The 115343-nt window shown below is 33.5% G+C and carries 105 protein-coding genes, 1 tRNA gene and 1 pseudogene (2 of these 107 cut by a window edge); 34 read left to right on the top strand and 73 right to left on the bottom strand.

Annotated features, from left to right (window positions below; translation table 11 throughout):
• Together SUDEN_RS05450 and SUDEN_RS05445 are read right to left on the bottom strand one after the other, a co-directional pair.
• Positions 1–1474: the 5' portion of a DNA translocase FtsK gene (locus tag SUDEN_RS05450; protein ID WP_011372668.1), read on the bottom strand. The gene continues 746 nt to the left of window position 1, outside the view; 1474 of the gene's 2220 nt are visible here — the first part of the coding sequence; the start codon lies at positions 1472–1474; its stop codon lies beyond the left edge, outside the window.
• A gap of 85 nt (positions 1475–1559) precedes the next feature.
• A complete protein-coding gene (locus SUDEN_RS05445; protein ID WP_011372667.1) occupies positions 1560–3665 on the bottom strand; it encodes a flagellin in 2106 nt (701 codons plus the stop codon).
• A gap of 147 nt (positions 3666–3812) precedes the next feature.
• On the opposite strand from SUDEN_RS05445, the gene SUDEN_RS05440 reads away from it, so the two are divergent.
• Positions 3813–3896, top strand: a tRNA-Leu gene (locus SUDEN_RS05440).
• Positions 3897–3953: 57 nt separating this feature from the next.
• Here SUDEN_RS05440 and SUDEN_RS05435 read toward each other — a convergent pair.
• From SUDEN_RS05435 to SUDEN_RS05410, 6 genes are all read right to left on the bottom strand, one after another.
• Positions 3954–5237 (bottom strand): diguanylate cyclase, encoded by a 1284-nt coding sequence (locus SUDEN_RS05435; protein WP_011372666.1) that lies wholly within the window; start codon positions 5235–5237, stop codon positions 3954–3956.
• On the bottom strand, positions 5234–5848 hold the full coding sequence (locus SUDEN_RS05430; RefSeq protein ID WP_011372665.1) for a chemotaxis protein CheC: 615 nt from the start codon (positions 5846–5848) through the stop codon (positions 5234–5236). Before SUDEN_RS05430 ends, SUDEN_RS05435 begins: the two co-directional genes overlap by 4 nt.
• Positions 5849–5859: 11 nt before the next feature.
• Positions 5860–6222, bottom strand: coding sequence for a response regulator (locus SUDEN_RS05425; RefSeq protein WP_011372664.1), 363 nt, complete (start codon positions 6220–6222; stop codon positions 5860–5862).
• Between the two features lie 70 nt (positions 6223–6292).
• Entirely contained in the window at positions 6293–7111 is an 819-nt protein-coding gene (locus SUDEN_RS05420) for a phosphatidylserine decarboxylase (RefSeq protein ID WP_011372663.1), read from the bottom strand.
• A 24-nt stretch (positions 7112–7135) separates the two neighbouring features.
• Complete coding sequence (gene truD, locus SUDEN_RS05415) at positions 7136–8209, bottom strand: tRNA pseudouridine(13) synthase TruD (protein WP_011372662.1); 1074 nt, start codon at positions 8207–8209, stop codon at positions 7136–7138.
• A gap of 18 nt (positions 8210–8227) precedes the next feature.
• Entirely contained in the window at positions 8228–9055 is an 828-nt protein-coding gene (locus tag SUDEN_RS05410; protein WP_011372661.1) for a thiamine-phosphate kinase, read from the bottom strand.
• A gap of 357 nt (positions 9056–9412) precedes the next feature.
• Between SUDEN_RS05410 and sdhA the strand changes: the two genes are divergently transcribed.
• From sdhA to nosD, 5 genes are all read left to right on the top strand, one after another.
• Entirely contained in the window at positions 9413–11125 is a 1713-nt protein-coding gene (gene sdhA / locus SUDEN_RS05405) for a succinate dehydrogenase flavoprotein subunit (protein WP_011372660.1), read from the top strand.
• Between the two features lie 9 nt (positions 11126–11134).
• On the top strand, positions 11135–12112 hold the full coding sequence (locus SUDEN_RS05400) for a succinate dehydrogenase/fumarate reductase iron-sulfur subunit (protein ID WP_011372659.1): 978 nt from the start codon (positions 11135–11137) through the stop codon (positions 12110–12112).
• Between the two features lie 11 nt (positions 12113–12123).
• Entirely contained in the window at positions 12124–13005 is an 882-nt protein-coding gene (locus SUDEN_RS05395) for a CoB--CoM heterodisulfide reductase iron-sulfur subunit B family protein (RefSeq protein WP_011372658.1), read from the top strand.
• A gap of 305 nt (positions 13006–13310) precedes the next feature.
• On the top strand, positions 13311–13814 hold the full coding sequence (locus SUDEN_RS05390; RefSeq protein ID WP_011372657.1) for a GlcG/HbpS family heme-binding protein: 504 nt from the start codon (positions 13311–13313) through the stop codon (positions 13812–13814).
• 197 nt (positions 13815–14011) lie between these two features.
• Positions 14012–15232 carry a nitrous oxide reductase family maturation protein NosD gene (gene nosD / locus SUDEN_RS05385; protein WP_011372656.1) on the top strand — a complete coding sequence of 407 codons (1221 nt, stop codon included), beginning with the start codon at positions 14012–14014 and terminating at the stop codon, positions 15230–15232.
• 56 nt (positions 15233–15288) lie between these two features.
• Here nosD and mog read toward each other — a convergent pair whose 3' ends face one another.
• The 11 genes and pseudogenes from mog to SUDEN_RS05330 all read right to left on the bottom strand — a co-directional run bounded on the left by mog (position 15289) and on the right by SUDEN_RS05330 (position 26861).
• The gene (gene mog, locus SUDEN_RS05380; RefSeq protein WP_011372655.1) at positions 15289–15819 is read right to left on the bottom strand and encodes a molybdopterin adenylyltransferase; all 531 of its coding nucleotides are present in this window, start codon (positions 15817–15819) and stop codon (positions 15289–15291) included.
• Between the two features lie 9 nt (positions 15820–15828).
• The gene (bioV, locus tag SUDEN_RS05375) at positions 15829–16350 is read right to left on the bottom strand and encodes a pimelyl-ACP methyl ester esterase BioV (protein WP_011372654.1); all 522 of its coding nucleotides are present in this window, start codon (positions 16348–16350) and stop codon (positions 15829–15831) included.
• Positions 16337–17980 carry an AAA family ATPase gene (locus SUDEN_RS05370; protein ID WP_011372653.1) on the bottom strand — a complete coding sequence of 548 codons (1644 nt, stop codon included), beginning with the start codon at positions 17978–17980 and terminating at the stop codon, positions 16337–16339. Before SUDEN_RS05370 ends, bioV begins: the two co-directional genes overlap by 14 nt.
• Positions 17967–19214, bottom strand: a complete 1248-nt coding sequence (gene mtaB, locus SUDEN_RS05365) for a tRNA (N(6)-L-threonylcarbamoyladenosine(37)-C(2))-methylthiotransferase MtaB (RefSeq protein WP_011372652.1) — start codon at positions 19212–19214, stop codon at positions 17967–17969. The genes SUDEN_RS05370 and mtaB overlap by 14 nt, the downstream gene beginning before the upstream one ends.
• Positions 19215–20861: a mechanosensitive ion channel domain-containing protein gene (locus tag SUDEN_RS05360; protein WP_011372651.1), complete on the bottom strand. Its 1647-nt coding sequence runs from the start codon at positions 20859–20861 to the stop codon at positions 19215–19217.
• Positions 20862–21911 carry a 3-dehydroquinate synthase gene (gene aroB / locus SUDEN_RS05355; protein WP_011372650.1) on the bottom strand — a complete coding sequence of 350 codons (1050 nt, stop codon included), beginning with the start codon at positions 21909–21911 and terminating at the stop codon, positions 20862–20864. It abuts the gene before it with no gap.
• Between the two features lie 904 nt (positions 21912–22815).
• Positions 22816–22953: pseudogene (locus tag SUDEN_RS11630) on the bottom strand (COG3400 family protein); the annotation flags it as partial.
• Between the two features lie 488 nt (positions 22954–23441).
• Complete coding sequence (gene trmA, locus SUDEN_RS05345) at positions 23442–24551, bottom strand: tRNA (uridine(54)-C5)-methyltransferase TrmA (RefSeq protein ID WP_011372648.1); 1110 nt, start codon at positions 24549–24551, stop codon at positions 23442–23444.
• A 14-nt stretch (positions 24552–24565) separates the two neighbouring features.
• Positions 24566–25306, bottom strand: coding sequence for a flagellar type III secretion system pore protein FliP (gene fliP / locus SUDEN_RS05340; RefSeq protein WP_011372647.1), 741 nt, complete (start codon positions 25304–25306; stop codon positions 24566–24568).
• Positions 25306–26097 (bottom strand): OmpA/MotB family protein, encoded by a 792-nt coding sequence (locus SUDEN_RS05335; protein WP_041672233.1) that lies wholly within the window; start codon positions 26095–26097, stop codon positions 25306–25308. The genes fliP and SUDEN_RS05335 overlap by 1 nt, the downstream gene beginning before the upstream one ends.
• Positions 26097–26861, bottom strand: coding sequence for a motility protein A (locus SUDEN_RS05330; RefSeq protein WP_011372645.1), 765 nt, complete (start codon positions 26859–26861; stop codon positions 26097–26099). The genes SUDEN_RS05335 and SUDEN_RS05330 overlap by 1 nt, the downstream gene beginning before the upstream one ends.
• A 141-nt stretch (positions 26862–27002) precedes the next feature.
• On the opposite strand from SUDEN_RS05330, the gene glmU reads away from it, so the two are divergent.
• From glmU to SUDEN_RS05290, 10 genes are all read left to right on the top strand, one after another.
• Positions 27003–28307, top strand: coding sequence for a bifunctional UDP-N-acetylglucosamine diphosphorylase/glucosamine-1-phosphate N-acetyltransferase GlmU (glmU, locus tag SUDEN_RS05325; RefSeq protein ID WP_011372644.1), 1305 nt, complete (start codon positions 27003–27005; stop codon positions 28305–28307).
• A 119-nt stretch (positions 28308–28426) separates the two neighbouring features.
• Positions 28427–28591: a hypothetical protein gene (locus tag SUDEN_RS11325; protein WP_158301042.1), complete on the top strand. Its 165-nt coding sequence runs from the start codon at positions 28427–28429 to the stop codon at positions 28589–28591.
• Positions 28592–28600: 9 nt separating this feature from the next.
• Positions 28601–28933 (top strand): DUF2325 domain-containing protein, encoded by a 333-nt coding sequence (locus tag SUDEN_RS05320; protein ID WP_011372643.1) that lies wholly within the window; start codon positions 28601–28603, stop codon positions 28931–28933.
• Positions 28934–28944: 11 nt separating this feature from the next.
• On the top strand, positions 28945–29139 hold the full coding sequence (locus tag SUDEN_RS05315) for a hypothetical protein (protein ID WP_041672232.1): 195 nt from the start codon (positions 28945–28947) through the stop codon (positions 29137–29139).
• A 332-nt stretch (positions 29140–29471) separates the two neighbouring features.
• Positions 29472–29801 carry a response regulator gene (locus tag SUDEN_RS05310; RefSeq protein ID WP_011372642.1) on the top strand — a complete coding sequence of 110 codons (330 nt, stop codon included), beginning with the start codon at positions 29472–29474 and terminating at the stop codon, positions 29799–29801.
• Positions 29802–29812: 11 nt separating this feature from the next.
• Positions 29813–30121, top strand: coding sequence for a winged helix-turn-helix domain-containing protein (locus SUDEN_RS05305; RefSeq protein WP_011372641.1), 309 nt, complete (start codon positions 29813–29815; stop codon positions 30119–30121).
• Positions 30121–32001 (top strand): transporter substrate-binding domain-containing protein, encoded by a 1881-nt coding sequence (locus SUDEN_RS05300; RefSeq protein WP_011372640.1) that lies wholly within the window; start codon positions 30121–30123, stop codon positions 31999–32001. The genes SUDEN_RS05305 and SUDEN_RS05300 overlap by 1 nt, the downstream gene beginning before the upstream one ends.
• A gap of 85 nt (positions 32002–32086) precedes the next feature.
• Positions 32087–32455, top strand: coding sequence for a filamentous hemagglutinin N-terminal domain-containing protein (locus SUDEN_RS11565; protein WP_011372639.1), 369 nt, complete (start codon positions 32087–32089; stop codon positions 32453–32455).
• Positions 32445–35486, top strand: coding sequence for a beta strand repeat-containing protein (locus tag SUDEN_RS11560; RefSeq protein WP_011372638.1), 3042 nt, complete (start codon positions 32445–32447; stop codon positions 35484–35486). Before SUDEN_RS11565 ends, SUDEN_RS11560 begins: the two co-directional genes overlap by 11 nt.
• Positions 35487–35497: 11 nt before the next feature.
• Positions 35498–37201, top strand: coding sequence for a ShlB/FhaC/HecB family hemolysin secretion/activation protein (locus tag SUDEN_RS05290; protein WP_011372637.1), 1704 nt, complete (start codon positions 35498–35500; stop codon positions 37199–37201).
• A gap of 47 nt (positions 37202–37248) precedes the next feature.
• On the opposite strand, the gene SUDEN_RS11320 is transcribed toward SUDEN_RS05290, so the two are convergent.
• From SUDEN_RS11320 to SUDEN_RS05260, 8 genes are all read right to left on the bottom strand, one after another.
• A complete protein-coding gene (locus SUDEN_RS11320) occupies positions 37249–37404 on the bottom strand; it encodes a hypothetical protein (protein ID WP_158301041.1) in 156 nt (51 codons plus the stop codon).
• 121 nt (positions 37405–37525) lie between these two features.
• Entirely contained in the window at positions 37526–38806 is a 1281-nt protein-coding gene (locus tag SUDEN_RS05285; RefSeq protein ID WP_011372636.1) for a TonB-dependent receptor plug domain-containing protein, read from the bottom strand.
• 123 nt (positions 38807–38929) lie between these two features.
• The gene (locus tag SUDEN_RS05280) at positions 38930–41029 is read right to left on the bottom strand and encodes a TonB-dependent receptor plug domain-containing protein (RefSeq protein ID WP_011372635.1); all 2100 of its coding nucleotides are present in this window, start codon (positions 41027–41029) and stop codon (positions 38930–38932) included.
• 158 nt (positions 41030–41187) lie between these two features.
• Positions 41188–41907, bottom strand: coding sequence for an energy transducer TonB (locus tag SUDEN_RS05275; RefSeq protein WP_011372634.1), 720 nt, complete (start codon positions 41905–41907; stop codon positions 41188–41190).
• A gap of 9 nt (positions 41908–41916) precedes the next feature.
• Positions 41917–42045: a hemin uptake protein HemP gene (gene hemP / locus SUDEN_RS11205; protein ID WP_083756758.1), complete on the bottom strand. Its 129-nt coding sequence runs from the start codon at positions 42043–42045 to the stop codon at positions 41917–41919.
• Complete coding sequence (locus tag SUDEN_RS05270) at positions 42042–42419, bottom strand: biopolymer transporter ExbD (RefSeq protein ID WP_011372633.1); 378 nt, start codon at positions 42417–42419, stop codon at positions 42042–42044. The genes hemP and SUDEN_RS05270 overlap by 4 nt, the downstream gene beginning before the upstream one ends.
• Entirely contained in the window at positions 42397–42828 is a 432-nt protein-coding gene (gene exbB / locus SUDEN_RS05265) for a TonB-system energizer ExbB (protein ID WP_011372632.1), read from the bottom strand. Before exbB ends, SUDEN_RS05270 begins: the two co-directional genes overlap by 23 nt.
• Before the next feature lie 183 nt (positions 42829–43011).
• The gene (locus tag SUDEN_RS05260; protein WP_011372631.1) at positions 43012–43566 is read right to left on the bottom strand and encodes a hypothetical protein; all 555 of its coding nucleotides are present in this window, start codon (positions 43564–43566) and stop codon (positions 43012–43014) included.
• Positions 43567–43666: 100 nt separating this feature from the next.
• Here SUDEN_RS05260 and SUDEN_RS05255 point away from each other — a divergent pair, with 100 nt between their 5' ends.
• Positions 43667–43957, top strand: coding sequence for a CDGSH iron-sulfur domain-containing protein (locus SUDEN_RS05255; protein ID WP_011372630.1), 291 nt, complete (start codon positions 43667–43669; stop codon positions 43955–43957).
• Between the two features lie 7 nt (positions 43958–43964).
• Here the strand turns inward: SUDEN_RS05255 and SUDEN_RS05250 are convergent, their stop codons facing one another.
• On the bottom strand, positions 43965–45071 hold the full coding sequence (locus tag SUDEN_RS05250) for a multiheme c-type cytochrome (RefSeq protein WP_011372629.1): 1107 nt from the start codon (positions 45069–45071) through the stop codon (positions 43965–43967).
• A 166-nt stretch (positions 45072–45237) separates the two neighbouring features.
• On the opposite strand from SUDEN_RS05250, the gene coaBC reads away from it, so the two are divergent.
• The 7 genes from coaBC (at position 45238) to SUDEN_RS05215 (ending at position 51043) form a co-directional block, all read left to right on the top strand.
• Positions 45238–46506 carry a bifunctional phosphopantothenoylcysteine decarboxylase/phosphopantothenate--cysteine ligase CoaBC gene (coaBC, locus tag SUDEN_RS05245; protein ID WP_011372628.1) on the top strand — a complete coding sequence of 423 codons (1269 nt, stop codon included), beginning with the start codon at positions 45238–45240 and terminating at the stop codon, positions 46504–46506.
• On the top strand, positions 46503–47180 hold the full coding sequence (locus SUDEN_RS05240) for a di-trans,poly-cis-decaprenylcistransferase (RefSeq protein WP_011372627.1): 678 nt from the start codon (positions 46503–46505) through the stop codon (positions 47178–47180). Before coaBC ends, SUDEN_RS05240 begins: the two co-directional genes overlap by 4 nt.
• Positions 47180–47995, top strand: a complete 816-nt coding sequence (locus SUDEN_RS05235; protein WP_011372626.1) for a prepilin peptidase — start codon at positions 47180–47182, stop codon at positions 47993–47995. Before SUDEN_RS05240 ends, SUDEN_RS05235 begins: the two co-directional genes overlap by 1 nt.
• Positions 47995–49014: an LptF/LptG family permease gene (locus tag SUDEN_RS05230; RefSeq protein WP_011372625.1), complete on the top strand. Its 1020-nt coding sequence runs from the start codon at positions 47995–47997 to the stop codon at positions 49012–49014. Before SUDEN_RS05235 ends, SUDEN_RS05230 begins: the two co-directional genes overlap by 1 nt.
• Positions 49015–49725, top strand: a complete 711-nt coding sequence (truA, locus tag SUDEN_RS05225; protein ID WP_011372624.1) for a tRNA pseudouridine(38-40) synthase TruA — start codon at positions 49015–49017, stop codon at positions 49723–49725.
• Positions 49726–49771: 46 nt separating this feature from the next.
• Positions 49772–50233 (top strand): globin, encoded by a 462-nt coding sequence (locus SUDEN_RS05220; protein ID WP_011372623.1) that lies wholly within the window; start codon positions 49772–49774, stop codon positions 50231–50233.
• 75 nt (positions 50234–50308) lie between these two features.
• Entirely contained in the window at positions 50309–51043 is a 735-nt protein-coding gene (locus SUDEN_RS05215; protein ID WP_011372622.1) for a hypothetical protein, read from the top strand.
• A gap of 5 nt (positions 51044–51048) precedes the next feature.
• Here the strand turns inward: SUDEN_RS05215 and glyS are convergent, their stop codons facing one another.
• Complete coding sequence (gene glyS, locus SUDEN_RS05210; protein WP_011372621.1) at positions 51049–53070, bottom strand: glycine--tRNA ligase subunit beta; 2022 nt, start codon at positions 53068–53070, stop codon at positions 51049–51051.
• A 168-nt stretch (positions 53071–53238) separates the two neighbouring features.
• Between glyS and SUDEN_RS05205 the strand changes: the two genes are divergently transcribed.
• The gene (locus SUDEN_RS05205) at positions 53239–53625 is read left to right on the top strand and encodes a class II SORL domain-containing protein (RefSeq protein WP_011372620.1); all 387 of its coding nucleotides are present in this window, start codon (positions 53239–53241) and stop codon (positions 53623–53625) included.
• 50 nt (positions 53626–53675) lie between these two features.
• On the opposite strand, the gene SUDEN_RS05200 is transcribed toward SUDEN_RS05205, so the two are convergent.
• A complete protein-coding gene (locus SUDEN_RS05200) occupies positions 53676–55838 on the bottom strand; it encodes a methyl-accepting chemotaxis protein (RefSeq protein ID WP_011372619.1) in 2163 nt (720 codons plus the stop codon).
• A gap of 571 nt (positions 55839–56409) precedes the next feature.
• On the opposite strand from SUDEN_RS05200, the gene SUDEN_RS11470 reads away from it, so the two are divergent.
• Positions 56410–58368: a methyl-accepting chemotaxis protein gene (locus SUDEN_RS11470; RefSeq protein ID WP_011372618.1), complete on the top strand. Its 1959-nt coding sequence runs from the start codon at positions 56410–56412 to the stop codon at positions 58366–58368.
• A gap of 27 nt (positions 58369–58395) precedes the next feature.
• Here SUDEN_RS11470 and SUDEN_RS05185 read toward each other — a convergent pair whose 3' ends face one another.
• The 24 genes from SUDEN_RS05185 to SUDEN_RS05070 all read right to left on the bottom strand — a co-directional run bounded on the left by SUDEN_RS05185 (position 58396) and on the right by SUDEN_RS05070 (position 90273).
• Positions 58396–59658, bottom strand: coding sequence for a response regulator transcription factor (locus tag SUDEN_RS05185; protein WP_011372617.1), 1263 nt, complete (start codon positions 59656–59658; stop codon positions 58396–58398).
• A 13-nt stretch (positions 59659–59671) separates the two neighbouring features.
• Positions 59672–61135, bottom strand: a complete 1464-nt coding sequence (locus tag SUDEN_RS11060) for a hybrid sensor histidine kinase/response regulator (RefSeq protein WP_011372616.1) — start codon at positions 61133–61135, stop codon at positions 59672–59674.
• Positions 61136–61138: 3 nt separating this feature from the next.
• Positions 61139–62323, bottom strand: a complete 1185-nt coding sequence (locus SUDEN_RS05175; RefSeq protein WP_011372615.1) for a sensor histidine kinase — start codon at positions 62321–62323, stop codon at positions 61139–61141.
• 13 nt (positions 62324–62336) lie between these two features.
• Positions 62337–64031: an EAL domain-containing response regulator gene (locus SUDEN_RS05170; RefSeq protein WP_011372614.1), complete on the bottom strand. Its 1695-nt coding sequence runs from the start codon at positions 64029–64031 to the stop codon at positions 62337–62339.
• A 12-nt stretch (positions 64032–64043) separates the two neighbouring features.
• Complete coding sequence (locus SUDEN_RS05165; RefSeq protein ID WP_011372613.1) at positions 64044–66206, bottom strand: methyl-accepting chemotaxis protein; 2163 nt, start codon at positions 66204–66206, stop codon at positions 64044–64046.
• 70 nt (positions 66207–66276) lie between these two features.
• Positions 66277–67410, bottom strand: a complete 1134-nt coding sequence (locus SUDEN_RS05160) for a hybrid sensor histidine kinase/response regulator (RefSeq protein ID WP_011372612.1) — start codon at positions 67408–67410, stop codon at positions 66277–66279.
• The gene (locus SUDEN_RS05155) at positions 67403–69310 is read right to left on the bottom strand and encodes a methyl-accepting chemotaxis protein (RefSeq protein ID WP_011372611.1); all 1908 of its coding nucleotides are present in this window, start codon (positions 69308–69310) and stop codon (positions 67403–67405) included. The genes SUDEN_RS05160 and SUDEN_RS05155 overlap by 8 nt, the downstream gene beginning before the upstream one ends.
• 9 nt (positions 69311–69319) lie before the next feature.
• Positions 69320–69916 carry a hypothetical protein gene (locus SUDEN_RS05150; protein WP_011372610.1) on the bottom strand — a complete coding sequence of 199 codons (597 nt, stop codon included), beginning with the start codon at positions 69914–69916 and terminating at the stop codon, positions 69320–69322.
• A 95-nt stretch (positions 69917–70011) separates the two neighbouring features.
• Positions 70012–72075, bottom strand: a complete 2064-nt coding sequence (locus SUDEN_RS11055; protein WP_011372609.1) for a PAS domain-containing sensor histidine kinase — start codon at positions 72073–72075, stop codon at positions 70012–70014.
• Positions 72076–72080: 5 nt separating this feature from the next.
• On the bottom strand, positions 72081–73139 hold the full coding sequence (locus SUDEN_RS05140; protein ID WP_011372608.1) for a protein-glutamate methylesterase/protein-glutamine glutaminase: 1059 nt from the start codon (positions 73137–73139) through the stop codon (positions 72081–72083).
• Positions 73140–73149: 10 nt separating this feature from the next.
• Positions 73150–73620 (bottom strand): chemotaxis protein CheD, encoded by a 471-nt coding sequence (locus tag SUDEN_RS05135; RefSeq protein WP_011372607.1) that lies wholly within the window; start codon positions 73618–73620, stop codon positions 73150–73152.
• Between the two features lie 2 nt (positions 73621–73622).
• Positions 73623–74507, bottom strand: coding sequence for a sensor histidine kinase (locus SUDEN_RS05130; RefSeq protein ID WP_011372606.1), 885 nt, complete (start codon positions 74505–74507; stop codon positions 73623–73625).
• 12 nt (positions 74508–74519) lie between these two features.
• A complete protein-coding gene (locus tag SUDEN_RS05125; protein ID WP_011372605.1) occupies positions 74520–75365 on the bottom strand; it encodes a CheR family methyltransferase in 846 nt (281 codons plus the stop codon).
• On the bottom strand, positions 75362–77437 hold the full coding sequence (locus SUDEN_RS05120; protein ID WP_011372604.1) for a chemotaxis protein CheA: 2076 nt from the start codon (positions 77435–77437) through the stop codon (positions 75362–75364). Before SUDEN_RS05120 ends, SUDEN_RS05125 begins: the two co-directional genes overlap by 4 nt.
• 3 nt (positions 77438–77440) lie before the next feature.
• The gene (locus tag SUDEN_RS05115) at positions 77441–77704 is read right to left on the bottom strand and encodes a hypothetical protein (RefSeq protein WP_011372603.1); all 264 of its coding nucleotides are present in this window, start codon (positions 77702–77704) and stop codon (positions 77441–77443) included.
• A gap of 2 nt (positions 77705–77706) precedes the next feature.
• Complete coding sequence (locus SUDEN_RS11050) at positions 77707–79314, bottom strand: methyl-accepting chemotaxis protein (RefSeq protein WP_011372602.1); 1608 nt, start codon at positions 79312–79314, stop codon at positions 77707–77709.
• Between the two features lie 16 nt (positions 79315–79330).
• Positions 79331–79840 (bottom strand): chemotaxis protein CheW, encoded by a 510-nt coding sequence (locus SUDEN_RS05105; RefSeq protein ID WP_011372601.1) that lies wholly within the window; start codon positions 79838–79840, stop codon positions 79331–79333.
• Position 79841: 1 nt separating this feature from the next.
• Entirely contained in the window at positions 79842–80228 is a 387-nt protein-coding gene (locus SUDEN_RS05100; RefSeq protein WP_011372600.1) for a response regulator, read from the bottom strand.
• Positions 80229–80266: 38 nt separating this feature from the next.
• Positions 80267–81253 carry a response regulator transcription factor gene (locus tag SUDEN_RS11045; protein WP_011372599.1) on the bottom strand — a complete coding sequence of 329 codons (987 nt, stop codon included), beginning with the start codon at positions 81251–81253 and terminating at the stop codon, positions 80267–80269.
• Between the two features lie 10 nt (positions 81254–81263).
• A complete protein-coding gene (locus SUDEN_RS11040) occupies positions 81264–82217 on the bottom strand; it encodes a response regulator transcription factor (protein ID WP_011372598.1) in 954 nt (317 codons plus the stop codon).
• Between the two features lie 159 nt (positions 82218–82376).
• Positions 82377–85391 carry a bacteriohemerythrin gene (locus tag SUDEN_RS11035; RefSeq protein ID WP_011372597.1) on the bottom strand — a complete coding sequence of 1005 codons (3015 nt, stop codon included), beginning with the start codon at positions 85389–85391 and terminating at the stop codon, positions 82377–82379.
• Positions 85392–85512: 121 nt separating this feature from the next.
• The gene (locus tag SUDEN_RS05080) at positions 85513–87183 is read right to left on the bottom strand and encodes a PAS domain-containing protein (protein WP_011372596.1); all 1671 of its coding nucleotides are present in this window, start codon (positions 87181–87183) and stop codon (positions 85513–85515) included.
• A complete protein-coding gene (locus SUDEN_RS05075) occupies positions 87176–89407 on the bottom strand; it encodes an ATP-binding protein (RefSeq protein WP_011372595.1) in 2232 nt (743 codons plus the stop codon). Before SUDEN_RS05075 ends, SUDEN_RS05080 begins: the two co-directional genes overlap by 8 nt.
• 101 nt (positions 89408–89508) lie before the next feature.
• Positions 89509–90273 (bottom strand): response regulator transcription factor, encoded by a 765-nt coding sequence (locus SUDEN_RS05070; RefSeq protein WP_049752196.1) that lies wholly within the window; start codon positions 90271–90273, stop codon positions 89509–89511.
• Between the two features lie 112 nt (positions 90274–90385).
• Here SUDEN_RS05070 and SUDEN_RS05065 point away from each other — a divergent pair, with 112 nt between their 5' ends.
• Positions 90386–91045, top strand: coding sequence for a uracil-DNA glycosylase (locus SUDEN_RS05065; protein ID WP_011372593.1), 660 nt, complete (start codon positions 90386–90388; stop codon positions 91043–91045).
• A gap of 58 nt (positions 91046–91103) precedes the next feature.
• On the opposite strand, the gene SUDEN_RS05060 is transcribed toward SUDEN_RS05065, so the two are convergent.
• On the bottom strand, positions 91104–92840 hold the full coding sequence (locus SUDEN_RS05060; protein ID WP_011372592.1) for a Na/Pi cotransporter family protein: 1737 nt from the start codon (positions 92838–92840) through the stop codon (positions 91104–91106).
• Positions 92841–93017: 177 nt separating this feature from the next.
• On the opposite strand from SUDEN_RS05060, the gene SUDEN_RS05055 reads away from it, so the two are divergent.
• The gene (locus SUDEN_RS05055) at positions 93018–94217 is read left to right on the top strand and encodes a hypothetical protein (protein ID WP_238374827.1); all 1200 of its coding nucleotides are present in this window, start codon (positions 93018–93020) and stop codon (positions 94215–94217) included.
• Here SUDEN_RS05055 and SUDEN_RS05050 read toward each other — a convergent pair.
• From SUDEN_RS05050 to SUDEN_RS05030, 5 genes are all read right to left on the bottom strand, one after another.
• A complete protein-coding gene (locus SUDEN_RS05050) occupies positions 94214–94594 on the bottom strand; it encodes a YbgC/FadM family acyl-CoA thioesterase (RefSeq protein ID WP_011372590.1) in 381 nt (126 codons plus the stop codon). The genes SUDEN_RS05055 and SUDEN_RS05050 overlap by 4 nt on opposite strands.
• A gap of 33 nt (positions 94595–94627) precedes the next feature.
• Entirely contained in the window at positions 94628–95803 is a 1176-nt protein-coding gene (locus SUDEN_RS05045; protein WP_041672490.1) for a tyrosine-type recombinase/integrase, read from the bottom strand.
• Positions 95803–96165: a hypothetical protein gene (locus SUDEN_RS05040; RefSeq protein ID WP_011372588.1), complete on the bottom strand. Its 363-nt coding sequence runs from the start codon at positions 96163–96165 to the stop codon at positions 95803–95805. Before SUDEN_RS05040 ends, SUDEN_RS05045 begins: the two co-directional genes overlap by 1 nt.
• A gap of 72 nt (positions 96166–96237) precedes the next feature.
• Positions 96238–97647: a DnaB-like helicase N-terminal domain-containing protein gene (locus tag SUDEN_RS05035; RefSeq protein WP_011372587.1), complete on the bottom strand. Its 1410-nt coding sequence runs from the start codon at positions 97645–97647 to the stop codon at positions 96238–96240.
• Positions 97648–97658: 11 nt separating this feature from the next.
• Positions 97659–98336, bottom strand: coding sequence for a hypothetical protein (locus SUDEN_RS05030; protein WP_011372586.1), 678 nt, complete (start codon positions 98334–98336; stop codon positions 97659–97661).
• Between the two features lie 143 nt (positions 98337–98479).
• Here SUDEN_RS05030 and SUDEN_RS05025 point away from each other — a divergent pair, with 143 nt between their 5' ends.
• The gene (locus SUDEN_RS05025; protein ID WP_011372585.1) at positions 98480–99178 is read left to right on the top strand and encodes a helix-turn-helix domain-containing protein; all 699 of its coding nucleotides are present in this window, start codon (positions 98480–98482) and stop codon (positions 99176–99178) included.
• A 6-nt stretch (positions 99179–99184) separates the two neighbouring features.
• On the opposite strand, the gene SUDEN_RS05020 is transcribed toward SUDEN_RS05025, so the two are convergent.
• Entirely contained in the window at positions 99185–99364 is a 180-nt protein-coding gene (locus SUDEN_RS05020; protein WP_041672225.1) for a hypothetical protein, read from the bottom strand.
• Between the two features lie 94 nt (positions 99365–99458).
• Here SUDEN_RS05020 and SUDEN_RS05015 point away from each other — a divergent pair, with 94 nt between their 5' ends.
• From SUDEN_RS05015 to SUDEN_RS05005, 3 genes are read left to right on the top strand one after another with little or no spacing between them, the layout of a single operon-like run.
• Positions 99459–99980, top strand: a complete 522-nt coding sequence (locus SUDEN_RS05015; RefSeq protein WP_011372584.1) for a hypothetical protein — start codon at positions 99459–99461, stop codon at positions 99978–99980.
• Positions 99973–100380, top strand: a complete 408-nt coding sequence (locus SUDEN_RS05010; protein ID WP_011372583.1) for a hypothetical protein — start codon at positions 99973–99975, stop codon at positions 100378–100380. Before SUDEN_RS05015 ends, SUDEN_RS05010 begins: the two co-directional genes overlap by 8 nt.
• Positions 100381–100728, top strand: a complete 348-nt coding sequence (locus SUDEN_RS05005; RefSeq protein WP_011372582.1) for a hypothetical protein — start codon at positions 100381–100383, stop codon at positions 100726–100728.
• On the opposite strand, the gene blaOXA is transcribed toward SUDEN_RS05005, so the two are convergent.
• Positions 100723–101529 carry a class D beta-lactamase gene (blaOXA, locus tag SUDEN_RS05000; protein ID WP_011372581.1) on the bottom strand — a complete coding sequence of 269 codons (807 nt, stop codon included), beginning with the start codon at positions 101527–101529 and terminating at the stop codon, positions 100723–100725. The two genes, SUDEN_RS05005 and blaOXA, sit on opposite strands and share 6 nt — an antisense overlap.
• A 569-nt stretch (positions 101530–102098) precedes the next feature.
• On the opposite strand from blaOXA, the gene SUDEN_RS04990 reads away from it, so the two are divergent.
• Both SUDEN_RS04990 and SUDEN_RS04985 read left to right on the top strand, forming a co-directional pair.
• The gene (locus tag SUDEN_RS04990; RefSeq protein WP_011372580.1) at positions 102099–103040 is read left to right on the top strand and encodes a hypothetical protein; all 942 of its coding nucleotides are present in this window, start codon (positions 102099–102101) and stop codon (positions 103038–103040) included.
• A 29-nt stretch (positions 103041–103069) separates the two neighbouring features.
• Positions 103070–103273, top strand: coding sequence for a hypothetical protein (locus SUDEN_RS04985; RefSeq protein WP_041672223.1), 204 nt, complete (start codon positions 103070–103072; stop codon positions 103271–103273).
• Between the two features lie 86 nt (positions 103274–103359).
• Here SUDEN_RS04985 and SUDEN_RS04980 read toward each other — a convergent pair whose 3' ends face one another.
• From SUDEN_RS04980 to SUDEN_RS04925, 11 genes are all read right to left on the bottom strand, one after another.
• Complete coding sequence (locus SUDEN_RS04980) at positions 103360–104019, bottom strand: M48 family metallopeptidase (RefSeq protein ID WP_011372579.1); 660 nt, start codon at positions 104017–104019, stop codon at positions 103360–103362.
• Positions 104012–107104, bottom strand: a complete 3093-nt coding sequence (locus tag SUDEN_RS04975) for a type I restriction endonuclease subunit R (protein ID WP_011372578.1) — start codon at positions 107102–107104, stop codon at positions 104012–104014. Before SUDEN_RS04975 ends, SUDEN_RS04980 begins: the two co-directional genes overlap by 8 nt.
• A complete protein-coding gene (locus SUDEN_RS04970; protein WP_011372577.1) occupies positions 107101–108441 on the bottom strand; it encodes an RNA-binding domain-containing protein in 1341 nt (446 codons plus the stop codon). The genes SUDEN_RS04975 and SUDEN_RS04970 overlap by 4 nt, the downstream gene beginning before the upstream one ends.
• Positions 108442–108451: 10 nt before the next feature.
• The gene (locus SUDEN_RS04965) at positions 108452–108997 is read right to left on the bottom strand and encodes an SLATT domain-containing protein (RefSeq protein ID WP_011372576.1); all 546 of its coding nucleotides are present in this window, start codon (positions 108995–108997) and stop codon (positions 108452–108454) included.
• Positions 108997–110268: a nucleotide-binding domain-containing protein gene (locus SUDEN_RS04960; protein WP_011372575.1), complete on the bottom strand. Its 1272-nt coding sequence runs from the start codon at positions 110266–110268 to the stop codon at positions 108997–108999. Before SUDEN_RS04960 ends, SUDEN_RS04965 begins: the two co-directional genes overlap by 1 nt.
• Positions 110265–111527 (bottom strand): restriction endonuclease subunit S, encoded by a 1263-nt coding sequence (locus SUDEN_RS11030; protein WP_011372574.1) that lies wholly within the window; start codon positions 111525–111527, stop codon positions 110265–110267. The genes SUDEN_RS04960 and SUDEN_RS11030 overlap by 4 nt, the downstream gene beginning before the upstream one ends.
• On the bottom strand, positions 111524–112369 hold the full coding sequence (gene dinD / locus SUDEN_RS04945; RefSeq protein WP_011372573.1) for a DNA damage-inducible protein D: 846 nt from the start codon (positions 112367–112369) through the stop codon (positions 111524–111526). Before dinD ends, SUDEN_RS11030 begins: the two co-directional genes overlap by 4 nt.
• Position 112370: 1 nt before the next feature.
• Positions 112371–113858, bottom strand: a complete 1488-nt coding sequence (locus SUDEN_RS04940; RefSeq protein ID WP_011372572.1) for a type I restriction-modification system subunit M — start codon at positions 113856–113858, stop codon at positions 112371–112373.
• A 4-nt stretch (positions 113859–113862) separates the two neighbouring features.
• Entirely contained in the window at positions 113863–114450 is a 588-nt protein-coding gene (locus SUDEN_RS04935; protein ID WP_011372571.1) for a restriction endonuclease subunit S, read from the bottom strand.
• A gap of 116 nt (positions 114451–114566) precedes the next feature.
• Positions 114567–114785 (bottom strand): hypothetical protein, encoded by a 219-nt coding sequence (locus tag SUDEN_RS04930; RefSeq protein WP_011372570.1) that lies wholly within the window; start codon positions 114783–114785, stop codon positions 114567–114569.
• Between the two features lie 94 nt (positions 114786–114879).
• A protein-coding gene (locus tag SUDEN_RS04925; protein WP_011372569.1) for a type II toxin-antitoxin system HipA family toxin crosses the window boundary here: on the bottom strand, positions 114880–115343 show its 3' end. 1120 nt of this gene lie beyond the right edge of the window; only the last 464 of its 1584 coding nucleotides appear in the window; its start codon lies beyond the right edge, outside the window; the stop codon is at positions 114880–114882.

Raw genomic sequence — 115343 nt, 5'->3', positions numbered from 1 at the left:
CTACAATAGCCTGTTTTGCTTTTGTGATGACTGGAGTTAATAGATGCGGAATATCATTATAGATAGAGAACTCTAGCATCTTTGGGTCTATCATAAGAAGCCTAAGCTGGTCTGGCGAATTTTTATATAAGAGAGAGAGTATCATCGCATTTATACCGACACTCTTACCACTTCCCGTTGTTCCAGCTATAAGAAGATGCGGAAGCTTTTTGAGGTCTGTTATAAAGGGTTTACCAACTATGTCTTTACCCAAAACGATAGTAAGAGGAGAAGATGATTCTTGAAACAGTTTACTATCAATCAGTTCTCGTAAGTAGATAGTATCAATCTTTTCGTTTGGAATCTCAATACCTACAACATCTTTTCCTGGGATTGGTGCTTGAATACGAATAGTTTCAGCACTTAGTGCCATAGCTAAGTCATCTTGAAGATTTAAGATTCTTGAAACTTTTACATTTGCAGCAGGTTTAAACTCAAAGGTTGATACTACTGGTCCAGCATAAGTTCTTACGACATCGCCATCTATTTTAAAGTGAGCTAACTTTTCTATAAGAAATTTTATCTTCCCATCTAGTTCGCTCTCATCTACGCTATGTGCTTTGTTGTTTGGTTTTTGTAGAAACTCAATAGATGGAAGTTTAAAGTTCTTTGGTTTTTCAACACTTCCTTTTTCTATCGTTGCTAAAAGCTTGGCATTCTCCTCTAGCTCTTCTACAACTATAGTATTTTTTTGCTCTTTTATCTCATGAACAAGTTCTAAAATATTGTGCTCTTTTACTTTCTTGCTCTCTTGTGCAACTTTTGGTTGCTCTTTTCTAAGATATGCTGGTTGATCTATTTCTAGCTCAACTTCTATCTCTGGTTCAACTTTTATCTCAACAACATCTTGAGTATAATCTTGCGAACTCTCTTGTTCTTTTTGCTCTTTGTTGAAATTTGCATATACTTTAGCAATACTGTTGCTCTTAGATTTAGCTTCAAAGCTTTTTTTTATACCTTTATCTTCTCTCTTGATACCTGATTTTTTAAGCTTAGCATATAGTACATCAACCATCTCATGAGCGCTTCTATCAAAAATGATAACCATAGATAAAATCGCAATTATAAACCAAAGAGTCCAAAGACCAAAAAGACCAATGAATGGAGATAAAAAATTAACAAATCCAGCAACAACTTCGCCTCTTAACTCATTAGTTATAAGCAATGCTTGAGCAAGTAAAAGAGCAAAAAATACCAAAACAGAAGCCACGCTTAACTCCACAACTCTACTGTTAATACTGCTTTGTTTATAAAAAATATAGAGTGGAATTAAAGAAGCAAATATATACATGTAAGAGATATAACCAAAATATTTGTGATTGTATTGCGCAAAAACAGCGCCATAACTTCCCATTAAAGCAGTGTCTCCAAAAATTGTAGCGAATCCAAGATATGTAAGTAGCCCAAAACAGAGTATAAATAGAGTATCTTTCAAACCAAAACTTCCTTTTTAATCATAAATATTATAAATGTAAAATAAAAAAGAAATTATAGCTAAAAGTGTTCCATAAAGGCTATTTTTAGAGGTAGTTCACCAAGCTTAACTTAGAAATTTTACCAACTGTAGATAGCATTGCTTGATAGTTAGTGTTTAACTGTGCCAAGGTCAAGTGAGCTTCTGCCATATCTGTATCTATTACAGATGATCTAAGAGTCATAGAACTCATCTTTAACATTTCAACTCTCTCCAATGATTTACTAAGAGCATTTGTTTGAGCACCTACTTGTGAGTGCGATCTAGTTACATGTTCATGCAATTCATCTATCATTGCAATAGCGTTTTCAATTCCTATACTTCTTGCATCTCCTGAGTTACTATCTGGATAAAGTTTATAGTTCTCAACTGCATTTATAACATCATTTAATGTTTTAAAGAAATCTGTTTTTGGATCGCGCACCGTTAGAGCATTATTACTATTAAATGTCATAACAGAAGCATCCGCACCAACGCTAAAATCACCACTGTTTGAGTCATAAAGAGCGATTGTTGCTTTTGTGTTGCTTGCATTTATCTCTTCAAACCCTAATTTTCCATCATTAGTTAAAAATGTTCTTCCTCTTAAATCTGCGTCTTTTATCGCAGTATCATACTCTGAAGATGTACCAGGAAAAGTTGCTGGAAGATTTCCAGTTACAACCATATTTATAACATCACTAAGTTGTTTATATGTCACTTCATCAGCTTTTGCGTTTACTCGTGGTGATCCCATATTAAAGATATTATATGTGTTACCGCCAACTGTAAAAGTTGAACCCGCAGTTGCTAAATCAATCTGCGCACTGTATGGAGTTCCATTTACATCCATGCCCTCAAGAACAAAAGAAGTTCCATCCAATGTTCCAGAAGTGCCTTGAGTTAAGTCAGCAACTTCAGATAGTTTTGTAGATAATGTTGCAAAAGCATTACTCCCTTTTATAATTTGAGAACTGTTAGATGACAACTTTGAACCACTTTTATTAAATTCCACTCTATCATAAAGGGTACCCTCTATAATATTTGTAGCAGCAACATTATCAGCAGATGTCATAGAAGATTTAAGAAACTCTTTAACATGTAGATTTGGATTAGTTGCAGTTGAAGAACCTAAAATAATGCTATTAAAACTTGTCTCACCTACACCTAAATCATCTATGTTTGTAACATTTGCAGCAGCACCACCACTAAAATCGGTTGCACCAACCATGTGAAACTCTATACTAGAAGAGCCTCTTATTTTATCTTCAATAATTATTTGTCCACTTGGGTTCATGCTTACATTTACAACATCAACTCCAGGTGTATTTCCATACATATCTCCAATCTTTTTAAGCAAATCACTAATTTTTTCATCATCAGACATTGGAAGTTTTTCTTTAAAAGAGCTACCATTGCTTTTAGTTCCAGTTATGTAAAAAAAGTGTTTATTAGTACCAACATCAATAAAGTTGTCTGTATCACCCATCAAATCTCTAATGGTATCACTACTTTTTAGATATTTTGTATCACCTTCTACCGCTGCATCTGTAAAATCTGGGTATTTTGAACTTAAATTTAATTGAATAACATTTGTTGTTATCTCTCTTCTTGTTGATTGCTTTTCACCAAAAAATAGCTCTTGACCGCTAATGTTATACTGTTGTGATGTTCCAGAACCTGTAAATGCTTTTAAGATTGCATCATTTCCATTATAGGTTCCATCATCAGCAATCGGTTTTGTGTCAATTGCAGAGCCTGAAAATAGATATTGTCCGTTTATAGAAGTATTTGCCAAACTCTTAAAGTGCGTCTCTAAACCTCTTAACTCATATGCAATAGCATCTAGCGATGCTTCACTATTTACACCACTATTTGAAGCCTTAACCAGAAGTACTCTGGCACGATCCATAGATAGTGCAAATTCATTTAAAACGGAATCTGTCTGATTTGAAAATTTCATAGCACTAACTGTACTTTTTTTACTCTGGTCTAGAGTTGTTATTTCATTATCAAGTCTCATAGTTTCAGTAAAAGCCCTTATATCCTCTTGGGCATATTGGATTTTAAGACCAGAGGCTATCTGCTTATTTACATCAAAAAGACTCTGACTCAAACGTGAATTACTCTCACCAAATACATTTTTATAATACATGTTACCAGTGACTCTCATATCAAGACCTCCAATTCTACTGAACTCAACTAACTACCTTATCATAAAGCAACATAAGTTCCATATACTCTATATCGACTAAAGAAAAAAAACTTTGACTCCACTTCACAATCTTTTAAGCTATAAACCACTATTATTTCGCTTAAAGCCAGTGTGGTGAAATGGTAGACACGCCTGATTCAAAATCAGGTATAGAAATATGTGGCGGTTCGAGTCCGCCCACTGGTACCATGTTCTTATCTGTATAAGTTTTAACAAATATCCAAAACTCCTAAAGCCAGCCTATCGTTACCTTACAACCACTCTATTTCTACCATCTTTTTTTGCTTCATATAGGGCATCATCAGCTCTTTTAAATATCTCTTTTGAATCTTCGTTAATAATATATTTTGTTAAACCAAAAGATGCTGTAACTTTTATATTATCTCTAATAATTGAGTTTTGTATATTTACTCTAACCTTTTCAATAATCGTTTTCGCTTCATTAAGGGTTATATTTTTTAACATTATTACAAACTCTTCTCCACCCCATCTTGCAATAAGGTCGTTATCTCTTAGTGAACCTTTGAGTGTTTTTGCTATTGCTACAAGCACTTCATCTCCAACTTGATGGCCATAAGTGTCATTAATGAGTTTGAAATGGTCTATATCTACAAGTACTAAAATAAAATCGCTATCTGCTTTTCTTTGATGTTTGACAATCATATTTATAGTTTCATCAAAATAGGCACGATTGTATAGTTTTGTAAGAGAGTCTGTTATGTAGAGCTCGGCAAGGAGCTTCTCATTTGTTATATCATGATAAACAGCATTAAGTTCATGCACCTCTCCATGTAGATCTAAAATCGGCACTACTCTTGACTGCAACCACTTCTCTTGATTTTTTGATGTTTTGTACTTAAGCTCGCCATTCCAAGGTTTCTTATTTTTGAGAGTTTCTATAAGATTTCTATAAACAATATCAGATATATCATCTGATTTAAAAATAGATACATTTTTACCTATAAGTTCATCTTTACTAATGTTAAAAGAGTCGCAAAAGAAACTACTTACATCTTTTATAAATCCATTTGCAGAAGTTTTCATAACCATAATATTTTTATCAATTATGTCTCTATCAGCTTCTAATTTTTCGTTTAGTTTATTGACTTTATTCATCTCTTTTTTTATCAATAATTTTGCTTCAAAAAGCTCACTAATATCATAAATGGAGATCATTACTCTGCTCTCTGAGATAATATAAGGAGAGATAGTTACTTGTTGTTGCATGAGTTTAAGCGAAGACGTGGTTACTTTATTACGATTTATAGATATAAATTTTTTACTGCTATTTGTATCATAAAATGTAGGTGTACCAATTGTTAATGCAGTTTTTATTTTTCTATAAAGGACTTTATAATTTATATCTGGATAAAACTCTTGTAAATTTTTGCCTAAAATATCTTCTTTGTTTATTTGTGTATTTATAGCAAGCCATCTATTCCAATAACTTACTACAAAATGTTCATCAATAATCATATGCCCATTTTCTAGTGAGTCTAACAATACATCAGGATATCTAATCTCTATCATCCGTAAATCTCTTCTATCTTTTTATCAATCAAAACTTTTAAACTCTCTATCGCTTCATCTTTTGTAAGAATATAAATATTGCCTATAATCTGTTGATCTTGAAAATCTAAAATTGTACTAATTATAATAATCTTTGAATACTCTGCAACATCTTCTTCATCTACTATAGAAGATGGGTCTAAAAATTGTAGTGATGGAACAAAAAACTGCACCTGAGTATTTAACTCTTGTGTCAATCTGCTAACAATTGTAGAAGTTAGTATATTTGTAAGTTCTATAACCGCATCATTTATATCATCAAAAGATGGATTTTCTATAGAGTAGAGATGTCTTCCAAGATTGATTGATGAGTCTTCACTTATAACAAACATACACTCTCCGCCAAACTTGCCAGTAAAGAGCTGCTTTGTTACAAAATACATAGACCTTATATCTATAGATTCTTGAATTTTAACTGCAAGTTCATCACTGTTACAAACTTCAATTTTAGGAATATGCATTGTTCCAAAAGCATTTAGCAGATTTGCCATACTAGCTGTAGCAGCACCTATAGAGACATTCATAAACTCTCTTAGTGCGTCAAGTTGATCTTCATTAAATTGTAAATTCAATATTTTAGCCCCTATAATAATAAATCTTGCTCAAAAATCTGTACCATAATATCAACATTTATCGGTTTTGGATACATATTTTTAGCTCCTGCTACTAATACTCTTAGCTTTGCTTCGCTTTGAATATCTGCACTTACAACTATGACTTGAGCCTCTTTATCTATCTCTCGTATCCTCTTTAGTGCCTCATACCCATCCATAACGGGCATTGTTAAGTCTAAAAAAACTACATCAGGATTCTCTTTTTCATAAAATTCAACAGCTTCTAGTCCATTTGTTGCTTGAATAAGTTCAGCATCGGGCTGCACTACTTTTAGACTTTTTATAACACCCATTCTAGCAATTTTCGAATCATCTACAATCAAAATTTTCAATAGATGCCCCTTTGTTGTTTATTTTTATTGCATGCTTAATTGTATGATATTTTTAATTAACTACACTTTATTATTTTAATTTTGCTATGTTTTGAGCGTATTTAACATCTTCACCTGCTTTTACACTAAGCTCTAACATCTCTTTTTGAGCCAATATTACTATGGTTGAGCCCATCTCAAAACAGCCAAAGTCATCACCTTTGTTAAGGTTTAGATTTTCATAGCAATAAAGAGCACTTCTTTGTGCATCAGCATTTGTTTTTATCTTTGGCTCAAATGAAACTTGCATAACACCCACATTTAAAGCACTAACTAACACCATGTAAAATTTTTTTCCCGAAGAACTCTCACAGAGGAGAACAACTCTCTCATTCTCTATAAAAAGGTTGATTCGTTTTTTAAGAGATGGCATATTTACAGGATAAAACTTTCCTGGTATATGAGCAACCTTTAGAACTTTTAAATTTGTCGGTATGTGATAACGATGGTAATCTTTTGGAGAGAGATAAAAGTTTATGAAAGTTCCACCATTTACAAGTTCCCTATCTTCTTTCGAGAAATGCTCTCCTAAGAGCTCATCACTTCTGTATCTCATCCCTTTTATCTGTAGGGCGTACTCCTCATCTAAGGTTCCACACTCAGAAATCAGAGAGTCACACGGAGAGATAAAATCTTCGCTATCGAGTGAATAGACTCTTGGCTCTCTTAATTTTCTAGTAAAGAGTGCATTTAAACTCCTATATGTGCTTGCATCATGAAACTCTCTCATATCAAGCCCCATTATATTTACATAGCTACTGTTTATAAAATTTTGTATCGGTTTTGCAAACTCTTTGTTGGCAAATTTACCAAAAGCTTGTGACAAAGCTGACGTTACATGTTTTTTCATACTCTACTCCATAACTCTTTTTTTCTAAACAATTTTGCGTTTTGCAATCTCTTCTATAAGAACCGTTGCGTAACACCCTTTTGGAAGATAAAAATTTAGCTCATATTGTGCTTCTTCATCTTTATATCTTCCATCAATATCTTTTGGAAAAACCCAAGCGTATCTTCTTGCACCATCCTCGTTTATCTCATCATCAAAATCTTTCTCTATCTCTCTTGATAAGCCAGTTGAGTGTTTTGCTTTTTTACCACATAAAAGCCCAGTAACAGAGATATCTTTTGCATTAAACCTATCAAAATCATGTGCTTCACCAATAAATTCAAAGAGTCTTCCATATGGATAATGCTCCATTATATCTCCGCTAATGAGTTTAAAAGGGTGCTTTTGTGATTTCATCTTTAATAGCTCATCTTGAGGTATATTCAGAAGTGGTTCTAGCTCTTTTACATCAAAGTTTTGAATTAAGCTATTTATTTCCAATCTTCTACTCAACCAGAGATTAAAAAGGTGACTCTGATATGCACTAATGAGAAGTTGTCTAACTTTTGGGTTTCGTTCTTTTTTTTCGCCCTTTGCAATTAGCTCTCCATCAATATGGTTGTTTCCATCTGTTCCAAATCTTTGATAGCCAAAGTAGTTAGGCATACCAAAAGAAGCTATATTTTTAAGCGCTTCATCTATTTTTAGAGCTGAAGTCGGATTTACTTTTTTTAGTTTTATATAGAATTTATTTCCATTTAAATGCCCTATTCTTATCTTGTTGTTGTGATAAGTTTTAGATAATATTTTTACATCTTCATGCTCAAATGTATCCATTTTTTCTTCATATTTTTTATGCAAAGAGATATACTGTTTTGTCATAGCATGTTTGTCTTTTAGCCCAGCGTAACCTATCTCTTTGTTTTTTATACCTAGATATTTAGCTATCATAGAGACTAACTCAAGAGTTGAAATTCCTTTTTTTCTGACAAAAAGTATAAGGTGCTCACCCTCACCGCAAAACTCATAAAGAGGCACCTCTTCTACAACAAAATCTCTTGGTGTCTGCTTGAAATGAAAATCTATACTTGAGTGAGAGAGTGAATAAAATCTATCCATAATTTTCCTATCTGTAATTTAATTTTTATTAAAATGATGCGATTTGCATCTGTTTGTGTAAGCTTTTCTTACACACTCTGCTATTATATTTATCGGTGTTTTAGTTAATTTTGCCCGTCTTAAAAGAGTCTTTTTAAATCTTCTGTCAAATCCAAAGAGCATCTCATACTCTTCACCGCTGCACCCTACTCTTTTTTGAATTTTTTTATAAAATCTAAAACCAACCCCAGAAGCCAAAGATAGCTTTTGTAAGTCGCTAAAAATCCCATCTGATATATCCATTCCAACTCTCAAAAAACGTCTATTATTATAGATAAACTTATCTCTTAAAAATATATTTACAAACTTTGAGTTTTTATGAATTTTTCCCAAATTCATTAATTTTTTTAGCTCTTTAGCGCTCTTACCAAGAGTTCCGCTATAAGCTATTAAATCGCCTCTCTTTAGACCTTTTCTCATCAATGGCTTATTGCTCTTTGAGACAATAGTTACTGTGATATCAAGCTTTATATTACTTATAGTATCTCCGCCAATAATATCAACTCCATATTTAGCACAAGCATCTTGAAACCCTTTAGCTAAATCTCTCATTTGAGATTTTGTGATATCTTTTGGCATAGCTACACTAAGAAGTGCGTACTTTGGCGTAGCGTTCATGGCAACGGCATCTGAAATATTTACCATTATAGATTTATAACCTATTTGATAGTGGCTCATCCAGCTTGTTTTAAAGTGAATATTCTCAAAAAAAGCATCTTTAGAATAGACCATACCATCTATGAAAGCACCATCATCACCAATATTTGCGCTCTTAAACTGCGAGATAAAATAGTTTTCTAAATTCAATAAATCTTCTTAAATTATATGATAAATAATCCCCAATTATATCTAAACTTCAAGGAAAAACAATACAGTCTAAATATTGTGTTAGGAAGCTTTACTCTCTTTATAATAGAGCTTAGATAAGTTAAAGATAGATTTTACAAAAAAAGTGAATAATTATTATAAAGACAGAATTTCTCAACTAAAGTATTTAGCTTTTGAGAGAATTGTGAGAAAAAATTTCACACTTTGACATTTTACTCCAGTTGAATGTGACGCATTAAGTAACATGTAGATATTAGAAAATCATTTTTTATTATACACAAAGGCTAAAAGCAGTACAATCCACCTTATTTTATTACATTTAACAAAGGAAAGCTAATGGGTATTCCTATTTATACTTACGATGCTATTGTTGTTGGTGCAGGCCTAGCTGGTTGCGCTGCTGCAAGAGAGTTACAAACTGCAGGAAAGAAAGTTGCGGTAATTACAAAACTTCATCCTCTGAGAAGTCATTCAGGAGCTGCACAAGGCGGCGTCAACGCTGCATTTAGCGACAAAGACAGTGTTGAACTTCATGAGTTTGATACAGTAAAAGGTAGTGACTATTTAGCTGATCAAGACGCTGTTGAGTTTATGTGTAAAAATGCACCAGAGACTATTCGTTGGGCAGAGAGAATGGGTGCTGCATTTAGTAGAACAGCTGATGGAAAAATTGCACAACGCCCGTTTGGTGGACAATCATCACCTCGTGCATGTTATGCAAAAGATAGAACAGGATTAACACTTCTTCAAACTATTTACGAACAAGCATTTCGTGCTGGGGTTAAGTTCTGGGATGAGTGGTATGTAGCAGACCTTATATATAAGGATGGCAAAGTTTCTGGTGTTGTCGCATTTAATATTAGAGATTTACAAGTTGCAATCTTTAATGCAAAATCAGTAATGTTTGCAACTGGCGGATACGCTCGTTCATACAAAATAAATTCAAACGCACATGCAAATACTGGCGATGGACTCTCAATTGTTGCTCGACATGGACTCCCGTTAGAAGATATGGAATTTGTTCAGTTTCATCCATCAGGATTATCAGGTAATGGTGTATTGATTTCTGAAGCAGCTCGTGGAGAAGGTGGTCGCTTGTTTAACTCTCTTGGTGAGAGATTTATGGAAAAATATGCACCAAATGCTATGGAACTGGCTTCTAGAGATGTTGTAAGCCGTGCTATTTTAAATGAAATAAGAGAAGGTCGTGGTGTAGGTCCTAGAAAAGATGCTGTTTTTATCGATGTAACACATCTTGGACGAGATTTGATTATGGAGAGATTACCTGAACTTCGTGATTTAGCTATTACTTTCTTAGGTCTTGACATGATTAAAGAGCCGATTTTAATCTCAGCTACTGCTCACTACTCTATGGGTGGAATTCCTGTAAATATAGCTGGTAATGTACGTAAAAACAATAACGAATTTGTTGAAGGTTTTTATGCTGCTGGTGAGTGTTCATGTGTTTCAGTTCATGGCGCTAATCGCCTTGGTGCAAACTCTGTTTTAGAAGCGTTACTGTTTGGTCGTTTTGTTGGTAAGACAATGGTTGAGGAGATTGATAATATTCCTCTTAGAGTAGCAACTGTTGATGATGCGAAGATTGCAATTGCGGAAATAAACTCTATCCTTGAGAACAACGGAGATGAGACTATTCCGCACTTAAGAGAAGAGCTACAACAGTGCATGACTGCAAATGCTGGAGCATTTAGAACAAAAGAGACTTTAGAAATCGCTGTTGCAAAAATAAAAGAGCTTAGAGATAGATTTAAAAATATTCGTATAAAAGATAAATCAAAAGTTTTCAACACAGAACTTCAAGAAGCTATTGAGTTTGGTCACATGATTGATTACTCAGGCTTTATAGTCGAGAGTGCTATTGCTAGAAACGAGAGTCGTGGCGCTCACTATAGAGAAGATTTTACAGCTCGTGATGATGAAAACTTCTTAAAACACACTATGGCTTACATGGATAAAAATGGGAATATTTCACTTGATTATATGCCTGTTAAACTTGGTAAGCACGAACTAAAAGCAAGAAATTATTAAGGAGCACTTATGAGTACAGATAAAATTAGCACACAAAAAGTAAATTTCAAAGTGTTTCGTTTTAATGCCGATGAAGACTATCTTCCATATTACGAAAACTACACTATGGATATAACTTCTGAAGAGGTTGTTTTGGATGTTTTAAACAGAATAAAATGGGATTATGATGGAAGTTTTTCATACAGAAGAAGCTGTCGTCATGGTATTTGTGGTGCTTGTGCCATAAAAGTAAATGGTCGCTCTACACTTGCATGTAAAGAGAGCATGTCAACTATGATTGAGTACTTTGGTAATGAGATAACTCTTGAGCCACTTAGTACAAAAAGAGCCATAAAAGATATGATTATCGACAAGGGTGACTTTTGGGAGAAGCATGCTGCAGTCACACCTTATCTTGTTGCAGATATAGATGAGTCTCCTGCATGTGAGAATTTAGTATCTCCTCATGATTCGGAAGAGTTAGATGAAGCGGACCTTTGTATTCAGTGTGGCGCATGCCACTATGCATGTCCAGTTGTTGAGATAAACAGCGACTTTTTTGGTCCTGCTGCCTTTGTGGCAGCTTATCGTTTTGAATCTGATGTTCGTGATAGTGACAAACAAAGACTTATAAATGTAAATGAAGAGAAGCAAGGCGTTTGGGATTGTGTTAAATGTATTGAATGTACAGAAGTTTGTCCAAAAGGTATCAATCCATTTAGTAAAATAACGAAGCTTCACCAGATGGCATTCAAAAAAGGTGTTGCAAAAAGTAATGTTGCAACTCGCCATGCAGTTGGTTTCTTACACTCTATCAAAAGAAATGGTGTTCTTGATGAGGGCGGTTTAGTGCTCTACTCTGAGGGAGTTCACATAGTCAAACATATTCCTGTTGCACTTCAAATGTTTAGAAAAGGCAAAATTGTATTGCCATGGAATATAGTAAAATCTGACAACCTTGATGAGATACAAAAACTTATCAAATCATCATCAACAGTAAAGTTCTAGGAGTAAAATAGATGAAAAAATTAAAATACGCACTCTTTACAGGATGTACAGCAAAACAGAGTACTCCAGAGCAGATGATGTCAACTATGGCAGTAGCTAAAAAATTGAACATTGAGCTAATAGAACTCACTGAAGCATCATGCTGCGGAGCTTCACATCTACAAGATTATGATGATTTTTTATCACTTGTGCTAAATGCTAGAAATATAGCTTATGCTGAAAAACATGGACTCACTATGGTTACAATATGTAATACATGTCAGCTAAATACTGCAATGACAAAACATAGACTAGACAAAAACCCAGAGCTAAAAGCAAAAGTAAATGATAAATTAGCAGAAGTTGGATTGGAGTACAAAGGTACCTCAAACGTTATCCACTTCTTGTATGCCATTATCGATGATTTTGGCTTGGATAAAATCAAAGAGATGGTTGTAAAACCTTTAAGCCAGTTCAATATCGCTCCATTTTACGGCTGTCACAATATCCGTCCATCAGAGCTTCATGATGAGTCTCATAAGCAAAAAGAGAATCCTTACAATCCAACTTCTCTTGATGATTTAATCATCGCCTGTGGTGGTAAAAATGTCGATTATGAAGAAAAAAATAAGTGTTGTGGTTTTCACGTTGAGCTTCAAGCTCCTCACACAGCAGCAGTTCTAACAGGAACTGCAATTGCAGGCGCAACAGACAACAATGCAGATATGATGGTAACACCTTGTCCGCTTTGTCATCTAAAATTAGATACTCAAACAAAAAGTGCTTCTGAAGCAATAGGCAGAGAAGTATCTCTTCCAGTTCTACACATGCAGCAGATGATAGGTCTTGCTCTTGGTTGTTCTGCAGCAGAGCTTGGTCTAAAACACCATGTTACTGAAATAAACTTCATCTAAAACTACAAAATAGAGAGGTTTTCTCTCTGTTTTTTTTTTAAAAACTTTCTACAATCTTCTTTCATAATTCTCCTTTTTAGCTGCTTCACTCTATTCGTAATAACTCTCAATATAGAAATCAGGACTATGTATGTAGCAGAAGAGAACCCAGAAAAACAATGCCTAAATATGGCAATTAGTATTAATTTTGAATTTTGGTGATTTGAGAATTTTAATACCCATTATAAAATTTAAAAGGTAAAATATCAATATGAGTAAATAAACAACATAAACTCGTTTGTAAAATAATTTAAGAAGAAGAAATAATGAAAAAAAACATACATGTATCAACAATCTTATTGTGTTGCTTATTTAGTGCGGATATATTTGGGGGTGATGTTTTCACTCAAAAGAATATTGGTTTAGAAGCAGCAAATGATATTGCAAAAATGAGTGTCGATGCTTGTCGTAATGATGGATTTAATGTATCGGTTGTTGTAGTCGATAAGCACGGAAATGTACGAAGTGTTATGCGAGATGATTTGGCAGCAAAATTTACTATAGAAATTGCCCAAAGAAAAGCCAACTTGGTGATAATGGCTGGCACATCTTCTGGCGCATTTAGAGCAGCTAGAGCTGATATTCAACAAGAGTTGAACAATATTGATGGATTAATCGTGATGCAAGGAGGAGTACCTATTCATGCTGGTGGCATACTAATCGGTGCTGTTGGAGTAAGTGGTGCACCTGGGGGTGAAAAAGATGAGGCCTGTGCAGCTGTTGCAATCAAGGCAATGAGTGAGCGCTTAGAGTTTGCTAGTAATGAGTGATTATCATCAAATCTTTGATCTAAATAGTCGGATATAATCACCTAGCAAATCATTTCAGTTCAATGGTGGGGCAGTCGATAAATCCAATCATTAGAAAAAAGTTATGATAAGTGATGCAACTCCTCTGTATTATAATTTTACAATTTTAAAATATGGCATAATACAAAATCAAAATTTGTTTAACTTTTAGGATTTTAATGTTTAAAACAGTTCTTTTTATCTGTTTTGCTTTTGTACTTAGTGCAGATGCAAATCTACTTCAAGAGGCGATTGACTCTGCTCCTATTGGCGCTACCATAAAACTATCAGCTGGGATTTATAAAGGCAATATTGTGATAAATAAGCCTATCACTATTTTAGGCAAAGAAGAAGGCGTAATTATAGAAGGCTCTAGTAGCCAAAATGTGATAACAATAAAAAGTTCTTCTGTAAAATTAGAAAATTTAAAAATCATTAAAAGCGGCAGTAGGCTAGATAGTATGGATGCTGCTATTTTCATAAACAATTCTCAAAAAATAACCATTCAAAAATGTGTAATTGAAGATTCTCTTTATGGTATTTTTATGGATAATGTCAGCAACTCTGCTATTTTAAACAATAAAATTTCATCAAATGGACAAGATATAGGTCTTAGAGGTGACGCTCTTCGCCTTTGGTTTAGCCATAACAATATCATAGAAGGCAACTCATTTATAAAGTCAAGAGATATCGTCTTGATGCGCTCAAATAGCAATACTCTTAGCAATAACTATATACAAGAGTGCAGATATGCTATATTTACAGAGCACTCAAAAGATATCATTATTGATAGTAATATAATCAAAGATAGTGCAGTAAGCATACTTCTTGAGGGGAGTCGTGATATCAATATAACAAAAAACAGTATAGCTGGGCGTTATGGCACTCAGACAAATTTGGGAATTCTCTTTAGGGGAGCTTCAAATGTGCGCATAGAGTCTAACAATATTTGGCAATGCAATCAAGCTCTCTATATTGACAACTCTCCAAAAATTCGTGATACAAAAAACTGGATATTAGATAATAGAATCAGCTACAACACAAGAGGTCTTAATTTTAAAAATGAGAGCGTAAGAAATGTTATAAAAAGCAATGAGCTCTTTGGCAATATGGATAATATAATGACAGATAGTTATAACGGCAAAAGTAATGAAAATGAGATAGAGTCAAACTACTGGGATGATTATGAGGGATTTGATAGAAACCAAGACAATATTGGTGATAGCTCATATAAAAAGTATCTATATCTTGACCAGTTATGGGTGTCTAATCCCAAATTGCTATTTTTTTATGGATCTCCCGTTCTCTCTATGCTGAATTTTTTGTTAAAAGTAGCCCCATTTATGGAGCCTATTTTTTTAGTAGAAGATAAAAAGCCTATTTTTAAAGCCTCTTACTAGATATTACACACTAAAGAAAACTCCGTCTCTTTAGTGGCAGAAAGAGATTTTAGTTACTAAACCTTTGGTCGAAAAGCTTTTATAACCTCTTCATTTGTCTCTATATATGGTCCATTTATGAGGTCTATACAATATGGAACAGCAGGAAAAACTGCATCAAGACACTCACGGATAGATTTTGGCTTTCCTGGTAGATTAATAATAAGGCTTTTACCTCTAATACCTGCACTCTGTCTTGAGAGTATAGCCGTTGGAACATATTGTAAGCTTACTTGGCGCATAAGTTCGCCAAATCCTGGCATCATTTTTTCGCATACATTTTGTGTTGCTTCTGGAGTGACATCTCTTAACGCTGGTCCTGTTCCACCAGTTGTAACTATTAAACAACACTCTTGCTTGTCACTAAGTTCTATCATCGTTTTTTCTATCATCTCTTGCTCATCAGGGATACATCTATAAACTATCTCGAACTCACTCTTTAAATACTCTTTCATTGTATCTTGAATGGCGACTCCAGATATATCTTCATATATTCCTTTACTTGCTCTATCACTTGCTGTTATTACGCCTATTTTTATTGTGTTCATATTTTTCTCCTAAGAAGTTAATAAAAAGTGGTTTGCATCTTTTATACATGTTAGTGTAGCAAACTCTAAAAAGAAAGCTTTAGCAATATCAGTATCTATAATCTGATCTTTTTTGCCAAGATAAACCTCTATATTTACGCCACTTTGAGCTATCTCTTGGAGCTCATTTTTGTTCCACTCATAAAAGAGGAGTTCTCTTAACTCGTCAATGTCATCCTCATTATGCTCTACGCTTTTTTGAGGGTATGGGTGAAAACACATTTTAGTAAAATTCTCTATATATAAATCTCTATTTTTTATAAACCCGACTATTTGCGTTTTTTTAAACTTTTCATCTCTGTTTTGAAAAAAAGCTGGTGAAAACAGTTGAAGAGTATCTACTCTTTTTAAATCTCTCAAATGCTCTTTAACATCCTTTATAGCTTTAATTGCTCCATAACTAAACCCACAAATCGTATATCTGCTTTTATTTATATATTTATCAAAATATATATTTTCATTTTTCAGAGTAAAACCGCTATAAAACTTCATTTATATACTTTTTAACTTCTAACTTAGATATGTTCTCTCTCTCATTTAAGACATCTTCTACTCTTTTAATAACGCTCTGCAGCGATTCTAAGAGACTTTTTGTCTCATTATAGAGTCTATTTATTAGTATCTCTTTCTCACTCTCTTTTGCAATAAGAGTTGAGCCCATTCCATACTCTTCAATCATTTTTAAGATAATCTCTTTTGCCTCATCCAAATCAGCTTTTGCACTGCTTGCATGCTCGTTATATTTGATATTACATGCAACTATACCAGCTAAGAGCATTTTTACTCTTGACTCTAGCTCATGTTTTATAAGTGGCTCATCAGTTGATGGCGTAAGCTTCTCGTTTGAGAGCAATATCTTCTCAAAAGGTAGATCATAATAGGTGGCACAAACAACTTTTGCTGCTTGATAAGTAACACGAAATCTCTTTTGCATCTCACTTAGAATTTGAAGTTTTTTCTTACCAAACATCACTTTGTCTTTTACATGATCAAAGTGATCTATGGTTACTTGAAAATCATGTTGTCTGATAGCTAGAAGTGAAGCTTCATTTACAAGTGCTGCCAAAGATGCACCATTAAAGCCAACAGTCATATTTGCTATAGTTTTTACATCTACCTCGTTAGGAACTTTTTGTAGATATTTAGAGAGTATCAGTGCTCTTTCTTTATTTGTTGGAAGCTCTACAAAGATTCTTCTATCAAACCTTCCAGCCCTAAGGAGTGCTGAATCTAAAACATCTATCTTGTTTGTTGCGGCTATGACTATGATTCCGCTTGAATTTTCAAAACCATCCATCTCTGTTAAGAGCTGATTTAGTGTTGCTTCTCTCTCATCACTTCTTTGTCCATCTCTTTTCTTACCAACAGCGTCAATCTCATCTATAAATATAATTGCAGGAGCACTGTTTTTAGCAGCAGCAAAGAGTTCATGAACTCTTTTTGCACCCATTCCAACATATATCTGAACAAAAGAGGCGCCACTTTGGTAGTAAAATGGTACTCCAGCAGCGTTTGCAACAGCTTTTGCAATCATTGTCTTTCCAACTCCAGGAGGACCAACTAAGAGCACGCCACGAGGCATTCTTGCACCAAAACTTTTATATCGTTTTGGTTTTTTCATAAAATCTATAATCTCTTCAAGCTCACTTTTTACATCACTTATCCCACCAATATCATCAAAAGTAACATCACTTTTAATAGACTCTATTGGTCTTGAACCCTCTTGTTTGGAGCCGTAACTGCCACTATCTGCCTTGGCAACATTAAAGTACTCATTTTTTTGAAACCATCTATATAACAGTGCTGCAAAACCTAAAAATAGAACTAAAAAAAGAAAATATATTACTATATTGGAGCTATTTTTTATAGAGACTTCATAGTTTGTGAACATTTTTGGCGATACTTGCGAAGATGCTATTTTATATATCTCTTTATCAGTTTTTAAATATATATAATCTTGTGATGAGATAACACTTTTTACACTTTTGTTTTCTAAAATTTTCGTAGCATTAGCAAGTGTAATAGGCTCTGCATTATCCCTTAACATCGCAAATAAGATAAGTATAACAACTAAAGATGCGGATACATAAAGTACAACTCTATTTGTTTTAGACCCTACCATAGTTAGACTCCTCTTTTACCTCATAATCACTAATATTTATCCAGTTTCCCAGTAAATCTTCATCTGAGCGCACAACTATTTTGTTAAAATGTTGATCATATCCTATAAAAAAATCATCTTTTTGACTCTCTATAAGAACATCAAGTGTACCTCTAAAGGCTTTTCTAAAAGCAAAATTTTTCTCTTTTACAATACTCTCCAACTCATGAAGTCTCTCTTTGGCTACTGCGCCACTTACTTCTGGCTTCATTGTAGCTGATGGAGTTGAATCACGTTTTGAGTAGGTAAATGCATGTAGATGAGTAAGTGGTAGCTCTTTTACATTTCTCATAGCTTCACTCCAAAGCGAACTGCTCTCTCCTGGATGTCCTGTTATAAAGTCTGTTCCAATAGCAAAACCCTTACTTGAGAGTAGTTCAAAAAGCTCTCTATCTTGCTTGTAAACATTTCGCCTGTTCATCAATTTCAGTATTTGCGGAGATGTATGTTGCAAAGCGATGTGAAGATGACGCTCCAGCCATGGCTCATCCAAAATCTCTTTAAACTCATCGTTTATCTGAATAGGCTCAACACTTCCAACCCTAATGCGTCTAACACCTCGAATTTGAGATATTTTTTTCATAAGTGACGCTATCGAACTATCATTCTTTTGACCATAGCTTCCAACATTTGTTCCAGTTAAAATAAACTCTCCAAAACCATTACGAGCCAATCTTCTTATCTGCTCTAAAATCTTCTCTTCATCCATACTTCTAGCATCACCACGAACATAAGGGATGATACAGTAGGAACAACGAAAGTTACAACCCTCTTGAATTTTAATAAAAGCTCTGCTCTTACCAATAAAATCATCAACAACGCTCTCATCTATGTGGTTTAAATCCCCAGGTTCATAAAAAGGCTCATCTTTGTTTAACATCTCATCAATTTTTACTTTTTCACTCTGCCCAAAAACTCCAGCGACTCTGCCTTGTGACAAAAGGCTCTCACCTTTTGTATGTGCTCCGCATCCTGTTAAAAAGATTTTAGCACCACCGTTTTTTTCTACATGTGAGATATATGAACGTACATGTGAATCTGCTCCATTTGTAACCGTACAGGAGTTGATAACTACAACATCCGCTTCACTCTCATTCTCAGTTATATCGTACTCTTTTAGTGAGCTCATCATGACTTGAGAATCATAAAGATTTGTTCTACATCCAAATGTTTTAAAATATACTTTTTTCTTCATTTATACTACTTCATCGCTCTCAAATGGAGGCTTTCTCTTAGCAGATGCCTCCATATGAAGCATCTGTGTAGGATACGCAATAGTTATATCATCTTCTGCTAAAAAAGCGTCTATTATCTCTGTTGAGATGACACTTCTTAGTGTAAGAGTTCCATAAGCATTTGTTAAATACCAAGCATCTATACAGATACCATTTGGCTCAATGAAAGAGAAAATTCTAGGCTCAACATTTGTATTTTTAAGGCTATAGTTGCTTCTTAGTTTGTTGAGCTGTTTTCTTGTGATGTCTGTGTAGCCTTTTGAGAATTTCTTAGTTATCTCTTTTGCTAAATGCATCGCTTTTTTGTGGTTAGAATCAAAGGTTATAGTTATCTTAACTCCATCCCAAACGGTCTTTAGTGAACTGTGTGTGTAGTTTGCTATCATTCTTGTAAAGATATAGTTATTTGGTATGAAAATAATTCGTCCAGCTCTTCTATTTTGAGTAACTGCGGTGAGTGTTATATCTTCAAGTATAGTCATACGAAGAAGTGAGATATCCATAACATCACCAACATACTGCATTCCATCCATATCAACACGGATTCTATCTCCTACATGTACACTTCCGCCAAAGACAATTACAAGCCAGCCAAGTATGCTCATAAACCAATCTTTCATAGCAATTGCAATACCAGCAGAAGCAAACCCCAAAATAGTAACAAGATAGTTTGCATTTTCAATGTAACTAAAAAATAGAATTAAAATAATGAGCGTAAAGTTGATAAAAGTGATAATTTTATTTGCCATATAGAAGCGTTCATTATCTTTAATATATTTTTTAATGATAAGTTTTAATAAGAAAAATATCAAGAAAACAACAAAAATAGTTACAGCTATTTTAATAAGTTTTAAAATTTGAACTTCTATATCTTTATTTATATTTACCGTTATGATATCTAATCTTTTTTCATAAACATCTACTGTAACATTCATAGTGTCTAGTGCTGATTCAAATCTCTCTAACTGTTTTAGTTTAAAATCTAGCTGTTCTTTATATTTATGCTCTGTATCTATCGCTTCTATTTGAGTGTATATATTTATTTCTGCTCTTAATAGTATTATTAGCTTATTTAGTTCATCTTTTTTTAGAACATAATCACTGAAATCTTTATCTAGAGTTTTCATCAAAGAGATACCCATAAAAATATCTAACGGATTTGTAACAGATGCAATCTCATCGATATTTGGCGGAGTTATCAGGTTTGAGAATGGTGAGCTATCTTTTCTTTTTAATTTCTCAATTTGTGATGTTAAAATCTTCTCACGACCAAGAAGCGCATTTAGCTCATCTGCTTCACTAAGTGATTTATCTCTCTTTTTTTGAAGATAGTTAATTCTCTCCACAATTTTATCAAGACTCTCTCGAACTTCCAAAGAGGTAAGATAAGAGGCATAACTCTTTATCCAAACACTATCTCTTTTAGAAATCCTCTCTTCAATAACTTTTAACTCTGAGACAAGTTGAGAAATTTTATCTTTTACAGCTCTCTCTTGCTCTATTTTTATACGTTCTAGCTCTTCTTGAGTAGGCTTTACCTCACTCTTTAAAATATCGCTAAAGAGTAGTGATGAGGCGATAAGTAGATAAAAAAATATTTTACTCATCTACTGCTTTCCAAATTTGTTCAAAACACACATAATGGTACCAGTGTCAACTTTATCTGTAATTACAACATCCCCAATTCCAAGAGGAAGAATGAAAGTTATAGCAGAGTCAGAACTCTTTTTATCCAGAAAGAAAGCCTCATAAAACGCTTTTACATCTTTAATGGCATAAGTTGTCGGCAAGTTATACTTTTGTAAAAGTGCCTTAACCCTTAGAGCCTCTTTTTCAAACATGTAGTTCATCTTTATCGCCATCTCGTTTGCCATCACCATTCCGATGGCTACAGCTTCTCCATGTAAAAACTCTTTGTAAGCAGTCTCATTTTCAACAACATGTCCAAATGTGTGCCCATAGTTTAGTGCAGCTCTAATCCCCTGCTCTTTTTCATCCTGAGTTACAACTTTAGCCTTAGTTTGAAGAGCTTTTTTTATCGCTTCTTGCAAGATTTCTGGCTTGCTTAAATCAGCCCTCTCTAAAAACTCAAAAAAATCTTTATCAAAAGTAACAGCCATCTTCACTATCTCAGCAACTCCAGCACCAAACTCTCTTGGTGGAAGAGTTGTTAAAAAGTGTGGGTCTATATAGACAGCGCGAGGTTGATGAAATGCACCGACTAGATTTTTTCCATATCTGTTATTCATCCCTGTTTTACCGCCAACGCTTGCATCAACTTGAGATAAAAGTGTAGTTGGAATCTGGATAAAATCTATCCCTCTTTGATAGATGCTAGCAGCATATCCGCTCATATCACCAATAACTCCGCCACCAAATGCAATAATCATTGATTTGCGGTTGAAACGGTTTTCAAAAAGAGCCTCAAGGATTGTGTCAATACTCTGTTGATTTTTATACTCTTCTCCATCCCTTAGAGTTACAACATAAAGCTCTTTTGCGCTTATCTTTGACAAGAGATACTCTAAGTGAAGAGCAGAGATTGTAGAGTTTGTAACAACTGCTACTTTTGTGTCAAAATGGAGGGTAGGAAGTGTGCCTATGGTTATGTCGTAAGAGTTATCTACAACTTTTTTAAGCTCTATATGTACTTGCATTATATGTCCAAAAATTAATTAAAATAAGTGGATATATAATACTTAAAAAAGGATAAAAAATCGCTAAAGAGGCTGCTTAAATCTGTATTGGTATGAAGATTTGATGATTACCATCTAGCTTATGATAAAGTCTCTCACTATCTGTTGAGAGAAGAGAGTAGATGGTTTTTTGTGTTAATTTTTTGTTAAATGGCAAAATCTGAATAAAATCCTCTTTGTATTTTAATTTTTTAATCGGATTTTCACTCTCTTTTAGAACTTTAATTGTCTTTGAAAAAATCGTAGAGAGGTTATAGTAGTGTTCAATTACCATCTCTTTTGCATCTTGGGGCTCATTCATGTAGTTATATAGCTCTATATTTAGGTTCATTTTTTGAGAGATATCAAAAATAGTTGATGAAATTTTTTCCAAATCACGATTATCTCCAAGAATTATAGAAGCATCTTTTACTGAAGAGAGCTTTTTCTCTGCAATTTTAAGAACTGGAACGTGTGCTTCATAGAGAATATTTCTCATCTTATAGTTTTTAAACATCTCATTAGAGACAATTACTAATCCAACATGATAAATTTTTATATCATTAAAAAAGCTCTCTCTTAGATTTTTGCTCTCATAATTTATATCTATAATTACGTTATCACTTCTATACTCTTTAACTCTCCAGAGTGTCTCGATGTCACTCGGATTTACTATTTTTATGATTAAGGTGTGTCCAAATTTCTCATGTGCAAAGATGGCTCTTTCTATAAATTTTGCTACCTGCTTGTATTTAATTAAATCCATATCTAAATATATATAGATGTTTGAGCCAAAAGGCTCTGGGAACTGTCCTAGCTCTCTTTTTATGGCTCTATAAACTGACCTTAAAACCGCTGGCTCGCCAACTAAAACCAACAAATCATTTGGCTGAATCATACGGCGGCGATTTGGCATAATAAGTTTTCTGTTTCTGTAAATTGCAACAATTCTCCACTCTTTTTGCTCAATTACTCCGATATGTTTATATACAAAAGAGCTTCCAAATGGAACTAAAACTTCCATTATTTCACCCTCGCCTATTCCTACGTTTTGGGCGATTACAGGAACATTTGGAAGATAATCAAGAAGTCTTGAAGATAGAATCTCTTTTGAGTTAATTAAAACTATATTTGGATCTTCATTTTTTAGTTTCCACTTATTTAGGATAATAATACGCAGATTCTTTTTTATGCTTCTAATGTTTAAAATTGTATTTTCAACATCTAGTGGGTTGTCCATAACTATGATAACTTGAACAAAATCCATCTTAAGAAGATTTGCTAGTTTATATAAACTTGTTGGATCAAACTCATAAAATTTAAAGCGTGAAGGATTTGCATTTGGAAATTTCTTCTGTTTTGTTTGCACTACATAGTATATGTTTTCACTTGTATATGCATCCACAACTCTGTTAATAAAATGTTCAGCCGTTTCGCCATCGCTAATAATTAGTATCTTTTTCATAATGCTGTCTTTAAATTGTTTGCGCAATTATAGCATTAATATTTTGGCTATTTTTTAACAAGTTTTGCACCCATTTCAGCGTGATGTGTATATGGGAACTGATCAAAAAGAGCCATATCTATCACGTTATGTGTCTTTGTAAGAAGTTCTAAATCCCTAAGAAGAGTTTGAGGGTTACATGAGATATAAATTATATTTTCATATCTTGAGGCAAATCTACATGTAGCCTCATCCATTCCACTTCTTGGCGGATCTACAAAGATAGTTTTAATCTCATAAGAGTCTATATCTATCTCTTTCATTCTATTAAAAATTCTCACACCATCAAGAGCTTCTACAAACTCTTCAACTCCCATGCGAACAAAGGAAATATTTTTCACTTTGTTTAAGGACATATTTGATTTTGCAGCATTTATTGAAGATTTTGAAATTTCTGTTGCTAAAATTTTTCTATATTTTGAAGCAAAAGGTATTGTAAAATTTCCAGCACCACAATATAGTTCTAACAAATCGGCGTCCATATTAGGAAGCTCTCTTAGCGCCCATCCAATCATCTGCTCATTAACTTTTGCATTTGGCTGTGTGAAACTGTTTTCAATATAATTAAATTTGAACTCAACACCATCTACATGTAGTATCTCAGTTACATAATCTTGTTTGATAACTACTTTTTGACCTCTGCTTCTGCCGATTATATAGATGTCTAATTCATCAGAGATTATCTCTGCAATCTCTTTAAAAGTGGAGTCTAAAGCTCTGTGATAAAGCAAAGAGACTACTATCTCGCCACTATTTGAGCTTAAAAAATCTACGCCAAAGAGTTTAAAGTCTATCTTATGGCGTTTTATTGCCCTTAAGAGTTTTGGCATAAGAGCAAAAATAGCACTACTAACTTGCGGACACTCATCAATAAGGATAACACCGCCTTTATCTGCTCTATTCATAGCATAATTGATTTTCTCATCTCCCTCATGCCAGATTTTAAACTCACTTCTTGAGCGGTAGTTACTGCGAGGAGACTCAAAAACAGAAATTTTACCCATATAAAAAGGTGCAAACAGTTCTTTGTTTAACTCTACTTTTTGTGAGAGTTGAGTCTCATATCCACCATCATATACTATACATGCACCACATATTCCAAAATATTTACAATTCAATTTATCTACTTTATCTATTTAATTGACGCTATAAGATTGCCAATAAGCAGATTCCATCCATCTATAAGAATAAAAATGAGTATCTTAAAGGGCAGAGCTATCATAACTGGCGGCAACATCATCATACCCATGGACATAAGGATTGATGCCACAACCATATCAATTACCAAAAATGGTAAAAACAACAAAAAACCTATCTCAAAAGCTGTCTTTAATTCACTTATAACAAAAGCTGGAATGATGATAGAGAGAGGTACTTCAGCTATTGTTGTAGGATTTTGCATCTTTCTTATTCTAAAAAAAAGTGCTAAATCTTTCTCTCTTGTATTTCTAATCATAAAGTTTTTAAATGGAAGAGCTGTTTTATCAAACGCCTCTTCGTACCCTATTTTCTCTTCTATATATGGTTTTATTCCATCTTCATAAGCTTTTATTCCAACAGGTTCCATTACAAAAAATGTCAAAATCATACCAAGCATAACTAATAGCTGAGTAGGAGGAACTTGTTGAGTGCCTAGAGCTTGTCGTAAAAAACCAAATACAATAACAAACCTTGTAAAAGTTGTCATAACAAGCACCATACTCGGTGCTAAAAAAAGAAGTGTTAAGAGGACAAGAACATTTAGTGAGCTTACCAACTGCTCTGGTGTTTTTGGCGCTGAGAGTTCAAAGTTCATAGTAGGAATAGCAACACTATCTGCCCCAAAAAGAGAGATTGCACTTAACATTAAAATAGAGAGAAAAATTCTAAACATTATTGAGCTGCTGCCCTATCTAAAACACTCTGTTGTACTTTTGATTTATCTGCGTTTTTACCAGCATAAAAACGAAGTTCAACTCTGCGGTTTTGTTCTCTTCCACTCTCCGTTGCATTTGTTGCCTTTGGAGAGAACTCTGCATATCCAGCAGCACTTATGCGCTTTGGATCTACTCCATCTAAAAGCAACTCTTGTAATACAGATATAGCTCTAGCTGATGAGAGTTCCCAGTTATCTTTATATGGACCCTTTACGCTTGGACCTTGATCATCAGTATGACCACATACGCTTAGAGTTGTCTCATTTGGCAGCTCGCCAATTATTAACGCTACTCTTTTTAAAAACAGAAGTGAATCTTCATTTTGTATAACTGCACTTCCTGGTTTAAAAAGAAGAGATGCTGGAAGTTCTATTACAAAACCATCTTGAGCCTCTTCTAAAGATACTACTGCAGCACTTCCTTGCGTAGAAGCCTGTGCCTCTTGTATCTCATTCATCTCTTTTAGAGCAGCTGAAATTCTATTTACCTGCTCTGAAGTCTCATCAGTTGACTCAATTGGAGTTGATTCTTGGATACGTCTTTTTGAGACTTCAGTTTTTATGCCACCTTCTAAAACGCTCATCGCACCTGATAGTGAGCCAATAGCTTCAGATACTTTTTTTGCATCCATGCTCGACATTGATAGAAGAAGAACGAAAAAACATAAAAGCAGAGACATTAAATCCCCAAAAGCTGCCAACCACTCTGGCATACATGTAGGACAATCTGGGCACTTTTTTTTCGCCATTAGTTAAATTGACTCACACGCTCATTTGGAGCTAAATAACTTAAAAGTTTTGCTTCTAATGCTCTTGGTGCATCACCTGATTGGATAGACATTATTCCTGTTAAAATCATCTCTTTAACTAGTGACTCTTCATCATTTCTAATACCTAAAATATTGGCAATTGGATTTCCGACAACGTTTCCGATAATCGCACCATACATAGTAGTAAGTAGGGCAACTGCCATTGATGGACCAATTGCAGAGGGGTCCGCCATATTTAAAAGCATAGCAACAAGACCAATAAGCGTTCCAACCATACCCATAGCTCCCGCTAATCCAGCCCACTGAGAGAAGATTGAACCATTCATCTTATGTCTAGTGCTTGTTTGTTCCATCTCAATCTCTAAGAGTTCTCTAATATTATCTGGCTCGTTTCCATCAATTGCCATGGAGAGCCCTTTTTTTAAAAATGCATTTTGTTCATCGTTAACTTCACTCTCAAGAGCTAAAATACCATCTTTTCTTGCCTTGGTTGAAAACTGTACAAGTTTTTTAATAAGTTCTATTTTATCCTCTTGTGGCGGTTTTATAGCTATCATAAAAATTTTAACAAAAGATTTCATCTGCGAAGGTTTAAATGATATCATCAGTGCGCCGATACTTCCACCAATAACAATTAATACAGAGGGAATATCTACATACGGACCAATACCAACACCCATAGCCATAGCACCTAAAAGAAGTGCCATAATCAAAACAATACCTATGACCGTACCTAAATCCATTCAAATACCTTATAGCAAAATATTGGGCTTATAATACCACAAAATATATTAGGCTCCACACTAAAAGGGTATTTTTCATATTTTAATTTCAAATATAACCGCTAAGAGATATAATTTTATTAACTAAAAAAAAGAGCAACTATGAATAAAAATAAAATTAGTATAGTTATATTAGCAGCGGGAAAAGGCAGCCGCATGAAATCCTCCAAAGCGAAGGTTTTACACCCGATTTGTGGTAAAGAGATGCTTTACTATATCATCAAAACTTCAAGAGCGATAAGCGATGATGTAAGTGTTGTAGTAGCACATCAAAGAGATGCTGTAGTAGAGTCTATGAGCCGCTACTTCAATGATATAAATTTTGTAACACAAGACGCTATAAACTTTCCTGGAACTGGCGGAGCTATGAAGGGTGTGAATATAAAAAATGAGAGAGTATTAGTTTTAAACGGCGATATGCCACTTGTAGAAAAAAGTTCTCTCGATGGGTTTTTAGAAGCACAAGGCGATGTTGTTATGTCTATCTTTAATCTACAAAACCCAAGTGGCTATGGTCGTGTTATCATAGAAGATGCAGAAGTAAAAAAAATAGTAGAGCAAAAAGATGCAACGCTACAAGAGTTAAAAGTTCAGAGTGTAAATGCTGGGATATACGCATTTTCTAAAAAAATTATAGAAAAATATATCCCTCTTTTACAAAATAACAACGCCCAAGAGGAGTACTATCTAACAGATATAATCTCAATGGCAAGAAATGATGGAATAAAAATAACTCCGCTTTTAGTCAATGAAAATGAGTACAAAGGTGTAAACTCAAAAAAAGACCTATCTGATGCTGAAATTATTATGCAAGATAAAATTAAAAACTCTCTAATGGAGTCAGGTGTAACTATGCAACTCCCCTCAACTATATATATTGAAGAGGGTGTTGTTTTTGAAGGTGAGTGTATTGTTGAGAATGGATGCCGCATTACAGGAGAGTCAAAAATAATCAACTCTCATATAAAAGCACATAGTGTCATAGAAGATAGCATAGTAAAAAACTCAGATGTTGGACCTCTAGCACACCTACGCCCTGCTTCAAATATTGAAGATACTCATATAGGAAACTTTGTAGAGATAAAAAAATCTACCCTAAAAGGTGTAAAAGCAGGACATTTGAGCTACATAGGCGATGCAACCGTTGATGAGGGCACAAATATAGGCGCAGGGGTTATTACATGTAACTATGATGGCATAAACAAATATAAAACAGTTATAGGCAAAAATGTTTTCATCGGAAGTGACTCGCAGTTAATTGCCCCTGTAGTAATAGAAGACAATGTAATGATAGCAGCTGGAACAACTCTAAGAAGCGGAAAAGTAAACAGCGGTGAGCTTGTGGTGAGCGCTTCTAAGTCAAGGATTATAAAAGATTTTTACTATAAATTTTTTGCTAAAAAATAAAATAAAGAACCTTAAAATAAGCAATATCTTTTAAAATTGATAATTAATATCATAATCAGAAAATATTAAGCTCCTCTTTGATATTATTTTGATAACAATTATCATATAGGAGATATTAAATGTCTGATTTATCAATAAAAAGTGAAATTAACAAACTTATAGCAGAGTCTGGATTTGCCAAAAATCAAAAACTGGTTTGTCCAATAGCAAAAATCTTTAAAATGCGTCATCCACATATTGACACTTTTAAAATATGTAAATTTGCTTCACAAGCCCTGAGATAAGGCTAAATTATGAGTGTATTGGTAATTGGTGGAGATAAAATTAGCTCAATTGAGTCAATCCTTAAGAGCCTTGGAGTTTTGTCAATAGTCCACTGGGATGCAAGAAAAAAAGCTAGTACATGCAAAAAAATCATACCTATTGATATAGAATGTGTTGTCATGCTAACTTCTTTTTTAAACCACAACGCTATGAAGTACTTTAGAAATGAAGCAAAAAAAAGAGAGTTGCCAATAGTGTGTTCAAAAAACAACAGTAGCTGCCTTTATAACGAATATATAAAAATTATGAAAAATCAGAACTGTTTTGAGTGTGATAAATATGCAAAATGTAACTATAAATAGAGGAGTAAAAAATGGCGCAGCAAATCATCAATGAGATAAATAAATTTATTACTTTTAAGTTTGATAATAAAAAAAACAGAGTTGTAAATATAAAAACTGCAAAAGAGCTTGAAGTAGATGAGTTTTTAGATATTCAATACATTCTTGACTGCAATAAAATTAGATACAAGTTTGAAAAAGGGTTTGAAATCCAGATATTAAATTAAAATGGAGTTGCAAAATCAGTTATCTTATTTAGTTTTCACATGAGAGAGCGTGAGAACTAAAACTGCTACAGTTTTTTTTCTAAAAAAGGCTTTTTATACGAGCAGCACTAACAAAAAAACAGCCTATATCTATGTCTATTTTCATAAACACAATTGTAGGTAAATTTATACATGTAGGCTTAAAATATGACAAATTGAAATAAAGATTTTATGAGTATAATTGCTACACTATAAAATATCACTCAAGAATTACTTGAATTTAAGTGCGAAAGTTGAGTAATATTTTTATTAAAATTTGTTATTAGAAAAAATCTCAATTAGCAAAGGGCAGTATGTATAAAGTAATGATAATAGAAGATGAGCCTCTCATTGCTTTGGATCTTACAAAAATTTTAGAAAAAAAAGGCTTTGAAGTAACGGGTCATGTGGGAAATTTTGAAGATGCTCATGCACTTTTTCATGCCAATAAACCCGATATCATACTCAGTGATATCAAGCTTGAAGACAATGAATCAGGCATAGAGGTGATAAAAGAGTTAAAAAAGATAAGTGATTTTAGTGTCGTTTATCTTACTTCTTATGGCGATGATGAGATAGTTGAAAAAGCACTTCAAACTCATCCCGTTGCATATATTACCAAGCCTTTTAAGGAGAGTGTTTAAGTGCTACACTCATGCTAGTTTCAGCCTCCATCAAAGGCAAAAATCTCACATTTGATTATTATTATAACAAAGAAACGCAGATGCTTTTTTATAAAAATGAGCAGATAACTCTCTCAAAACAAGAATCTCAACTTTTTCACATATGTTATCTAAGTAAAGGCTCCTTTGTTCCCATGCACACGATTGAGTACTATATTTGGGGTGAGGAATACGTGAATGATTCGACAAAAAGAGGACTTATTTATCGTTTGAAGAAAAAATTAAACCATACTATTTTTGAGTATTTGGGTGGATTTGGATGCAAAGTGGATGGACTTTGATGAGAACTGTTTTTTTTATTTTTCTTATTACTTTTCATCTCTTTGCTACAACATCAATTGCCCAAAAATCAGCTCAATTAGGACTCACTCAAGAAGAAAAACAGTGGCTTATAGATAATCCTCGCATCCTTGTTGGAATGGATCCAAATTATGCACCTTATGAGTGGATAGATAAAAATGGCAACCACATAGGTGTTGTTGTAGATTATATTCATGAACTTGAAAAGATACTAGATGTACGTTTTGAGATACTAAAAAACAAATCATGGGATGAGCTACTTACTCTTGCACAAAAGGGTGAACTAGATATGCTCACAAGCACGGTTAAAACACCTGAACGTTCAAAATATCTTACCTTTAGTGAACCCTACCATATTGCACCAACTATTATTGTGGATAATAAAAAAGGTGCTTTTATAGGAAGTTTAAAACAGCTTTCAAATAAGCGTGTAGTTGTTGAAAAAGGCTATTTTATGGGAGAATTTATAAAAAATAAATACCCAAAGATTCAGCTTGTACTGGCTTCTAGTACGAAAGAAGCTTTAGAAATGGTGACAGATGATAGAGCCGATGCTTATGTAGGTGATGCCAATATTGTAGATTTTGTTATGAGGAAAAATGATTTTAGTACACTGCGTTTTTCGGGTCAAACAGAGTATGTAAGCTATCAAGCATTTGCACTAACAAAAGGGAACGAACCACTTGCTCCCATTTTGACAAAAGCGATGGCAACTACCCCAAAAGAAGAGTTTGATGCAATATTTTATCATTGGCTTAGTATTGATAATAGTACAAATGTTAAAACACTTGTAAAATATGCTCTTTTGCTCCTTGTGATACTTGCAGTAGTTGGTTACTGGATTTATCTCTTGCGACGAGAAATTAAGTACCGAAAACTTGCAGAAAAAAAACTCAAAGCCAGTGAAACACTTTATCGTGAACTTACTGAAGATGTTACAGATGTGATTTGGAAAGCTAACAGTAATCATATTTTGACCTATATCAGTCCAAGTGTCGAAGAAAAACTAGGCTTTAAACCTGAAGAGTTGGTGGGTCGTCATGTCTTTGAAATGTTTACGCCCGAGGGAGTAGCTATTGTCATGGAGCGAATTAAACAAAGACAAGAGAATCAAGAACAAGCCGTACACGATGTTCATTCTATTTTTGAAGTACAACACAAGTGCAAAGATGGCTCTTTTATTTGGGGAGAGGTAGTTTCAAAAGCGGTCTATGATAAAAATAGAAATATCATTGGTTACCACGGTATTAGCAGAGATACAACGATGCGAAAAGAGATGGAGAGAGAAAAAGAGTTATTGTACCAAGAGTTAGATCACAGAGTCAAAAATAACCTTCAAGTAATCTCAAGCATAGTCTCTTTGCACTCTTGCCAAGAAGATATATCAAAGTCACTAGAAGATATTCACAATACTATCAGTGCAATCTCTTTAGCTCACGATAAACTTCATCAAGATGAGTTGCACAAAACCTTAGAGATAAAACACTATGTTAGCGCTCTTTTAGATAATCTTTTGGCAAGTTCTGTTTTAAAGATACAAAAAGAGATAGATTCTACACAAATCTATCTAGGTGCGTCTCACTCTATCACTCTTGGCATCATCATCAATGAATTTGTCAGCAACTCTATCAAATATGCTTTTCAAAGCATAAGTTCACCCAAAATTACACTTACAATCACGCAAGACAAAGAGTTCATCAATGTTTTAATTTCAGATAACGGCATAGGCTTTAAAGGAAAGAAGCAAAGTTCTGGTATTGGGATGGATATTATTAAAACTCTTGCAAAAAGCAGATTCAAAACCGATGTGATATTTTTTGATAATAACGGAACATCATTAACGTTTAAAATTCCTTTATAAATAAGTTTTTTTTAAGTTTCATCAAACATTTTTCAAACGCTCATTAGTTAAAGTAATGAAAATAAATGTTTTAAAGGAATTTAAAATGAAGTACAATCCAGATTTTAGCTCACGATTTCGCATCCTAAAAGGCGGAAAGATTAGCTTAGTCGTCTCTGCTTTAATAGGAAGTATCACAATACTTTCAGCTTCGCCGACAGGCGGAGTAGTAACAAGCGGTGTTGCAAACATCTCTCAAAGCGGTGCAATAACCAATATAACCCAAAGCACAAACAAAGCCACCATCAACTGGCAAAACTTCTCTATCGGTGCAAATGAGACAGTTAATTTTGCTCAGCCAAATGTAAATGCTATCGCTCTTAACCGTATAGTTGGAAATGAGAGAAGTGTAATAGAGAGCACTAAACGCAAACGGACAAGTTTGGATACTAAACTCAAACGGTGTGCTTTTTAACAAGAGTGCAAGCATAAACACAGCTGGACTTGTAGCTACAACAAAAAATATCTCAGATGCAGACTTTAACGCAGGTAACTATAACTTTACAGGCGAGAGTACAGCAAGCGTTATCAACATGGGAACTATCAACATTACAGATGGCGGTTACGCTTCACTTCTTGCAAATAGTGTAAGAAATGATGGAACTATCACAGCCATAAGAGGAAAGGTAACTCTAACAGGCGCTAGTGAAGCAACTATCAACCTAAATGGAAACTCACTTGTAAATCTAAGAGTAGATAAAGGGGTGTTAGATGCACTTGTAGAGAACAAAGGTGCCATTTACGCTGATGGCGGAGAGATTTACTTAACTACAAATGCAGTAAATGAACTGCTAAAAGGTGTTGTTAACAATACAGGTATCATAGAAGCTAACTCTATTGATGGTATAACAGGCAAGGTAGAGCTTTTTGCTCATGGCGGAACGGTAAAGATTGGCGGAACTATCACTGCAAAAGATGGGTTTGTGGAGACTTCGGGAAAATCTTTACATGTAGAAGATTCTACCATTATCAAAACCAAAGAATGGCTCATTGACCCTGATAATGTCATTATCGAATCTAGCGGTGGAGATGTTTTAACAGGAGAGAGTGTGAGTGTAACTGCGATTCAAAACGCCCTTAGCACAGCAAATATAGAACTCCAAGCAACTACCAATATTACTGTCAATGAAAATATAATTTGGAGCACAGACAAACAGTTAACATTATCAGCCGATAGTATAAATGTCAATAAAACCATAGAAAACACCAACACCACAAACGGTGGTGTCTATTTCAATGCAGCTAATGTACGCAATAAAGTTGTCTTTGGCGTAGATGGTAAAGTCATTATCCACAATGTCAACCAACTCCAGTGGATGAATCAAGCACTTGGTGGGAAGTATGAATTAGGAAGCAATATAGATGCGAGTGTGACTTCTTCTTGGAATGGTAGTAAAGGGTGGATACCAATTTTTACAAGTGAAGTGATATATGATTCCGAGATGTATGAATATATTACTAATTATTTTGGCTTTACGGGAACCTTTAATGGACTGGGGCATACCATCTCAAATCTAACCATCAATGATACTACAAGATACCATACAGGACTTTTTGGAATAATAGATACTGCTACAGTACAAAATGTTGGCTTAGTTGGTGTTAATATCACAGGCTACAATTACGTAGGGGCTTTGGTAGGAGTAAATAATAGTAGTACATCAATTATCAAAAATGCTTATACCACAGGCTTGGTAAATGGGTATGAGTGGGTAGGTGGTTTAGTAGGAGCTAATGTCAACAATTCAACTATCAAAAACTCTTATGCCACAGTCACGGTGAGTGGAACACGAAAGGTAGGTGGATTAGCAGGATATAGCAGTTCAGCCATCATAAATTCTTATGCTTCAGGAACAGTAAGTGGAACGACTTATGTGGGTGGTTTAGTTGGACTTGACTTCATTGGAGGAACTATCACAAACGCTTACTATGACAATCAAGCCAATACAGGCACTATGGGTGATAGTGGTTATGGTAAAACAAAAGCCCAACTTTTAGCTTTAGTCACAGATGCAATTTGGGAGAATACGATTTGGGGAACAGCGGCTTCCCAAACCAGTGGATATACAACCGATGCAATCACATTACCCTTTTTACGAAGTGCCACAAAGTTTGACAACACTCTTTTTAACAGTGGATTTGGAACCGCACTAAACCCCTACACCATCACCAACTGGACGCAACTCCAAAATATTAACAACAGCAATATCTTAACACACAACTACTACTTCAATCTATCCAATGACATGGGGAGTACAACCGCAGGCTACACAAACAGCGGTACAGGTTGGAATCCTATTGGAGATGAAACCAATAAGTTTAAAGGTACCTTTGATGGTTTAAACCATACAATTTCAAACTTATATATAAATGATAGTGCAAAAGACTGTGTAGGGCTTTTTGGAAATGTAGATGAAGGAACAATAAAAAATATAGGTGTCCTTAGTGTTGATATTACTGGAAAAGTGTATGTTGGTGGACTGGTGGGAGCAAATGAGGGAACCATTACTAATGCCTATGCCACAGGTTCAGTCAGTGGAAATAGTCATATAGGTGGATTAGTAGGATCAACCTCTGGAACTATTACTAATGCCTATGCCACAACTTCGGTAAGTGGAACTGATAATTTAGGTGGATTGGCAGGGTCAAGCATAGGATTCATTACTAATACCTATGCTACAGGTTTAATAACTGGAACTACTAAGTTGGGTGGATTAGTAGGGTGGAGCAAAGGAACAACTCTAACCAATAGCTTTTGGGACATGCAAACAACAGGACAACCTACCGTTGGTGTAGGAAACGGGTCTTCAGGTGTTGCTGGCAAAACAACAGCAGAGCTTCAAAAATTTAGCACCTTTAATGATGCTGGATGGGATATTGCAAGCGATAGTGCTTTAGCTGTTGGAACTCCTCTGCTTAGTATGAATGGAGCAACACCTATTTGGAAGATTAAAACGGATGTTGCACCAACACAAACACCAGTTCCGACACCAGTTCCGACACCGACACCTGAACCTATTCCAGAACCAATTACTCCGCCTACACCTCAAAAGCATAATAACACAGGAGATATACTAACACCTATTATCAATGGAATCCAAACTACAGTTCAAGTTCCAAATATTTTAGTAAATCTCTTGGCAACAAATGCACCTAGTGTAACTCCTTCTCTAGCGATGCAACAAGCAAATACAAACTTAGCTACAAACTTTGGGGTACAAACTGGTAGTGTACAAATAACTTCTATAGCCGCCAAAGGCGAAGAAGCTAATGCACTCGTAACACTAAGCGAGATAAAAGAGGCTATGGGAGATTCAACTCAAGATGTAAGAGTACCGTTCGCATATAACTCTATCATAGACCTTGTAAACGGTGGAGTGCATCTACCAGAGGGCGTAGATCAACAGTTCTATGTAACTAAAACTCCTAAGAAAAAAAGTAACTAAGGAATAAAGAGATGAAAATAATGAAAATAACAAATTTAACAGCTAAAGCACTGACTTTATCATTTGTAACAAGCTCACTTCTCGTTGGGGCTTCTATCCCCTCAAGCAGCGATATCCAAAGAGAGGTTCAACCTCCAAAAGACCTACCAAAAAAAGTAACTCCTTTGGTTGAAGTAGGTGGTGTGCAAAAGTATGCACCTGTTATGCAAGATGATAAAAGCGGAAAAACAATCTTTGTAAAAAGCTTTAAAATCACAGGTGCTATTCACATGTCAGAATCAAAGCTTCAATCTCTCATTGGCTCTTACATGGACAAAGAGTTAACATTTGCACAGCTTCAAGAGGTAGCTTCTATCATCACTAAAGAGTATCGTGCCAATGGCTACTTTGTGGCTCGTGCTTATATCCCTATTCAGAGTATGCAAGATGGTGTTGTAGAGATTGCAATCATAGAGGGAAACTACGGTAAGTTTATACTAGAGAATAACTCACATGTAAGAACACCGATAGTCCAAGCGATGCTTGATGATGTAAAGAGTGCAAACATAGTAAGCACAAATACACTAGAGCGTGCCATGCTTATCATAAATGACACCCCTGGTGCAAAAGTAACAGCAGCAGATGTTAAACCTAGGCAAGAAGTAGGAACAAGTGACTTTGCTATAACAACAGAAACTAAACCTTGGTATGACGGATATGTCTTAGGCGATAACTACGGAAGCAGATATACAGGCGAAAATAGACTAATGGTAGGAGTAAACCTTAACTCTCTTGCAGGTTTAGGAGATAAGCTCAGTCTAAGTGGGCTTATGAGTAGTGAGAGAGATTTAAAAAACGGAAGAATTGCTTATAGTGTTCCTCTTATGGCAAATGGTCTTAGAGCAGAGGTAGGTTACTCTAAAACAGATTACTCTTTAGCTCAAGAGTACAAATCTCTTGATGCTTATGGAACATCAAACACACTTGATGCAACTCTATCTTATCCAATCATCAGAACAAGATTAGAGACTCTAAGAGTCTCATCTACTCTAGCAATAAAGAGTTTAAATGATAAACAAGCAGGAGTAACTACAAGTGATAAAGATGCTAAGTCAATCAACCTTGCCCTCTCTTACACTAAAGAGCAAAAACTCTTTGGACTTGACTCACAGATAAACTCAGGAGTCTCATACACTTATGGAAATTTAAAGTTTATTGACGCTGCCTCAAAAATAGCAGATGCAGCAGGAGCAAACACACAAGGAAACTACTCTAAAGTAAATGGTTATGTTGGTATTTCAACGCTACTGCCACAAGAGCTAACACTTCAAACTAACCTACAAGCTCAAAAAGCTCTAGGCGGTAAAAACCTTGATGGAAGTGAAGATATGTCCATAGGTGGAAGTAACGGTGTTAAACTATTTCCAGATTCAGAACACAGCGCAGAAAATGCCTTACTCTGGAGTATTGAGTTAACAAGAGCACTCCCTACAATAAATAGCTACTCTCATAAATTTGGACTATTCTATGACGTTGGATATGCTTCAATGCAAGATGACAGTAAAGACCCTACTTTTCAAAACAGAACTCTTCAAGATGTAGGAGTAAGTTACTACGCTTCATACAAATCACTATTTGCTAAAGCTCAAGTTGCAACTGCAATAGGTAGTGAAGAAGTAACAAGTGAACCTAAGTACAGCACTAGGGTTTTAGTTCAGGGTGGGGTTAGTTTTTAATCTCATCTTATTTAGTTTTCACATGAGAGAGTGGAAACTAAAGTAAGTTATTTTTTTAAAATATTTAAAAGAGATAAAAATAGAAAGTTTTTGTAATTACTCTCTTTGAGTATTTTTGAGATGTTAATTTCACGGAGTGCGGTTAAAATTGGATTTTTTAATACATTGCTTATAGCAACTTCGATAGAATTATCAATACCCATAAAATAAGCCTTTATGTTAAGATGTTGTGGTAACAAATTATACTAAAATGTGCCTATTTATGGGCTTTATTGATGCTTTTGAATGTAGGAAATTTAGGATTTTCTATGTGCGAAAGTTGAGTTAATTAGATAAAATCTCCTTCTCTTCATACTCCACTTCAAGCCCATAAATAGCCGCTTCATCAACATTTGAATATAGTTTTTCCTGATATGCTATAGGCATTGCTACAGTTGTTCCGTTATCTTTATAGGTAATGAGATCACTCACTTTTGTATAAAAAACAGTTGCTTTAAATGAGGTTGTATCTCTTGCATACTCATACCCAACTTCAAAGCTATCGGAGACTTCTGGCTTAAGAGCGCTATTTCCCCTAAATCTGTAAAACTGCATAGGCATAGAAGAGGTATTTATGGGGTATGCAAGGACATAATCATCTGAGTTTTGAGTTAAAGAGGGAGCGTTGAAGCCATGTCCGTAGCCGCCTTTTAATCTGTTATATTCATCAAGTTTATAAACAAGATTTGCTTTTGGGCTTAGCTCTGCTCCAAACTTCTCATGCTTGTCATATCTTGCACCAAGAGTAAGAAGAGTTTTTTCTCCAACTGCTATCTCATCTTGAAGATAAAACGATGTGTAATCTATCTCATCTTTAAAATCTTTTGCAGGAGTAAAATCATAGGCTTTATGATACTTCTCAACTCTTCTCTCTGCGCCGAGTATGATGTAGTTATCATCAATCGCGCTTATTGCAAACTCCGCATTCATGACCTCATCATCCATCTTATGTGTATAGAGCAGACTTGTATCATCCGAGTGAGCATCTAGTGATGTCATGTAATATTTTAGATTCATTTTTACATTATCAAAATATTTTCTATACTCTATGGAGTCATGACTTTTTTCAATATCGTAGTACTCTTTGTATTTCAGATTATCTCTAATCTCATCTCCTCTCATGGATGAGATAGCTATTTGTTGTGAGTCATCTATATCGTACCAGAGGTTTAAAATAGCATTTTTAACATCCCTGCCCTCTCTTTTGGCTAAAACATTTGTGCCATCTTTCATAGGCTCTATCTTAATTGCTTGAGCAAAAATAGTTGCTGAGAGTTTGTCGGTTATCTTGCCTCCAACATTTATTGAGTAGTCTTGTTCATCTCCGCCATCTGCACTGCTAAAGCCGTACTTTGCATCAACTTCTCCAAAAAAACTATCTGTTGGTTTTTTTGTAATGATATTTACCACCCCGCCGATTGCACTAGAGCCATAAAGTGAGCTCATAGGACCTTTGATGACTTCTATCTTTTTTATGGCATTAAGAGGAACCCAGCTATATGCAAAATCACTCATCCCAATAAGCGAATCACTAGCACTTATTCTCTTGCCATCTATTAAAATCAAAGAATGCTATCTGAAGAGTTTGCTGGCTTGTAGTTTTTTGTGTCTGTTTTAAATTATAGGCACCAAGTAGGTGCCCTCTTGCTCTTAAATCATTATTTACACTTAGTAAATATTATTTAACTCCTAAAAGTGTGCTCTTAGACCTGCAAAATAGTAAACGCCCACATTTGAGCCAAGTACATCCTCTACTTTTTCATCCGTTATATTGTTTATACCTCCATATATATCAAAAGTTTTATTTAGCTTGTATTCGCCTCTTAAATCTAGTGTTGTGAATCCATCAGCTGTTGCTTCCATACGGCTCTCGTTTGGCGCACCTCTGTTTAACACATTTGTATAGTACTGTTCTCCTATATACTTTGCAAAAATGCCTCCGCTAAGTGCATGTGTAAACTTATAGTCAACTCCTAGCATTACAGTTCTCTCTGGCTGAAACTCTAAATCTTTTTTTGTTGCTTCATTTTTTGTTCTTAATTCACTCCAATAGAAACTGCTGCTCAAATCACTGCTTATCTTATACTTTAATGACAACTCAATACCCTTAGTATTTGCATCTGCGACATTCTCAAATGTATAAGCAGCATTTCCACCATAGAGCCCCATTGTTTGAGCTATCATATCTTTGACATCATTGTAAAAAAAGACCAAATCATAACTCACAACTCCATTTTGTCCACCAAGTCCTATCTCATAAGCGTTTGTGGACTCTGGCTTTAAGTCATATCCCATTGCTTGGGCACCAACTTGAAGCCCTGCTGGAGTCTGCTTAAAGATATACATCTCTCTGATATCTGGCACTCTATACCCTTGCGCAAAATTTGCTCTAAGAGATGCCATTTTGTCAAACTCATAAACACCGCCTAGACGAAAAGTTGCTTTTGAATCTGCATTGCTTATCGCATCATATCTAGCACCAACTATTGCGCTTAGTTTTTCACTCATCTGCCACTCATCTTGCAGATAAAACGATTTATAATCCATCTCTTTTCTAGTGAGGGTACTTGCTTGAGAAAAAACACTTGAATCCCTTGTCTCTTCTCTATACTCGCCTCCTATAGTAACTAAGTGCTCATCACTTGCCATGTATAGTGCGCTAAGTTCAGCTACTTTTATATCCACATCCGCATCCATACCGTTTTGTGCAGATGCTTCCTCACTTGCATACCCCATAGCAGCGTACTCTCTTGCTGTAGTCTTATTTCTTTTTTCATAGTTGCTGTTATAAACTCTTGCTTTTATCTCTAACTCATCCATAGCTTTATAAGTAGCATCAAGACTCAAATCTAAGCGGTTGTTCTTATCGCTTGAGTTAACAGGAACATTAAAAAGAGGCACCCCATAAGCAGATGGATGGAAGTAGCCTATATATGCTCCTTCGCGCTCCTCCACAAAGTAGTTAACATCAAACCCAAGTGTAAAATCTGATGAAAAGTCATAACTCACTCTTGAGCCTAAAGTATAAACATCACTATCTTCACGGTAAGTTACATCTTGTTTGTAGCTGTCTTTTATATTGCCGCTTATATTTGGATTTGGATGAGCAGATGGAGCTACTCTGTTTCCTGGAACTGGTGCCCAAACATTCTCGCTCTCTTTTTGAGTGTATGGTTTTGTAGTAGTCATAGTCGCATACGCACTATATGCAAATTTATCTATCTTATCTTGGATAGAGAGATTTAAATTTAAGCTATCTGCCTCACCATCACCATTTGCCCCATATCTTGCACCTGCATCGATTTTAAGAGCATCTTTAGGTCTTTTTGTGATGATATTTATAACACCTCCAACAGCATCTGCACCATAAAGTGAACTCATAGGACCTTTTACAATCTCAATGCGCTCAACAACAGAAGCAGGAATCCGCTCAAGGTCGTAAGGGTTTTGCACTTCACCTGCCAATCGTCTGCCATCAAGCAAAATAAGAGTGCCGTTTGCACTCATTCCTCTTATGGTTATAGAAGCTTTGCTCTTTGAAGAGGCATTTGGAAATGTACCGTACATGACATTTAACCCTTGTGCTCTTTCTATGATCTCTTTGAGACTATACGCCCCCATCTGCTCTATCTCTTTTTGTGTAACTACTTCAACTGTTGCCGCAACTCCATTTATACTTTTTGAAGTTTTTGTAGCTATACTAATTTGCTCTAGTTCTACTGTATCACTTGCGCTTATTTGCGAATTTAAGAGCAATGCAGCCAAAAGACTCAACTTTATTTTATTCACTATTTTTTCCTTTTTGATATTTAATATCAGAATGGTATAAAAACTATACTTAATTATTTCTGATTATGATAACTAATATCAAACATACAACTGAGAGCTCTGTTTTTTATCAGGGTTGCGATTAGCTCTTTTATCATAAATCAATATTTTTAGAGTTTTTAGTTAAGTGCAAAGTAGATTGGAAGCATTACTCTTGAGACTCTCTGAGGTGCTGGCAGAGTTGCTTTGCATAGTTTGTCTGCTGATTTGAGTGCGCTCTTATCCAAAAGAGAGTGTCCTGAAGATTTATGCAAAATAACATCTATAAGTTTTCCATTTGTATCTATAACCAAAACTATCTCAACTGTTCCATGAAGTCCCATTCTTCTTGCATTATTTGGATATTTTAGATTTGCCAAAACCATATCTCGGATACTATGAAAATTTGTTTTTTCATACTCTTCTTGTTCTGCTTCCTCGCTTTGCGCTATACTCTCTTGTATAACATCCTCTTTTGCTTCATGATTTTCTTGCGCCTTGGTGCTCTCTTGTGGTGCACTACTAGTTTGAGCAGATTTATCTTTTAGAGGTTTTGCTATTTTTGCAGGAGTTTGCACTTCTTGCTCTATCTTTTTAGGCTCTAAAACCTCCACTTTTTTTTCAACTTTGGCTACTTTTGATTTTTGAACTATCTCTTTTTTTATAGGCTCTGGTTTTGCTACCTTTGAAGAGACCTCTTTTGGAAGTTCAAAATTTTTTAAAGAGATAAACATGGGCTCTAAAGGGGTGGGAAGTTTACTCTTTGTATCTAGGGCATAAACAAGAGTAAAGATAGCGACTACATGTAGAGCTAGAGAGATATAAAAACCACTTATGCTACTTCTGCTTACTACTCTCATACAAAGCTCCTATTTTGTTAGTATAAGCTTGTTTTCACACGTGATTCTAAGCGTATATACTTGATTGGCATGGATTATGCGAACTATTTTTTCACCTTTAAAGAGCTCTTTTGAGTCTATTTGTGGTAGCTCTTTCATCTTTTTGTAGCCATTGAGATTTTTTCTAAACCTCTCTCTTTTAAAACATCAACTACAAAGATAAAATCCTCATAAAGCGCCTTCTTATCAGAGACAATCGTAATAACATCATCTTTTGAAAACTCAAAAAGCCTTCTTTTAAACTCCTCCCTATCAACAAGCGCATCATTAACATACAACTCACTATTTTCTGTTATGACTATGTTATGTTTTACATCTTTTATCGCCTCTTTTGTAGATGAAGTTGGCAACTTAACATCAATCTTTCCAAGTGCTATAAAGTTAGATATAACAAACACTATCGCAAGCAAAACAAGCAGAACATCTATAAATGGGACAACATTTATGCCCTCATATCTTTTTATTGATTTCATCTTCCCACTTTGCAAATAAGATATCCGTTTTACGCAAAAATGCACTATAGAGCATCATGGAAGGAATCGCCACTAAAAGCCCAAGCGCTGTTGCCTTTAGCGCCAAAGAGAGCCCTATAACTACAACTGAGGTCTCTAAAGATGAGTTTTGCCCCATGTCGTAAAAAACAACCATTATCCCCATGACAGTCCCAAGAAGCCCAACGTATGGGGCATTTGAAGCTATACTTGAAATAGTAGAGAGATTATTTGTCAAAATAACCTCTACCTCATTTTTTGTTTTATACTCCATTAAATCAACACTTTTATAAAAAAAATATCTCTCAATAGAGAGCCAAATAGATACAAAACTCATAAAAAAGAGTATCGCCAATATCCCATAATCTACGCTCTCTTTTAAATACTCCATATTTCAACCTTTATTGATAAGTAAAATCAAAATCATATAGCCAAATTGCTTAATTTATTCTGATTTTGATAATAAATATCATATTTGCTATATTTAGATAATTAAAATGGTTTAGGTATATGGGGAGATTAAAACTAGCGGTTTAAAATTAAAAGGTTTTGATTAAGGTGCTAAAAGTGCACCTTATCTCAGTTTTAGAAATCCATCACTGATAGCTATGGATACTTGTTTTGTAGCATTTTTAATGAGCATACGCTTGTCGCCAAGTGTGTCTGATTCTGGTTTAAAGCCTAAAATTTTTGATTTATCGATAACGATTTCACTTTTTGCATTTGCCACAACTTTGTTTCCGTTATTGTAAGCGTTTAGAGAAATCAGCATTTGTAGGTGCTCTTTTTCAACCGTTTTGAAAATATTCTGCTTACTTTTTTCTTTATCCTGAGAAAGGTTCACCTTCACATCTAAGAAATAATCATCTTTTGAGTCAAGAGAATTAGTCTTTGATGTAAGAACCACAAAGCAGTTTGTCTCTTTGAGTGCATTTACAAGAGCAAGAGTTAACTCATCTGATGTAACATTAAACGTCTGAGCATTGTTTTGCATCTCAACCTCACGCAGATGAAGCGTTGCCATACTTTTGGTGCAAATACCCATATTATCTATAAACAAAACATTTTTCTTATCTACACATCCAGAAAAAAGCATAAAAAAGAGTGGAATTAATAGAACTTTTATCATTTTAAAATCCTCATTTTAAGATACAGAAGTATATCATAAGGGGTGTTTTAAAAATCATTAAATATAATGTTTAGCAAATGAGTAATTAAAGGAGTTTATTATGTGTAAAGATGCGATAGTATTTGACAACAAACCAAACGGCGTTACGTTGGAAGCTTGGATTCCATATTATATTTGTACATGTGGAAGAAGCGAGGGTGGTGTTTTTTGTGATGGAAAACATGAAGGAAGCAGTTGTATGCCAAAAAAAGTAACAGTTGAAAAAACTAAACAGTATCATATCTGCATGTGTAAATCTAGTAAGAACTTCCCATTTTGTGATGGAACACATAGCACATATAGGGATGAAGATATTGGTGGGAAAGTCAGGTATGAGGAGGAGGTAGAGTAGCTAAGTGCTACTCTGCTATAAAACTTTTTTGCTTAAGAACTGTAAATTTCTCAGCTTTTTTGTTGCCCTCTAAGTTTAATTTTTTAAGCGCTTTTGGATTTACAAGATAGTATCCAAGTTCAACTTCAACCTTATCCCCTTTTTTCAGCACTTCAGTATAAGGAATTGCTCTTTTTTCATTACCTTTTAACATAGTATCAACTACAACTTGATTTGCAAGCCAAGGCATTGACGGTCCGCTTTCATTTCCTATAACTTTAACAAATGTAAAAGTTTGTAGAGATTTACTCTCTTTTTCACTTATAATTTTTACTCTCAACTCCGTAACTCTAAGAGGATGCAACATCAAATCATGTGGCGCTTTATTTGTAACAAATACATCAAAACCATTACTTTTTTTACCAAGTTCAATCTCAACATATTGTGAAAGAAGCTCTGGTTTTTTATGAGCACCAGCGAACCCGTGATATGCATGTTTTTGGCTCTGTCTAATAGTTGTTGCAGTTCCTTCAACTTTAGGCATATGACATGTAATACAATTTTCCTCTTTGTTTTGCGCACCATCTTTACCTGTTTCGCAAATCATAAACTCACTTGAATTTTGTCTATGAGAGTGACAACCCATACACATTTGCCCATTATAATATTTCTCATTTGTGTAATCTATATCATGATAAGGAGAGCCTACTGTAGTTTTGTTCATACCCAACCAAGAGCTCTCTTGTTTATAAATTACTTTTTCATTTTCTCTTCCTGCTTCAGCTGAGTAGAAAGTTTTCTTATCTTTTGAATATACATTTTTATTTGCACCCGCATGCTCTTCTACATCTTTTATGGTGTGACAACTTACACAAGTTATACCCTGTGCCACCTCTTTTTCATCTTTTGCGTTTGGAGCATGACACTCAGCACAACTATATTTACCGCTATCTCTTGATGGGTGCATATCCCATACAGCTTTATGAATCTCATCATCATAGTAAGTTGCATTTCTATGCATTGAGCCTTCAAACTCATTTACTATGTCTGGATGACACTTCTTGCATGTTTCATTTTCAGTTTGAGCAAAAAGTAATGACGATAGAGTAATCGCCAACAACAGTATTTTTTTCATATAAATTTTCCTTTTAATTATTATAAGTTGAAATTTTAACACATTAATAATTTAAATAATTGATTCCTATCAACTAAAAATGGTTTTAAGGCTAAAAAATTAAAAATAAAAGAATAAGATTTTTCCTGCTAAAATACGCATTTATGTTATAAGTAAGAGGTTTTAGATGGTTATTCCAGCGGATTTGTTAAAAGGTAAAAAGATACTCTTAGGCGTTACTGGCTCGATTGCCATATATAAGTCTCTTGAGCTTGTTAGACTCTTTAGCAAAGCGGGAGCAGAAGTCAAAGTTGTAATGAGCGAAGCTTCTAAAAAGTTCATAGCGCCTCTTAGCTTTGAAGCTCTTAGTTCAAATATGGTTTTAGATGACACAAATGAGTCATGGGCAAATGAGCATAACCATATAAAAACTACTCAGTGGGCAGACCTCTTTGTTATCGCTCCAGCAACTGCAAATACGATAGCAAAACTTGCAAATGCAATAGCGGATAATATTTTGCTAGAGTCCGCCCTAGCCTATCCAGACCTGAAAATAATAGCACCCTCTGCAAATACAAATATGATAAATAATCCAATTACAAAAGCAAATCTGAAGATGTTAGCAATTGCAAACTATGAGATAGTTGAAACGCAAACTAAGGAGCTCGCATGTAAAAGTGTTGGCAATGGTGCTATGGCAGAGCCTCTTGAGATATTTTGGCACTGTGCAAAAGCGCTTCTAAGAGATACGTTTTGGATGGATAGAAGAGTTATAGTTACAGGTGGTGGAACTATTGAAAAGATTGATGATGTACGCTTTCTCTCAAACTTCTCAAGCGGAAAAATGGCATCTGCTATGGCTACTGCACTATATTGTAGAGGTGCAGATGTAAATCTTATCTCTACTAAATTTGAGCCTGAGTTGCCACTTGATTTATATACAATCAAAGTAGAGAGTTCTGCTGAAATGGCTGAATATCTAAACGACTCTATTCGAATTGCTAAAAAAGGAAAGCTATCAAAGGCAACACTTATGAGAGATGAGCAGATTCATCTTATTCAAAAAAAACCATATCTTTTTATGGTAGCTGCCATTAGCGACTATGTTGTAAGTTATGCTCAAAGCGGGAAGTTAAAAAAAGAGTCTCTTGGGAGTGAGTGGAATCTTCAACTCAAAGAGAACCTAGATATTTTAAGTTCGATAGACAAAAAGGGCATCACAACTATAGGTTTTAAAGCTGAAATGGATGAGCAAAATGCTTTGCAAAATGCTCAAAAAATGTTAGAAAAAAAATCTCTTGATGCTGTTTGTCTAAATATATTAAAAGACTCTTCAAGTTTTGCAACAGATACAAACAGCGTAGATTTTTTGTCAAAAAATAAACATCAGAAGATAGCTCTTTGCGACAAATTAAATATCGCATTTGAGATTTTAGAGCATGCTAAAAATATATGAATAGAGTAAAGCATATAGCCATAATCATGGATGGCAATGGACGCTGGGCTGAGCTTAGAGGAAAAAAAAGAGTAAAAGGACATGAAGCTGGTGCAAAAGTAGCAAGAGCTGTCACTGAGTTTTGTGCCAAACATAAAGAGATACAAAGACTCACTCTGTACGCTTTTTCAACGGAAAACTGGAAAAGACCTAAGCTGGAAGTTGAATTTTTAATGAAACTTTTAGAAAAATATCTCAACAGTGAACTTGAGACTTATCTAAAGAACAACATCAGATTTGAGCCAATTGGAGACATCAGCGCCTTCTCTTCTTCTCTTCAAAAAACCATAAGAGATGTAGAAGAAAAAAGTGCACATTGTGATGGTTTGGTTCAATCCCTTGCACTAAATTATGGTGCACATGATGAGATACTAAGAGCGATAAACAGAGTAAAAAAAAGAGACGACGATATAACAGAAGCTATGCTCTTAGATGCACTAGATTGCAAAGATAATGTTGATTTACTAATCAGAACAGGTGGAGATCACAGGTTGTCAAACTTTTTACTTTGGCAGAGTGCTTATGCTGAACTATTTTTTACAGATACCCTATGGCCTGATTTTAGTGTCAATGAGCTAGAAAAAACATTAAACGATTTTACAAAAATTGAGAGAAGATTTGGAGGGCTGAAGTAGTGGAACTTACATTTACTTTTATTTTAGCTCTTCTTTTTGGCTCATTTTTAAATGTTGTAATCCTAAGAGTTCCAAAAGATGAGAGTGCTGTTTTTGTAAATTCTCACTGCCAAAAATGCAATGAGAGTTTAAAGCCTTGGCACAATATACCTATTTTTTCTTGGATTTTTCTAAGAGGAAAATGCGCCTTTTGCAAATCCGACATATCAATTCAGTACCCAATTATAGAGCTCTTAAGTGCTCTTATAGCTCTTGGCTTAGTTTTTAAGATGGGACTTAGCTTACCTACTCTTTTTATTACATGTAGTTTTTTAACTCTCTTAGCGCTATCTTTAATTGACCTTAGATATAAAATGGTTCCAGATTCTCTCAATCTGTTAGCACTGCTCTTTGGAATTTTTGGTGCTTGGAGTTTATCTGGCATAGTGCTTAATTTTCAAAATGCTCTTCTTTTTGCTGGAAGCTTCACTCTTCTTAGATTTGCACTCTCATATATTTTGACATCAACAGCTAAGAGAGAAGCTAAAAAAACTCTTACTTCATGGAGTAAAAACTACCATACCTACCCTTTTATAGAAGCTATGGGGGAAGGCGATATAATCGTTGCAGCTACAATGGGCGCTCTTCTTGGGGTTAAACTAACGCTTGTAGCTATTTTCCTCTCAGCACTCTTAGCTCTTCCTGTTATGCTTTTTGCCCTAAGAGGCTCTAAAGAGGAGCAGAGGGTTCCTTTTGTCCCTTTTTTAACAGCAGCTACTTTTATAGTATATATTTATGATAGTGCTATTATGCGCTATATTGAGGCTAACTACTGATGAAAATTGTTCAAAACTACATAAGAGAGTCTGTCTCAATTCTATTTTTATCTATCTTTTTACCGCTTTTCTCAATTGCTTCAATTGTGTTTCTAATAAAATTAGCTACCTATACAGCAGTTATTCAACTTACTATTTTTGAGATGGCAAAACTTTTTTTCTTTATGTTGCCAGAGCTGCTATTTTACACTCTTCCTATCTCTTTTTTCGTAGCTATAACACTAGCGCTTTTTAAACTCTCAAATGACAATGAGATAGTTGTACTTTTTGCACTTGGCATTAGACCTAAACTTATAATAAAAACAGTTTTAAAACCAGCACTATTCCTCTGCGCTATTCTTCTTTTTAACTTTTTTGTACTCTTTCCACATGCAAAAACTCTATCTAGCAACTTTATCTCTTATAAAAAAAGTGAAGCAAAATTTAACCTCTCAGCTTCAGAGTTTGGTCATAAATTTGGCGAATGGCTCTTATATATAGGAAAAGACAACCAAAATGAGACATATTCAGATGTTATTTTATTTAATAAAAAACAGGATGAAGAGGTGCTAATTAGAGCAAAAAATGCCCAAATTATAAATGATTCGGGAATTTTAAGGCTAAAGCTAACTTCAGGAGAGGGGTATAGTTATTCAGATGAGAAATTTACGCAGATAAACTTTGAGACTATGTTTATCAACGATACAATGAAGACAGATTTGGATAAATATGAAACACCTATGGAGTATTGGCTACCAGAGGCTCCATCATCAAAAAAGAGAAAGATGCTCATCTCAAATATACTCTTTAGCCTTTTTCCAGTTTTAAGCATATTTTTAGCAGCTACAATTGGAATTGTTCATGCGAGGCATCAAAAGGGTAAAATTTATCTATTTATGTTTTTAGGAATAATCCTCTATTACACTCTAGCCGTTACACTACAGCTCATAATTGGCTCATACGCACTTCTAGTTTTAGCATTTGGATGGCTTCTTGGAACATATATACTCTACAAAAAGATTATAGTAGCCAAATTTTAGATGAGATGTGCGTTAATCATTGCCTATAATGGCACAAATTTTTTAGGCTCTCAAACACAAAAAGAGTCTAAAAACACTATCTTAGGCACCTTAGAGATAGCTTTAAAAAAAATAAATATTGAAACAAAGATAGTTGCAAGTGGCAGAACAGACAGAGGCGTTCATGCGAGTGGACAAGTTTGTCATATTGACTTGCCTCCATACTGGAGCGATATAACAAAACTTCAAGACTCTCTAGGAAGAGTTCTTCCACCATCTATATTAATCAAAAAAATCAAAATTGTAGATGATACCTTTCATGCAAGATATAGTGCGAAGAGACGAGTTTACAGATATATCATCAAAAAAGCAAAAAGCAACCCTTTTGAGGAGAATTTTGTCACATTCATTGATGATACAGATTTTTTTGAGATTCAAAAAAATATAAAACTCTTTTGTGGAGCATTTGATTTCAAATTTTTTATGAAGAGCGGGGGTGATATAAAAAGCACCACAAGAGTTATATATAGAGCTTTTGCTTACGAACATAAAGGTTTTATAGTGCTAAATTTTGAAGCTAACGGCTTTTTAAGAAGTCAAATAAGGCTTATGGTTGGCGCACTGCTTAGTTTAAATGAAGATGAGATTTTAGACAAACTTGAGTGTAGAGTAAATCATAAAATAAAACCAGCAAAAAGCAATGGGTTATACTTAAGTAAAATTAAATATTAATCTTTTTTTGCTAATATTTTGACAATTTTAAAGAATTGAGCCAAATATGAATTATGAGATAACAAAAGCATGCGAAAATGAAAAAGTTGAGTTTAAAAATCCTTCTACTGCCCTATATGAAGTGCTTGGATATGAGGGAATGCGTAAACTTATGTATGAGTTTTATGAGAGGATATATGAGAGTAATATAGCACACTTTTTTCCTCAAGATAGGGATGAATTTGAAGAGGTAAAGAAAAAAAATACAAAATTTTTCATCCAAATTTGTGGAGGACCATCTATCTATGATGAAGAGATGAAACAAAAAGATTTGAATGAGTATATGATTGACATTCATAAAAACTTCTCAATATATGAAAAATCAAGAGATGAGTGGCTTGGAACTTTTAGGGAAGTACTCAAAGAGTTACATGTAGATGAGGAGATAAAAAATGATTTTTGGCAATACCTCGATAAGTTTTCAAAACTAACCGTCAATAGATACCTAAGAGAGTCGGCTTACGTTTAAGGAACTCTGCTTTACTAAAAACTTCTTAAGCCTGCGAATTATAGTATAATCGCAATAAATATTTGAGGATTAAAATTGCAAGCATTTGGAAAATTTTTAACAAGTTTTGATGTAGAGTATGTTGTTGAGGAGTATATTTATATACCACAAGAAGATGAAGTAATAACGATAGCAGAGCTTAAGAGTAAGCTTGAAAATAAACGAAAAATGGTCATAGGAACTATCTTCTTATATAACCCAACAATAGCGCCAGTAGGATACAACACAAATACAAAATTAGCATCTCAGGGATATAACTTTGATGGAGAATTTTGTGAACTAAACTTTGATAATAACTGTAACCTATTCTCATCTGCTATAAAGAGTGGATATAGAGGAAAACTTATAGAGATAAAATATCTCTTTGGGTTAAATAGACCAAACATAGAGCCAACATCAGTTCTTGAAGAGTTTGATGCTGATTTGGACAAATATGCAAGTGATCAGCTCACAAGATATGATAAAGAGTTAAATTATCAAGACTATCTAAATATTCGCCTAAGCGGTAAGTTTGTATTTTTTGCATCTGGGAATAAGTTTGACAGACACCATAAACACATAATTACTTACGTAAGAAATTTATCTGCACAAGCTTCAAAACTAGGCAAAACAGTAGCCTTTATGCATGATAACAACTATGATGCACAAGAGAGCGCTGAGGGCGGATATTTTTTACCAGCGATTGCAACTGGAAAATTTAGAGATACTAGAGCAAACGCTTTTAAAAAAGCGTTCTCAACATTCCCTCCATCTATAGTAAAAACTTCATAAAAGAGTTACAGAGCTATCTCTTTTATATCTGCAATTTTTAATATGCTCTTGTAGATAGAAGCAATTAGAGCTTTTCTATTCTCTCTTATTGACTCATCTTCTGCATTTACCATAACATCATTAAAGAAACTATCTAGCTCTCTCTTTAGGCTAAATAAAGCGTCAAGTTCCTCTTCATAAGAGTTGTATGAGATAGCACAAACTTCGTTATATCTCTTAAAGAGAGCATCTTCTGCGCTATTTTCAAAAAGCTTCTCATTTATAGCTTTGATGTTTGACATGTCAATATCTTTTGTAATATTTGCAACTCTTTTAAATGTTGAGAAATATTCACTAAACCCTTGGCTATTTACCATACTCTCTAATGCAGATATTTTTTTAGAGATTCTAAGAAGTTCTCTCTCTCCTGAGATTAAAACCGCTTCAACGATAGATGGATTTACTTTGAAGTACTGTCTAACTCTCTCTAGGAAAAATGCTTCAAGTTTTGAGATGTCAAATGAGTCATAGTTTTTGCTAAGAAGTGTAAGTGTTTTAACTATATCAAACTCTAAATCATGCTCTTTTGTAACTCTTATAAGCCCATTTACAGCGCGGCGCAGAGCAAATGGGTCACGTGAGCCTGTTGGTATCTGGTTTATACTAAATAGCCCTAAAAGTGTATCTAGTTTTAAGCTCATGGCAACTATTGCGCTCATCTTATTTGATGGAAGTGCGCTATCCTCACCATCTGGAAGATACTGCTCTCTTATGGCAGTTGCTACATTTTGGCTCTCTCCAAGCAAAGAGGCATAGTATGAGCCCATCAAACCTTGAAGCTCTGTAAACTCATAAACCATCTCACTCATAAGGTCAGCTTTTGCAAGAGTTATAGAGCGATCAAGCTCTTCAAGAGTTACATGTAGTGGTTTATATATATCAAAAAGAGCATGTGCAATTTTTCTCTCACGCTCTATCTTATCTGCAACGCTTCCAAGCCCTTTCATAAATACAACTTTTTCAAGCCCAGCCGTGCTGAGCCCTTTTTTTAAGTCATTGTTATAAAAGAAGAGAGCATCTGAGAGACGAGGACGTAAAACTCTCTCATTTCCCTCTATCACTTTTGAAAAATCATTAGTAAATGCATTTGATACCACAACAAATCTATTTATCAGTTTGCCATCTTTAAATACTGGAAAATACCTCTGATGCTCTTTCATTGATGTAATGATAACTTCAGGAGGAAGCTTTAAAAACTCTTCATCAAAAGAGCCTAAGATTGCAGTAGGGTTTTCTGTAATGGCTACAACTTCATCAAGCAACTCTTTATCTATCTCTATTTTAACGCCATTTTCTTTTTCAATTGAAGCAAAATCTTCAACTATTTTCTTCTCTCTTTGTGTTGCAAAAAGTGTTACACCGCCATCTTCTAAAACTTCAAAATACTCTTTTGCACCATTTATCTCAATAGCTTCAAAATTGCTGATACGATGAACAAAAGTCTTCTTTGCTGATTTTACTCCAAAGATTTCCATATCTACAAGCTCATCTGCGAGTTGTACATTTACCCAGCGAATCGGTCTGATAAAGCTCTCTTGCAAGCTTCCCCATCTCATAGATTTTCCAAACTCTAAAGAGTCTATCCACTCTTTAATTATGGTTGGAAGCAAATGAGAGGACTCTTTTGCCATCAATGCTCTTTTGTAGTAGATAACCTCTTTGTTGTCTTTAATAGTTGTAGTTATCTCATCTATGCCAACACCGCACTTTTTTGCAAATCCAAGTGCTGCTGGAGTTGCTACTCCATCTTTATAAGCCACACTAAGAGGCGCTCCAAAAAACTCCTCTACGCTCTCATCTTGCATACTTTTAAACTCTCTATGCCAAAGTACGAGTCGTCTTGGTGTGTAGTAAAACTCAAAATTTCCCAAAAGAGAGTGTTTCTCTAAAATATCAGCATATTTTTTTTCAATATTTTTTAGTTCTCTTAAGAGTGGAACCGCTGGTAACTCTTCTACGCCTATCTCAATTAGTAAAGTTTTTAACATTTTTAGCTCTTTTATTTAATTACATTTGGGTGCGATTTTATCAATATTTTGCTTTAAGAGCGATTATTGAATAGTTTTAAGATATTTTAATTAATATGAAAGATTTTGTTTGTTGTAACTTACTTAGAGCTACAATTGCGCCGTAATTTAAAATTAAAGGAATTTAATATGCCAACAATAAATCGTTATGTAGATATAGACACAGTTGAGAGAGAAAGCAAGAAAGATTATATAGATCGTCACTCACCATTTATCCACTGTGATAACAGTGCTAAAGAGGGTGAAATGTTTAGCGTAACTATTAAGATGGGAAATGAGTACTCTCACCCAGATGATTATGATCACTTTATCGCAAATATGGCGCTTTATAATGGTGAGACTCTTTTAGCACGTGCTGACTTTACTCCTGGAACACTAGGAAATATCAAAGCTCACGCAACTGTTACTTTTAACATAATTCCAACTGGAAACAAGTTGAAATTGGTAGCTCACGCATACTGTACAAAACATGGTATTTGGGAATCAACTCCCGTTGTAGTAGAAATTACAAAGTAGTACTATAAAGCCCATAAAAAATGGGCTTTTATAAAGAGAAATCTCTCTTTTTATTTTATCTCTTCTGCCATATCATCAAGTACCCCAAATAGCTCTTTTGAAGATTTTTCTGCTTCAACAAATGATGAGATAATCTTTGAAGCATTTTTAAGAACTCCATCTTGTATATAATCAGGAACAGATCTTACTCTATCATGCACAACTTTATGAATCGGGTCAACCTTAGGATATGAAGAGGTATTTGCAAAAGCCTCTTTTCCAGCAGCAAGGTACCATTTTCCAAAACGACAATTCATGTGATCTGAGAACTTGAAGTTATGGTCATCTTTAAATACCGCACCATATCCGCTTAATTTAAATGCTATATGGTCAAGCTTAGCAAGAGTAATAAAGAGCTCATTTGATATTTTCTTATTTGCAAGTTGAATATCTTTTGCGCCATCAACTAAATCATGAAGACTACCATTAAAGTGATCAAGCTTCTCTAAAGATGTAGAAACTTCGACACTCATCTGCTCTGAGAACTCTTGCATTGAAGAGCTGTTTTGTTTTAAGAGGTTTATGTTTAACTCTACTTCATTTGTAGCTCTTTGTGTTCTCTCAGCTAGTTTGCGCACTTCATCTGCAACAACTGCAAACCCTCTTCCATGTTCACCTGCACGAGCTGCTTCTATTGCTGCATTTAGTGCTAGTAGATTTGTTTGATCACTTATATCTTTAATGAGTGCTATTACATTTGATATCTCAATAACGCTACTGTTTAACTGATCTGCATTCTCTTTTGAAGAGTTCATCTTTTGAGATATATTGCTCAATGAGTGAACCATCTCATCTGTTGAGTTTTTAACCTCTTCTACAATAATTTCGGTACGTGCATTTTTATCATTTATCTCTACTAATGCATTCATATTGTTAGAGAGCCCCTCTTGAACACTTCCTACACCTGAAACTGCTCCTTCATTTAGAAGTTCAGTTAATGCAAGTGTTAAATTATTTGCTTCTAAACGCTTTTCACTCTCAGCAGAGTGTTCTTGTGTTTTTTGCAGACTAATTTTTGCTTCTTCAATTGCTGTATTTGCTACACACGCCAGATGATTTGCCGATTGCTGAATAAAGCCTATCTCATCAGCCGCACAACTTGTAATTTTTTTTGAAAAATCTTTTGAAGAGACTATCTCATCTATCTCTTGCTTAAAGCGCTCAATTCTAGAAGTTAATCCATTTGAGATAATAAAGCTAAATCCAGCAACAAAAGCAAGAATTACAAAACTTAGGACAATACCAATAATCATGCTTCGTAATGCATTATCTTGTAATTCAGAGATGCTATTTTTTAGATGCAAAGAGATTTCATCTTCAACTTTTTTAAGAAGATTTATCTTTAAAGTTATAGTCGCAAACCAATATGTAGCATCTATGCCAAAACCGCCATTAGGATTAGAGAGCGCAATTTTGCGCATTCTGTCAACTTCTTTTACTTCAGGAGCGCCCATAGTTTGATTATAAAATCCAATAAGTTCTTCTGGAGCTAAAAAAAGAAACTTATTCATAAAAATATCTTGCGCATTTAAGAGTCCTATTAACTTCTCATAAAAGCCCTCTGCAAAATTGTCTCTTGAAAAAGTTGATGATAAAACAGCTCTCTCAAGCCCTGCTCTCTCTTTTGAAGCTAAAAAGTTAACAAATGCGTTTGTTAGATTATTCATCTGAGCATTTGAACTCATTTTTGCTATCTCCTCTATTGAAGAGATGAAATCATTGTTTACATTTGTATAGTAAGTAACAGGAACACCAACCGCTACACCCAAAGAAGACACACCATCTCTTATCTCTTTGAGTTTTGAGAGATTAGCAACTGCTTTTTCCATTTTGCTTTGCAATGAAGCTGCATAATCAATTTTATTCATAGATGAGTAAAATTTGCTAAGTTCTTCATGCGTTGCATCGGTGTCTTTTCGAATATCTTGGAGTTCTGAAGAAAACTTCTCCCCTTTTGAACCTATAAATCCAGCAGAAGCACCACGCTCTTTTTGAAGATTATGAACAAGAGAACTGCTCTTTTGACTAAAAGCAACCATCTCTTCTATCTGTTTTAGTAGCTTTACCTCATTGTAGTTTTTGTAGCCATCAATCCCTAAAAAAACTAATATTACGGTAATTGGTACAATTAACATTAAAACCATTTTTAACTTAATTGAGATATTATTAAACACTGTTACTCCTTGAATTTGTTGAGTCGTTTATTCTAACATATTTCTTTTATTTATACTCCCTTTACTAAATATTTTTATAAAAAAAACTTATTTAAGAGTAAATTGTCTCCAAAAAGTATTTTATTAAACTATTTTTTATTCTTTATTTAATCTAATTTTACACAAATAATTAAAATGTGATAAAAAAAATTATATTTAGCGACACAATGGCGACACTTGCACGATATAATTCTCGTGTAAATTAATTATTAGCTGTACTACTATTTCTAGCTTTAATTATCATTTATAAAATCAATAGAGAGATTTAAGGTATTTTAAATGGTATATAAAACAAAGAAATATGGTCAGCTTATAAATGATAGAAATTATTATAAATATTTAATTTCACTCATTATAATTACTAATTACATGCTAAAACTAATAAAAAACATTAAAAACAACCCTCTTCAAAAAACTTTAAAAAACTTAGCAAAATGTATCCTCTTTTCTTCCAATTCCATATAAATTTCTTCCATTTTTTTTCTTCAAGCACAAACAGACACATTTTATTTTAAATAAGGAGTAAAGAAATATGCAAAAATTAAGCATAAAATTAAGATTTATTATTTTAATCTCAATTCCAATAGTAGCGGTCTTGGCTCTCGCAGTAGGCAGAATCTTTTATGATATAAGCATAAAACAAAACCTTGAGGTGACAAAAGAGCGTATTATAGAAGCAGAGTCTCTAAGTAGAGCAGTTCACTATCTGCAAATAGAAAGAGGAGTGAGTGCAGGATTTTTAGCGAGTAAAGGGCAAAATGGCTCTAGCATCTTACAAAGTAGCCGCCAAAATAGTGATGAAGCATTAAATAACATAAGAGTTACTTATGAAAAAACCAAAAGCGATATCTCCATGTTGAACAACTTGAATGAGCTCAAACAAAAAAGAGATGCCATAGACTCTTTGAGCATAAGTGGTTTGGATGTTGGAGCATACTATACACAAATAGTTGCCGCTTTAATTGACACAGTTACAATTATTCCCTCTCTTATAGATGATAAAGATAATAGAAATACAATTCAAACATATACCCATCTAGTCTTTACCAAAGAGTCATTAGGACAAATTAGAGCACTCTTAAATAGAGTTTTTTCTACAAATAAGATGGAGATAAAAGAGTTTTCTATGCTAATTGGCAGAGAACTTATTTTAAAGGGAAATAAGAAAAAATTTGAGGCTCTTGCCTCAAAAGAGTTAAGAGACTCTTATGAGCGTATCTTTAGAGGAGAAGTTGTTAAAAAAACATTTGACATTATAGAAGAAGCAAAGAAGAGAGGTATTGAGGGGGATTTTGGCATAGATTCAAATATGTGGTTCTCTACAGTAACTTCAACAATAGAGCTTCTTAGAGAAGTAGAAATTGAGATCTATAAGAGTGTATATACATCCATAAACAAGAAGATAGAAGACGCATCCAATAATATTATAATACTTTTAGCGGGATTGGTGATTTGTACTATTTTATTTATCTTTTTTATTTTACATCTCATAAAGATATCTATAGTAAAACCTATAGATATCTTTAAAAATACTCTCTTGGGCATAGGAGACAGTCGAGATTTAACTATAAAAATGGATGAAAACTCTCCTCAAGAACTCTCTGAGATGGCATCAAGTTTTAACACTCTCATAAAAACTATTAGAGAACTTATAGAGACCTCTAAATTGTCATCAAGTGAAAATGCTTCCATATCACATGAGCTCTCAACTACATCACTAAGAGTAGGCACAAACGTAGAAAAAAGTGTTGCAGTGATAAATGAGGCAGAAAAAAAAGCAACCCATATTAAAGATGAGATAACGGCAGCAACTAAGGACGCCATTAAAAGTAAAGAGGAGATACTAAAAGCAAATGAAACTCTTGCAAAAGCAAGGGATGAGATAGTCTCTCTTGCAAATAAAGTTCAATCCTCGGCAGAGGTTGAAGTTGAATTATCACATAGAATGCAGACACTCTCTCATGAAGCAAATGAAGTAAAGAGCATACTTGACATCATAAGCGATATAGCTGATCAGACAAATCTTCTTGCCCTTAATGCTGCTATTGAAGCTGCTCGTGCAGGTGAGCATGGACGTGGATTTGCGGTTGTAGCAGATGAAGTACGCAAACTAGCAGAGAGAACGCAAAAAAGCCTTAGTGAGATAAACGCAACGATAAACATAATCGTGCATGGAATCATAGAGGTAAGCACTCAGATGGACTCTAACTCTAAAGAGATACAAGAGTTGGCAAGTAGCGCCTCAAATGTGGAAGAGATGATAAACAACAGTGTCTCTATAGTAAAAGGCGCTGTAACTGCCACTGATAAAACTGTAAATGACTTTGAAAAAACTAAAATAGATGTTGATTCTATAGTCTCTCAAGTGAGCGACATAAACGACATGTCATCTCAAAACGCAAGAAATGTAGAAGAGATTGCCGCAGCTGCTGAACATCTAAATGTTATGACTGATGAGCTACATGTTAAACTTGAGATGTTTAAAACGTAGAGCACTAACCATATAATATCTCTGATATTATATGGTTGAGAGTGTATATAACATCCCCTCTGTATTCTCTAAAATATCACCTATACTTTGAGTGTTTTTAATGTTCTCTTTTATAAAACTTAATTCAAGTGGCAATCCACTTCCAAAAGCGTAATTGTACTTTTTTCCAAAATCACTTAACCTTTTATCTATAGCGCTATTGTCAAGATTTTTCTCCACTAAAAAAATATATCTGTTTGTCTCAAAAAGATATATTGACAACTCTTTACTTTGAACTTCAGCAGAAAACTCTTTTTTAAGACTCTTTGCAAGAGAGTTAAAGATAGAGTGCATTTTAGCACCACCATATTTATCTATAAATCCTTTAGTATTTTTTAAGCCAACACAAAAAATCTCATAATTCTCTTTTGTAGATTTTTTAGGCTCTAAGAGTGCTTGAGAGAATGACTCTCTTTTTGGAAAGTAGTCCACCTGTTCACTAAATCTGTTTATCTCTTCATTTAGAGCATTAAGATTTACAAAACTTAGAAGACAACCTTTAGCATTTTGAAATTTCGTAACACTTATACTATATTTTTTGACAATTTTTTTATTTACATCCATTACTAGGTATGTCTTGTCATCGGAGTTACTTATCTCTTGTACTAGTTCACTATTGCTCATTGAAACGTACTTTTTATTTTCAAAAAGGTACCCCAATCTAAATCTGCTAAAATCACCTGCATCTATCTCTGTAAAAAATTGTTTCTTAAAACTGCTATTTGCATAAACAATCTCACCTTCATCAAAATATGCCAGTGGAAATATGATGCCATTTAAAAGCTCTTTTTGTAGATTTTGTTGAGCTTTTATCCTACTTTCTAAAACTGTTTCTCTCTTTTCTCTATATATACTTATGGCAATTTTTGAGATATTTGATAAAAAACTACCCATATCTATGGGTTTTGTTATAAATTTATCAACACCAATATCTATTAGTTTGACAAGATACTCTGCATCATTATGTGCAGAGGTTACTAAAATATTTTGCTCACTGTTTATAAGTTTTATTCTCTTACACATCTCAATACCATCCATAACAGGCATAGAGATATCTGTTATTACTATGTCTTGTCTATTTTTAGTATAGCTTTGAACTCCAGAGAGTCCATTTTTTTCAACTTCCACATTATTAAAAATTTTTCTAAGGAGTTTTTCTAGCTGAGCTGATATACTTATATCATCCTCTACATAAAGCACTGAAATATCTCTACAGATTGCACGAAGCTTTTTTACTTGTTCCTTATCCATTTTCTTATCCTTTTTAGCTCTTATATGGAAGCTTGATTGTAAATATGGCTCCATTGTCTATATTTGAAACACTAAGCTCTCCATCTAGATTCTCTTCAACTATTGTTTTTGTCATATATAGCCCAAGCCCCGTTCCGTTTTTTTCATTTTTTGTTGAAAAGTAGGGAGTAAATATCTTTGGTAACACATCATCGTCTATACCACCTCCATTATCTGAAATTGAAATAGTTATAAAATCACTATCTTTAGCACAGATAATTTTAATTTTTGGCTCTTCTATATTGTTTTGAATTAAAGCATCTTTAGAATTTATTATTATATTTATGATTGCTTGTACTAACTCATCTTTAAAAGTATCAAACTCTATGGAAGCACATTTTTCATCTACATCATATTTTATTTTTGTATCTCTAGCATCTTCTCTAAGAACTAGAAGTGCTTCTTTTATTATATTTTGCATAACGATACTCTCCTTTGTTTTACTCTCTTGAAGAAAGTTTTTAAAAACATCTATGGTGCTTGAGAGATGTTTTACATGTGAGTCTATAATTTTTAAATTCTCCTCTAAAACATTTATATCAAGCTCATCCATCAACATATCAAACTGTAAATTGTTTGCAATCATACCTATTGAAGTTATGGGCTGCCTCCACTGATGAGCTATCATAGCTATCATCTCTCCTAAGGCTGCATGTTTTGATTTTGCTTGAAGTTCTGCGGAGGTTCTCTTTAGCTCTGTTGTATCAAGGCTTGTTGCGCTATAACCAATTAATTTATTTCTAAAGTACATAGGGGAGATAATCATATTTACACTATACAAAGAGCCATCTTTTTTTCTATTTGTAATCTCTCCTTGCCACTGCTTATATGAGCTTAGATTTTTCCACATCTCTTTATATGTTGATTCAGATGTCTCTTTGCTTTTTAAAATAGCATGTGTATTTCCTAAGAGCTCCTCTTTTGAGTATCCGCTTATACGCTCAAAAGGTTTAGAGACATATCTAATGATGCCATTTTTATCACTCTCTGAGTAGATTATGTCATTATCTATCATTGCTTTCTTGGTTGCTAACTCTCTCTTTATAAAGAGTGCATCTATGGTATCATCTATGCTATCAAGAAGCTTATGCTTGTCTATGGGTTTAGATAAAAATGCGCCTATTGAGAACTCAAGCATCTTTTCTCGCTCCATGTACTCATCATATCCAGTTGTTACTATGATAGGAACACTGCATCCGCCCTCCCTAATCTGCTTTATCATCTGCTTGCCATCTAGTATTGGCATAATTAAGTCAGTTACAACTATGTCTATTTCGGCATTATGCTCTCTAAGAAGTCTAAGACCCTCTTGCCCATCATGTGCTATATATATTTTATTGAAATAATCACGAATAGAGTAGGCAGTCATTTTAGATAAAAACTTGCTATCTTCAACATACAATATTGTAATAGATTTTAGTCTCTCATAATCTCTCAAAATTCAACTCCGCACTTTTATTTCATCTTTAATGGGCATAGAGATACTAAATACTGCTCCCCCATTTTCATTTCTTACAGAAATATCAGCTGCTAGATGTCTTTGTAGTATGATTCTTGACATATATAGCCCAAGCCCTGTGCCATTTTTCTCCTTTTTTGTTGAGAAATATGGTTGAAATATCTTTGTCATAATATCTTTATCTATTCCACCTGCATTATCTTTTAACTCTATAATTAGATTTTCGTCTCTTAAAAAACACTCTAAAATTATCTTTTTATCTCTTATATCTTGCGATTCAAATGCATCTTTTGCGTTATACATAAGATTTAAAAGCACTTGAGTCAACTCATTTTTATATGTATTTATCACTAAATTACTACATGTATTTATTACTTCTATCTCAATAGAGTTTTGCTCTAACTGTTTTTTTGTCAAAGAGATACTCTTTTGTAAAATATCTTCTATCAAGACCTTCTCTTTTTCTTTGCTCTCTTTGAAAAAACCTCTAAAATCATCTATGGTGCTTGAGAGATATTTTATTTGCTTATTTATATCCTCTAACTCATTTTTAAAAATCTCTTTATCTAGTTCATTCTCTTCGCTAATAATTATGTTAAAGAGCATATTATTTGAAATCATACCTATTGAAGTTAGTGGCTGTCTCCACTGATGAGCAATCATCTCTAACATCTCACCCATAATCGCACTCTTTGACTGCAAGAGAAGCATCTCTTCATGTTCTCTTATCTTTTTTACAGATTCAAAGACTCTCTCTTCAAGTTTTTCATTTAGCTCTTCTAGCTCTTTTACACCCTCACAAGCGCTTAGAGCAAAGTTGATTTTTCTCTTAAACTTACATAACAAATTATATATATTTTCTATATCAATATCTTTCATATAGAGAAGTTTCAAATACCCCTTCTTAAGCGATAAAATTATTAAAAAATAGTCTTGAGTATCTTTTAAAATACACTCACCCCTTGAAACATCATACGCAAGCTCCTCATCTTGTCCAAAAGAGACCATGGGTATATCTACACTCTCATCTTCATAGTAACCACAATAGAGAGCTTTTGTTTCTCTATAAAAAGTTATAACAACTTCACTCATCATGCTCTCTATTTCAAAAGAGTTACCTATAGAACTCAAGCACTCGTATGAAATCTCTAAATAGCTACTATTCATCTACTTTCCATTGCTAAATTATCTCACTTGGATAGCCTAAGTAGTACCCTTGCATAGCATCTATACCAAGCTCAAAGAGAGCATCATAAAGCTCTTTTGAACTTACATGTTCTGCTACTACTTCAACTCCTAACTTATGCGCAAATGTAATTATTGTCTCTACAAATATATGCATATCAGAGTTGTTTAGCATCTCTTTTATCAAAGAAGCATCAATCTTTATAAAATCTGGTTTTAGTAAAAATATATGAGCAAAGTTAGAGTAACCGCTTCCAAAATCATCTATTGCTATTTGTACACCAAACTCTTTAAATCGTGCAATAAAACCTTGAACAATAGCGATATTATCTAGCTGGTCACTCTCAACAATCTCAAATACAAGTCTATCTCCAAGAGCATTTTTAACTATACTATCCTCTAATTTTTGAAGCAGTTGTTTATTTTTCATATCTGCATACGAGAAGTTTATAGAAAAAACTACATCTTTATCTGCTAACATCTTATCTATTGCTTTGAATATTACCATTTGAGAGATTTCATTATAGTAGCTATGATTTTTTGCTATCTCTAAAAATAGCGCAGGAGAGAGCAGTTCACCACCCTCAAGCGAATTTCTTATGCGCATAAGAACTTCATATTTAAACTTCTTATCTTTCATAACAATAGGCTGATAGACAGGAATAATTAAATCTTTTTCAATTGAGTTTTTTAAAAGCTCTTTTACCTCTATGATATTTTTAACACTATCTCTATCATCAGGAACATCTCTATGAAGAGCATAACGCAAACCATATCTTTTAGCATGTATCAATGAACGGTGAAGATTCTCAAGCAGATGATGCTCACTATTCGCAATTCCCATAGTTACACCAACAGAGATATTATCTACTCCAATTAACGTGTATCTCCTCTTATCTAGTGTACGAGATATCTGTATTGCCTCCTCTTTTATCTCCTCACAGCTACTTGGAGCTTCATCTCTAAGGAGTATAAATTCATCATTTGAGAGTCTAAAGAGCCCATAACCATGCTCTTTCGCCTCCTCTCTTAAGAGCTCTGCAATTTGAAAAAGAAGATGATTTCCATGAGCATAAGAGTAGTAATCATTTATGAGTTTAAAATCATTTATATTTATAAGAATAGCCCACTTCATCACATCATTGTTAATAATTTTTAGAAGATATTTTTGGTTATACAAAGAGGTTAGTGAATCTCTGTTCTCAAGTTCCTCTTGAGATGAGGCTGTATTTTGCAAAATATCTTTTTCAATCTGTTCATAGTGATACTTCATCATCTTGTTTGCATATATATTTTTTACAACAGAGTGGAGTTTTTCAAGCATTATTGGCATATCGATAGGCTTTAGCAAAAAGCCAGATACTCCGATGTTTAAGAGTTTTAAAACTTCATCTGATTCTTTATGGGCAGATATTAGAACTATGTATTGATCCTTATTTATCTCTACTAGTTTTTTACAAAGTTCAACCCCATCCATATTTGGCATCTTCAGATCTGTAATAATCAAATCATAGTGCTTCTCTTTATGCATCCTTAGTGCATCTACGCCATCTATAGCAACGTCCACACTGTCAAAAAGATTAAGAAGGGTCTTTCTTACCTGTTTGCGGATACTCTCTTCATCTTCTACATACAAAACTGTTATAGAGCTTCCAAAAAGACGTATCTGTTTGATTAGATTTAGATCCATTTTAACTCCTTTTTATTTTATCTCATGCGCCATTGTATTTAATATTTTGAACAAATCTTTTGAAGCATTCTCTGCTTCGCTAAATGCTAAAATAATTTTTGTAGAGTTCTTAACTGCCCCATCTTCTATATACGCAGGAACTGATCTTACTCTATCGTGCACAACTTTATGAATTGGGTCTATTTTAGCATAAGATGTGGTTTTTCCAAATATCTCTTTAGCATCACCGATATACCACTTTCCAAAACGGCATGCTGTATGCTCTGAGAACTTAAAGTTACGGTCATCTTTAAAGACTGCATCATACCCTGTAAACTTAAAGACTATATGATCTAGTTTTGCTAGATTTATAAACATCGCATTTGAGACCTCTTTGTTGCTATGCTGAATCTGTTGTGCACTTGTAACTAATGAGTTCAAACTGCTCATAAAAAGCTCTAGAACCTCTACTGATGTAGAAACTTCTACATTCATCTGCTCTGAGAACTCCTGCATTGAAGAGCTGTTTTGTTTTAAGAGGTTTATGTTTAACTCTACTTCATTTGTAGCTCTTTGTGTTCTCTCAGCTAGTTTGCGCACTTCATCTGCAACAACTGCAAACCCTCTTCCATGTTCACCTGCACGAGCTGCTTCTATTGCTGCATTTAGTGCTAGTAGATTTGTTTGATCACTTATATCTTTAATGAGTGCTATTACATTTGATATCTCAATAACGCTACTGTTTAACTGATCTGCATTCTCTTTTGAAGAGTTCATCTTTTGAGATATATTGCTCAATGAGCTACTCATTTTATGTGTTGACTCTTGAACATTTGCAACAACTTCTTCTGTTTGTGCGTTCTTTTTGTTTATCTGATTCAACGCTTCCATAGTTTCTAATATGCCAGACTGAACCTCTGAGGCACCATCTATTGCACCTCTGTTTAAAAGCTCTGTAAGCCCTAATGTTAGTCTGTTGGCTTCTAGTTGTTTCTCATTTTCCATATAGTGTTTTTGCGAATCCTCAAGAGAGAGTTTTGCTTCTTGCATAGATTGATTTACAACATCTGCTAGGTGATTTACCGACTCTTGTATAAAGCTTATCTCATCGTTTCCATTTTGTGTAAGATGTTTTGAGAAATCTTTTGTAGTTATAATCTCATCAATCTCATCTTTAAAACGCTTGATTCTGCTTACTAGATTATTTGAAACATAGAAACTAAACCCAACTATGAAAAGAACTATCAAACTATTTACAAGTAAAGATAGCATCAAATAATTTGAAGCACTTCTCTTTAATGCAACCACATTTGACTCAAGTTGCGCAGAGAACTTGTCTTCAACACTCTTTAGAAGATTTATCTTTGAAGTTATTGTTTTAAACCAGTAAGTAGCATCTATGTCAAATCCGCCATTAGGCTTTGAGAGTGCAACTTTTCGCATCTTCTCTACCTCTTGAATCTCTGTTGCACTCATTGTTTGAGTATAAAACTCAATCATATCTTGAGGTGCAGAAAATAGAAATTTATTCATGTAGGTATTTTGCTCACTAAGAAGTGTTATAAACTTCTCATAAAAGCCATCTGCAAAATTGTCTCTTGAAAAAGTTGATGATAAAACAGCTCTCTCAAGCCCTGCTCTCTCTTTTGAAGCTAAAAAATTTACAAATGAACTTATCATATTATTCATCTGTGCATTATGTGATATTTTTGCAATCTCTTCTATTGAGGAGATGAAGCTGTTGTTTACTTTTGTATAGTATGCAACAGGAATTCCAACGACAACGCCAAGAGAAGAGACACTCTCTCTTATGCTCTGAAGCTCTAAAAGACTTTGCATAGCCTTTGACATTTTATCTTGCAGTGCAGAGGAGTGAGTCTCTTTATTCATAGATGAGTAAAACTTTTTTAACTCATCATATTTTTCATCTGTATCTCTGCGGATAGAGTTAAGTTCTGATGAAAATACCTCACCTTTTGAGCTGATAAACCCAGCAGAAGCACCACGCTCTTTTTGAAGATTATGAACAAGAGAACTGCTCTTTTGAGTAAAAGAGACCATCTCTTGGATTTGAGATAAAATAGCCACTTCATTGTAACTTCTATAACTATCCATACCCAATGATATGAGTATAACAAAAACTGGGATGATGACAATAAGTGCCATTTTCAACTTGATGGAGATGCTGCTTAACATAAAGACCCTTTTATTAAATTTTTAATTTGGTAACACTATATTGTAAGAGTGTCGCTTTTTTGTCGCTTTTTTATATATTTAGCTTTAAAATGTCTCTTGGAATTGCTATTTTAAAACTCGCACCCTCATCTATATTTTTTGCACTTATGCTTCCATAAAAGAGTTTTGTAATAATTAGCTTACTCATATAAAGCCCAATACCTGTTGCGTTTTTATTTTTTGTACTAAAATATGGCTGAAAAATTCTATCCATCATACTCTTCTCTATCCCACCGCCATTATCAGCAACTTCTATGTATAAGTTTATATCATCTACACCACATGTAACTTTTATGAGCGGATTTAAAATATCTTTGCTTATGAACTCATCAATGGAGTTTTTTATCATATTTAACAAAACTTGATTTAGTTTTGACTCTAGTAAAAAAAGTTCACTAAACTCATTTAACCCATCTTTGTACTCTATCTTAATGCTGCATTTTGATTTATCTATATATGACTCTAGCAGTTTTTGAGGACTTGAGAGAAGTTTGCCCAAGAAGATATTTTTCTTCTTCTCATTATCTTTTAAAAAATCCATAAAATCATCTATCGTTTTGTTTAAATAATCTATGATGTTCTCTACTTTTTCAATTGATTCATCTATATTTTGGCTACTCAAAACACCTAATGTTTTTTTTGCTTTTACGTTTATATTTATAGAAGAAAGGGTGGCTAGTGGTTGTCTCCACTGATGAGCTATCATATGTATCATCTCACTCATACTGCTAAAGCGAGTCTCTTTTTCCAAAGAGACAAAGGTCTTTGTGCTCTTTATCTCTTTACATAAATCTACTATCTTAAAATAACTACTTAGTTTTGAGACTAAGAGTTTACTGTTTATTGGTTTTGAGATAAAACCTATCGCACCTGCTTCATAAGCTTTTATCTGACTTGTATCACTTTTTTCTACGCTAGAGATAAAGACAAAAGGGATATTTTTTGTCTTCTCTTTACTCTTTAACTCTCTTAAAAAATCATATCCACTAAGAAGAGGCATCTCTATATCACTAAGAACTATATCTATATCGCTATTTTCAACTATCTCTAGTGCATCTTTAACAGTTTTAGCCTTATAAATATTATGCTTAAAATTGGTTGTGATAATAGCCTCAAGAAGCATAAGATTTATCTCCATATCATCAACCATTAAAATATTATACACTGCTTGACTCCTGTAAAATTTTATCTAAGAGAGCAAACATCTCTAGTGAAGCGCTCTCCATCACATCAAAATTATCAATTATTTTTTGAGAATTTTTTAAAGTATTTTTCTCTGAATCTTTGTCGATAAATGCTAAGTTAAGATTTGCATTTTTATGAACTACTTCATGAGGAGTAGCTATGAGTTTATATGAATTTGTGCTTGAGAATCTTTTTCTTCCCTCACCTCCATACCAAACTCCAAGTTCGCACTCGTGCGTATCTTGAGCATCAAGCATCTTGTGGAGTGAGATAATAGAGTTATAAACACGTGATTTGTATAAAATATGCTCTAACTTTGCAAGAACTATAAATATGCTGTTCTCCATACCATAAGAGTAATTAACCATCTTAAGCGAGTTTTCACTTAGTTTAATTAGGGTCTCTTCAAACTCATTTATCTTATTTGTTGATTTATCTACCGTCTCTTTCATATTTGAAGAGCTCTCTTGAATCTCATGCATATCTTGCTGAAGCGATTTTATAGAGATAGAAATTTCACCCGTTGCTTTATGAGTTCTCTCTGCTAGTTTGCGTACTTCATCTGCTACAACTGCAAACCCTCTTCCATGCTCACCTGCACGAGCTGCTTCAATAGCAGCATTAAGGGCAAGAAGATTTGTTTGGTCTGCTATATCTGTAATTAACTCTATAACCGAAGTTATCTCGTTTGTTCTTTGAGCTATCTCTAAAACACTCTCGTTGTTTATTGTAACTCTTTGACTTAGTGCATTTAGTTCATTTACAACATCAGATATATCTTCTCTTGACTCATTTGCTAGAGATGAGGCATCTTTTGTAGCTGATGTTATGATTTTTAAATCTTCAACATTTCCATTTAAGTCAGAGATTATTAGAGATAGTGACTCTGAGACATTTACGCTCTTTGTACTTATCTTTGCGTTAAATATATCTCTTTGAGATTTTTCATGTTGAAGTTTCATAAACTCTATACTCATACTAACGCTCTGTATGGCTTTTACAAATTCGCCATCCATTCCGACAGAGGAGATTTTATGCTCAAACACCCCTTTTGAAGCCTCTGTAATCGTCTCATTTATCTCACTTATGAGGTTTTGAGTATGTGTAATTAAAGAGCTAAGTTCTTTGCCCATAATTCCAAGTTCTGTATCTTTTTCATTTGTAGAGTTTTGCTTATGGCTAAAATCACCTTTTGCAACGTGACCTATTAGTAAAGTAAACTCATTTATGCCAGATATAATTGACTTTCTTATAGCAATGGCTAAAACAAAAACTGCAACTCCTACAATTATGCCCGCTACTAAAACTAAATATTTAAAGAAGTTTAACTCAACTCCCAACTCATTTGAATCTCGCTCTAACTCATCTGCTTTTAAATCAAGAAGCTTTTGGAATGACTCCCTTGAAGCGTTTGCATAAGGAGTTAACTCTTGGGAATAAGCAGCATAAACATTCTCTTTCTCATATTTTATCTCATTGGCAGAGAGAGACTTCATCATATTGTATGAGCTATTTAAAAATAACATCGTTGACTCTTTTGCCTCATGAAGAAGTTTACGTGAACTATCTATCTCTATTGTCTTGTGCAAATCATTAAAGAGTAACTCTATCTCATCTATAGTACTCTTTAGCTTTTTTATATTTTTATCAAAGTTTCCGCCAAGCATAATATCTCTGCTTAATCTACTTACATAGTTTAGATTTTTCTCTATCTTTAGAGTGCTCAATTCACCCATCATTGAGTTATTGTGCAGATGATCATACTTTGAAGCTATATGACTCATAGCAAAATATATAGACAAAGCAGCAATAAAAACAAAACTGCTAACCATCACTATAAAGTAGTTCATCTTTTTATAGATGCTTAAATTTTTAAACATGTAAAGCCTTTAACTTGCAAATTGAGATAAAAGAGCTTCTATCTCATCGTTTGAGACAAGCTCATTATGCGTATCTCCTGTAATATGTTGAGCTGAGGAGACTCTGCTCTTATCCTCTACTCGTCCATCAAGAAGATTATTCATGTAGTTTGACAAAGAGCGCATAACATTGATAACCCTCTCTATTTTTTGACGATTTATATCTTGATACTGCATAATTTCCATGCACTCAAGCAGAGAGTCATTATTTGCTCTAAAAGTCTCAAGAACTCTATCTACTTCTCTAATTGCCACTCTGTTTTTTTCTAAACTAAGAGCAAAAGCTTTAACCTCAGGAAATTTTGAACTTAATCTCTCCAAAAGCACTATATTACGCTCAAAAAGTTCCAGTGTTTTAGTAATTTTCTCCTCTTTTTCTAGAAATTCATTATAGACATTATCTAGTAGATCAAATATCTCTACGGACTTTTCTTCACTCTCGCGAGTAACTTCATCAAGCTGAGAAACCATCTTATTCTCTCTTGTAGCAGGAAGAGGCCACAGGTGAGATGTATCCTCAGAGTAACCGTTTGGATACTCAAATACTACTTTTTCTTCATCTCTCATACAGACTCCTTATTCATTAAAATTTAATTTAACTTGATATAAGAAATTGTATTTTGTAAGTGTCGCAGAAGTGTCGCTCTTTGCTAAATTGTGCTTTATATCTTCAAAGATATTATAAAACAAGCACCTTTATCCACATTTTTAACACTAAGTTTGCCGCCTAAACTCTCTTGGACTATCTTTTTTGACATATAAAGCCCAAGACCTGTTCCGTTTTTGCTCTTTGTTGAGTAGTATGGCTCAAAGATTTTGTCTATTATGCTCTCATCAACGCCTAGAGCGTTGTCGCATACTTCTATGATTAGCTCATCTTCTTGTGTGTAAACATTTACTCTTATTTGCCCATCTTCTATATTTTTTGACCCTATTTGATCTATGGCATTTTTATATATATTTAAAAAAACTTGCGATATTTTTGAGAGCATAGTCTCTACTTTCATCTCTCTATCAACTCTAAAATCAACCTCAAAAGAGATGTTTTTGGAGTTTAAAATAACCTCCACTAGATTTTTAGCGCTATAGACTATATCTTGCACCTCTATACTCTCCAAATAATCACTATCTTTAAAAAACTCTCTAAAATCATCTATGGTTTTTGACATGTAGCTTATCTGCATGTTTAACTTATCCAAAGCGCTATCAAATGAGGTATCATCTAACATATCCATCTCACGCATAACTCTTATCCTTGAGAGAATTGTACTTTGTACGCTTAGAGGCTGTCTCCACTGATGAGCTATCATAGACATCATCTCCCCAATGGCTGCATCTTTTGACTGCATAACAAGGATTCTGTTTTTCTCTTCTAGTTCTGTTATATCATTAAAAACTATAACCTCTTCATCTTCATAATCATCCTCACTAAAGAGATTTCCAGAGCTCTTTACATTATAAATCTTCTCTATGCCATCTTTGTTTATCATCAGAACTTGATAACTCTCTTTAGACTTTTGACGCATGTAGTTATTCCAAGTCATACCCTCCATCTCTCGTGTAAGATACTCACAACCGTTTTTTTGACGAAAAAGCTCACAAATACAGCTGTGTTTTGATTTAAAATCTTCAAGATTGGCAAATCCAAATTCGCTAAAAAATATAGTGTTTATATTTTTTATATTTTTCCCATTAGTTACCACTACTATGGATTGTTGCGAGTTATAGATGGCATCTCTTCTTTTTAGCTCTTGTATTTCATGAGTTATATCATACAAAGTGATGATAAAAGTACTAAGATTTAGCATTTTATATCTCATTTTGTAATATTTTCTATTATAAAAAAAGACCTTATCGCTTTTTAAATTTGCATCATAATCACTTAAAAAAGAGATAAAAGTAAATATCTCCTTTTTTTGTTTAACATCTTCAAGCAGTTTTGAGAGCTCTATACCTTTGCTTATGTTTGCAAATATATTTTTTGCATTGCTATTTAAGTCTATAACTCTAAAGGCGTTATTTACGACAATCTGAGCCTCATCAGAAGCTTGAAGCAGAGAGTCTATGTAGTTATGACTTCTTTGCAAAGAGAGAGTTCTCTCCTCTACTTTTAACTCTAACTCCTTGTTTAGCATCATTAGCTCATCTTGGCTATTTGCGGCAAGTTTTGCAGCAGGAAAAAACATATAGCGTACAAATAAAAATGTCATACTAATGCTGCTTAGTAAAAAAAATAGATTTAATATAATCAATCTTTTTTGTCTAGCAGCAAAATTCTCTTTTACTATATCTACTACCTCTGAGACTCTCTCAAATGTAATCTCTGCACTTGTTTGTAAAGCGTCAAAATTTTCTCTATTATTAGACTCCATAAACTGCTCAACACTGCTTAATAATTTTTCCACTTCACTCTTTATGCCAATCAATTTTTCATCATGTCTAAAATATTTCTCATGTAAAAAGTATGTATTTTCTCTCATCTGTGTATAAATACGCAAGAGAGTGTTTTTTGAGCTACTATTATCATGCATATATACTTTATGTGATTCAAGAAGTATTTTTTGCGTAAACATTCTCTGCTTTGCAGCCATATCTATCTCTTCTTGAAAGCTATCTCTTAGCCCTTTTGCCTCAATGCTAAAAAACAGAGCAAATAAAATCCATCCTCCAAATAAGAGTGTTGGAACTGTTTTTAAATATCTTGATTTGATTATATTTTTTATCATGTTTGTTACTTTCTCTCACTAAGAAGTGATGCTATTTTTACATCTATGTTAGAGAGTGGCTCTACAAAATCAACAGCGCCAATCTCATAAGCAACCTTTGGCATTCCCCACACAATAGAGCTTTTCTCATCTTGAGCGATTGTTGAAGCACCGCTTGTTTTCATCTTTAACATCCCCTTTGCTCCATCACTTCCCATACCTGTTAAGAGTACACCTATGGCATTTGAACCAACATGAGAGGCAACTGAGTTAAACAAAACATCAACTGAGGGTCTATGTCCGCTTATCTTCTCGCCAGTTCCTAGCTTTACTCTATAGTTTCCGCCATCTCTTCGCACCACCATGTGCAAATCTCCTGGAGCAACAAGAACTCTTCCACGCCCTATAATGTCGCCATCTTCTGCCTCTTTTACTTCAACCTCACAAAGAGAGTTAAGCCTCTGTGCAAAAGAGTTTGTAAACCCGCTTGGCATATGTTGAACAACCACAACCCCTGGTGTATCTTTTGTAAAACGGGCGATTAGCTCAGCTAGTGCCACTGTTCCGCCAGTTGATGCACCAATGGCTATGAGTTTGTTTGTAGTTTGAGCTAGAGAGTATGTAGCTTTTGGTTTATACTCCAGCGTTGAAGTTTTTGCTTTTGCGGCTTCTATTCTTGCACTTAAATTTGAAGAGGCTACCATTTTTACTTTTTGGATTAGCTCTTTTTGTATCTCATCTATACCATCATAAATATTTGAGTGAGGTTTTGCAACATAGTCTATTGCTCCAGCTTCAAGCGCATCAAAAGTAACTTGCGCTCCATCTTGAGTAAGTGAAGATACCATTAAAACTGGAGTAGGAAAGTACTTCATAATCTTTTTTAAAAAGCTGATTCCATCCATTCGTGGCATCTCAACATCAAGACAGATAACATCTGGTTTTAGTTGAACTATCTTATCTCTTGCTACATAAGCATCGGGTGCTGTGGCAATTACTTCTATCTCGCTATCTTTACTTAGAACATCCTTTAGGACTGTTCTAGCTGTTGCGCTATCATCTACTATTAGAACTCTAATTGCCACAATTCACCCCTTAAAACTCTGTTTTTTGAACATACTTGAGCATCACACGCCCACTGTTTGACTCAAGAGAGATTTTTCTGCCTCTTGTTCCGCCTAAATCACTAGCAACTATTTTTATGCGTTGCTCACTGAGAATGTGGTGCGCTATTTGAATGTTTTTCTCTCCAACTAACATGCCGTTTTGTGCATTGAAGTTGTTAGGACTAGCTCCTCCAAAGAGTTTGGCAACCATATCTCTTCTTTGACACCCAACCGCTTCCATCGCCTCTATAAGCTTTGAAATTGCTATGTTTCCATACTTTGGACTAGCTAGTCCATCATTGTTCCAAAGAGGCAGAAGGTAGTGGTTCATCCCAGAGATTTGCATTTTTGAATCATATAAGCAAACAGCGACACATGAGCCTAAAACCGTCTGTATAACTGATGGGCGTACTGCTACAAAGAGCTGACTTGAGTGGATATACTTTTTTTCGTACTCCATTTTTAAAACTCCTCACCAGCACTATCCGATACAAATAAAAAGTCATCATCACCAAAGAGATTCTCATCACTCTTAAGCGATTTTGCAAGAGTAATTTCAAAGCGGGTAGATTTAAACAGAGTACTCTCAAAATGAACCTCGCCATCAAGTAAATCCACCAAATCTCTAACAACAGAGAGCCCAAGCCCCTGCCCTCTGTGCGCTCTGTTCATACCGCTGTGTGCTTGATGAAAACGCTTAAAGATATTTTCATAATCACTCTCATCAATCCCCTCTCCAAAGTCCTGAACAACTAGCTTTATATAGTTATTCTCTTCGCTTATCTCTACGATTACCTTTGAATCAACGGGAGAGAACTCAACAGCATTTGAGATAAGATTTAAAAGGATTAAGTAGAGTTTTTCTCTATCTAAATAGATAATATCATCAGATGAGATTTTTGTCTGCAAATCTATCTTTTTATGTTGAAGCGGATATTTCAACTCCTCTTTTATTTGTAGCAAAATATCCAAAAAGTCTATCTTAGAGGACTCTATGGGGATAGTTCCCGCTTCTATCTCTGCGGCTGTTATGATGTTTTTTATCTGAAAATTAAGCATTAAAGACTCTTCATACAAAGACTCGCCAATAAAGCTGACTTTCTCATCACTGCTTGACTTTAAGAGCGATTTTGAGAGGCTTATCATGCTAAAGATAGGGTTGTTAAACTCATTTTTGATGATAGACATAAACTTGCTTCTGTTCTCTTCTGATTTTGTGAGTCTTTTGTTTACATCTTCGAGTTTTTTTAGCATCTTTTTACTATCTGCTATGATTAAATCTCTCTCTAAAAATCTCTTTTGAATCTCTTCTAGCAACATCTCATTTGTAACTTCGCCTAAATTCATCACTATCTCCTTTTACTGTTTTTTATAGATAGATGGTTTTTCAAGTTTTAAGACTCCATCTTTCATGGTTACTAAACTCTCACTGTGCCCTATGAAAAAATATCCACCTTTTAGGATTTTTGAACTAAGGTTTTTAACAACGCCCTCTTTTGTCTCTTTGTCAAAATATATCATTACATTTCTGCAAAAAATCATGTCAAAACTCTGAGGAATCTTTGAGTAATTCCCATAAACAAGGTTAAAACTTCTAAATGTAATCATAGATTTTACAAAAGGTTTTATCTCATAGAAAAGCTCATTTCCCTGCTTTGTCATAATATTTTTTTTATCAAAAAACTTCAACAACATACTCTTTGGAAGAGCGCCTATATCTTGAGCGCTATAACACCCCTCCATTGCTTTTAGGAGAATATTCTCAGATATATCAGTAGCTAGGATTTTTATGTCCCAATCTTGTGGATTTTTAAGAGTTGAGAGCAAAAACATAGCTATGGTGTATGGCTCTTGACCGCTAGAACAAGCTGCTGAGTAGATTCTAAGAGTTCTTTTTTTTGCCGCTTCAAAGACTTTTACCTCTTGCTCTAAAAAATCCCATTGCGATTGCTCACGAAAAAAACTAGTTACATTTGTGCTTATCTCATTGATTAGCATTATCGTCTCTTCACCAGAACCATCTTCATTGAGATACGCTAAGTACTCCTTAAATGAGCGCAGATTTAGCTCTCTTAGCCTCTTTGAGAGGCGACTGCGAACTAACATAATCTTATGCTCTGCTAGGTGAATCCCTACCTCTTTATAAACAAATTCACTTAACTCTTTAAACTCTGATTTTGTGATTTCGTATGCTGCTACATTCATGCGCTGTACTCAAAATCTAAATGGTCTCTAACACCCTCAGTGTTTAATATAAGTGCTATCTGCCCTGTTCCCAAAATCGCCGCACCTGATATCTCTTTTACATTGTTGCTTAGAACTCCAAGAGACTTTATAACAACCTGCTGACGTCCGAGTAGTTCATCAACCTGAATAATATATCTGCCTCTTTCATGGTCGATGCAGATAAAAGTGGAGTTCTCAAACTCTGTTTTGCTCTTGTTTAACCCTAGAAGCCTGTTTAGCCTAACAATTGGCAAAATTTCGCCTCTATAGTTTATAAACTCTCCCTCACCCTTTACATAGTGAATATCTTTGATTATCGGGCTAAAAGACTCAACAACAGATAGAGTTGGAACTATAAGCATCTCATTATCAACTCTTATTGTTAGTCCATCAATAATTGCTAGAGTCAGTGGAAGAATTATTCTAAAGATAGTTCCAACTCCAAGCTCACTCTCAACAGTTACTTTTCCTCTTAACTCTTCGATGGATTGCCTAACCGCATCAAGCCCTACTCCGCGCCCACTTATGTCAGTTATGGAGTTTGCGGTTGAAAACCCAGCACAAAATAAAAAGTTTATAATCTCATCTTGAGTATATGAAGCCCCCTCTTTTGCAAAGCCTTTTTCTATCGCTTTTTGAAGAATTTTTTGTGTATCAATACCTCTTCCATCATCTCTTATCTCTATAACAAAAGAGCTTCCTTTATGTGCGGCACTTAGATATATATTTCCGCACTCCTCTTTGCCAAGAGCGACTCTATCATGAGCACTCTCCTCTATGCCGTGATCAACAGAGTTTCTAAGCAGATGGATTAGCGGTTCTGAGAGTTTATCAACCATAGTTTTATCTATCTCTGTATCTTCTCCGCTTAAGATTAACTCTATCTCTTTGGAAGTTTTTACACTGACATCTCTAACAACTCTCTTCATCTTTAAAAAAGTATCTCGGATGGGAATCATTCTAAGGCTCATCACCTTGCTTTGAATGATTCTAGTTGATTTTGACAACATCTCTAAGTATTGATTTAGCTCATTGTCATTGATAGAGCGAATCTTCTCATTTTGGCTAATATAACTCTGTGCGATTACAAGCTCACCTATGGAGTCAAAGAGCTCATCAAGTTTTGCAGACTCAACACGGATAGAACTTTTTGCTACGCTTTTATGTTCTTTGCTTCCATTTTGTACATATAGAGTTTCTTGTGATTGCGACTCTTCTTCTTTTGACTCTTTTTCTTGCAACGTCTCAAGCTCTTTTAAATCAACAACACTTAGTGAGACTTCATGCTCCTGCGCAATAAACTCAAAAACATCCAAAATATCCATCTCATCACTATCACTTAGTAGATAGATATAGAGAGATTTTACATAAGAGTGCTCTGTGTTAAACTCTTCTAATGTTGGGATATTCTCATCAATAATGTAGTTTGAGTACAAAAGAGTCCCCAAACTCTCAAGCAGTCTAAAAAATATCTGATGATTGTATCCTCTTAAATATATATCGCTATCTAACTCAAGTTTTATCTCATATATCTTTTTGTCACCTATATCTTTTAAATTATATTGTGTATGTTCAACCATTTTTTTAACAATCACAGACTCTTGTGCTACATGTGCAAATGATGAGGCACTAACTATCTCTTCAAAACTCTCTTTGCTATTTTCTTTGATATTTAGTGCTTTTTTTATCTCTTCTAAAATCTCATAGTAGTTCGTGGGATAACCATCTACTCCATCTTCTTCATACTCAAAAACACTCCCCACAATGTCAAAAGAGCGGATAAAGAGGTCAACCTCACTTGAGTCTAACACGCTCTCATCTTTTCTATAAATAGAGAGTAAATCTTCAAAGTGGTGTACAAACTCGCCAAGTTTTACAAAACCAAATGAGTTTGCATTACCCTTGAGCGTATGAATACCGCGAAATATGTCATTGATGAGATTTTTATCGTTTGGAGTATCTTCAAGGTTTAGAAGTTTTGGAGCTATCTCTTCTAAAATCTCCTTACACTCATTTAAAAAAATCTGCATCACTCTGTCATGTTTATTCATCTCTTATCCTCTTATATTTAACGACACTATTCCAATTCCTTCCACATGTATAGAAGGTTTGTCTAAAAAATTTATCTTTACATGTGGTGCCGTTTTTCTAATTGACACCAAGAGAGAAAAAAGCGCACTCGATTCTACTCCCAAAGTATCATCAACAACTACCTCTTTTATCTCTGAGATATTTTGTAAAATATCTTTTGCCAAAGTATTTAAAGAGTCATTACTCGATTTTGCGTCTATGATTAGTACTCCATCAGCTAAATTCATGACTAAAATTCTCTTAAATCATCATCATCCAAAGGTAGAACTTCAGAAGGTTTTTTAGTTGCTACTACAAGTGGAGCTTTTCTGTTTTGCTTTGTATTTGACCCTAAAGTTGGTTTTTGTTGATGATGTAAAACCGACTTTGTCGAATGAGTAGAAGATGTAGCTATACCAAAGATACCAGCCAAATCACCAATAGTTATTTTCATAGTAGTAGCTTGTGCACTCATCTCCTCACTAGCTGCTGCACTCTCCTCTGAATTACTTGCAATTACCTGAGTAACAGAGTCAACTTGACTCATCGCTTCGCTTAGTTGGTTTATGCCTGTTGCTTGTTCCTTTGATGCAATAGCAATCTCGCCTACAATGTCACCTGTCTTTTTAACTTTGTCTAAAATCTCAACAAACGCTTTGTTTGTCTGCTCTGTAATTTGGTTACCCTTTCTTACATCATCAATAGATTTCTCAATAATCGCCGCTGTATCTTTTGCCGCAGTAGCACTTCTTTGAGCAAGGTTTCTAACCTCTTCTGCAACAACCGCAAACCCCAAGCCATGCTCCCCAGCACGAGCTGCCTCAACCGCAGCATTTAGTGCAAGAAGATTTGTCTGAAACGCAATCTCATCAATAGTTTTAATGATATTTGAGATTTTTCTACTGCTATCATTAATTTCAACCATAGAAGTACTAAGCTCTCTAATATGCTCATAACCCATCTTTGCAGCTTCGTTTGCATCTTTGCCTAACATATCTGCTTCTCTTGCATTTTCAGAGTTCTGCTCTATTGTCGCTTTTATCTCCGTAAGTGAGCTTGTAATCTCCTCAACTGAAGCAGCCTGTTCTTGAGCACCCTCTGCTAGTTGTTGTGAAGATGAACTTATCTGGTTTGAAGCACTAGCAACCTGTTCTGCGCCTTCGCTAACGTTTGTAACACTGCTTGATATAAGCGCCATCATCTGGCGAACCATAAAGAGTGCAATAATCAAGGCAAGTGCAATACCACCTACTGCAATTCCGATATTTAGATTTCTTAAATTTTCATAATCTTTTGTTGTTTGAGCATCAATCTCATTTAAGTTATCTTGGTTGTTTTTCAATATAGTATTAACATTCGTACTTACCGCTTCCCCATACTCTAAACCTTTTGTAGCTGAGAGCTCAATACTTTTTCGTTGAGCTTCTAGTGCCTCTGCGCTCTCTCCTAATGAAGCTATTGAGAGTGCTTTTATCTCAGATATAAACTCATCATACTTTTTCAAATCACTCAAAAGAGTCTCTATCCTTGATCTGTTTTCTGCTTTTACCATTAAATCTTTTAAACCTATAAGCAATTTATCCATCTCTTGTCTATCGTTATGGATAATATTTGCATATGAATTTATACTATCTACACTTTTTGAGAGAATAATATTTTTCTCATTTTTTCTACAAGATTCTGAATTTCTTGCAACAATTCCCATTTCATTGAGTTTTTTAGCTTCAACCTTAGTTAAATTTGTAATAGAGTCATTTAAACTTGAGGCTCCGCTTAAACCAGACCAAGCGATTGCTATCGCAACTATTACCAATACCGCAATTATCATAGACAACTTTTGAGTAAATGTCATTTTCATTTTTTTCTCCTAATTTTTATATTTCTTGAATTTTTTCTATCTGTTTTACACTGTTTAGCTCTGATTCTGAAAATATCTTCATAAGATTCACAATCATCACAACACCATTAGCTGTTTTTGCCATAGACTTTAAAAATGTCGTATCTATTGCTGTACCAAACTTAGGAGGAGGAGCCATCTCCTCTTGAGTTATATTTAAAACATCCGCTGTTTTATCTACTATAAAGCCTATTAGACTATCTTCAACTATCCCTATGATGATTGTAGTTCTCTCGTTGTACTCAATCTCGGATAGTTCAAACTTCACTCTTATATCTATTATGGGAATTACTAAACCCCTTAAGTTGATAACGCCTTTTACAAAAGTTGGCATTTTTGGCACTTTTGTAAACTTCATCATCGCAATAATCTCTTTTACATCAAGTATCTCAACTGCATACATCTCCTCATTTATCTCAAATGAGAGGTATTTTTGAGCACTTGAGAGCGCTAACTTTGTCTTATTTGTTTTTTGGGTAATAGCCATCTTATATGCCTAAAACTTTTTTAATTGCTAAGACAATTTTGTCATTGCTAAACGGTTTAACAACCCATCCAGCTATACCTATATCTTTTCCAGTCTGTTTAATCTCTGTTGAGTTTTCAGTCGTTAAAGCCAAGATTGGTTTTTGTCTAATTGACGCAATATCTTTTAATTTTTTTGATAGCTCAAGTCCACTCATCTGTGGCATATTTATATCCGTAAACAAAAGGTCATAATCCACACTTCCAGATGTAACTTTTTCTAAAAATTCAGCTGGATTTGAGTATGTGTCAAAAGATATACTTCCATTTGCCACAAGCTCTTCAACTGCCAATTCAACAGAAGCTAAAACTGCTTTACTATCATCCACAAACACTACTTTTTTTAACATTTTTTATCCTTTTTTTTTAATTTTGTTTAGTGATTTGACTAAAATAATTCAAACTCCTCCTCTTGTATGGGGGAGTTTAAAATAGATTTTTTGAACTGCTCAATAGAGCTCTTTAGAGAGTCTTGAAGGTAAAAAACATCTATCGTATCTTTATATACAAACACAGTCTGTATAAATCTTGATATATCATCATAGATAAACTCAACCATCTTAAACTTATTTTTTTGTTCGCTATCTAATGAATCCAAATCTATCTCTTTTAAAAATGTTGACAAATCTAAAATCAGTCCCGCCATCTGTCTCATAAAATCTATCTGAGAGAGTATAGTTTGCATCTTTTTAAGAAGCTCACTTATTTTTAAAAGAAGCCCAGAGGAGAGATTTCCCTCAAATATATAATTTATATATATTTCAAAATCATCATTAATCTCAATGAGTGTGACAATATCCTCTTCAATAACACTCCAAAGAGAACTATTGTTTTGCAAGTCAGTTAAAAATTTTTTACTGCTTAGTTGTTTTGGTGCAAGAATTTTATCTATCGTTTTACTCTCTGCCTCAATAGCTACATGCTGGCTTTTTTGAGATACCACATGTTCCTCATTCTCTTTGTAAAATTTATTTAAAAATACATTTTCACAAACTTTAAGCAGCCTATATAAAAACTCTTCATCCTTAAAAGGTTTATGTATAAACTGGCGGATTCCTATATCTATGAGTTCTACAAAATACTCAACTTCATTGTGTGCAGACAGCACAATAATTGCTTGGTCTTGATTTAAAACTTTGATTTTTTTGCAAAGTTCTACACCATTCATAACAGGCATAGTAATATCGCTAAGCACAATATCAATAGAGCCTTTTTTATAAATCTCCAGTGCTTTAGCTCCATCATAAGCTGTTTTTACATCTAAAAAAAAGAGTTTTGAGAGCTCATAAAGCTCTGCGTTTAATGCTGTATCATCTTCAACTATAAGAAGTGTTAACTCTTTTGCAAACTCTTTTAATTCTTTAAAAATATTCATTCCCCTCTCCTTAAAATAACTCGAACTCTTCTTCAACTAAAAAGTCATTAAAAACACTCTGTTTTAATTGACTAAGAGATGAACGCAAAGAGTCCTCTAAATATGAAGTATCTTGTACTTCCCTTTTTACAAATATCAAATCTACAAATTTTGCAATATCATCATAAATAAACTCCATCATTTCTAGTTTTGATTTTTGCTCATCACTCAATAGCTCAAAGTTGATACTCTCTAAGAAGTTTGCAAGTTCAAATATAACTACAGATATTTTTGTAGTAGCCCCTATTTGTGAGAGAAGAGTGTATATTTTTGAAAGAACAGAGCTAATCCCATTTATCACACTTACCTCAACCCCATAATGAAGCTCATTAACTAAATTTTCTAAATCATCTCTTAGCTCTAAGAGATACTCAATATCTTGTTCCATCTCAGAATTTAGATGTAAAATAGTTCTATTTTGATTTTTATAAATTGCTTTTTTATTCTGTATGCTATTATTTGCAACTGTTGTGGTGTTTAAAAGAGATGAGCAATCCTCTTTATACTCATCCATCTTATTTGAGAGAACCTTGTCTTCACATACTCTAAGAAGTCTATAAAGTAACTCCTGATGATCAAAAGGTTTGTAGATAAGCTGTTTTATTCCTATATCTACAAGTTTAACAAGATACTCAATATCTCTATGCGCAGAGATAACTACTATGTCTTGGTTTGGATTTATCTGCTTTAGATTTCTACTAAGAACTACACCATCCATTTTTGGCATAGTTATATCTGTTATGACAATATCAATGTTGTTGTTTTTGTATATACTGAGTGCTTCTACACCGTTATAGGCAAAAAAGACTCTTTTAAAAAATAGTTCTGTAACTCCAACTAGCTCTTCATTTAGCGCCTTGTCGTCTTCAACTATAATGACACTAAGATTTTTTGCAAAATCTTTTAACTCTTTTACAATACTCATTTTCAATCCTATCTCTTTGGGAAATATTTTTTAAGTATGTAATAGTAGTCTTCTAGTGTCGCCGTTATGTCGCTGTTTTGATTTTTTTGTAAAAACTTGCTGGTTTTTTAAACTTATTGAAAATAAACTCGCATCTTTATATGCTTAACTCTCTTAATTTTAAACTATGATAAGTTTGTTAAAGACTTTTAGAAAATCGTTATGATAGTTTTTTATCTCTTCTATTGAGGCATCTATGTTTTTTAATGTTTGGCTCTTATGTTGCTTTATTATTTCATTGATATTTTCATGTACTTTTTTATGTTGACTCACTACCTCTTTAAATCCATCTTTTTTTCCATAACGCTGCACTCCTTGAGTATATAGCCATGTGCCAAAACGGCACTCTTTATAATCTAGTTTGGGATATTTTACTGTGTCTGTTTTGAGGTACGCCATGACATCTTTAATCCATATTTTATGTTCTGTAATTGCGTAAAGAAGAGGCATGTCATCACGAGGGATTTTTACTATATTTTGCCACTGTGCTGGTGGAGTCCACTGATTTATCCATTTCATAACTTCTTGAGAAGGCATTGGTTTTGCTATAAAATAGCCTTGAGCCTCTTCACAGCCAAGTCTTAGAAGCATATTTCCTTGCTCAATATTCTCAACACCCTCAGAAATAACATCACGACGAAATGCATTGGCTAAACCAATGATACCCTCTAAGATTGCCATATCATCTGTATCTTCAAGCATATCTCTTACAAAAGTTTGATCTATCTTTAGTTGTTTAGCAGGAAGATTTTTAAGATAGGTCAAAGAGGAATATCCTGTACCAAAATCATCTAGTAAAAAAGATATACCTATTTTGTTGCACTCTCTCATAATACGCGAGACATGGTTAATATCCTCAAGTGCGCTACTCTCAAGTATTTCAAATTCAAAATCGCTTGTTTTAACTTCAGGATAATTTTTTAAAAGATTAATTATTTTTGCAGTGAAGTTGGCTTCTTGAATTTGCATCGGACTTATGTTGATGCTAACTACTAAGTTATGCCCCTCTTGTTTCCATTTTTGAATTTGTCCCATAACGGTATTGATGATGAGATTGCCAAGTTCTACGGATAGCTTATGGTTTTCAATAGTAGGCAAAAAATGAGCAGGAGAAAGTAATCCATGCAGAGGATGCTCCCACCTAACAAGCGCTTCTAGACCTAAAATTTTGCCACTGCGCATATTAACCTTTGGTTGATAGTACATAACAAACTCTCTATTTTTTATAGCCACTTCTATAGCTTCAAGACTCTCATGATGACTACGTATATGTTTATCGAGTTGAACATCAAAAATATGAAAACGATTTTTACCAGATAGTTTTGCTTGATACATCGCTTGATCTGCTTGACGAAGAAGCTGATCTGCATCTATGATATCCTCATAGCTATAAAATGAGACACCTGCACTAGCGGATACTTGCATTGTAATCTCTTTTGATTTAACAGGTTTTGCTATAGTGCTCAAAATCCGATTAAGCATTGGGAAACAATCTTCTTTATTTTTTATATCATATAAAACGATTACAAATTCATCCCCGCCTAAACGGGCAATAGTATCTACATCTCTTAAAATTTGTTTGATTCTGCTTGATAAAACTTTTAGTAAAATGTCCCCATGATTATGACCATAAGTGTCATTAACCTCTTTAAACCCATCCAAATCAAGATAGATAACAGCTGAAAAAAGCTTGTCTCTTTGAGTTTGAAGCATTGCTTGTTTTAGTCTATCTGAGAGCAGTGTTCTATTTGGAAGGCTAGTTAGCGTATCATAGTGAGCTATGTGTTCTAAATGCTTTTGTTGCTCTTTTAGTAGTGTGATATCTTCACCAGAACTCAAAGTACCGATAATGTTCTTATCATCATCTAAAAGATAAGCGTTATGCCATGCAATAAGATACTTTTTCTTTGATTTGCTAACTATCTTGTTTTCAAAATATTCACTGCCCTCTAATCCGCCAGAGACTATTTTAAGAAATAGTGGATAGATTATTTTCATCCCCTCAGGTTGCTCTAAACAAAAATCAAACCAAAGTTTACCTATGAGTTCTTCTTCACTATAGCCTAAGATTTCGCACCCTTTGCGGTTTATAAGGTTAATGTGACCCTCTTTATCTAAGGAGACAATAATTGCTTCAACAGTATTTAAGTAGTGTTTAAAAAGGTCTCTCTCTTGGAGAAGATTTTTCTCAAGCTCTTTTCTAGAGGTAATATTTCTTGAAAAACCAACAGTACCGATAACCTTTCCATCTACTTTTACAGGTGATTTATATGTCTCCGACCAGATTACTCCATCTTTTGTGACTATAGGCTCTTCTACTGTTTTTGACTCTCCAGAGGCCAATACATTAGCATCATCTTTGCGGTAAGATTTTGCCAACTCTTTGGGCCAAATATCATAATCTGTTTTTCCCACAACCTCTTCAGGCAAATCAAAACCACAAGCTTTTGCCATAGGTTGATTTAGTGCTAAAAAACGGCTCTTCTCATCTTTTAGCCATACTAAAAATGGAAAATTATCTATTAGTGCGCGCTGGTAATGCTCTTGATAAATAAGCTTTTCTTTTAAATTTTCACGCATTTTAAGCTCACGCATCAAATCTAGCGTATTTGAAGAGAGAGTGCTGTATATGGAGAGTATGATATCGATTAACAAACGAGTTGAACCGCTCATGCGCTCATTTGCATATTTTTTTGCAGACGCTATATCAAGACCATCTTCTATGGCAAATACAATATATGCCATGTGACGATCTGTCTCTAAAATATGTGAAGCCAACCAACTAGCCAAAAACCCTAAAGCCTCTTGAGCCAACTCACTAAGCGACTCTCTGTTTTGCTCATTTTTTAGTCTTAAAACAGTATCTACAAATGTTTTATGAACAACTTTATGAGACGCATCTAGTTCATCATTTGGCAGATATTTATGCCAAATCGCCTCTTCTGTTTCAAAGTGATAAGAGGTATAGTCTATAAGTTCATCAAAGATATCATTTAAATCATCGTCTGTATCGCTATAAGCTATATGAGTAGCTAGACGATTTAGTATAATAACGAGTTTTTTATGTTGCTCATCAATAATTTTTATCTCTGTGTTAAAATGATTACTCCAAGGGAAGATATCAATAGTTTTCATATAAGAACTCTTTTAAATGTTAAATGATTTACAGGGCGCTAGCATATTTAAAAAACTATAAATAGATGCTTATGGTTATTCCAATATCTTGAAGAGTTTTAAGTTTTAACCAGTAGATTGTTTAAAAAAATGTAAATCTTATGACAAACTCTGCACCACCATCATCACTATTTTTAGCTATTATAGTTCCTTGACATCGTTGCTCAACTATAGTTTTTACCATATACAGCCCAAGTCCTGTTCCATTTTTTTCATTTTTTGTAGTAAAGTAGGACTCAAAGATTTTATCTATTATCTCCTCTTTTATCCCATCTCCATTATCCATTATACTTACAGTAATTCCACTCTCATCTTCATAAGAACGTATTGTTATAGTTGGATTTTCAATCTCTGCATAGAGTAGTGCGTCATTAGCATTTTTTAGTATATTTAAGAAAACTTGTATCATCTCATTTTTATATATATTTATAGCTTTTGTATCTTCTAACATCTTAATAATTTTTATATTTGAGTTTTTAAGGTTTGCCTCTATAATAGATAAAGCAGAATCTATAGCATCTTTGATAAATGTATGCTCCTTTGATTTATTGGGAGCGAAAAAACTTCTAAAATCATCTATTGTTTGCGATAGATGCACGACCTGTTTTTTTATTACAGATAAACCCTCCTCAGTATCCTCTTTGGTTTCATCTCCTAGCATCATACCCATAAGAATATTATCAGCTACAATGGAGATAGTCGATATAGGTTGTCTCCATTGATGCGCTATCATGCTTATCATCTCACCCATAGCAGCTTGACGCACATGTTTTAGAAGCATATTTTCTTGTTCTTTACTTTTTTGTATCTCTTGCATTAAACGCTCTTCTAATTGAGCATTTGTATTTTCTAGCTTCATCTGTGAGTTTATTATTGTCTCTAGTTTTGATTCTAACTCTTTGTTACCGCTTAGTAGTTGCTCTTCTAACTCTTTTCTTTTTGTTATATCTGAATGAAATCCAGTAACCCTTATAGGTTTTGCATCTGCATCAAATGATGCTTTTCCTCTGTCAAGTATCCAGACATAATTACCATTTTTTGCACGAATTCTATGCTCAGATATATAGTAATCATTTTTTTTCTCAAGATGTATTTTTAGAGTTTGCATCACGTCTTGTATATCATCAGGATGAACTCTGCTTGACCACTCTTCTAAAGTATTTGTTATCTCTTCTTCACTATACCCAAGCATCTGCTTCCATTTTGGCGAGTAGTAAACTTCATTTGTAATAGGGTTCCAGTCCCAAAAACCATCTTGTGTTGCATCTATGGCTATATCATTCATAACCTCACTAAAACTACAGTTTGTTTGATAGTTTCTAACTCCTGTTGTCACAAGCACAAGCAGTTCATCATGTCTAAATGGTTTATGAAGATAGTAAACATTTTTCTCTATTCTTCCAAGTATCTCATCAACTGAAAAATCTGCAAATGCAGTTACTATAATTATGTTCATATTTTCATCAATTTCTCTAGCTCTTTTTGCAACTTCTAATCCATGCATCTGAGGCAGACGCATATCTATGATGGAAACTGCAACCTTGTCTTCATTTTCATAACACTCTTGAAGAGCCATAAGATACTCTTTTGGAGTCTCAAAAGTATATAAATCAAACTCATCTTTTATCTCTTCTTTTGATTCAAGAGAATCAAAAAAATTCTTAGCCTTGCTCTCTTTTTGCTTTAATATATTTTTATAAAAATCTAATATATGTATCTCATCATCAATAGCAAATATTTTAAAACTACTCATTTATCGGTATCTCCATCATTAAAGTTGCTCCATTTTCACTTTCATTATTTGTTATATTTATCGTTCCGCCTATACTGTTTAAAAAATTATTTAGCGTATGTAGCCCAAAACCGCTACCCCCTTTTTTAGTCGTATATCCAAAGCCAAATATCTTATCTATATCATCTCTTGCAACTCCACAGCCATTATCTTGAACTATCAAAAGCACCATATTTTTCTCTCTTTTTATAGTTATATCTATAATGCCATTGCCACTGTTTTTAGATAATGATATAGACTCTATAGCATTTTTAATAACATTTGCTACTCCGCTTTGAAGCCTATATTTCATTATTTGCACTACCACTTCATCATTTTCGTGAACTTTTATAGATATGTTAAATCTAAAAAACTCCAAAGAGTAATCCTCTATAAGTTCGCTAAGCATTTTATTTAGTGAAAAACTATATACGTAATTCTCACTCCCATCTCTGTTTGCAAGTCTGTCTTGCTGATCTTTTATCATCTCTGAAGCATGGTTTTTAACTCTCTCTATGCCATCAACTACATCAAGTATCTCAGATGTTATATCATCACTAAGAGCTTCTTTAAAAGCCTCCAAAAAAACCTCCATAGAAACTTTCTCCTCACCCTTTGCATGAGAATTTTGCACCATCTCTATGACTTTGTTAAATCCAAGCTCACTCTTTTGCAGAGATGATGCACTGCTCTTTAGTACAAAAAGCTTTGAATCAAGAATTGCCAAAGAGTTTCCAACATTATGCAAATATCCTCCAGCACTCTCTAAAAGCCCCTCTCTATAAGCTGAGAGAGCCTCTTTTTCTTTCATTTTCTCACGCATCTGAGACTCTATGTAAGCATTTGTTCTATCATCCAACTCATTGCTAAGCGTATTGAAGTTTTGCACTAGTTTATAAATTTCTTCTATATTACCTGTCTCTCTTAGCTGAGTATTTGGCTTAGTGCCAAGATTGCTTGTTAGAGTTGAGAGCTCATTTATTGGCTTTGCTATATATTCTGAAATAGCGTTAGATTTTCTCATAAGATATATAAAAAAAATGAGATAAAAAAATATCATAAGTGCAATAACTACATAACCTATAATCTGTGCTTGAGATTTAAACTCCATAATGGGTCTATATATGATAAATTCATCTACAACTACCATCAAACGCCAATTTGTCTGAGGTATAATTTTTTGAGAGATGATGTAGTTAGCACCTTTTATAGTAAATTTATCTATGGGAGTTGCTTTTTTAAAAAAACTCTCCATTTCTTTAGAGTTCTTAAGCAGATTGAACTCTTTTGGTTTTTCTATGGTTGTAGATATAGTGCTTGTGTATGTATGCCCCTTTAGCTCTTTTATGGAAAACAGCTCCTCAATACGCTTTGGCATAGCTATGATTGTTCCATCCTTATCTATCAAAAACGCACTACCACTCCATGGTATATCAAGTGAGAGAACATTTTTTATAAGTGAATCTATCGTAACATCGAGCCCACTGACTCCCTCTAAAAAATTACCATTGTATATTGGTGCAATAATTGATATCATCCACCCTTGCCCTGCTGGATCAAGATATGCACTTGTCCAAACATCTTTTCTTTTTGGATTGTAGTTTGCATCTGCTAGATAATAAAAGTTATAACTTGTAGCATCAAGCTCTGCGCCATATTGAGTAGCAGCATCACTCATAAATGGATAGAGTCTGTTTATCTTATCATAGGTATTTATATATGCTTGTGTAATAATTGGGTTTGTATCTACTATAGATTTCATTAATGGGTCTATAAATTCACTGCACTCTATCTTTTTTAGATTTTTTGGTGTTGCATCAAAATCTTTAGGCGCATATATGGATGAACCGCCATTATCTACTAGTTTATATAATGCGCCATTTTTATGTCTGCCAAACTCTGCTTTAACTTTTTGGGAACTACACTCATTTAAAGTAAAAAATCTTTCATGGTCTCGCTTTAATATAGCCATATCTCTTTTAACTTCACTAAAGAGCATATCTATATGTCCAGCCTCTCTGCTGGCTATTTCGTTAAGCGCTAACTTTGCTTCATCAAGAAGTATATCTTGCGATTTTTGAGATATAAAAAAAGTTACTCCAAAGTATAAAAGAAGAAGCACAAGCTCTATAGCAAATACAGGAACAAGTGCACTAGATAGGTAGCTTTTGTAGATAAGTGACTTTAGAGATATGTTTTTTTGCATATACGCTCATCGGCATTATTTTTCACTTTGTTTTTAAAAAGTAAAAAGAAGTATAGCTAGCCAATGTCGCCGTTATGTCGCTGTTTTTATTTTTTTGAAAGTTATTGTTTAATGCGATATCCAATAGCGTGAATATTTTCTATAAGGTCATTTGAGAGTTTTTTTCTGAGTTTATAGACAATTTTACGAACGTTTTCAAGTTCTACATCAACGCCATTAAAATAGAGATAGTTTATGATTTCAATATTTGAAACGGTGCTGTTTATTTTTGATAGCAGAAACTCTAAGATAAGTCTCTCATAGTTTGATAGTTTTACAGCTATCTCATCTATATAGAGTTCTCTCTCGCTTGTGTAGTAATAAACATTACTTCGCAAAGTTATCTTGTTTGACAAATCTTTTTTGCCATAAATAGCTCTACATGTTATAAGAAGTTCGTGAAATAGAGTCTCAAGAGAAATAGGCTTTGTCAAAAAACGTCTTATATCAAGGTTTATAAGTTCTAGTAGATACTCAGAGTCTTGATAAGCTGAAAATATGAAAATAATCTGTTCATCATCTATCTCTCTTATCTTTTTTGTCATCTCAACACCATTCATATTTGGCATAGCTATATCACTTAAGATAATCTCATATTTTTCACCATTTGCGACTTTTTTCTTATATAGTTCCAAACCCTCTGCTCCATCAGAAGCGATACCAACTTCTTTAAAGAGTGGAGTAAAAATTTTAAACAAACTCTGTTGCAGAACTATATAATCCTCTGCGATTAGAATATTTATCTCTTTTGTATATTTTCTTAGTTCAATAACCTGCTCTTTAAACTCGTAAAGATCTATCTCAGGCGAGTAGATATTTTCATCCAAAATGTTTTCCAAAATATAAATTTTCGTAATTTTATCTTATAAAAGTATAAAGTAGATTTTAACATCACTTTAAATATACTCACACAATAAAAATTGGCAAAAAAGGGCGTTGTTGAAATCTTTTCAAAATTTACTTCTTCTAGAAAATCTCTATCGCTTAAGAGCGCTTGGATTTGAATATATAGACCAATTCTCTATAAATCAAAAAACTCAAAACTCAAAACCGCTTACCATAAATGAACTCTCTAAGGAAGTTTCTACATGTTACTTATGTGATTTAAGTAAGTCAAGAACACAAAGTATGAGTGGTTATGGAAATTCAAACGCAGATGTAATGATAATTGATTATTCAGTCTCTCTTGGTGAGGATAACACAAACTCTTATTACTGCGGAAGGAGCGGCGATATTTTAAAAAATATGATAGAGAATGTTTTAGAGTTAAAAATAGAAGATGTTTACTTTACACATGCAATAAAGTGCAAACCCCTAAACTCAAAAACACCATCTGAATCTGAATGGGATTCATGCAAAAACTACCTTTTCTCTCAAATAGAGTTTGTAAAACCTAAAGTCGTTGTAACTTTAGGTAAAGATGCCTATGCTAAAGTAACCTCAGAAAATGACAATTTTCAAAATGTAAGAGGTCATGTTATAGATTTTAAAAGCTATAAACTTGTACCTATTTATCACCCAAATTATCTCCTAAGAAATCCAGATGATAAAAAAATTGCATTTAATGATTTAAAAACAATAAAGAGTCTGCTAAAGTAAAGTAGTAAACTTAAAAACCAGCTCTTTGTTTCAAAGGCAAGTTCTAATTTTACTCTCTCTATGCTATAAGATTTTTATCTATAAAGAGCGTAGAAGCGACTTCCACTAGTTTCTTTTTAGTAGAGTAAATCGTAGCGCTATCATTTATAAGAGAAGTTGCCATTGTCGCTTTAATTTTATCTTCTCGAATAAGATTGTCGATTTTTTCTGTACTAATCAAATCACCTTTTTGTATGGATGATTTTAACATCTCTAGCTGTACAAATCTCTCTAAAGTATCTTCAGTTGAGCTTATGATGTTTATGTCTATCAAAATAGATGCAAGCTCTTTTCTTAACATGTTATACTCATTTTTTATATATTCGTTACGACTCTTTAGATAAAAGTTAAGGTTTTTTTGGATATCTCTTGTATCTTTTAAAACCTCTACTATAATCTTTGCACTGCGTTTTAAATCTCCTGCTTCAACATGCTGAGAACTTGTCATGTACTCTTGTGCAAAAGAGGAGTATTTTATAATCTCACTATATAGTATCTTTAGATTTGATTGATATATCTCATCAATGTCAGCATTTATATTTGTAACCTCTTGTGAGATTTGAACTTCCAAATCCTCTTTTGTTTTGAGGTTGCTTGTGTGTAGATTTATCGCATGGAACATCGCTCTTTGGCAGTTTTCATATAGATTAATTATCTCTTTTTTAATAGATACTATAGCTGCATCTGGAAGAGTTATGTTTGCATCTAAGAGAAATTTTGGTTTTGAGTGAGCTTTTACTTTTTTCTTTATAAGTCTCTCTGAGAGTTTTACTATTTTGTTAACAAAAGGTGAGAGAACTAAGAGTCCAATGATACTAAATAGTGTATGAAAAAGGGCTATTTTCATTCCATAATTTTCGCTATCTATCCCTAAATATGGAGCTATTAACTCTATAAAGCCACTAATATAATGAAGAAAGAGAGTAACAATTACAGCTGTGACAAGGTTAAATACAAAGTACGCAAAAGCAACTCTTTTTCCATTTTCATTAGATGCCAAAGATGCTAAAATCGCCGTAAGTGTTGTTCCTAAGTTTGCACCGATAGTTAAAGAGAGCGCATTTACATATATGATGCTTCCTGCATTTAATGCAGTAATTACGATAGCTAATGTTGCAGCGCTTGATTGGATAACAACAGTTACAATAATACCTATAAAAATATAGACTAAAATCCCAAGTACTCCATCCATTGAGTATGAAGCTAGGTCTATAGAATCTTTTAATGTATCAAAACCATCTTTCATGTAAGCGATACCTAAAAAGATAAAGCCCAAACCTAAAAGAACGTTTCCCAAGCCTTTATATGCGTTACTTGCAGCAAACCTTAAAATAACCCCAAAAACGATTAGGGGCATAGCATATACCGAGATTTTTACATCTACTCCAAGGCTTGAGATTATCCATGCAGTTGTAGTACTTCCTAAATTTGCTCCAAAGATGATACCAACACCTTGAACTAAAGAGAGTAATTCAACAGATAAAAAAGAGATGACAATCAAAGAGATGATAGTTGAACTCTGAACTAGAGACGTAGATATTACTCCAGTTAAAATAGAGTAGAAAAGATTGCTTGTAAATTTTTGAAGTAACTTATCTAAAACACCGCCTGATAATAATCTAAAGCCATCTTGCATAAAGAACATGCCAATTATAAAAATAGCAATACCGCTTAGAAGAACTGCAAAATTTTGTGAAGTAATTACAAAATATGCAAAAAAAAGAAAGCTCAAAGGAATTAGTAATTTCTTAGACATGTAAATCCTATAAATATTTTTAAAAAACGCAGCATTCTACCAAAATTAAGAGCATAAAGAGGCAATTAAAACAAGATAAAAAATTTATACAATCTATGCACAATCTCAACTATACAATTCTAAGTTCAAGGTGGCTATAATAATCCTCAATAAAAAATGAACCAAAAAGAGCCATATATGATAAAACTACTTTTTTTAACACTACTATTACTCCCGATTGCTCTTTTTTCAAAGGGTACACAACTCTCAGATATTCCTCTACCTGAGACTGCTGTGCTAAATTTAGACCCTTACCCATGTGATGAAGCTTGTGTGCAAAAGTATCTAAAAGATGGTTTTATTTTTTCCTATCTCTCATATCAAGATGTTGAAACACAAAATACATTTTTATCAAAAGAGAAAGTTTACTATGCTCCTGTAATAAAAAATGAGTCAACTCAAGAGAAGAAAAAAATCCGTATTGCCCTTCTTATGCCATATAAAACCATTGGCAGATACGCAGCTTCAACAACAAACGCTTCATTTGCTTACCTCATATCTAGAGAGGCCCCATTTGAGCTAAAAAGTTACAAGATAGAAGATGAGAATTATGAAGAGATAAAAAAAGCACTAGATAAAATTAAAAGCGATGGATTTGAGTATGTGATTGCACCAATGACACAAGCTGGAGAAAAAATAATCTCAAGTATTAATCCAAAGATAAATATCTACTTTCCAACAATCAATAAAAAGGATACTCAAAACTCCTCTGAGTATCTATATTATGGTGGAATAGATTATAGAGCGCAGATAGATATACTTTTAAAATTATCATCTTCTTTATTGGTAATATTTTATGACAACTCTGAAGTAGCACAACAACTCTCACTCTATGAAGAGTTCTCATTTAAACAAAGCGGTGGAAGTAGCGTAGTTAAATTTGAGATTCCACAACAAATTACAAACTTAGAAAAGCAGATAAAAAATAACCATAAAATTTCTGGCGGTTCTTTCTTTTTAAACACACCTATTGTTAAGAGTGGAATGATAATGTCGCAACTTACTCTTTATGATACAAATATTGCAAACATACTCTCAACACAAGCAAACTACAACCCTCTTCTTCTTTCTATGACACAATATCAAGACAGAAAAGAGATGATAATAGCAAACTCAATAACAATAAATAATGACCTCTTAATTGAGACAAACTCAATTTTGCAAAACGATATAGTTTATGATTGGATAAATTACACAACAACAGTTGGAATTGATTACTTCTCACATGTACTAAATGGTGAAAAACGCCATTATGATATAGCAGTAAATTCAAATCAGATGATATATCCTATAAAACTTATTCAACCATCAGTATCAAGATTTATACCCTATAATTAACCCTCAAAGAGCGATTTTATAAGGTTGCGCACATCTGAGGTAATTTTTTGAGGCTTTGCATCAAAAGTTATATATACAAGTATAATATCAAGCTCAAAGATTTTTTTATTATCTCTAAAAATAGTCTGGCTAAGCCTAAATGATGCCCCTCTCATCTCTAAAAGTTCACTCCTTATATCAAGCTCATCACCTAATTTTGCAGAAGCTATATAATCCGCCTCAACCCTCTTCGCTATAAAATGTCCATGCTCTAAAACAGGAGTAAGCCCACGAATAAAAAAAACCTCACTTCTAGCACGTTCACAAAAATTTAGATAATTTGAGTGATAAACCACTCCGCCTGCATCTGTATCTTCGTAATAAACTCGTATCTTCACCTCATAAACCCCTATATTAAGGCACTTTGACAGCTAAGAGTTAGCCAATGTGTCAAAAATTGTGCCAAATTTTTCTAATTTCTGAAACCTTGTTGCTTCATCTTCTTGGATAAATTTTGTGTATGTTGAAAGTGTAATTGAGACATCTTTATGACCTAAAGTTTTTGATACCCAAACTATATCAACACCTTGACTTATCATCTGTGAAGCAAATGTATGTCTAAGATTATACAGAACTCTCTCTTTGATTTTGTTTCGAGTTAGCAATCTTTTAAATGAAGCAGCAAGGGTATCGTGAGAAAAATATCTTTTGCCACTTCTAGTATAAAATAGATACTCTTTATCTCCAGTGAGCTTTTGTTGACTTAGTAACACTTCTAAAGTTTGAGGTAAGATATCCACATATCGCATAGATGACATTGTTTTTGGTGTGCCATCTTTTCCTGCAACTCTTGTTTGCATTATTTTGATTTGCTTTTTATCAAAGAGTATATCTTGCCATCTAAGAGCAACTGCTTCTCCTGGTCGCATCCCTGTAAAAAGCATTAGTTTATAGAAGTTTTTATTGTGTTCAAAAAGTTGTGTATCTTCTAAAATAAGTTTAATCTCTGCATTATTAAATGGCATCACATCCTCTTCTTCATCAAATAAAGTCTTTTGCTTTGATTTTTGTTTTGGAGCTTTTACTAACTGCATTGGATTTTTAACGATTATCTCATTGATAAAGGCATCTTGTAAGATATTATAAAAGATTGAACGATACTTTTGAGCACTTGATGGTGTGAGTGTAGTAAGCAATCTATTTTGCCAATCTTGTATATCCATAGGCTTTATGGCACTTATTTTTGTTTTTCCAAAATATGGAACAACATAGTTTTTAAAAGCTGCCATTTTTCGCTCATATACATGAGGTTTGATGTTTGGCTTATTAGAATTGATACTTTTTATTCCAAACTCTTCTACAGTCATATCTTTTGGATCATCAAACTCCTCTTCTAAGGCTATATTTGCACCTGTAAGTCCTAGCATCAGTTCTGGGATAATCTCTTTTTTGATGATTAGCAGATTATCACTATTTGCTTTTAATGAAGTACTTCTTCGTTGTCGCTTGTTATCAATGAAAAAATCCAAATTCCAGTGACCGCTTCGCTCAATAATCCTAAATCTAACATCTTGATAGATATATTTAACTGATTTTTGTTTTTTCATCATCCTGCCCTCTTCATTTTTTCAAACATCTTTTTTGCATTTGGATTTGATAAGATCACTGGTTTTTCTTCAATCTCAACCTTGAGAGGCTTTTTTATCTCTACTTGTCTTTTGATACCTGATTTTTTAAATGCAATAATTGCTTCAGGGATAAAGCGAAGTTTATTTTTGCCAACCTTTTCATAATGTAGCCCCTCTTCTAAAACTCCGTTTTTGATATAGTGGTTGAGTGTAGGCTCTGTAATATCCAAAAATGTCAAAACATTTCGTTTAAGTTGTAGATTTGGCATAAACATTTGCAAAGTATCTTGTATATCTTCAAATTTTGCTAGTAATAAATCTAATTTTTGTCCATCATACATAATCTTCCTCCTATTACTACAATACATTCATATTTTTCGAGTTATCGTAAGCTATCTTATAAATCGTATTCATTACAAACCCCTATTTATAGGGTTATCTTGGCTATCTTGGTTATCTATTAACTCAAAGACTAATTTATTGTTTTGTCTTGGGATTCTTGTAGCTTTCCAATATTTATCTTTTCCATTTTGGATGATTTTATTGGCTTTATCTTTGTTGTAGCCTGCATCAGTTAAAGTGCTTAAAATATCACTGTACTTTGGTTTTTCTTTACTTGAAGCGATAAATCTAATGATCTCCTCTTTCATTTCAAGGTCCTCATTTGTCTCCATCGCATAATCAACATCAACTTTTGTAAGGGTATTATCTTGGTTGTATTTAAAAGCTATGTAGTCTGATGTGTTGTTTCTATCTTTAATGGGAATGAGGATATAGGTCTGTTTATCTTCATTTTTTCTAAGCTCGAATGCCAAAGCAACATCTTCAGCAAATGCACTACTTCCTGCAAACTCTGAGTTAAACTCTTTTTGAAGTTTGTTTTGATGATGTAGAAAAATGATTGTAGCACCGTTTTTTCTCAGGATTTTTAGAATATTCATAAGCTCTGTTACATCTTTGTGGTTGTTTCTATCCCCTGTTATAAAGTTTTTGATAGAGTCAAATACGATTAAACAATCTGTCAAATCAATCTTTTTTAGCTCATTGATTACTTGCATAAAGCTGCTTCTTGATAGTTCAACTAAGTAGTTGAGTCTATTTCCAAATTTCTCTTTTAGATGGTGGATATTTCTTGTTTTTATAGTAAGTTCTGAGTTATCTCCATCAAGATAAAAAACTCTTTTGACTTTATCTTCACTAAGAAGCATATTACAAAGTGCAACAGAAACCAATGACTTACCAGTTCCTGGACGAGCCACAATCATTATGATGTCGTTTTTTACTAAAAAATTGTCGTAGAGATACTCAACTTTTTTGTTTTTGATTTTTTCAACATCCAAATCTAAAGAGCTTATATAAGCTTCAAATTTATCGGTAAAGGGTTTTAAATTTCTTATATCTCCAAGTGATTCCATTTTATCTTGCAACACTTGCAAGTCATTGATTTTTTTAAAATCTCCCTCCTTTACTTTTGCAGCTACCACTGTTATTTGTCTCTCTAGACTATAAAATTTTAGTTGTTTGAGATAATCAGTTAAAGAAGCTAGTGGATTTGCAGCTATAACATCAAGAGAGTAGCTCTCTTGGATTTTTGCTTTATTTCTAAGATAAACTGTTATCTCATCTATTGGTCTATCATTGTTATATTGATCGATTATGGTATTAAAAATAAGCCCATGTTGTTCAAAATAAAAATCATTTGCTTCAATTATAGAGATAGCTTCATTGATTTTATCCACTTCTGGATAGGTTATAAGTGTGCTTAATATGGCTCTTTCGATACCAATTAAGCAGTCAAAACTGTAATTTGTGTTAGACTTCATCGTTTGTTTCCTTATGCAACTTCGGATTCAAATACAAAAACAAGCTGAGAGTGGCCGCTTTGGGTTTGTTCTTTTTTTAGATTTAGCTTCACTAAGTCATCAGTTCCAAAAACATCTTTGATACTCAAATCAAACTTTTTACAAAGCTCCTCGATATCCTCTTTATCAAGTGAATTATCAAAGTATCCATCTTCCCAAATCAATTTCAAAGCTTTTATGATTTGCTCTTTTGGAAGTTTTTGCAGTTTTTCAAACTCCAAAATATCTTCTATATTGCTATGAGTGGTACTTATCTCATCGTTAAAAGCGATTTTGATTTTTGAGATATCGATATAGTCTTTATAAGCTGGATTTGAAGTAAGATTGATAAAAGTGTTTATCCATCTATCAATAATCCAAGCTACTGTTTTTTGACTTGAGCAAAGATTGCTAAAAAGTTTGTTTTGAGATTTGATTGCTTTTTCATACATCTTAGTAGCTCTATTTGTAAGATATTCATCCACAATAGGTGCTACATCATCAACATATGAAGTTAGAAACATTTTTGATGTTTGTGTTTCAAAAAACTCTTTGGCACTATCTTTTGCCCAAGGCAGAATCGATTTAAAAATATTTATATCTTTGAATATCATTGCAGGATTGCTAATCTTTGGTGCAAGATATTCGACGGCTATCTGTTTTGAATGCATTTTTGCTCCTTTATTTTATTTAGTTCATACTATATTAAATATATGCTATTAAATAGAATGTTAATCTAATACAATTTAATTTAAGCTTAAAAATATTAAATATATGCTATATTCTGTTAATTTTATGCGCTTAAAGGTTGTATATGTATCTTAAAGAATTTAGAGAGAAATTAAATTTAACACAAAATGAGTTATCTAGTATTTTAGATATAGCTCAAACGACAATAGCTAGATATGAAAATGATAAAGTTAAGCCAACATCAACTGTTTTATTAAAATATATAAACGAACTTAATGCCAATCCAAATTTTTTATTTTTGGGCATTGAACCTCATTTATTAAACAATCTTCCAAAATTAGATTCATCAAATATGGATTTATTGAATGATATAACGCTTATGATGTCTCAAGAACACTTAAGAGAAAAACTCAATAAGATTTTGATTGATGAAATTATTCAAAGGTTTGAAAAACAAAACGATTCGCTCGTAGCAAAACTTCTTGAAATAGTAAAAATGGATGATCCAGTAAAGACTAGACCATTTTTATTTTTATATTATATCTTTCAGCTCATTGAAAAAGATTTTACTGATACACCAAAAGAGATTAGTGATTACAAGCAGTATTTAGGGGATGTTATTACCAATTATAAAGTGGTCACTTGGAAAAATCAACCACTATTTACTGAAAAAATCAAAAGTGAAATCAGAGACTTTTTAGATGTGAAACTAACTACAAAAGAGTGTGAGCTTCTTGTAAAAAATTACAAGAATACTCTTGAGATGCTCGAACAGAAGATGCCACCGTCGATGATTAAATATCATCGAAACTCTTTTAAATAGTTTTATTTATAAATTTTCACACACTACATGTGTTTTAACGAAGTGAAAAAAAGCTGTGTAGCTTATTTTTCCTTCATCTGGAAGATTTGAGTTTATAATCGCCCAGGTTGAACGAATCGATGCACCTCTTCTAATCAAATCAATTATTTGATATCTATATTTTTCCATTCTACTTTTTGCTGCCATTTGTTGCTCCTATTTTAAATCTTTACCCATATTCATAATTTTTGATTTTTTCAAAATTATGAATACCTTGTAAATAAAATCAAACGAGGTGAACATGGAACAAAAAAACAACATTGTTGACAGTAGTACTCTTTCAAGTTTAGAGTTTCACACAAAGCTCTCCAAAGAGCAGCGAAAAACACTTATAAACTGGTTCAATAAACAAAACATCGAATTTCAGATACTGATATTTGATGAGCAAAAAAATCAGTTTTTTAAACTAAAAAATGAGGGAATTGATAAAAAGCTTTTATCTCTGGCTTCATATTTACTTGCTATCAAGCACTTTTACGACAAAGAGCAGCTTTTAAAATCAAAAAATAAAAGCCAAACTCTAAATGAACTTGGAGGTATCGCCAAATTAGAGCGAATAAAACTCAAAAAAGAAAAACCAAAGCAGAAGCTTCAAATGCTTTTATCGATTCATTCAGTTATTTTGGCACTGCATAATGATGGGTATAGTCTAAGAGATATAAAACAACACTTGCAAAGTAAATATAGAAAAACTATCTCTCATACCTATCTATCTCAATACATAAACGAGTACATCATAAAAAAGGATGCGAAAAATGTATAACCAAACAACTTTTATGATGATGCAGGTGGTTGTCTTTTTTAGTGGAGTGATTGCTGGAGCTGGAATATTTTACTTTTTACAAGATAGATTTGCACTTGGTATTCAAAAGCTTCTTATGAACTATTCATCAGAGTTTCAAACCCAACTAGCTCAAAATGTTGATGAGATTGAAGAGCAATTTGGTGAGTATAAAAAATATCTTTTAAAAATTGCAAATGAAAATGCAAAGGAGCAAAAAGATATTCAAGATAGTTTCAAACTTATAGACAACAGCCTCTCAAAATTTCATACAGAGATAAAGTCAACTCATTATGTGAGACAATCTTTGGAAGATGAGATTACAAAACTAAAAAATATTGTCAAACGACACAATAAACACAATAAACAAAAGGAGCAATAAATGGCGTTTTTATTCGATAAATTTAAAAATATGTTCAAAGAGAAAACTGGTGAGGAATTCACAAAAAATGAAAAAGAGTATGTGATAATTTATTTTGCAAATAGCAATCCAAAGTCATCTTCTAAAACAATATTCTATGGTGCAATGTGTTGTTTAAGAGCATTTTATCCATTACCAGTGGTTAAAGCTATGATACAAGGTGAAGTAAAAAAAGCATTTCAAAAAGAGAAAGCACCAAAGCGTATTAAAAAGCTTTATAAAGAGTTTGCGGAAATAATTTTTAATGCAGCTATGGAAAAAAATATCAACAACAATATAAAGCGAGATGAAAAATCTAAAAGTCTATAAATCTTTCAACAATCCCAATGCGAATAAGCAATCTTTAGTTAAGCTTATTCGTTTTGGGGCATCATTTGCACCTTTCATATCGATATTTAAAGCAAAAATATAACTGCCTTCAGCATTTTCAATCCAGCCAACAAACCAACCTATTCCACTATCTGGTGCATTTTGCCAACCAGTTTTTGCGTATAGTTTATAATCATCAGCACTTTCAAACAGTAAAATCTGTTTTACATCTCTTTGCGCCTCTTTGGAGATAGGAAGTTCCTCTTTTACTAATTTTTTCAAAAACTCTACTTGCTCAAGAGCACTAATTTCAATTGGACCATCGAGCCAAAAACGATCTATTATCGCTCCAGTATCAGCATTTCCATACTCAAAAATTTTTAAATAATGTTTCATTCTTTTCAAGCCGATTCTTCTAGCGAGCTCTTGATAAATTGGTACATTTGAAATGGCTATTGCTTTTCGTAGTCCCATATCTTCTTTCCAGCTTGCAATAAATGGATTCTCTGGTCCAAGATATGGTATTTGTTCATCTATATTTTTAACGGCTTTTGTTTCTAATCCTATTAAAGAATTTGCAATTTTAAAAGTTGATGCAGGTGTATATCTTTTTTGAGCTCTTGCTTGATTATGGATGATTAGCTTTTGCTTTTGCATATCATAAAGCACAAAGGTTGCATTGGTATCTGCTTTGCTAAAAATTTCTTCTATCTTTTGATTGAGCTCATTTGCAAAAAGAGTTGTCGTTGTGAAGATGATAAGTATAAACGAGAAAATAAAACTATGCATAAATGGTTTCATTTGGAAATTCCTTATGATTATGATAAATTTTATCAGAAAAATACAAAGCTTTACTATAAATGGCTGTCAACTCTTTTGTAAAGCTTTGTAAAAAAAGGTGTAAATTGCACCTCTTCTAATTTTGTAAACTATTCCCTAAAAATCCCCTAAAACAAGCCACTTTTTAAACAATCTAAAAAAACAAGGAAACGGGGAGCAAAAAATCTTATTGCAAATCTTTTTTTCTACTAGCGGTTATACTTGACAAATTTGGTGTTAGAATTTTCTTTTTTATAACCCTTACGAAAAGTAAGCATTGATTCAAACAATGACTAAAGTTGAGCTAGGTGGAAGAGTTTACCAGAATCTTTTCTTTCTAGACTATTTAAAAACTGTGAAGCAAAATGTAAAGTTCTCAGATACTTTTCAAAACTGTATAGCCACCTTGGTAGTAGGAGAAACACCTAAATTTAGTTTTATTAGATCTATCAAAAATCTAATCTTTGTTTGATGCTTTCAAAGTGAAAAAAAGTAGAAGGACTCAACACATACCTGTAAATAGAGGCAGGAAAAAGAAAAATTATAGATAAATGGAAAAAGCAAAAATGAGAGGAAGTGTATATTATCAAACAGCAGTGCTTACAAAGCTCATCTTCTTTGAAGGTGCAAAAAAATCTGATAGAGTAAATCCAAATCATGAACACTATGGATGTGTATCATCTTTTAAAACGATGGAGAGTTATAGAAATGTGTGGAATAATTTTTTTAACTATCTACAAGAGCATTTTAAACTCAAAAACTGTGAACTTATCACTGATGAGCATATCAAAAGCTACATTGAATATAAAATAGAATATTACCCTTCAAAACAATACTTAGAAAAAATCATATCTGCTCTTGGTAAACTAGAAATTGCACTTAATCGCTACTCAAAAGAGAAATACCAATTTCAAATTATCTATGATTTTAAAATAAGACAAAAACTATTAAATAATGCTAGAGATTTAAAGCTTGTGGCAAATAACTATCATAACAGAGTATATGATAATCCACTTCTTATCATTGAAAATCTCTCCAATCCAAAACACCAATTAGCTGCAACCATACAGCTTGAAGGTGGAGCTAGAAGTGAAGGAGTGACACTTATCAAAAAAGAGCAGCTAAAAGATATAAAAATCGATGAGATTACCAACAAAAGCGTTGGAGTAATAGAAACCAAAGAAAAAGGTGGCAAAGTTGGTGATGTGTTTATCTCAACTAAAACCTATGAAACTTTGCAAAACTTCTTTTTACAAAACAACACTTCATATTTCAAAATCTCTTATCAAGAGTATATAGATGATATCAAAACCACATGCCAAAAATTAAATATCACTCATCATGAATCACACGGCTTTAGATGGACTTTTGCACAAAATCGTGTAAGGGAGTATCAAAATCACGGCTACACTTATGAGCAAGCTTTACAAGGGGTTAGCTGGGAGATGAAACACTTTAGAGCGAACATCACTGAACACTATCTTGGACACTAAAAATAAATCATTACAAAGGAAAAATAAAAATGGAACCACTTATCATAAATGAATATTTAACGGCTATCAAGCTTGATGAAGAAAATCAACTTCTATTCGCCTATGACATCAAAGACAAAATAGTAGATGAGCAAAGTGAGGGTATTTTAAGTGAAGTGAATGAAGTGATGTATCACAAAATATCATCATACTTTCATATAAAGCCAGAAGATTTTGGAGTGCGAATTGGTTGAAATTTGAGCTAAATTTTGGTAAAATTTGCTTTGAATATCAAGCCCTAAGACGGGAGCGACTCTGCTAGTTCTTGAGGGCTGAAAAATTAAACTTTCTCTAAAATCTCTTTTCGTTTTTCCCAATCACTCATATAAAGAGCTAAATAATCGTAAAATTGCTTAGAATGGTTTGGATAAAGTAAATGAACCAATTCGTGGAAAACTACATATTCTATACAGATCTTTGGCTTTTTTATAAGCTCAATATTAAGATTGATATATGATTTATGAGAATTACAGCTCCCCCATCTTGTTTTCATTTGTCTTATTTTTATATCCTTTATCTCTTGTTTAACAATTTTATTAAACTCTTGCAAAATATTAAAAAAATGAAGCAATGCTTTTTCATAATACCACTCGTAAACCAAATTTTGTTTTCGTTTTAAATCATTTTTATTTTTAACATAGATTTCTAAATAGCCTCTTTGAAGCTTAACAGTTTCTTTATTTGATTCAATTACTTTCAGCCTGTAACTTCGACCTAGATATTTGAAATCTTCGCCACTTACATACTCTTTTTCTGTTAATTGAAATGATGCAAAAAATTCTTTCTTTTTTTCAATCCACTTGGCTCTTTTTTTGATTATAAATTTTATATGCTCATCACTAGTCATCTTTGGAGCAGTTAAAATTACTTCTCCAGATGGTTTTACTTTTAAAGTGATATTTTTTACATCTTTTTTAGTAATTTGGATGTTTTCAAGCATAAAAACTTATCCCTATACCTCTAATAGTTTGATAAATTTTTTCTTTGTTTTCGATTGATATATCATATTCATCCTCTATATCCCAAAGAACATCTTCCATTGCACTTGTTATTTCATTTTCAACATCTTTATTTTTATGCCATTCAGGTTTTTTAGAAGCTCCTGAATAAATTTCATCAAATTTCAAAGTCAAATTTTTAACAATCAGTTCAAAATCAACAACTTCTAAGTTACCCAAAATGTCACCTAAATTATCATATATAGCTAGTAGAGTTTTTTTATTTTCAAACTCTTTTGGATATTTGTCTTCATTTGGTTTGGACATACCTGTCATTAAGTCTTTTAATTGTTTTGCTTTTGCTAATTTTTCCTCTTCGCTTAGTCTTTTAGCGTTATATTCATTGATTACATCTTCTATTTGCTGGGCAATTGACTTATAAAATGCTGGATTTGATTCCATTTTTTCTTTTACAACAGCACTTACAGCACTCAAAATTGTGTCTGCTTTTGCACTTTTACCCTCAACCCTTTGCACCTCTTCTTCAAACTCTGTTTCAAAGATATTTACAAGCTTTGTAAGCTCATTCACCTCTTTGGCACTTACAAAGGTGTCAAGTAGCTTTTGCATCTGCTCTTCATATTTTCCAAAATCACAAGTTTCGTGATATCGTAGCTGCACTACTTTTCTGAGTTCATTGTAAAATTTGATTTTTTTCTTGTATAGCTTGATTTCATTCTCACTTAAAATGTCATCGATTTTTTCACTAGAAAGTCCTAATTTAAAAGCACGAGAGAAGTGTGATAACCACTCTTTAAAATCATCTCTTTTTTGAATATCTGCTAATACAACTACATAACTTTCTAAATCATCTTTGAATTTAACATCACTAAAAAGGTCTTCTAAATGGGTGTAATAAGTTTTAGCTTTTGCTATTTCACTTCTTACATCTACTACAGCTCCCGTCAAATCCTCTGGATCAAAGCCATCAAGTGAAGCATAATTTGTCAAAGCCTGGTCTAGTTCTCCTAGAAGCCCTCTATAATCAACAATATACCCATAATCTTTTCCATCATAAAGTCTATTTACCCTTGCAATTGCTTGTAAAAGGTTATGTTCTTTTAGTTGTTTATCTATATAAAGCGTACTTGCTCTTGGGGCATCAAAACCAGTTAAAAGCTTATCTACAACAATCAGTAAATCTATCTCATCACCATGAATAAATTCATTTTTTACATATTTTAGATATTCTTCTTCACTTCCATAGTTTTTGATAGTCTCTTGCCATGCTTTTGCCACATATTCTTTATTTCCACCATCTAGTTCTTCATGTTCATTGCTTGAAATTACATAAGCAGTTCGTATATCTCCATACTCTTCAAAAATCTCATGATATTTTATAGCTTCATACTTGCTACTTGTCGCAAACATCGCTTTAAATCCACTATTTGACATTTTTAAAGTTTTTTTGAAGTGCTCATTAATATCTAGTGCTATTAGTTCAAGTCTTTGCTCACTTGATGCAACTTTTTGAAACCTCGCCCATTTGTGCTGCAAATCTCTTTTTGCATCATCACTTAACTCTCTTGCGATCATGTTGAACTTTCGCACCAATCCATCCGGACTAAGTACCTCTTGATCTACAAGCCTTCCTTCATAGAGCAATGGTAAAACTGCTCCATCTTTTACAGCGTCATCTATGGTATATCTATGTATTTCACCACCAAACTTTAAAAAACTGTTTTTATTTTTCTCTTTTTTAAGAAGTGGTGTTCCTGTAAATCCAAGATAACAAGCAAGAGGTAGAGCTTTTTTCATAGCATTGTGCAAATCTCCACCTTGAGTACGGTGAGACTCATCTACTAGCACGAATACATTGTTATCATTGATAACAGTTTTTGAGTTTCTTACCTTTTCAAACTTATGTACAAGTGTTGTAATCACACTTATACCGCTTTGAAGTTTTTCTATCAAATCACTTCCACTACTTGCTCTTCCTGCTTTGATGTCAGTATTTTCAAAAGTTTTATGAATCTGCTCATCCAAATCAACTCTATCGGTTACTACTATGATTTTTGCATTAGTGTAAGTTAATTTTAGAAGTTTTGTAAGCATTACCATTGTCAGAGATTTACCACTTCCTTGAGTATGCCAGATAAGTCCACCAGCTCTTATACCATCTGTTATCTTTTCTACTCTTTTAAGTGTCTTTTCAATTCCAAAGAACTGTTGATAACGGCTCACTTTTTTTACTTTTTTATCAAATAAAATATAGTGTCTTATAAGTCTTAACAGCCTATCTTTCGATAAAAGCGCAAATAAAGTAAGGTCCAGACTAGTTACTTCTCTATTTTGTATCATCGTTTTTAGAGTTGTTTTTGCCTTTTCGCTCTCTTCCTCTTTCCACAAGCTATAAAACTTTAAAGGTGTTCCCATGGTTCCATATCTAGCTTCATTACTATTTGCTGCAATAGTTAGTTGGATATATTTAAACAGATGCGGTATTTCATCTTTTTTTTGCTCTTTTTCAAGCTGCTTGATACCATTTTCATAATTTAGACTTGATTTTTTTAGCTCAATTACCACTAGTGGGATGCCATTTACAAACACCATCAAATCAGGTCTTCTAGTTTTTGTAATTTCGTTTTGGTTAGCACGATCCACTATAAACTCTTCTGTTACAAAAAAGTGGTTATTTTCAATGTTTTCAAAGTCGATGTATCTAAAAGAGAAACTTTTTTTAGTGCCATCATCAAGGTTCTCTTCGTAACTAGTACCTAAAAGTAGATGATTGGTGATTTTCTCATTTGCTACTATTAATCCCTCATTTAAAGATACATCCAAGTCTTCAACTGCTTTGGCTATATTATTAGCACTAAACTTATAGTTTTGCCCTTTGTACTCATAGCTATTTAAGGCATAAAGTCTCTCTATAAGCATCTTTTTTAAAAGCACGGTGGAGGTTTTATTTTCTCTAAAAATAAGATTATCTTCTTTGGTTATAAACTTATATCCAAACTCTTTATGGCTTAAAAGATTGATACAGTTTTGTTGTATTACTTGTTCAAGTGTAATGTTATCATTCATTTTAAAATCTCCCAATGTCCGCCTTTCGCACCGCCAATTCTTTCAAGCTTACCATCTTCTTTTAGTTTTTTAATTTGCCACTCAATACCTTTAACAGTAAGTTCTAGTGTATCTGCCAACTCTTGATTGGTAATATTTGGATTCACACTAATAAGCTCCAAAATTTTCTCCCTAGTTTTTACCCTAGCTTTTACCCTAGTTTCAGTATTTTCTATTTTATTAGGGGTATTATTAAAATAAAATTCCACCCACAAACCATTTTCCCATCTAAATTGTGGAGTAATGCCATTAAACTTTTGTGATTCTTCTATGATTTTTTCTATTCCTCTTCCCCAAGACTCTATATAACCAGCTAAGAAAAAAGGATAAGCAACTAGAGGATTATGTGGCTCGGATGTATGTTTTCGCAAAAGTGTATCTATAGTCCAGTGTGGCGGTAAATCTCCTGCATTCCACATGAGAAGCTTATCATCATATACACTTATTTGGATGCTGTTTTGTGAACTATAATCTTTATGAACAACTGCATTGATAAGAGCTTCTCTAAATGCTAATTCTGAAATAGGAAAGCTCTCCACCCTTTGAATACCTTCATAAGTTATAAAAGCACTGAGATATTTTGTAAAGATTAGTTCAATAGCTTTATCTACTTGCTCAAAAAGATTACCCTCTATCACATCTTGATAGACTAAATCAGTGTTTGATTTAAAGTATCCTATCTTGATCATACTCCCCATGACATATTTCATAGGCTCTTTTGCAAAAAGTAGTGCAGTCGCTCGCTTGAGATAATCACCCTCTCGCAGTCTCAATTTATCTACTAAAACATCATCACTCTCTTTTAAAAGTTCAGGATCTATTCTCTTCTTTTTAGAGGCTTTGTCTCTAAAAAGTTTAAAAGCATAAGGGTCTAAATCTGTATCTCCAAAATAAGGTACTGGCACACTATCCCAAGTTTTGCCTTGTGTTCTAAGTAAAAACTTATCAAGTGCAACACCTTTTAGCTCTTGTGTTGTGCTTCCACTTCTGTAGTAATATGAACCTTTATAGCTTATAGGATATGGGTATTTATCAGTGATAATTTCAATGTACTCTTTATCTTCATCTTGCAAAAGATTGACATCTACCATGATGCCTAAGATATCTCGTACTTTGTTTGGTATATCTTCAAGTAGTTTTTTGGCATTGTCGATGCCTTTGATTCCGCCATCATCATCCACACCGATATATAGCTTCCCACCGTCAGTATTGCCAAATGCACTAAGCCATTTGATATACTCATCTCTCCAAGTTTGTTTAAACTCTATGTTTTGTGATTCGTTAATTTGTAGTTTCATTTGTCAACTCTTAACTTTGAAGATTTTTAGGAAGAAAATTAATCATTTCATCTTCATCGGCTTTTGGTTTTTGATTTCCATTTAATGCTTTAGAAGCTTTTTCATAATCATCACTATTTGTTCTAGGAGCATTTTTATAAATTTCATTTAATTCATTAGTTAGCTCATCTCTTTTAATAGCATTTTGATTAAAATCAAAAATCTCATTTTTTATATCAGTTAATAAATTTAAATGCTTTTCCCTCATTAACCATAATCTATTTGCCGTATTTCTATGTTCTAATACCTCTTTTTCAGGATTAAAGCTTAATTGAAAAATTAAAAAAAGAGCTTCAATAACAGTAAAAAAAATTCCAGCATACAAATAATCTTTATCATCTTGATTGAAAATTTGTAAAAAAAGTACAAAAAATACAATACCCACCAAGATTATATTTAACCATTTAATACAAGTAACATAATTACTTTTCCTTGTGATTGCCATTTCATGTGTTTTTTGTGTGTAAATCACATTACCTAATGCTTGTTTAATTATTTCAAAGTTATTATTGTCCATTATTCTTCCTTACTTATTGGGATGTCAACTCTTTCTCTTGCTACACAAATTCCATCTTTTATAATGTAACATTCAACATAGTGTTCACCTTTATATCTTGTATTTTCAATTTTAGTTTCTGAACCATCGTCAAGAGTGATTTCACCTCTCAAATCATTTTTAGCTTCAATTCCAAAATTTCTAACTTTCCAATAAACACTATATGGCTTTGGAACAGTATTGTTTTGGATATAAAATTCTAATCTTTTTTGAGGTATTAAAATATATTTTTTTAATAATTCTAATAATGGTGTTTTTTGCTGAAAGCCTTTTTGAGTTACAGTGCATCCTATTTTTAATTTATAATTAGGATCTAATTTTTGTGTAAATAAATCTTCAATGTACTCTTCACTAAAAGAATAATCTTCATCCAAGGACTTAAATCTAATACTATCTTTCCATTTGGGAAATTTTTTTCCAAAAATTTTTCTCCACTCTTCACAAGACTTATAATATCTACCTTTTGATTCAAAATCTATTGCTTTATTTGAACGATTTAAAGCAGATTGAACAAAAGATTTATTATTTTCATCTACATTATCAATTAAATATTCAAAAAAGCTTCTTATTAATTCTGAATCATTCAAATCTTCATCATTATTTTCACTTAAAAAATCAATAATGTAATTTTCTAATTCAAATGATTTTATTTTTAAAGAGGAAGTATTTCTTTTCCAACTTTTTATCATTCTTGTAAGTTTTGAAGTAGTTCCTGCTGTTAAATTATTTGAAGTACTAAAAATGTTTAAATCATTTCTTGGGTTAAATTCTTCCCAACTCCCGCCATTTTCAGTATTAGGTATTGTAAAAGTTCCATTTTCATTTTCCCATGCAGGTAAAACTTCAATATTATGAGTATTCTCAGCAAATTTTACTAATACTACTTTTCCCCAACCCTTTATAGTATCTGTTGTAGTATAAGTATCTTTCAAAATATCTTTTATTTTTGTTAATAATGCAGATTGTCCGTTACTTGTATAATTATCATATTTAGTAAATTCACTACTTGGCATTTTAAATATTAAATCAACATCTTGTAGAGCTGTAAAAGGTCTAATATTTGTTTTTTTCTTATAAGAACCAAACAAAAACTTACTACTTCCATTATATGCATTAGTATAATAATAGTTATGTAAAGTCTTAGCTACCCCATCATATTTTATTTTTGCATCATTTTCCTGATTAGTTGTTAATCTAATACTTTCATTAAAGATTTTAAATTGATTATTCACACCTTAACCCTCACTTGTCCAGTTAGTAGTTGTTGCATAAGTGCTTTTTTTTGTAGTTTTAGTTCTTCAAGTTCACTTTTGAGTTGATTTATCTCATCATCAGCAACGCTTAAAACTTCGGCTATTTTCTGTTGTTCTGGAAGTGTTGGGAGTTTGATTTTAAACCACTTAATATGAGTTGGACCAAAATTAAATTGTGCGGAACCTGTTAAAACCCCAAAAACTTGTTTTTCAAAAAATAAAGTTTGAAAGAAAAAATATAAATATTCCAAGAGTAATTTATTTTTCAAGTTTTTAAATCTCATTGTGCTTGTATTCATACATAAAGGCAAATCTTCTTTTTTAGCAAATGCTATTTTCTTTTTAAAACTTTCAGAATTAATACCTGAACACGATATTAATAAATCTCCTTCATCAATTAAAAAATGTTTATATGCCCCATAAGCCTCTTCTTCACTTATATAAGTTTCAGTTGAACTAAGATTTAAAGTATTGTTATTTAGATTCCCTACATTTAATAGCTTCACACCACTTTTTCGATACTGTGTATTTCGCACTCCTGGACCTTCTTGAAAAAATACAAGTTTATCAAGCCTAGCTTCTTCCCACTCATCACTAAATCCACTAAAACGAACTTCACCGCTTAAAAGCTTTTGCATAAGGGCTTTTTTAAGTAGTTCTTTTGCTTCTAAAAGCTCGGTTTGTTTAGTGATGGCTTCGTCCCAAGTTGTCAAAATCTGGGCTATTTTTTCTTGCTCTTTTAGGGGTGGGAGTACGATAGACATATTATGGAGTTCTTTACCTTGAATTCCTAAAACTGTTGTTCCAATTGCCATTCTATATAAATATGATTGGAATCTATTACTTAAAAAATAATGCTTCAAAAAATCATTTTTAACATTCTTTTTACTTCTAAACTTTATAACTCTTTGTGCTAAGGCAATATTTTCTTTATCTATCTGTGCAACATTACCTAATGGTGCTTCTGTTGTAATAAGAATATCACCAATTTTTGGCATTCCTCTTTTCATGATTTCATGATATTCTACTTCAGATACAAATTCTGAAGAAGCTTCATAATCAATAAAACCTTGTTTAATGTTTTTTGCAGTAACTAAAAAAATCCCTTTTCCCGTTTTAATTGGTGTTTTACCTCTGTAATCCACATAACTTGTTGCTTCCTTGATTTTCACAACCTCCCAATCCTCAGGAATAATCCCCACTTTTGTTTGCTTATAGCCTTGTTTGATTTCACTCATGACTTTTTGTCCTCAAGGCTTTTGTGTGACTTTTCTATCTTACTTACACTTTCTTTTGGAGTTGGTAAATCCTCTGGCATAGTTCCGCCTAGTTCAGCTATAGTTTCTCTTACTTTTTTGCCTACTTCATAGTGGGTTTGGTTGGCTTTTGTTTTGCCGTGGATATTGTCTCTTTTTAGTTTTTCTTCTGTTTGTGTAGCACGGAATAGATTGGCTGCTAGTTCTGTACTTCCCATGTAGTCAAGGATTTTGTGAGATTTTTTTAGTCCTTTTTTCTCATGTATCCCTTTTGCATCAAGTCCACCATATAAACCTTTGTATCCATGATTTTGAAATATCGCAAAATCTAAATCAGTCTCAACCCCTGCAAGTTGTGCCGTTTCTACTAGCTGTTTATTATGTTCTTTAAGTTCATTTCGTAAAAACACCCTTTTTTCATCTTCTCTAAGCTGTGCAAATGCTTCATCGTTTTGTAGCTCTTGTCTTCTGGTTTGTATAGCAAAATATGTTTGCCCACTTGCTACTACTGGTTTACTTGGGTCTGCATTTTGTACAACTAAATAACATGCATATCGTGAAAGTGCAAAAGATGGATAGCTATTTTTTGCACCTTTTCCGTGTGTTATCTCCTCGTTGACTTCAACGATGTGATCATTTACATCAAAACCACTATTTACACAAGCTTCTTTTGCTTTGTCTATTACTTTTGTAAAGTTTCTAAAATCTGTATAATCAAGAAGTTTTCCTAAAGCCCTTGCATACCAAAACTCATTGCCATTTTTGTCTATTTGTTTTATCTCTTCAAATGTTTGGTGGTGTTGTAGTTCAATATCTTTTTTCATCTTATAGCCCCAACTCTTTTAGATACCCATTCATTTTAGATTTTATCTCTACTAACTCAATTTCAATAGTTGCTATATTTGTTTTGGTAGCATCTAAATCGATGATTTCCTCTTCTTCAAATGTATCTACATATCTAGGGATATTTAGGTTATAGTCATTTTCTTGTATCTCTTCTAGTGTCGCTACATGTGAGTACTTCTCTATCTCACTTCTATTTTTATAAGTATCAAATATCTTTGCTATATGCTCATCTGTAAGGTTGTTTTGATTTTTCCCTTTTTCAAATTCACGACTTGCATCGATAAAAAGAATATCATTATGAACTCTATTTTTTTTGAATATCAAAATACATGCAGGGATTGAAGTTCCAAAAAAGAGATTTGAAGGAAGTCCAATAACTGTATCAAGTAAGTTTTGCTCGATTAGTTTTTCTCTGATTTTCCCTTCACTTGCTCCTCTAAAGAGTACCCCATGAGGTAATATAACTCCCATTTTCCCATGAGAATTAAGAGAGCTTATCATGTGTAATACAAAAGCATAATCCCCTTTGCTTTTTGGTGGTGTTCCATATTTGAACCTTCCAAAGCTATCATCAGAGGCAATCTCTTCACCCCATTTATCAAGGCTAAACGGTGGGTTGGCTACTACGACATCAAAAGTCTTAAGAAGATTATCTTGTAGATGTAGTGGATTTCTTATAGTATCTCCCCACTCGATAACTGCATCGTTTATCTCATGCAAAAACATATTCATCTTACAAAGTGCTTGAGTTTGTCCGTTTTTCTCTTGCCCATAAAGACGGAAGTTTTTACTTCCTATCTCTTTTGATGCTTTTATAAGGAGTGAACCAGAACCACATGTAGGGTCATAGATCATCTCTCCCTCTTTTGGTTCAACTAGTTTTGCTAAAAGAGTTGATACTTCGCTTGGAGTATAAAACTCTCCACCTTTTTTTCCAGCATCACTTGCAAAGTGTGAGATAAGATATTCATAAGCATCTCCGATGACATCATTGCCCTCTAACCTTGAAGGTCTTAGATCAAGTCTTGTGTCACTAAAATCTTCAATAAGATTTTTGAGTATTGTATTTCTCTCTTTAGTGTCACCTAGTTTGTTTTTGTTGTTGAAGTCTATGCTTCTAAAGATACCTTCTAGTTTATCTCTATTGTCCTCTTCGATTCTCTCAAGCACTTTATTCATTATCTCACCAAGGTTTGGAGCCTCTTTGTGTTTAATCAAATAATCAAATGTGCAACTCTCATCAAGTCTGAATTTTTCTCTTTTTAGCTTTGCTTCGATTCTATCCGTCTTATCACCGTACTCTGCTTTCAGAAGGTCAAGTTTCTCTTTGTAAAAATCAGAAAGATACTTCACAAATAGCATTGTAAGAACATAATCTTTATAATCACTTCCATCCATCGTACCTCTGAATGTATCGCAAGCTTTCCATACTACATTGTTGATTGTGCTTTGAGTCGTTTTTTGCATTTAATTATTCTCCTTGTAATGCTAATGTTTCAAATATCTCTTTTGAATATTTTTGTTTTTGGTTTATTAGGTTTTGTAAAAGCTCGTTTTCTTGATGAGCAAGTTTTAAGTATTCTACTATCTTTTTTTGTTTATCTAGGTTTATAAGCGGTATTTTTATCTTATTTACATCTGCCACTTTTATCATAGGTATCGTTGTACCTGATAGCTCTGTAGATAAAGCTCTTCTGACAATAGTGCTATTAAGATAATGAGCTATGAAATGTGGATCAAGTCTAGTATCTTGAATTTTTACTCGAACCATCAAAGATGGATAGATAAGATTTTCGTACTCTTTATCTATATATACAGCAAAGTTTGGTTCTCGAAGTCTTAAGAGTATATCGCCTTGTTTTACTAGATAATCCTCTTTGATTTGCTCATTTGAGATAAACTCATCTGCAAAAGTATTATCATAGACGGCATCTTCATTAAAAGACTTGAGAGATACAACACTATAATATAACTTTTGATCCTTGCTCATATCAGCTTTTTTTCTGTTAAGCACAAGTCCAGTTTTTATCTCGGCTATGTCGTTTAGTTTTATTTTCACCTATACACCTTGTATTTTTTGTATCATTCATATAATAATACATTAACTCTAGAAGTATATCAGATGAAAATTTGATTGTCAAGAGTTTTTTGTCGTATTATAAAAATAATACAATATCAACTATTAAATACATAAATGTTAATAGCTATAACAGAAAGTATTAGAACAACATCAACTTTCCAACTCCAGTAGTTAGCAATATTATTGAAACCATCATAGCCTGATTCACTTGCTCCATCATCAAAACTATCTGAGTTGCTTCCATAAGGTGTACCACTTACATCAATACCACCACTTGACATCGGTAAGCCTGTAGTTGGGTTTATATCGTTCATTGTTTTCTTCCTTTTTATAAATATCTTTATAGGTATTCATAATTTTTAGAAAAAAACTATTTGCCAAACTGTCAAACTTGCCAAACAAAGATTTTCAAATACTAAGTTTTTCAAACCAGCCATTTTGTTTTAGAGTTTCGCATCTATTTTCATAATGTTTCATCATTACAAGAACTAAAATTGTTTGTGATTTGATTTTGACTTTTTTATCTTGTGCATTTGGTTTTTCTTTTATAAAAAACTCGATATTTTCAAGTTTTGATATTTTTTTGATGTAAGTTGGCATCTTTTGCACATAAGCTTTTACTATCTTTGAAGCTGTTTCTTTAAAATCGTTTTTATCTACCTTTGCTTTGCTTACAAGTTTCAAAAAGTCGTTGTATCTTATATTTGTTTGTTTGCCGTTGATAGTCAGATGTGATTCAAAATTTCTAATACCATTATAAAACCCTGTACTTGCTATATCATACAAAGGAGCTATAAAAACTTTGTCATTGTCATATATTGCAGATATATTTTTGGTGTGCATATCTTCATGTCTGATTACAAAAGAGTAAA

The sequence above is a fragment of the Sulfurimonas denitrificans DSM 1251 genome (genome assembly GCF_000012965.1).
In the GTDB taxonomy this organism is placed as follows: Bacteria; Campylobacterota; Campylobacteria; order Campylobacterales; family Sulfurimonadaceae; genus Sulfurimonas; species Sulfurimonas denitrificans.
Note: the sequence above shows the minus strand (reverse complement) of the source record. Positions and strands in the feature narration are given on the sequence as shown.

Excerpts from the sequence above, each read along its gene's own strand:
- SUDEN_RS05400 (WP_011372659.1), top strand. The coding sequence starts at position 11,135 with ATGAGTACAGATAAAATTAGCACACAAAAAGTAAATTTCAAAGTGTTT.
- dinD (WP_011372573.1), bottom strand. The coding sequence starts at position 112,369 with ATGAAAAAAGATATTGAACTACAACACCACCAAACATTTGAAGAGATA.
- SUDEN_RS05255 (WP_011372630.1), top strand. The coding sequence starts at position 43,667 with ATGTGTAAAGATGCGATAGTATTTGACAACAAACCAAACGGCGTTACG.
- SUDEN_RS11470 (WP_011372618.1), top strand. The coding sequence starts at position 56,410 with ATGCAAAAATTAAGCATAAAATTAAGATTTATTATTTTAATCTCAATT.
- truD (WP_011372662.1), bottom strand. The coding sequence starts at position 8,209 with ATGGATAGATTTTATTCACTCTCTCACTCAAGTATAGATTTTCATTTC.
- SUDEN_RS05390 (WP_011372657.1), top strand. The coding sequence starts at position 13,311 with ATGAAAAAAAACATACATGTATCAACAATCTTATTGTGTTGCTTATTT.
- SUDEN_RS05175 (WP_011372615.1), bottom strand. The coding sequence starts at position 62,323 with ATGAATAGTAGCTATTTAGAGATTTCATACGAGTGCTTGAGTTCTATA.
- SUDEN_RS05230 (WP_011372625.1), top strand. The coding sequence starts at position 47,995 with ATGAAAATTGTTCAAAACTACATAAGAGAGTCTGTCTCAATTCTATTT.
- SUDEN_RS05240 (WP_011372627.1), top strand. The coding sequence starts at position 46,503 with ATGAATAGAGTAAAGCATATAGCCATAATCATGGATGGCAATGGACGC.
- aroB (WP_011372650.1), bottom strand. The coding sequence starts at position 21,911 with ATGCAAGTACATATAGAGCTTAAAAAAGTTGTAGATAACTCTTACGAC.
- SUDEN_RS05005 (WP_011372582.1), top strand. The coding sequence starts at position 100,381 with ATGGCGTTTTTATTCGATAAATTTAAAAATATGTTCAAAGAGAAAACT.
- SUDEN_RS05310 (WP_011372642.1), top strand. The coding sequence starts at position 29,472 with ATGTATAAAGTAATGATAATAGAAGATGAGCCTCTCATTGCTTTGGAT.
- SUDEN_RS05205 (WP_011372620.1), top strand. The coding sequence starts at position 53,239 with ATGCCAACAATAAATCGTTATGTAGATATAGACACAGTTGAGAGAGAA.
- mtaB (WP_011372652.1), bottom strand. The coding sequence starts at position 19,214 with ATGAAGAAAAAAGTATATTTTAAAACATTTGGATGTAGAACAAATCTT.
- SUDEN_RS05275 (WP_011372634.1), bottom strand. The coding sequence starts at position 41,907 with ATGAGAGTAGTAAGCAGAAGTAGCATAAGTGGTTTTTATATCTCTCTA.
- SUDEN_RS05030 (WP_011372586.1), bottom strand. The coding sequence starts at position 98,336 with ATGCATTCAAAACAGATAGCCGTCGAATATCTTGCACCAAAGATTAGC.
- truA (WP_011372624.1), top strand. The coding sequence starts at position 49,015 with ATGAGATGTGCGTTAATCATTGCCTATAATGGCACAAATTTTTTAGGC.
- SUDEN_RS05170 (WP_011372614.1), bottom strand. The coding sequence starts at position 64,031 with ATGGATCTAAATCTAATCAAACAGATACGTCTTTTTGGAAGCTCTATA.
- SUDEN_RS05435 (WP_011372666.1), bottom strand. The coding sequence starts at position 5,237 with ATGATAGAGATTAGATATCCTGATGTATTGTTAGACTCACTAGAAAAT.
- SUDEN_RS05395 (WP_011372658.1), top strand. The coding sequence starts at position 12,124 with ATGAAAAAATTAAAATACGCACTCTTTACAGGATGTACAGCAAAACAG.
- SUDEN_RS04975 (WP_011372578.1), bottom strand. The coding sequence starts at position 107,104 with ATGAATGATAACATTACACTTGAACAAGTAATACAACAAAACTGTATC.
- SUDEN_RS05125 (WP_011372605.1), bottom strand. The coding sequence starts at position 75,365 with ATGAATGTAGCAGCATACGAAATCACAAAATCAGAGTTTAAAGAGTTA.
- SUDEN_RS11325 (WP_158301042.1), top strand. The coding sequence starts at position 28,427 with ATGTCTGATTTATCAATAAAAAGTGAAATTAACAAACTTATAGCAGAG.
- SUDEN_RS05040 (WP_011372588.1), bottom strand. The coding sequence starts at position 96,165 with ATGTATGATGGACAAAAATTAGATTTATTACTAGCAAAATTTGAAGAT.
- blaOXA (WP_011372581.1), bottom strand. The coding sequence starts at position 101,529 with ATGAAACCATTTATGCATAGTTTTATTTTCTCGTTTATACTTATCATC.
- SUDEN_RS05300 (WP_011372640.1), top strand. The coding sequence starts at position 30,121 with ATGAGAACTGTTTTTTTTATTTTTCTTATTACTTTTCATCTCTTTGCT.
- SUDEN_RS04965 (WP_011372576.1), bottom strand. The coding sequence starts at position 108,997 with ATGGACAATAATAACTTTGAAATAATTAAACAAGCATTAGGTAATGTG.
- SUDEN_RS05120 (WP_011372604.1), bottom strand. The coding sequence starts at position 77,437 with ATGAATAAACATGACAGAGTGATGCAGATTTTTTTAAATGAGTGTAAG.
- mog (WP_011372655.1), bottom strand. The coding sequence starts at position 15,819 with ATGAACACAATAAAAATAGGCGTAATAACAGCAAGTGATAGAGCAAGT.
- SUDEN_RS05100 (WP_011372600.1), bottom strand. The coding sequence starts at position 80,228 with ATGTTAAAAAAAGTAGTGTTTGTGGATGATAGTAAAGCAGTTTTAGCT.
- SUDEN_RS05250 (WP_011372629.1), bottom strand. The coding sequence starts at position 45,071 with ATGAAAAAAATACTGTTGTTGGCGATTACTCTATCGTCATTACTTTTT.
- SUDEN_RS05445 (WP_011372667.1), bottom strand. The coding sequence starts at position 3,665 with ATGAGAGTCACTGGTAACATGTATTATAAAAATGTATTTGGTGAGAGT.
- SUDEN_RS04980 (WP_011372579.1), bottom strand. The coding sequence starts at position 104,019 with ATGCTTGAAAACATCCAAATTACTAAAAAAGATGTAAAAAATATCACT.
- SUDEN_RS04940 (WP_011372572.1), bottom strand. The coding sequence starts at position 113,858 with ATGCAAAAAACGACTCAAAGCACAATCAACAATGTAGTATGGAAAGCT.
- SUDEN_RS05335 (WP_041672233.1), bottom strand. The coding sequence starts at position 26,097 with ATGGCGAAAAAAAAGTGCCCAGATTGTCCTACATGTATGCCAGAGTGG.
- fliP (WP_011372647.1), bottom strand. The coding sequence starts at position 25,306 with ATGTTTAGAATTTTTCTCTCTATTTTAATGTTAAGTGCAATCTCTCTT.
- SUDEN_RS11320 (WP_158301041.1), bottom strand. The coding sequence starts at position 37,404 with ATGGGTATTGATAATTCTATCGAAGTTGCTATAAGCAATGTATTAAAA.
- SUDEN_RS05055 (WP_238374827.1), top strand. The coding sequence starts at position 93,018 with ATGATAAAACTACTTTTTTTAACACTACTATTACTCCCGATTGCTCTT.
- SUDEN_RS11040 (WP_011372598.1), bottom strand. The coding sequence starts at position 82,217 with ATGAGTATTGTAAAAGAGTTAAAAGATTTTGCAAAAAATCTTAGTGTC.
- SUDEN_RS05150 (WP_011372610.1), bottom strand. The coding sequence starts at position 69,916 with ATGAGAGATGAAGAAAAAGTAGTATTTGAGTATCCAAACGGTTACTCT.
- SUDEN_RS04930 (WP_011372570.1), bottom strand. The coding sequence starts at position 114,785 with ATGAACGATATAAACCCAACTACAGGCTTACCGATGTCAAGTGGTGGT.
- SUDEN_RS05315 (WP_041672232.1), top strand. The coding sequence starts at position 28,945 with ATGGCGCAGCAAATCATCAATGAGATAAATAAATTTATTACTTTTAAG.
- SUDEN_RS11030 (WP_011372574.1), bottom strand. The coding sequence starts at position 111,527 with ATGAGTGAAATCAAACAAGGCTATAAGCAAACAAAAGTGGGGATTATT.
- SUDEN_RS05370 (WP_011372653.1), bottom strand. The coding sequence starts at position 17,980 with ATGGTAGGGTCTAAAACAAATAGAGTTGTACTTTATGTATCCGCATCT.
- SUDEN_RS05290 (WP_011372637.1), top strand. The coding sequence starts at position 35,498 with ATGAAAATAATGAAAATAACAAATTTAACAGCTAAAGCACTGACTTTA.
- SUDEN_RS05130 (WP_011372606.1), bottom strand. The coding sequence starts at position 74,507 with ATGAATTTAGGCGAAGTTACAAATGAGATGTTGCTAGAAGAGATTCAA.
- SUDEN_RS05045 (WP_041672490.1), bottom strand. The coding sequence starts at position 95,803 with ATGAAAAAACAAAAATCAGTTAAATATATCTATCAAGATGTTAGATTT.
- SUDEN_RS11035 (WP_011372597.1), bottom strand. The coding sequence starts at position 85,391 with ATGAAAACTATTGATATCTTCCCTTGGAGTAATCATTTTAACACAGAG.
- SUDEN_RS05035 (WP_011372587.1), bottom strand. The coding sequence starts at position 97,647 with ATGAAGTCTAACACAAATTACAGTTTTGACTGCTTAATTGGTATCGAA.
- SUDEN_RS05080 (WP_011372596.1), bottom strand. The coding sequence starts at position 87,183 with ATGAGTAGTTTTAAAATATTTGCTATTGATGATGAGATACATATATTA.
- SUDEN_RS05115 (WP_011372603.1), bottom strand. The coding sequence starts at position 77,704 with ATGAATTTAGCTGATGGAGTACTAATCATAGACGCAAAATCGAGTAAT.
- SUDEN_RS05025 (WP_011372585.1), top strand. The coding sequence starts at position 98,480 with ATGTATCTTAAAGAATTTAGAGAGAAATTAAATTTAACACAAAATGAG.
- SUDEN_RS05270 (WP_011372633.1), bottom strand. The coding sequence starts at position 42,419 with ATGAAATCAATAAAAAGATATGAGGGCATAAATGTTGTCCCATTTATA.
- SUDEN_RS05420 (WP_011372663.1), bottom strand. The coding sequence starts at position 7,111 with ATGAAAAAACATGTAACGTCAGCTTTGTCACAAGCTTTTGGTAAATTT.
- SUDEN_RS05135 (WP_011372607.1), bottom strand. The coding sequence starts at position 73,620 with ATGGAGTACGAAAAAAAGTATATCCACTCAAGTCAGCTCTTTGTAGCA.
- SUDEN_RS05260 (WP_011372631.1), bottom strand. The coding sequence starts at position 43,566 with ATGATAAAAGTTCTATTAATTCCACTCTTTTTTATGCTTTTTTCTGGA.
- SUDEN_RS11045 (WP_011372599.1), bottom strand. The coding sequence starts at position 81,253 with ATGAATATTTTTAAAGAATTAAAAGAGTTTGCAAAAGAGTTAACACTT.
- SUDEN_RS04985 (WP_041672223.1), top strand. The coding sequence starts at position 103,070 with ATGGAACCACTTATCATAAATGAATATTTAACGGCTATCAAGCTTGAT.
- SUDEN_RS05165 (WP_011372613.1), bottom strand. The coding sequence starts at position 66,206 with ATGTTAAGCAGCATCTCCATCAAGTTGAAAATGGCACTTATTGTCATC.
- bioV (WP_011372654.1), bottom strand. The coding sequence starts at position 16,350 with ATGAAGTTTTATAGCGGTTTTACTCTGAAAAATGAAAATATATATTTT.
- SUDEN_RS05060 (WP_011372592.1), bottom strand. The coding sequence starts at position 92,840 with ATGTCTAAGAAATTACTAATTCCTTTGAGCTTTCTTTTTTTTGCATAT.
- nosD (WP_011372656.1), top strand. The coding sequence starts at position 14,012 with ATGTTTAAAACAGTTCTTTTTATCTGTTTTGCTTTTGTACTTAGTGCA.
- SUDEN_RS05320 (WP_011372643.1), top strand. The coding sequence starts at position 28,601 with ATGAGTGTATTGGTAATTGGTGGAGATAAAATTAGCTCAATTGAGTCA.
- SUDEN_RS05305 (WP_011372641.1), top strand. The coding sequence starts at position 29,813 with ATGCTAGTTTCAGCCTCCATCAAAGGCAAAAATCTCACATTTGATTAT.
- hemP (WP_083756758.1), bottom strand. The coding sequence starts at position 42,045 with ATGAAAGAGCTACCACAAATAGACTCAAAAGAGCTCTTTAAAGGTGAA.
- SUDEN_RS04970 (WP_011372577.1), bottom strand. The coding sequence starts at position 108,441 with ATGAAACTACAAATTAACGAATCACAAAACATAGAGTTTAAACAAACT.
- SUDEN_RS05105 (WP_011372601.1), bottom strand. The coding sequence starts at position 79,840 with ATGGCTATTACCCAAAAAACAAATAAGACAAAGTTAGCGCTCTCAAGT.
- SUDEN_RS11565 (WP_011372639.1), top strand. The coding sequence starts at position 32,087 with ATGAAGTACAATCCAGATTTTAGCTCACGATTTCGCATCCTAAAAGGC.
- glyS (WP_011372621.1), bottom strand. The coding sequence starts at position 53,070 with ATGTTAAAAACTTTACTAATTGAGATAGGCGTAGAAGAGTTACCAGCG.
- SUDEN_RS05330 (WP_011372645.1), bottom strand. The coding sequence starts at position 26,861 with ATGGATTTAGGTACGGTCATAGGTATTGTTTTGATTATGGCACTTCTT.
- SUDEN_RS11050 (WP_011372602.1), bottom strand. The coding sequence starts at position 79,314 with ATGAAAATGACATTTACTCAAAAGTTGTCTATGATAATTGCGGTATTG.
- SUDEN_RS05015 (WP_011372584.1), top strand. The coding sequence starts at position 99,459 with ATGGAACAAAAAAACAACATTGTTGACAGTAGTACTCTTTCAAGTTTA.
- glmU (WP_011372644.1), top strand. The coding sequence starts at position 27,003 with ATGAATAAAAATAAAATTAGTATAGTTATATTAGCAGCGGGAAAAGGC.
- SUDEN_RS05185 (WP_011372617.1), bottom strand. The coding sequence starts at position 59,658 with ATGGATAAGGAACAAGTAAAAAAGCTTCGTGCAATCTGTAGAGATATT.
- SUDEN_RS04990 (WP_011372580.1), top strand. The coding sequence starts at position 102,099 with ATGGAAAAAGCAAAAATGAGAGGAAGTGTATATTATCAAACAGCAGTG.
- SUDEN_RS05220 (WP_011372623.1), top strand. The coding sequence starts at position 49,772 with ATGAATTATGAGATAACAAAAGCATGCGAAAATGAAAAAGTTGAGTTT.
- exbB (WP_011372632.1), bottom strand. The coding sequence starts at position 42,828 with ATGGAGTATTTAAAAGAGAGCGTAGATTATGGGATATTGGCGATACTC.
- SUDEN_RS05155 (WP_011372611.1), bottom strand. The coding sequence starts at position 69,310 with ATGTTTAAAAATTTAAGCATCTATAAAAAGATGAACTACTTTATAGTG.
- SUDEN_RS11055 (WP_011372609.1), bottom strand. The coding sequence starts at position 72,075 with ATGATAAAAAATATAATCAAATCAAGATATTTAAAAACAGTTCCAACA.
- sdhA (WP_011372660.1), top strand. The coding sequence starts at position 9,413 with ATGGGTATTCCTATTTATACTTACGATGCTATTGTTGTTGGTGCAGGC.
- SUDEN_RS05360 (WP_011372651.1), bottom strand. The coding sequence starts at position 20,861 with ATGAGTAAAATATTTTTTTATCTACTTATCGCCTCATCACTACTCTTT.
- coaBC (WP_011372628.1), top strand. The coding sequence starts at position 45,238 with ATGGTTATTCCAGCGGATTTGTTAAAAGGTAAAAAGATACTCTTAGGC.
- SUDEN_RS05075 (WP_011372595.1), bottom strand. The coding sequence starts at position 89,407 with ATGCAAAAAAACATATCTCTAAAGTCACTTATCTACAAAAGCTACCTA.
- SUDEN_RS05010 (WP_011372583.1), top strand. The coding sequence starts at position 99,973 with ATGTATAACCAAACAACTTTTATGATGATGCAGGTGGTTGTCTTTTTT.
- SUDEN_RS05020 (WP_041672225.1), bottom strand. The coding sequence starts at position 99,364 with ATGGCAGCAAAAAGTAGAATGGAAAAATATAGATATCAAATAATTGAT.